Here is a 105,698-nt window from a genome sequence, read left to right on the forward strand (position 1 = left end):
CCAGCTCGATCACGGCCGGAGCCGTCACCCGTTGCGCGGAACCGGCCGCACTATCGGAGGTCCCCAGCTCGTGCACGGCCATCACGTCCGCCGCGTGAGACCCGGGCGCCAGCTCGAGCACGGCGAACGCCCGATCCGCCGCCGCCATCCCGTCCTGCGCGGCATGGAACCGCTCCCCCACCGTCCGCAGCGGCAGATAAACCTCGGGCGCGAGAATCAGCGCCACCAGCCCGGCGTACAGCTCCATCTCCCCGAAGACCAGCCGCAGCCCGATCGAGACCGCGACCAGCGCGACGCTCAGCGTGGCCAGCAACTCCAGCACCGCCGAGGAGAGGAAGGCGATGCGCAGCGCGCGCATGGTGCGCACCCGCAGCGCCTCGCCGAGCTCCGCCACCTGCCCGGCCATGCTGCGCTCGCCGCCCTCGCGGCCGAGCGCGCGCAGCGTCGGCATCCCGGCGAAGAGGTCGAGCACCTGGTCGGAGAGGCGGGTGGTGGCGGCGAGGGTGGCCGCCGCCCTGCCCTGGGTGAGCAGCCCGATGAGGACCATGAAGATCGGGATGAGCGGCAGCGTGACCAGCACGATCCCGCCGGAGACCGGGTCGTGCAGCGCGATCACCGCGAGTACGAGGGGCGGTACCAGCACGGCGAGCAGCAGCGCGGGGAGGTACCCGGTGAGGTACCCGCGCAACCCGCCGAGCCCGGTCCCGGCCACGACGGCGATCTCGGTGCGCCGCTCCGCCAGCTCGCGCGGCGGCAGCGCGGCCCCCGCCGCCAGCACCGCCCGCTCCAGCTCGGCGACCACGCCCGCGCCGGCCCGGTGCGCCAGCCGCGACTGCCCCCAGGTGACCACGGCCCGCCCGGTGAGCGCGGCGGCGAGCGCGAGCAGCTCCGGCGTCCAGGCGCCTGCGGTGCGCGCCGCCGGGTCGGTGATGACCCCGGCCAGCACCCGGGCCAGCGCCACTGCGGTGACCACGATGGCGACCGTGGTCAGCAGCGAGAACACCACGCTCAGGACGAGATACGGCCGAGCCGAGTGCGCATACCGCCACAGCCGCGGATCGATCGGCGCGCGGCGCGCCATCACTCCGCGTCCGTTTCGCACGAGCGGGGCACCGCGCGGTCGCGCCGAGCGCCGGCCTCCCGCTCCGGCCCGCTCATGCGCTCGGTGCGCGGCGCGGCAGCCCGATGTGCGGCGGGATCTGCTCGACGGTGATGCGCTTGCGGAACACCCAGTAGGTCCAGCCCTGGTAGAGCAGCACCACCGGCGTCACCGCGATCGCGGCCCAGCTCATGATCTTCAGCGTGTACGGCGTCGAGGACGCGTTCTGCACGGTGAGCGACCAGGCCGGGTCGAGCGTGGAGGGCAGCACATCCGGGAAGAGCGAGCCGAAGAGCAGCGCGGTGGCCGCGGCGACGGCGAGCGTGGTCCCGGTGAAGGCGATGCCGTCCCGTTGCACCAGGTTCGCGGCGGCGCTGCCGAGCAGCCCGAGCACCGCGAGCCCGAGCGGGATCCAGGTCCAGCTCGCGCCGTAGGCGAGCTGGGTCCAGAGCCCGAAGCCGCCGACGATCACCGCGGCGGGCGCCAGCAGCAGCCGGGCCACCCGCTGCGCGTCGGCCCGCACCTCGCCGCCGGTCTTGAGCACCAGGAAGGTCGCGCCGTGCAGCGCGAAGAGCACGCCGGTGGCGAGCGCGCCGAGCAGCGCGTACGGGCTCAGCAGGTCCGTGAACGACCCCGCGAGCTGCTTGTCGGCATCGAGCGGGACCCCGCGCACCACATTGGCGAAGACCCAGCCCCAGGCCAGCGCGGGCACCCAGGAGCCGAAGGCGATGCCGAGGTCGCAGCGGCGCCGCCACACCGGGTCGTCGATCTTGCCGCGGTACTCGATGGCGCAGATCCGCAGGATCAGCGCGACCAGCACCAGCAGCAGCGCGAAGTAGAACCCGGAGAACAGGCTGGCGTACCACTCCGGGAAGGCCGCGAAGAGCGCGCCGCCCGCGGTGATCAGCCAGACCTCGTTGCCGTCCCAGACCGGGCCGATGGTGTTGAGCACCACCCGGCGCCTGGTGTCGGAGCGCCTGCCGAGCGGGTGCATGAGCATGCCGACGCCGAAGTCGAACCCCTCCAGCACGAAGTAGCCGGTGAAGAGCACGCCGATCAGAACGAACCAGAATTCCTGCAGATTCATCGTCGGCTCCTAGTACGCGAAGGACAGCTGGCGGACGGGTTCCTCCGCGTCCGGCGGCGAGTCGTCCGCCGGCGGCTTCGGCTGCTCCGGCCCCGCGATGGCGTAGCGCCGCATGAGGTAGAACCAGACCACCGCGAGCGCGCCGTAGAGCAGGGTGAACACCGCGAGCGAGACCCAGACCGTGCTCGCCGGGTGGTCGGAGACGCCCTGCTGCACGGTGAGCCGCAGATTCTGATCGCCGGTCGGGTTGGGCACCACCACCCAGGGCTGCCGCCCCATCTCGGTGAAGACCCAGCCCGCGCTGTTGGCCAGGAACGGCGTCGGAATGGCGGCCAGGCTCAGCCAGCCGAACCAGCGCTGCCCCGGCACCCGCCCGCCGCGGGTGAGCCAGAGCCCGACCACGCAGAGCAGCGCCGAGCCGGCCGCCAGCCCGATCATGGCGCGGAACGCCCAGTAGGTGACGAAGAGGTTGGGGCGGTAGTCGCCGGGGCCGAACTGGTCTACGTACGACTGCTGCAGGTCGACGACGCCCTCCAGGGTGACGCCGGTGAAGTGCCCCTCGGCCAGCCAGGGCAGCACGAACGGCACCTCGATCACGTGCGTCACGCTGTCGCAGTTGTTGTGCGTGCCGACGGTGAGCACCGAGAAGTCCGGGTCGGTCTCGGTGTGGCACAGCGATTCCGCGGAGGCCATCTTCATGGGCTGCTGCTGGAACATGAGCTTGCCCTGCACGTCACCGGTGTAGATCAGCGCGACCCCGGCCAGCGCGACCACCACCAGCGCGGCCCGCGCGACCGGGCGCCACAGCGTGCGCGCCTCCGCGAGCTTCGCCGGGTCGCCGCTGCGCGCGTTCCGCACCATCCACCAGCCGCCGATCCCGGCGACGAAGGTGCCCGCGGTGAGGAACGACCCCGCCACCACGTGCGGGAAGGCGGCCAGCGCGGTGTTGTTGGTGAGCAGCTCGACGATGCTGGTGAGTTCGGCGCGGCCGGTCTCCGGGTTGTACCTGGCGCCCACCGGGTGCTGCATGAACGAGTTGGCCGCGATGATGAAGTACGCGGAGGCGTTCACGCCGATCGCCACCAGCCAGATGGTGGCCAGGTGCACCAGCCGCGGCAGCCGGCTCCAGCCGAAGATCCAGAGCCCGAGGAACGTCGACTCCAGGAAGAAGGCGACCAGCCCCTCCAGCGCCAGCGGCGCGCCGAACACGTCGCCGACGAAGCGGGAGTACTCGCTCCAGTTCATCCCGAACTGGAATTCCTGCACGATTCCGGTGGCGACCCCGAGCGCGAAGTTGATCAGGAAGAGCTTCCCGAAGAACTTCGTCAGCCGGTACCAGTGCTCCTTACCGGTGATCACCCACGCCGTCTGCATCCCGGCGACCAGCGGCGCGAGACCGATGGTGAGCGGCACGAAGAGGAAGTGATAGACGGTGGTGATCCCGAACTGCCATCGAGACACGTCCAACGCGCTCACCGTGACCTCCTACCAGCCGATTCGTCTACGACACTCTGTAGTAAGGCTACGTGGGAAAGCGCAGCGCACAATGATCGTGCCGGGAATCGAGGTCAACGTCACGCAGCGCGGCCGGTCGAGTCCGCCGGTGTCCCGTTCCGGACACCGGAACCCGGGGGGTCACCAGTCGCCGATGGCCCCCGCCCTGGCGACCCCGCGATCCACCAATTCGATGATCTCGTCGGCATTGTCGGCCGCCATCAGCCGGATGCCGTCGAGCTGGGCCACCCGCGCCGCCAGCGTGATGCTGGAGAGCAGCCAGATGCTGTCGCAGACGAAGAGGTCGGCGGTCCAGAGCGGCTCGTACTTGCACTCCCACCCGGCCTTGCGGGCCTCGTTGAAGAGCGCCCGCTGGGTGACGCCGGGCAGCACGCCGTTCTTGGCGGGCGGGGTGAGCAGCGTCTTGTCCCGCGCGATCACGATGGTCGAGCGCGGCCCCTCCAGCACCCGGTTCTCGGTGCTGGTGAAGATCACGTCGTCGGCGCCCTGGCGGTGCGCGAAGCGCAGCGCGGCCATATTGGTGGCGTAGGAGAGCGTCTTGGCGCCGAGCAGCTGCCAGGGCGCGGCCTGGGCCAGATCGATGGAGATGCCGCGGACCAGGCTCACCACCTTGATGCCCTCGGTGCGGGCCTTCGCCACCCTGGCGGGCACCGGGCTCACCGTGACGAACGCGGTCGGCACCGGGACGGCGGCGGCGAGCTCGCCCGAGGTCACCGAATCCGGCACCTCGGCGAATTCGCTCTCCCGGCCGCGGGTGAGCACCAGGCGCAGCACGCCCTCTTCCTCGCTGCCCCATTCCTTGGCCGCCACCTCGGCCGCCTCCCGCCACCGGCTCAGCTCCAGCTCGGGTAGCTCCAGCGCCTGGGCGGAGCGGCGCAGCCTGCCCAGGTGGAACTCGATCGCACACGGGCTGCCGTCCCGCACCAGCACCGTTTCGAAGACACCGTCGCCGCGCAGAACACCGATGTCGTCGGCAAACAACAACGGCGCGTCCGCATCCTGGACCGCGCCGTCGAGTGTCACAAGAACTCGATCCGCCATGGGTAGGAGCGTAGGCAATTCGGGCAGGTAATGCCTACGGTGCGCTCGAGTTGATTGTTCCTATCGGCGCGTGTCGCCAACACATTTGATGATTTCGTGATAGCAGCAGGACATTCCTTGTCATGTCCGCTAACGGCACGGGCCTGAATCACCTGATGCCGGGCAGCCACGTACAGTGGTTTTGTGGTTCCTGTGCCTAGTCCTCTTCTCGGTGCTCCCGGAGCCGTCGCGGGGGTGCCCGGTTCGCCGGATGCCGCCGTCGCCTGGCACTACGGCGATCCGTTCGCCGAGCAGCGCGCCGCGGCCCGGCGGGTGGCGATCGTGGATCGCTCGCACCGCGCGGTCGGCACCATTACCGGTAAAGAGCGGCTGACCTGGCTGCACACCATCACCAGCCAGCACGTGGCCGGGCTGGCCGACGGCGAGTCGGCGGAGAATCTGGATCTGGACCTGAACGGCCGGGTGCAGCACCACTTCGTCCTCACCGAACTGGCCGAGACCGTCTGGCTCGACACCGAGGCGGAGCGCGGCCCCGACCTGATCGGCTTCCTGACCAAGATGGTCTTCTGGGCCGACGCGCAGCCGAGGGACGCGAGCGATCACGCCGTGCTCACCCTGCTCGGCCCCGAGGTCGAATCGCTCACCGGCGCGCTCGGCATCGCCGAGCTGCCCGCGGTGTACCGCGCGGTCCCGCTGCCCGGCGGCGGCTTCCTGCGCCGCATGCCGTGGCCCGGCGAGCACTCCTACGACCTGGTGATCCCGCGCGCCCAGCTCACCGAGCGGTGGGCCGAGCTCACCGCGGCGGGCGCCACCCCGGCCGGCATGTGGGCCTTCGAGGCGCTGCGCGTCGAGTCGCTGCGCCCCCGGCTCGGCCTCGACACCGACGACCGCACCATCCCGCACGAGGCGCGCTGGATCGGCGGCACCGCCGACGCGGGCGCGGTGCACCTGGACAAGGGCTGCTACCGCGGCCAGGAGACCGTCGCCCGGGTGCACAACCTCGGCAAACCCCCGCGCAACCTGGTGCTGCTGCACCTGGACGGCTCCGCCGACGAGCGCCCGGAACCCGGCACCGACATCACCGCGGACGGCCGCGCGGTGGGCAGGCTCGGCACCGTCGTCGACCACTTCGAGCTCGGCCCGATCGCGCTCGCCCTGGTGAAGCGGGCCGTCCCGGCCACCACCCCGCTGGTGGCGGGGCCCGCCGCGGCCGCCATCGACCCCGACTCGGTGCCGACGGACGACCGTCCGCAGGCGGGCAGGCTCGCAATCGACCGGCTGCGCGGGCGCTGATGCGGCCCGGTGACACCGGCCGCGTGCTCGCGGTCTGCGTGGTGCACGCGGAGCTGGAGGTGCCGGGCCGGGTCGGCCGCAGCGCCATCGACAAGCGGCCGGTCGCGGGGCGGGTCGAGGTCCGCCCGCTCGGGCTGGCGGGCGACCACGTCTGCGACACCGAGCACCACGGCGGGCTGAACCAGGCCGTCTACGCCTACGCCGAGCACGACGCGCGCCGCTGGGAGCAGGAGCTGAACCGGGTGCTGCCGCACGGCTGGTTCGGCGAGAACCTGCGGGTCGACGGGCTCCCGCTCTCGGACGCGGTGCTCGGCGCCCGGCTCCGGGTGGGGAGCGCGCTGCTGGAGGTGAGCGCGCCGCGGGTGCCGTGCGCGACCTTCCAGCACTGGTCCGGCGAGCGGCAGTGGGTCAAGCGGTTCGCGCTGCGCAGCGATACCGGGTGCTACTTCCGCTTGCTCGAGGCGGGCACGGTCGGCGCGGGCGACGAGGTGCTGGTGGAGTGGGTTCCCGAGCACGGCATCACCGTCCGCGATGTCTTCACCGGCGCCGATCCGGAGAAGTTGATCCGGCTGCTCGAGGTCGAGCCGACCGTCTCGGACGACATTCGCATGCAGGTCGCGCGGCACACCAGGCGGCACTCCAGGGAGGCCATCCCGCAGGAGGACACAGCGTGAGCGTCGAGCTGGTCGAGGTGGTCCGGTCCGGGTTCCGGGAGTGCGTGCACCGGGGGTCGGTGGTGCTGCTCGGCGCCGACGGCGAGGTGACGTTCGAGCTGGGTGAGGTGCACGGCCCCATCTACCCGCGCTCGACCAACAAGCCGCTGCAGGCGCTCGCCCTGCTCCGCTCCGGCTTCACCCCGGCCGACGACGCGGAGCTGGCCATAGCCATCGCCTCCCACTACGGCGAGCCCGACCAGGTGGCGGCGGTCCGGCGCCTGCTGGAGCGGAACGGCTTCACCGAGGACGACCTGGAGTGCCCGCCCGACCTCCCGCTCGGCGAGCTGCCGCGCGCCCGGCTGCTCGCCGCGGGCGAGGAGCCGGCCCGGATCCTGATGAACTGCTCCGGCAAACACGCGGCCATGCTCGCCACCTGCGCCGCCAACGCCTGGCCCACCGCGGGCTACCTCGACCCGCTGCACCCGCTGCAGCAGGCGGTGCTCCGCACCATCGCCGACGTGACCGGCGAGCCGGAGACCGACCTCGGCATCGACGGCTGCGGGCTGCCGATCGTCCCGGTCGCGCTGGTGAACCTGGCCCGCGCCTTCCGCGCCCTGGTCACCGCCGCCCCGCTTACCCCCGAGAAGCGCGTCGCGGAGGCCATTCGCACCCATCCGCGAGTGATTTCCGGCACCCATGCCCCCGACCTGCTGCTGATGTCCGAGACCCCCGGCCTGGTCTGCAAGATCGGCGCGGACGGCGTGCACGCCGGCGCGCTGCCGGACGGATCGGCCTTCGCCTACAAGATCGAGGACGGCGCCGAGCGCGCGCGGATGCCGCTGACGCTGGCGATTCTGCGCCGTCTCGGCGTGCCGTGGACCGACCGGCTCGCGGAGCTGGCGGCCCCGCCGATCCTCGGCGGCGGCGCCAGGGTCGGTGTGGTCCGCGCCATCCCGGGGGTGCTGTAGCAAACCGCGGCCGCGGCGACGGCGGGGCAAACGGCGGGCGGCGCCGGAATCTTCGCCGACTCGTGGGAGCGCGGCGGCCTGACACACGCTAAAGTGTCTGTCAGGAAGAGTATTAATTCGAACGGGGCCGCCAACACACCCCAGGCCGCCCCGCATTGACGCGAGGGGGTCAGCCATGGGCCGTGGCCGGGCTAAGGCAAAGCAGACCAAGGTCGCACGCGAGCTGAAATACAGCTCGCCATCGACCGACTTCGCGAGCCTTCAGCGAGAGCTCTCGAACGGCACAGATCTGCACTACCACCGACCCAACGGTGGTGGCGTGCTGTCCGATGAGCACGACGCTGATGAGTCCCCGTCCCGCTGGACCAGCGAGGACGACGACTACGACGACTGGCGCCGCTGACCGTACGTACGCGAAGGGGGAGGCCGACGGGCCTCCCCCTTGACCGCGTTCGGACCAGGTCACGGCGCCATCTCGGTGGCTCGCACGGATGGCCCGCATCGCACGATGCGGGCCCCGCCGTCTCTCCGGCCGCTCCGGCCCTAGCGGATTCGGCCAGGATCTAGAAGCGCGGGTGCTCGCCGACCAGCACCGCGCGCGGCGCGTCGGCATCCTTGCTGCGGCTCACCGAACCCAGTGTCCAGCAGTCGATGTGGCGCGCGGTGAGCACGGCCAGCGCCCGGTCCACATCCTCCGGCGCGACCACCGCGACCATGCCGACCCCCATATTGAAGGTCTTCTCCATCTCCGGCCGCTCGACCCGCCCGCGCTGCGCGATCATCTTGAAGACCGGCGCCGGGTTCCAGGTGCCGCGATCCAGCTCGGCGACCATGCCCTGCGGCAGCACCCGGCCCAGGTTGGCCGCCAGCCCGCCGCCGGTGACGTGCGCGAAGGTGCGCACATCGGTCTCGGCGACCAGCGCGAGGCAGTCCTTGGCGTAGATCCGGGTCGGCTCCAGCAACTCCTCGCCGAGGGTGCGGCCGAACTCCTCGACGTGCCCGGTCAGGCTCATCCGGTCGATCTCCAGCAGCACCTTGCGGGCCAGGCTGTAGCCATTGGAGTGCAGCCCGGAGGCGCCCATGGCGATCACCACGTCGCCGGAGCGCACCCGCTCCGGGCCGAGCACCGCGTCCGCCTCGACCACGCCGATGCCGGTGGCGGAGAGGTCGTAGTCGTCCGGGTCCATCAGCCCGGGGTGCTCGGCGGTCTCGCCGCCGAGCAGCGCGCAACCCGCCTTCACGCAGCCCTCGGCGATGCCGGAGACCAGCTCGGCCACCCGCTCCGGGACGACCTTGCCGACCGCGATGTAATCCTGCAGGAACAGCGGCTCGGCGCCGCAGACCACCAGGTCGTCGACGACCATGGCGACCAGATCCAGCCCGACGGTGTCGTGCTTGTCCAGCGCCTGCGCGACCGCCAGCTTGGTGCCGACGCCGTCGGTGGAGGCGGCGAGCAGCGGCTCCTTATACCCGCTCTTCAGCGCGAACAACCCGGCGAAGCCGCCGAGGCCGCCCTGCACCTCGGGGCGGCTGGCCTTCTTCGCCAATGGCCCGAACAATTCGACGGCGCGGTCACCGGCTTCGATGTCCACACCGGCCGCGGCGTAGGAAGCACCGTTACCACTGGGGGTCTGTTCAGTCATTTTCGGGAAGAGCTCCAAACCGAATCGGCGGATAGATGCCAGCTCACGCTACCGGAGCGGAATAACGAGCACGCGGCGGTATCGCACCCCGGTTCGTCACCCCGCAGCCGTGCGGCCGGTCGGTCAGGGCCTGCTCAGCGCACTCGCGTTCGCGTTCTCCCGGAGCAGCGCGGCCTCCGGCTGCCCGCTCAGCATGCCCTCGAGCAGGTTCTTGCCGATGGCGGCCTCGTGCGGCAGCGGAATCGGGTAGACGCCGTCGAAGCAGGCGCTGCAGAGCCGGCTGCGCGGCTGCTCGGTGGCGGCGATCATGCCGTCCAGCGAGATGTAGCCGAGGGTGTCGGCGCCGATCGAGCGGCGCACCCCCTCGACCATGTCGCGGAAGACCTCGGAGCCCGGGTCGTTCGAGCCGTCGGCGCCGTCCGGCAGCCCGGCGCCGTTGGCGATGAGCTCGGCGCGCGAGGCGAAGTCGATGCCGTAGAAGCACGGCCACTTGACCGGCGGCGAGGCGATCCGCACGTGGATCTCCAGCGCGCCCGCCTCGCGCAGCATGCGGATGAGCGCACGCTGGGTGTTGCCGCGCACGATGGAGTCGTCCACCACGATCAGCCGCTTGCCCCTGATCACCTCGCGCAGCGGGTTCAGCTTGAGCCGGATGCCGAGCTGGCGGATGGTCTGGCTGGGCTGGATGAAGGTGCGGCCGACGTAGGCGTTCTTCATCAGCCCCTGGCCGTACGGCACCCCCGAGCCCTGCGCGTAGCCGACCGCGGCCGGGGTGCCCGACTCCGGCACCGGGATCACCAGGTCGGCCTCGACCGGGTGCTCCTTGGCCAGTCTGCGGCCGATATCGACCCGGGTGGAGTGCACCGAGCGGCCCGCGATGGTGGAATCCGGCCTGGCCAGGTAGACGTACTCGAAGACGCAGCCCTTCGGCTCCGGCGCGGCGAAGCGCATGGAGCGCACGCCGTCGGCGTCGATGGCGAGCAGCTCGCCCGGCTCGATCTCGCGGACGAAGGCGGCGCCGACGATGTCGAGCGCGGCGGTCTCGCTGGCCACCACCCAGCCGCGCTCCAGCCTGCCGAGGACCAGCGGGCGCACGCCGTGCGGGTCGCGGGCGGCGTAGAGGGTGTGCTCGTCCATGAAGGTCAGGCAGAAGGCGCCGCGCAGCGTCGGCAGCAGCTCCATGGCGGCCTGCTCGATGCTGGAGTCGGCGGCGGCGTGCGCGAGCAGCGCCGTCATCACGTCCGAGTCGGAGGTGGCGGCGATCGGGGCCGGCTTGTTGTCGCCGGACCGGCGGCGGCCGAGCAGCCCCTGCTCCCTGGCGCGCTCGTTCAGCTCGGCGGTATTGACCAGGTTGCCGTTGTGGCCGAGCGCGAGCCCGGAGCCGACGGCGGTGGTGCGGAAGATCGGCTGCGCGTTCTCCCAGGTGGTGGAGCCGGTGGTGGAGTACCGGCAGTGCCCGATGGCGACGTGGCCGGGCATGGCGGCCAGCGTCTGCTCGTCGAACACCTGGCTGACCAGGCCGAGATCCTTGAAGACCAGGATCTGCTGGCCGTCCGAGACGGCGATCCCCGCCGCCTCCTGCCCGCGGTGCTGCAGGGCGTAGAGGCCGTAGTAGCTCAGCTTCGCGACGTCCTCGCTCGGCGCCCAGACCCCGAAAACGCCGCACTCCTCGCGCGGCTCGTTCTCGTCCTGATCATGGGCGGCGGCGGTCGGCGCGACCGGGATAGGGGTGGATAGATCGCTGTCGACCGGAAAGTCGGCGTTGGTCACCGTTCGCTCCCTGTTCGGGCGGGCTGGGGGCGACCGCTATTCTACGGCCAACCCCGGCGGTGACCAGCCCCGCCCGGCGGCGCGGAGCGTTCCCCGTCACGATCACCACGGAACCGCTGGTCCTACCTGTTACCGTGCTGCGGTGACCACGCCCGACCAGCCCGGTAAGCCGGAAGAACCCGCCGGAACAGGCAATTCGGCCGATTCGGTCCAGGCCGCGGCGAGCCGGGGCAGCACGCCGCGGAGCCTGTTCGGCTGGGCCAGGATGACCGGCGCGCCTGTGGTGGTACTCACGTTGCTCACGGCGCTGCTCGGCGTGATGTACCTCGGCTACGTCGCCGACCCGGAGGAGAACCTGCACGACTTCCCGATCGCGTTCGTCAACCAGGATCTGGGCGATGTGCTCGACACCGGCGGCGGGCAGCAGCAGGTGAACTTCGGCAGGCAGGTGACCGACGGCATCATCGCCGAGGTCCCCACCGACAAGGTGGAGCTGCACGTCGTTGGGATCAGCGAGGCCGAGCGGCTGCTGCAGACCGGCCAGGTCTACGGCGCCGTCGTCATCCCGAGCGATTTCAGCAAGTCGCTCGGCATTCTCGGCATCGGCAGCGTCGTGCCGGGCGATATCCAGCGGCCCATCGTGACCGTCGAGACCAATCCGCGCGCGGGCGCCTACAGCACCCAGGTGGTGCTGCGGATCGCCGACGAGATGCTGGTCAAGGTGAACGAACAGGTCGGGCGGCAGCTCACCGACCAGGTGGAGAGCCAGCTGCGGGCGAGCCCGGCCGGGGCGCCCGCGACCGAGCTGAGCGGCGCCAGCCGGGTGGCGCTGCGCGAGCCGATCGACGTGCTGGTGCAGCAGTACCACCCGCTGCCGAACGGGACAGGGCAGGGGCTGACCGCCTTCTTCTACGCGCTGCTGCTGCTGCTCGCCGGGGTGGTCGGGGCGATGATCATCCACACCATGGTCGATGCCCAGCTCGGCTTCGTGCCCACCGAGTACGGCCCCTGGTATGTGCATTATCCGCCGACCCCGATCTCCCGATTCCGCACCGTGCTGCTCAAGTGGGGCGTGATGGCGGTGGCCGCGGCCATCGTCTCCGGGGTCTTCCTGCTCACCGCGCACCTGCTCGAGCTGCCGCTGAGCCACAGCCTCGCGCTCTTCCTCTACAGCTGGCTGGCGATCGCGGCGGTCGGCATCACCGGCATCTCCATGCTGGCGGCGATCGGCTCGGCCGGGCTGCTGGCCAACCTGATCCTCTTCGTGGTGCTCGGGCTGCCCTCCTCGGGCGGGACGGTGCCGATCGAGGCGACGCCGCCGTACTTCGCCTGGCTGGCCACCTTCGAGCCCATGCACCAGGTGTTCCTCGCCATCCGCTCGATCCTGTACTTCGACGCCAGCGGCCCGGCCGGGCTCACCCGCGGCTTCTGGATGACGCTGCTCGGGCTCGGCATCGGGCTGGTCTTCGGCGCCGTGGTCACCCGGTTCTACGACCGCAGGGGGCTGCACCGGAAGAACGTGCTGAAGCCCGCTACAGCCGGGTGACCGGCAGCCAGTGCGCCACCTCGGCGGCGCGGCTGCCGGAGGCGGCGACGGCGCCGCTCGCCGCGGCCGCCGCGAAGCTGAGCAGGCCGGTGGCGAGCAGCAGCCAGGTGCGCGGGTCGGTCTCGACCACGTTCGGCGGGGTGCCCCTGGTGTGCCGCGGGCCGTCGACGCACTGCACCGCGACGTAGGGCGGCACCCTGACCTCGACCGAGTGGCCGGGGGCCGCCTGGGCGAGCGTGCGGGCGGTGGCGCGGACGGCGGCGCCGAGCTGGGCGCGGGCCGGGGCGGGGGTGCTGTCGTCGAGCAGCCACGCGCGCACCGCGGCGGTGGCGGCGCGGAGTTCGTTCGGGTCGACGGTGGAGCGTCCTGGCACGTCGCGAGGTTACCCGGGGCGCGAGCGGGCCAGCCGCGGGGTGACGGCGCCGCCCGCGTTCAGGGCGTAGTGCAGCAGGGCGGGGGCCGTGGCGCTGCCGGTCCGGCGGCGGAGCGCGCCGAAGATCAGTCCGGCCGCGGTGGTGACGGCGATGGTGGGGAGGATCGGGTCGCCCGCGGCGCGGGCCGGGGCGATGTGCCAGAGGCCGAAGGTGAGGGCGGTGAGCGGGGTGCCCGCGATGGGGTCGAGGGTGCCGCGGAAGATCAGCTCCTCGCTGTAGACGGTGCCGAGCGGGATGTGCGCGCCGACCCACTCCGGGAGGGAGACGCCCGGCGACCGGTCCGGGGTCGCTGCCAGTGCCCTCCGGGCGGGTGGCAGCGCGAGCGCGGCGCCGTAGCCCGCGAGCACCGCAGCCGCGGCGCCGAGCCCGAGGCGCCATCCGGCCGCCGCACCCCACCGGGGCTCACCGGCGAAGACCCGCGCGTAGCCGGTCGCGAAGGCGACATTGGCGGCGGTCCGTCCGCGGATGTCGAGCGCCAGCCGGGGCAGCACCGCGTTGTGCCACACCAGCGGCGCGGCCACCGCGAGCAGCGCCCGCCCCACGCTCACCGCGTGCGGGCACTGCGGCGGGGAGCCGCTCACTTGGTGGCCCGCTCGAAATCCTCGGCCGCCTCCAGCTGGATCCGGACGCTCTCGGCGAGCTCCGCGTTCCACTCCGGCGGGGCGGCGACGGCGGCCCAGCCGTCGATCACCAGGTCGCCGTAGCGGTGGCCGTGCCCGTCGCTGACCCCCTGCGCATTGGTGAGATCGGCGGCGACCTGCCAGAAGGTGACGAAGGGGTACCAGCGCATCTGCGAGGAGACGTCGGAGCCGCGCGGCTCGGAGAGCCAGTCCGGCTGCGAGAAGATCAGGTCCGTCGACCACCAGACGATGGGGTCGGAGGCGTGCTGCAGGTACGCGATGCGCGGCGTCCGCCACTCCGCCGCGGGCCGGCCCAGATCCGCCCGCTCGGCCGCGAACCGCACCACCAGCCCGTCCGCGTACACCGGCTGCACCTCCCGCGACCCGGGATCGCGCCGGGTGACGAACTGCTTCCACAGCCGGTTCGAGTTCGGCGGCCCGACCCAGAGCGCCCCGTCCACCTGCGCGCGCAGGTCGGCCAGCCCGTCGAAGGCCTCCTCCGACCCCTGCGACCCCAGGCTCTCGCCGTACACCAGCAGCTTGGGCCGCGCCTGCGGCGGCAGCACCGACCAGCGCTCGTACACCGCGTCGAAGAGCTCGCGCCCCGCGCTCGCCGCCTTGCTCCGGTCGGCCAGGAAGGAGAGCACGCTCGGCAGGTAGGAGTACTGGGTGGCGACGATGGCGCTGTCGCCGCCGTACATGTACTCGATCGCGCCCGCGGCCGTCGAATTCACCCAGCCGGTGCCGGTCGTCGTCATGAGGACGAGCACCCGGCGCTGGAAGGCGCCGGTGCGCTCCAGCTCGGCGACGGCCAGCTCGGCCTGGGTCAGGTCGCCGTCGCGCGACTCCAGCCCGACGTAGGCGCGGATCGGCTCCGCGGCCTGCCGCCCGGTGACGGCGGCGATCCGGCTCCGGCTCGGCCCGTGCGAGACGAACCAGCGGCCCTCGAAGCCGAGGGTGTCCCACTCGGCCAGCGACTCCGGGCTGCCGGAGCGCTCCGGCAGCACCGGCTGCGTGGCGTAGGCGGAGGTGTCGTCGTTGCGCACCTTGAACGCCTCGTTCGCCACCGCGAAGAAGGCCTGGCTGGCGACGCCGTTGAATACCGTGACCGCCACCACCACCAGGACGAGCAGCCCGACCGCAGGGGCCAGCTCGCGCGGTATCCGGACCCGGTGGTTCAGCTCCCTGGCCAGCACGGTGACGACGGCGCGCACGGTCCGGTAGACGGCGACCACCGCCACCCCGACGGCCACGCTGAGCAGCCCGGTGCGCAGATAGGCCGGGGTAGGGGTGCCCTCCATGCCCATCAGCGCGCTGATCTCGCGCTGCCAGCGCGCCGACTGCACCAGCATGAAGCCGGCGCCGAGCGCCGCCGTGAGCAGCACCGCCGACTTCGCCGCGTACCGCACCCAGGTGGGCGGCTCGGAGACCCGGCCGCGCACCCGCGGCCACACCCAGATCCGGAACAGCCACTCCAGCACGCACCCGACCCCGTACCCGAGCGCGGCGTTGATCCCGGACACCAGCCCCTGGAACAGCCAGTCCCTCGGCACCAGCGACGGCGTCACCGAGAGCGCGAAGAAGAGCGTGGCGACGACCAGCCCGGCGTAGTTGAGGTCGATGATGATCTCGGTGTGCCTGACCACGATCAGCACCCGCCTGCGCAGCCGGGTGAGCGTCGGGGAGGTCGCGGGCACGACGGGGCTCAGCGGGCCGGCGCGGCGGGGAGCTGGGCGGACGTCACCGGAACAGTATGGCGGGCCGCTGGGACATCCCCCGGCGGCGGCTCGCGGCGACCGCGTCACACCCGATAAGGCACGGCTGCTCCAGCGCCTGCCCACAGGCAACTACTCGGGACCGCTCGAGTAATCACACGCAGGCGCCTCCCCCGCCCGCGCCGGAGACTCGATGTCCATGAGCACTCCCAACGCACAGTCGACGATGACCTCGGCCTATGTGGCGCAGGCCTCGATCGCGTTCGGCGTCAGCTTGATCGGGGCGGGCGTCGGCATCCTCTACCTACCGCTGGACGTGTGGCAGCGCGGCTTCCTCGGGATGTCCGTGCTGTTCCTGGTGACCAGCTCGTTCACCCTGGCCAAGGTGGTCAGGGACCGGCAGGAGTCGGATTCGCTGCGGGTCCGGGTGGACGAGGCCAGGCTGGAGAAGCTGATCGCCGAGCACGACCCGTTCAAGGCCGCCTGATCAGCGCAGCGCGCCGAAGAGCCGGGGCAGCGTGCCCTCGAAGGCGGCCCGCAGCTCGGTGAGCGGCACCGAGAACTGGCCCTGCACCTCGACCGAGTCGGAGCCCTGGTCCACCACCCCGATGCGCACCGCGGGCAGCCCGCGGGCCTCGCACATCTTGCTGAACCTGGTCTCCTCGGAGCGCGGCACGGCGACCAGCACCCGCCCCGCCGACTCGGAGAAGAGCGCGACGAAGGGGTCGGCGCCCTCCGGCAGCAGCACCCGGCAGCCGGTCTCGCCGGCCAGCGCGGCCTCCACGACGGTCTGGATCAGCCCGCCCTCGGAGAGGTCGTGCGCGGCGCTGATCATGCCGTCCCGCGACCCCGCGGTGAGCACCTCGGCCAGCAGCTGCTCGCGGGCGAAGTCGACCTTCGGCGGCACCCCGCCGAGGTGATCGTGCGCCACCTGCGACCAGATCGAGCCGCCGAACTCGTCGTGCGTCTCGCCGAGCAGGATGAGCGTCTCGCCGGGCTCGGTGCCGATCCCGGTGGGGATGCGCCGGTGCACGTCGTCGATGACGCCGAGCACGCCGACCACCGGGGTCGGCAGGATGGCGTCCTGCCCGGTCTGGTTGTAGAAGCTGACATTGCCGCCGGTCACCGGGATGCCGAGCGCCACGCAGCCGTCCGCGAGCCCGCGCACCGCCTGCTGGAACTGCCACATGACGCCGGGATCCTCGGGCGAGCCGAAGTTCAGGCAGTTGGTGACGGCCTTGGGGGTGGCGCCGGTGACGGCCACATTGCGGAACGCCTCGGCCAGCGCCAGCTGCGCGCCGGTGTAGGGGTCGAGCTTGGTGTAGCGGCCGGAGGCGTCGGTGGCGAGCGCGATGCCGCGGCCGCTGGTCTCGTCGATCCGGATGACGCCGGCGTCCGCGTGCTCCGCGAGCACGGTGTTGCCGCGCACGTAGCGGTCGTACTGCTCGGTGATCCACCGGCGGCTGCACAGCTGCGGGCTGGCCAGCATGGTCAGCAGGGTTTCGCGCAGCTCATCGGGGGTGCCGGGGCGGGCGAGGCGGTCGGTGCCGTCGGCGATCAGGGCATCCTGGTAATCCGGGCGCCGCACCGGGCGCTCGTAGACCGGGCCCTCGTGCGCGACGGTGCGCGGCGGGACGTCGACCACGGTCTCCCCGTGCCACGTGACGATGAGCCGCTCGCCCTCGGTGACCTCGCCGATCACCGTGGCCAGCACATCCCACTTCCGGCAGACCGCCATGAAGGCGTCGACGTTCTCCGGGGTCACCACCGCGCACATGCGCTCCTGGGACTCGCTGGAGAGCACCTCGGCCGGGGTCATGTCGGCCGCGCGCAGCGGCACCCGGTCCAGCTCGACCCGCATGCCGCCGTCGCCCGCCGCCGCGAGTTCCGAGGTGGCGCAGGCCAGCCCGGCGCCGCCGAGATCCTGGATGCCGACCACCAGCTTCGCCGCGTACAGCTCCAGGCAGCACTCGATGAGCACCTTCTCGGTGAACGGATCGCCCACCTGGACGCTGGGCAGCTTCTTGCGGCCGCCGCCGGACTCGTCGCCGGAGAAGGTGTCCGAGGCGAGCACCGAGACGCCGCCGATGCCGTCGAGCCCGGTCCGCGCACCGAAGAGAATGATCTTGTTGCCGGTGCCGGAGGCGAAGGCCAGGTGCAGATCCTCCACCCGCATGACGCCGGCGCAGAGCGCATTCACCAGCGGATTGCCCTGGTACGAGGCGTCGAAGACGGTCTCGCCGCCGACATTCGGCAGCCCGAGCGAGTTGCCGTAGCCGCCCACCCCGCGGACCACGCCGTCCACCACGCGCCTGGTGTCGGCGGCGTCGGCGGCGCCGAAGCGCAGCTGGTCCATCACCGCGATCGGGCGCGCGCCCATGGCCATGATGTCGCGCACGATGCCGCCGACGCCGGTGGCCGCGCCCTGGTAGGGCTCCACGTAGGAGGGGTGGTTGTGGCTCTCCACCTTGAAGGTGACGGCCCAGCCGTCGCCGATGTCGACCACGCCGGCGTTCTCGCCGATCCCGGCCAGCATGGAGGCGCGCATCTCGTCGGTGGTGGTCTGGCCGAAGTAGCGCAGGTGCACCTTGGAGGACTTGTACGAGCAGTGCTCGCTCCACATCACCGAGTACATGGCGAGTTCCGCGTCGGTGGGGCGCCTGCCGAGGATCTCCCTGATGCGGGCGTACTCGTCGTCCTTGAGCCCGAGCTCGGTGTAGGGCTGCGCGGTGTCCGGGGTTGCCGCTGCGGCGCTGACGGTGTCGACCTGCGAAGTCACGGGAGTACCAGGGTCCTTTCGGGCCGAGTTCGCGATGCGAGGAATCGCCCGCGAGTTTAGCCGTGGTCCGAACCGGGAATCGCACCCGCTACCCTGTGCCGCGTGAACGATCGATCGGGGGTTGCCGATTCGGCACGGCGGCAGCGCCGGTTGCTGCTCCTCGCGATCGGCCTGTTCGCGCTCTCGGCGACCGTCTCGCTGCTGCTGCACTGGTGGGACCACTACATCGACCTGCAGGTCTACCGCAACGGCCCGCGGGTCTGGCTGGACGGCGGCGAGCTGTACGGCCCGATGCCGCCGATCGGCGACCTCGCGCTCCCCTTCACCTACCCCCCGCTGGCCGCGCTGCTCTTCGCCCCGCTGGCGCTGGTGCCGCTCGGGGTGGCGGAGATCGTGGTGCTGCTCTCCTCGATCGCCAGCCTGGCGATCACGCTGTGGCTGGTGCTGATCCGGCTCCGCCCCGAGCTGGACCGGATGACGGTCCTGACCGCGGTGATCGCCGCGGTGGCGCTGGCCCAGATGCTGGAGCCGGTCCGCCAGACCTTCGGCTTCGGCCAGATCAACCTGGTGCTGATGGCCGCGGTCGCGCTGGACTGCCTGGCGCCGAAGACCTTCTGGCCGCGCGGCATGCTGATCGGCATCGCGGTCTCGGTGAAGCTCATCCCGGCGGGCTACCTGCTCTTCTTCCTGCTGCGCCGGGACTGGAGGGCGGCGGGCACGCTGGTGGTCTCGGCGGCCGCCGCGGTCGGGGTCGGGTTCCTGTTCTTCCCGAAGGACTCGGTGCAGTACTGGTCGGAGACGCTGGCCAATACCGATCGGATCGGGCCGCCGTACTTCGCGGGCAACCAGTCGCTGAAGGGGCTCGCCTTCCGGCTCGGCGTGTCCGACGGCGCCGCCACCGCGCTCTGGCTCGGGCTCGGCGCGGTCGCGGTGGCGCTGGCCGCGATCTGGATGCACCGGCTGCTCGCCGCCGATCGCCCGGTCTCCGCGCTGCTGGTGAACGCCGCCGCGCTGCTGCTGGTCTCGCCGGTCTCCTGGTCGCACCACTGGGTCTGGGCGGCCCCCGCGCTGCTGCTGCTCGGCGTGGCGATCGCCGAGGGCAACCGCTCGCGGCCGCTGCTCATCGGCACCGGCGCGCTCGCGCTGCTCTTCCTGATCGGCCCGCAGTGGCTGCTGCCGCACGCCAAGGACCGCGAGCTGGAGTGGGCCTGGTGGCAGCAGATCATCGGCAGCAGCTACGTCTGGGTGACCTTCCTGGTGCTGGTCGCCGGGGTGGCCGCGGGTCAGGCCGCCGGGGTGAGGAAGGCCGCGAGCGCGGCCGCGTAGGCGGGGACGTCGGCCGCGCCCATGAACTCGCGCGCCGAGTGCATGGCCAGCTGCGGCGCCCCGACATCGACGGTGCTGATACCCGTGCGGGCGGCGGTGATCGGGCCGATGGTGGAGCCGCAGGGCAGGTCCGCGCGGTGCACGTAGCGCTGCAGCGGCACCCCCGCCTCGGCGCAGGCCAGCGCGAAGGCGCCGGTGCCGACGGCGTCGGTGGCGTAGCGCAGGTTCTGGTTGACCTTGAGCACCGGGCCGCCGTTCACCGCGATCCGGTGCGCGGGCTCGTGCCGGTCCGGGTAGTTGGGGTGCGTGGCGTGCGCCATGTCACCGGAGGCGACCAGCGAACCGGCGAGCGCGGCCAGGTACTCCGCGCGCCCGCCGCCGGCGGCGAGCACGATCCGCTCCAGCACCGCGGGCAGCAGGTCGGACTGCGCGCCGCGCTCGGACTGGCTGCCCACCTCCTCGTGGTCGAAGAGCGCGAGCACCGGCAGCGCCGCGCCCGGCTCGGCCAGCGCGGCCAGGAAGGCGGCGAGCCCGGCGTAGCAGGTGGCCTGGTTGTCCAGCCGGGGCGCGCTCACCAGGTCGCGGTCCCGGCCGACCAGGGTGCTCGGCGCGAGGTCGTGCGTCATGAGCTCCCAGCCGAGCACGTCCGCCGGGACCACACCTGCCTGCTCGGCCACGTGCGCGACGAAGGAGCCGCGCTCGGTGCCGACGCCCCAGACGCCGTTGACGTGCCGCTGCGGGTCGAGCGTGACCCCGCGCCGCTCCTCGGAGAGGTGGATGGCGAGCTGCGGCACGCGCAGGATCGGCTCGTCGATCCGCACCAGCTGCTCGCGCAGGCCGCCGTCCGGGTCGCGCAGCGTGAGCCGGCCGGAGATGCCGAGGTCGCGGTCGAGCCAGGAGTTCAGCCAGGCGCCGCCGTAGGGCTCCAGCCCGACCAGCTGCCAGCCGGCCGAGAGCAGGTCGGGGTGCTGCTTGACGCGCAGGTTGGGGCTGTCGGTGTGCGCGCCCACCACCCGGAACCCGGCGCCGCGCGGGCTGCCCTCGGTGCTCCAGGCCACCAGCGAACCGCCCCGGATCACGTAGTAGCGGCCCGGCTCGCCCGCCGCCCATGGGTCGGCCTCGCGCAGCGCGCGGAAGCCGCTGGCCTCCAGTTCCCGGCTCACGGTGTGGCAGACGTGGAACGGGGAGGGCGAGGCGTCGATGAAGGCGCACAGGCCGGTGGCGGTGGCGGTGGTGCTGACGACGGGCATGCCCGCGATCCTAGGCAGCGCGCCGCCGCCCGGCCCGGCCCAGGTGCGGCGCCGTCAAGTCCTATTGACGATCCGGAATCACTTGCGCATCATTCGAGCACATACGCCACAATTCCGGCGGGAATGCCCACGAATTTCATCGGATGAATCAACCGACGGTCTGCGCCACCAGATCCAGCAATCGGAGCAGTTCCGCATATCGCCGTGCGCCGATCCGGGAACGCAGTTGCTGCTCGGCCCGATACTCCTCCGCGCGCACCGCCGCGACCAGCTCGGCGCCCAGCTTGCTGAGCCCGATCAGGATGCGCCGCCGGTCGTCCTCGGCCGCCACCCGGAAGATCAGCCCGCGTTCGGCCAGCGCATCGGCGTGCCGAGTCGCCGACGAGGGCGGCAACTGCGACTTCGCCGCCAATTCGCTCATCGTGGTCCGGCCGTCGACGGAGAGATTCGACAACATCGACCACTGATCCGGGGAAAGCTGGCGCGCGTACAAAGCGTCGTCGAGGTGACGCACCCAGCTCCGCTCCGCGGAACGCAACGCGCCATGCAGCGTGGAATTACCGCCCACCATGGTTTCCACAATTGTCCTGACTGCCTCGAGAATTGGAACGAGGGGAAGAGTACCGAACCCGGAAAATTCGCGTGAGCGAGTGGTGTCCACCGGTCACCGGACACCGCGCGGGTGTCCGAAAAGTCGGCTGTGCCAGCTCAATTCGACTTCCAATACTCGAAATGCAATTTTCAGCGAGAGGATTCGGCGCGCACCCCCGGGCCCCCGGAAACGCCACCGGCCCGGACCGCGCGGGTGCGCGATCCGGGCCGGGAGCGGAAATCCGTTGCGGGTCAGGCCGCCACGAGCGAATCCAGGACCGAGAGGAAGAGCCCGAGCCCGTCGTCGCTGGGGCCGGTGAGCGCCTCGGTGGCGTGCTCGGGGTGCGGCATGAGCCCGACCACCCTGCCGTTCGCCGAGGAGATCCCGGCGATGCCGCGCTGCGAGCCGTTCGGGTTGTCGCCGGAGTAGCGGAAGACCACCCGGCCCTCGCCCTCCAGCTGGTCGAGCACCTCGGCCGAGGCCTGGAAGCGGCCCTCGCCGGACTTGAGCGGGACCAGGATCTGCGCACCCGGCTCGAACCGGCCGGTCCAGGCGGTGGCGGTGGACTCGACGGTGAGCCACTCGTCGCGGCAGACGAAGTGCAGCCCGTCGTTGCGGGTGAGCGCGCCGGGCAGCAGCCCGGCCTCGCACAGCACCTGGAAGCCGTTGCAGATGCCGAGCACCGGCAGCCCCGCGCCCGCGGCGCGCACCACCTCGCCCATCACCGGGGCGAACCGGGCGATCGCGCCGGCCCGCAGGTAGTCGCCGTAGGAGAAGCCGCCGGGCACGATCACCGCGTCGACCGCCTTGAGATCGGCGTCGGCGTGCCACAGGTTCACCGCCTCGGCACCGGAGAGCCGGACCGCGCGGACCGCGTCGACATCGTCGAGCGTGCCGGGAAAGGTGATCACCCCGATGCGCGCGCTCATGACAGCCGGACGACCTTCCACTCCTCGATGACGGTGTTGGCGAGCAGCGATTCGGCGATCTGCTCCAGCTCGGCGTCGCTCACCGAGTCCTCGACATCGAGCTCGAAGCGCTTGCCCTGCCGCACATCGGCGACTCCGGCGAATCCCAGGCGGGGAAGCGCACCGACGATGGCCTGACCCTGCGGATCCAGGATCTCGGCCTTCGGCATCACCTCGACCACGACTCGTGCCACGCGTTTTCTCCTCGGGAGAGTTCGGGGGTTTACCGGCACAGCGTAGTCGCGGCGGGGGCGGGCGACCCGGCAGGGGGTGCGAGATCACAGCGGGTCACGTCGGTGACCGGCGACTAGCATCGCCGCATGCGCATAGCTCACTTCGGACACTCCTGCATCCTCGTCGAGCTGCACGGCACGAAGGTGCTGTTCGACCCGGGCACCTTCGCGCACGGTTTCGAGGGCATCACCGGGCTCGACGCCATCGCCGTCACCCACCAGCACCCGGACCACATCGACGGCGACCGGATCGGCGCGCTCATCGACGCCAACCCCGGCGCCCGGCTGCTCTCCGACCCGCAGACCGCCGAGCTGCGCCCGGAGCCGTGGGAGGCGGTGCGCGCCGGGCAGGTGCTCACGGTCGGCGGGATCACCGTCACCGGCGGCGGGGGCAGGCACGCGGTGATCCACCCCGACCTCCCGGTGATCGACAACACCGTCTTCCAGCTCGGCACGCCGGCCGAGCCGGCGCAGCTGGTGCACCCCGGGGATTCGCTCTGGGTGCCGCCGAGCCCGGTCGGCGTCCTCGCCATCCCGGCGGCGGCGCCGTGGATGCGGGTCAGCGAGGCGGTGGACTATCTGCGCGCGGTTCGCCCGCGGGCCGCGGTGCCGATCCACTACGGGATCGTCGTGCCGGAGGCGCGGGGGATCTACTTCGGGCGGCTGGCCGAAATGGGGCCGGAAGGTACGGAGTTCTCGCCGATCGAGCAGGAAGGCGACAGGGAGTTCCCCGGCTGAGGTTTCGCTACACGTGCGTTATTCGGCGCCGGTCGGCCGAAAAACGAAATTGCACGTGCATCGGCAATTTCGCGGAGTTTATTCTGCCGCGGACATGAAGCCGCCCCGCGCCGGGGGTAGGTCCGGGGCGGGGCGGTCGGGTCAGCGCTGGCCTGGTCAGCCCGCGCTCGCGCTCAGGGTGTCCAGCAGGGTCGTGATCAGTTCGAGCAGGGTGTCGAGCATTGCGCTTTCCTTCCTGTCAATTTCTAGCTTCCGGATACCACACTCACAGAATTGCACCGATCCACGGGGAAGCAAACGCATCACGGCAAAGAATTTTCCGGATTTCTTTTCGGCGGCGTTGAATTCCACGGAGTGAATTCGGGGCGACAGCGGCGAATCCGACCGAAACAATAGAAATCAGCGCGAACTCGGGTTGCCGGTGTCGTACCGGCGATTTGCCGGACGGTGGCGCGGAGCGATCCGGACATACCGGTCCGGTATCCGGCTCCGAGGGTGCGGCACCGGCCGCAGGTACGGCCGGGGCGGTGTTCAGGGGGCTTGTCATACCCGCCGACGGCGAACGACCGGCGAAACGGGGCACCGGTCCGCGACTCGGCGCCGTCACCCGGCTACGCCATTCGCGGGCAACGGCGCCGATGCGCCCGGCCGGGCTCAGGCCGCGCGGGTCGCGGTGCTGTACGGCTCCCAGCGGTACAGCTGCCCGGCGGCGCCGTGGTAGAGCGCCAGGTCGACGGCGTCGAGCACGGCCTGCCGCGGGCCGGAGCGGGCCAGCTGCGCCCCGGAGACCGCGAGCCGCACCACACCGCCGCGCTTGGCGGTCCGCGCGGCGCCGAGTACAAGCGCCCGGCACCACCAGGGCTCGGTGCGGAAGCCATCGCCGATGCCGTACACCCTGGTCCGCTGCGCGGTATTGCGCTCCAGGTCGACGATCGAGGTCAGCCCGAGCGCCAGCCGGAAGCCGACATCGGGCAGCGCCTGCATGGCGCCGGCCGAGGCGTCCCAGCGCGGGGCCGCGAAGAGCCGGGTGCGCAGCCCCACCCGCTCCATCACCCGGTCGGCCGCCATCAGCCGCAGCCGGGCCTCGTGCCTGGGCAGCGCGCCGAACTCGGCCCGCCTGCGCTTGGTGGCGGCCTGGTCGTAGCCGTGCAGCACGATGGCGTCGCCGCCGCCGCGCCGCCCGCGCAGCCAGGCCAGCGTGGCCGGGTCCTCGGTCAGCCGGTAGCCGCCCTTCAGCCGCGGCGCGACGAGCAGCGAGAGCGGCACACCCCGGTCGTCCATCGCGCCCGCGAACTCGATCGCGGCGTCCCGGGTGGTGTCCCGGATTCCGGATACGGAGACGATCAGCTCGGCAGTCATACCGGCAACGGTGACAGGGCGACATGTCCGCGGCGTGCAGCCGGGATGACGCCGAGACCAACACCGGTCACATTTCGGAGCGGTTCGCTATGACGACGCGACCTTGCCCAGCCCGACGGTGTCCAGCACCCAGGCGTACTCGAAGGCGACTTCCTTCCACTTCTCGTAGCGCCCGCTGACCCCGCCGTGGCCCGCGCTCATCTCGGTCTTGAGCAGCAGCGGGGCATCGCCGGTGGCCACCGCGCGCAGCCGCGCGACCCACTTGGCGGGCTCCACGTAGAGCACCCGGGTGTCGTTCAGGCTGGTGATCGCCAGAATCGCCGGGTAGCTCTTGGCCTCGACGTTCTCGTACGGCGAGTAGGACTTCATGTACGCGTAGACCTCGGGGTCGGCGAGCGGGTTGCCCCACTCGTCCCACTCGATCACCGTGAGCGGCAGCGAGGGGTCCAGGATCGAGGTCAGCGGGTCGACGAAGGGGACGTTCGCGAGGATGCCCGCGAAGAGCTCCGGCGCCAGGTTGGCCACCGCGCCGACCAGCAGCCCGCCCGCGCTGCCGCCGTCCGCGATCAACCGGTCGGCGCTGGTGCGGCCGGTATCGATCAGGTGGCGGGCGGCGGCGACGAAGTCGGTGAAGGTGTTCTTCTTGCGCAGCGTCTTGCCGTTCTCGTACCAGAGCCGGCCCATCTCGCCGCCGCCGCGCACGTGCGCCACCGCGAAGACCATGCCGCGGTCGAGCAGCGAGAGCCGGGAGACCGAGAAGCCGGGGTCGATACTGGCCTCGTAGGAGCCGTAGCCGTAGAGCAGCAGCGGCGCGGCGGTGCCCGCGGGCACCGCGTCCCTGCGCCAGACCAGCGAGATCGGGATGCGGGTTCCGTCCTCGGCGACGGCCCAGTCCCGGCGCTGCTCGTAGAGCTCGGGGTCGTAGCCGCCGAGCACCGGCTGCTCCTTGCGCAGCAGCAGCTCGCCGGTGCCGGGGGCGTAGTCGAAGACCCGGGTCGGGGTGGTGAACGAGGTGAGCCCGATGCGCAGCGTCGGCTGCTCCCACTCCGGGTTGGCGCCGAGCCCGACCGCGAAGAGCGGCAGGTCGAACTCGAGTTCGCGGCGCTCGCCGTAGCCGTCGGCGGTGAGCGGCCAGACCGCGAGCCGGCTCAGCGCCTCCCTGCGATAGCCGAGCACCAGGTGGCCGGCGAAGGCGTCGACATCCTCCAGCCGCACGTCGTCGCGGTGCTCGATGAGCAGGGTGAGCGCGGCGGGGTCGCCGACCGGAGCCTCGGCCAGCACGAAGTTCTCCGCCTTCACGCCGTCGACCACGTCGTTGTGCAGGACGAGGAAGCGGTCCTCGCCCGCGACCACCGCATGCTCGACGCTGTACTCCACGCCCTCGCGGCGCGGCAGGATCACCCGGAACTCACCCTCCGGGTCGGCCGACTCCAGCATCCAGCCCTCGCTGGTGATCTTGGAGGCGACCCAGATGAGCAGGTACTTCTCCGAGCGGGTGGTGCCGATGCTCACCCAGTACCGCTCGTCCGGCTCGTGGAAGACCTTGGCGTCGTCCGCGGCGACGGTGCCGAGCCGGTGCCGCCACACGGTGTCCGGGCGCCAGGATTCGTCCACGGTCTGGTAGAAGACGTGCGTGCCGTCCAGCGACCAGGTGGCGCCCGGCGCCGTGCCGGGGATCTCGTCGCCGAGCTGCTCGCCGGTGCGTAGGTCGAGGAAGCGCAGCAGGTAGCGCTCGTCGCCGACGGTGTCGGTGGAGTAGGCGAGCAGGGTGCCGTCGTTGCTCACCGAGAAGGCGCCGAGCGCGAAGAAGTCGTGGCCGTCGGCGAGCACATTGCTGTCCAGCAGCACCTGCTCGCCGGGGATCTCGGTGCCCGCCTCCAATTGCGGCGGGGTCCAGGCGTCGAGCCCGGTGGCGGCCGGGTCGACCGGGCACCGGCAGTGCACGCCGTACTGCTTGCCCTCGAAGCTGCGCGAGTAGTACCAGTACTGCCCGAGCCGGGTCGGCACCGAGAGGTCGGTCTCCTGGGTGCGGGCCTTGATCTCGTCGAAGATGGCGGTGCGCAGCTCGGCCAGGTGCGCGGTGTTCGCCTCGGTGTAGGCGTTCTCCGCCTCGAGGTGGGCGATCACCTCGGGGTCGTCCTTGTCGCGCAGCCACTCGTACTCGTCGATCACGACGTCGCCGTGCTGCACGCGCTCGGTCGGCACGGTCTTCGCGACGGGGGGCGGCACACTCTCGACAGACATGCGCACCACCCTACTGTCGCGCGGCCTCCATGCCGTGCTCGTGCGGGACACCCGCACCCGGTCGGCCCAGCCAGCGGCGGCTTCGCCAGTATCGCAGGCCGGGCCTCCATTACGCTCGCTCCATGGCTTTCGCGGCGCGCCCCCGTCCGGCCGGTGTGCTGGCAGCCCTGCTCCTCGCGGTCGCCGCGCTCACCGGCGGGGCTGCGGTGCCTGCGGCGGCCTGCGCCTGCGGTGCCGTCGCCGGCACCGGCGAGACCGCCACGGTCAACAACGAAGTGGCGCTGGTGCACTGGGACGGTGCCCGCGAGACCATCCTCATGCAGCTCGCGCTGCGCGCCGACGGCGACCGCGCGGCGCTGGTGGTGCCGACCCCGGCGCCGGCCACGGTGAGCGCGGGCTCGGCGGACACCTTCACCGAACTCGAGCGGCGGACCGCGCCGGAGATCGTCACCGAGCGGGACTTCTTCGGCTCCGGCGACTTCGACGGGCTCGGCTCGGCCGCCGCGCCGGGGGCCGCGCCGACGGTGCTGAATAAGGTCACGCTCGGCCCGCTGGAGGCGACCACGCTCGCCGGCGGCGGCCTCGACGGCGTCCGGAACTGGCTGCGCGACAACGGCTACCGCATGCGCCCCGAGGTCGTCGACACGCTCGCGCCCTACCTCGCGGAGGGGTGGTCGTTCGTGGCCATCCGGCTCACCGGCGCGGACGGCCTGGACGGCGCGCTCGACCCGGTGCGGCTCACCTTCGACGCCACCGCCCCGGTCTACCCCATGCGCATGTCGTCGGCGGCCACGCTGCCGCAGTCGGTGCGGCTCTACGTGCTCGGCGAGCACCGGGTGCGCCGCGCCGACCCGGACGCGCCGCACCAGTTCACCGATGTGGAGTTCGCCGGCCGGCTCACCGAGCCCGACGACCCGCTGCTCCGCGAGCTCACCGCGGGCCGCACCGGCTACCTCACCGAGCTGGCCGTCTCGATCGCCGAGCCCGCCCGCATCACCAGCGACTTCACCTTCGCCGATGCCGACTCCGACGCCGAGCACCGGGAGCGGATCACCCGCACCGAGCAGGTGCAGGTGCTCGGCTTCCCGGCCGGGCCGGTGATCCTCGGCGCCGCGCTCCTGGCCGCCACCCTGGTGGTGATCGCGGTGCTCCGGGTCTTCCGCAGAACCTAGGCTCTGGAGAGCGCGCCGCGAATGGAGCCCGCGAGGTAGTCCAGGTCGGCGCGCGGCGGGGAGGTGGCCCTGGCGCGCAGCCCGAACCCGTCGCCCGGCGTGCGCGGGATGACGTGCAGGTGCACGTGGAACACCTCCTGGCCCGCGGTCACCCCGTCGGCCAGGAAGAAGTTCACCCCGTCGCAGCCGACCTCGCTCGCCCGCAGCGCCGCCGCGAGCCGCTGCCCCACCTGGAACAGCTTGCCGCCGAGCGCGGGGTCGAGCTCGGCGAGGTTGCGCGTCACCACCTTCGGCACCACCAGCAGGTGGCCGGGGGTGACCGGGCGGATGTCGAGGAAGGCGAGCACGTCGGGGTCGTCGTACACCACGCTGGCCGGGGCCCGCCCGGCGATGATGTCGGCGAAGATCGTGTACGGGTTCACGGCACCACTATGGCGCAGCGCGAATCGGCGCAGCGCGCGCACGGCCCGTGACCGCGGCGCCACGGCTCGCGACTGCGCCGCCATCGCGCGCAAACGGGCGGCGAGGCGCCGCGTCCGCGTGCTCAGAGGATCGGCGCGGGGGTGTACCGGGCCGCGTCGGGGTAGCGGGCCACCAGCTCCTCGACCGCCGAGATGACAGCGCCGGTCTGGGCGTCGGCGGCGCCGACGAAGGCCGACTTGTCGGCGAGCGCGGCATCCAGCGCGGCGCGGTCCAGCGGCAGCCGGTCGTCGGCGGCCAGCCGGTCCAGCAGGTCGGGCTCGCGCCCCTGCTCGCGCATGGCCAGCGCCACCGCGACCGCGTGCTCCTTGATGACCTCGTGCGCCGTCTCCCGCCCGACCCCGGCGCGCACCGCCGCCATCAGGATCCGGGTAGTGGCGAGGAACGGCAGGTAGCGGTCGAGTTCGCGGGCGACCACCGCCGGGTAGGCGCCGAACTCGGCGAGCACGGTCAGGAAGGTCTCCATCATGCCGTCGATGGCGAAGAAGGCGTCCGGCAGCGCGACCCGGCGCACCACCGAGCAGAAGACGTCGCCCTCGTTCCACTGCGCCCCCGCCAGCTCGGCGGCCATCGAGGCGTACCCGCGCAGCACCACCTGCAGGCCGTTCACCCGCTCGCAGGAGCGGGTGTTCATCTTGTGCGGCATGGCCGAGCTGCCCACCTGCCCCGGCTGGAACCCCTCGGTGACCAGCTCGTGCCCGGCCATCAGCCGCACGGTGTGCGCGAACGACGACGGCCCCGCGCCCACCTGCACCAGCGCCGAGAGCACATCGTGGTCGAGCGAGCGCGGATACACCTGGCCGACGCTGGTGAGCACGGTGCCGAAGCCGAGGTGCGTGGCGACCTGGCGCTCCAGCCGGGCCAGCTTCTCCGGGTCGCCGCCGAGCAGGTCGAGCATGTCCTGCGCGGTGCCCATCGGGCCCTTGATGCCGCGCAGCGGGTAGCGGTCGATGAGCTCGCGCAGCCGGGTGAGCGCGATGAGCAGCTCGTCGGCGGCCGAGGCGAAGCGCTTGCCGAGCGTGGTGGCCTGCGCGGCGACATTGTGCGAGCGCCCGGCCATCACCAGGGCGCGGTACTCGGCGGCGCGCTCGGCCAGCCGGGCCGCCACCGCGACGCCGTGCGCGTGCACGTGCTCCAGCGAGAGCCGGAGCTGCAGCTGCTCCACGTTCTCGGTGAGATCCCGGCTGGTCATGCCCTTGTGCACGTGCTCGTGGCCGGCCAGGGCATTGAACTCCTCGATCCTGGCCTTGACGTCGTGCCTGGTCACCCGCTCGCGCGCGGCGATCGAGCCGAGGTCGACCCGGTCGATGACGCGCTCGTAGTCGGCGACCACCTCGGCGGGCACGTCGACGCCGAGCTCGGACTGCGCGCGCAGCACCTCCAGCCAGAGCCTGCGCTCCAGCACGATCTTGTTCTCCGGCGACCACAGCCGCACCAGCTCGGGCCCGGCGTAGCGGGTCGCGAGCACGTTGGGCACCCGGCCGGGCGCGGTGTTCTCGGGTGCGGGGGCGGTCTCGGCAGTGGTCACGTCCGGTCAGTCTAGTGACCGGAGCCGATCGGGCTGCTGGGACGTCGCCGGGGCGACGATGTCGATCACCTCGAGCAGCGCGCCGCGCGCCGCCCGGCGCGGCTCCGGGTTCATCTCACCGAGCGCGGCGACCACCGCGCCGTCCACCACCGCCACCAGCCTGCGCAGCTGCTCCTGCCGGACCACCCGGTCGGAGCGGCGCAGCACGTCGGCGAGCAGCTCGTCGAGCTGCTGGCGTAGTCGGAGCTGCACGCCGCGTAGCTCGGGGTGCCTGGCGGAGGCGACAGAGCGCTCGTAGCGGGCGATCAGCCTGCCGCGCGCGCCGTCGTCGGTGCCCTCCGGGCCGACCAGCAGGTCGAGCACCAGGTCGACGGTCGCCTCGGCGCCCCTGCGGCGGTGGCTCACCTCGCCGACCCGCCTGCGCATGCCGTCGACCTCGGCGTTGCCCGCGAATTCGACCGCGCGTGCGATCAGATCCTCGAGCGATTCGAAGTAATACGTCGTCGATGCCAGTGGCAGGTCGGCGCGGGTTGCGACCGATCGGTGCCGCACCGCCTCGAAACCGCCTTCGAGCAGGAGCTCTGCGGCGGCTGCAACCAGAGCCTGGCGACGCCGTTCGCCTTTCGGGGTCGTCGCGGTTATCACCGTGCCATCGTGCCAGTCGTCATCAATACATCCGTGCGAAATCGAAAGAGGAAGAACACAGTTACCCGATTTTTACCCGATCGGGCCCCCCGCGGTGCCGTACTGCGCAAAGTTGTTGCCGGCCAGCTACTTCGGACAACGGTGCTGAGACAGGGTGTTTCAGCGGTTCAGGAAGGGGCCGAGGCGGGCCAGCGCCTCCTCGATATCGGCGGTCGCGCCGGCGAACGAGAAGCGAACCGTGCGGTGCCCGCGCGCGGTGTCGAAATCGAGGCCGGGCGCCAGCGCCACGCCGGTGTGCGCGAGCACCTCCGCGCACCAGGCCAGCGAATCCCTGGTGTGGTGGCCGACGTCGGCGTAGGCGTAGAAGGCGCCGTCGGCCGGGGCCAGATCGGTGATGCCGATCTTCGGCAGCCCCTCCAGCAGCAGCCGCCGGTTGGTGGCGTAGCGCCGCACGTGGCCGTCGAGCTCGCGCTTGGCCTCCGCGCCGAAGGCGTGCACCGCCGCGTACTGCGAGATGGCGGGCGGGCAGACCGTCATGTTCGAGGCAAGCCGCTGCAGCGCGGGGCGCAGCCCGGCCGGGGCGAGCATCCAGCCGAGCCGCCAGCCGGTCATGGAGAAGTACTTCGAGACCGAGCCGATCACCACCGCCGCCCGCGAGCTCTCCCAGGCCGAGGAGGTGCCGCCGATGCTGTCGGAGTAGGTGATGCCGTGGTAGATCTCGTCCGAGATGTGACGATGAGGGGTATCACCCGCCCCGCCCGTCTGGAGCCCGCATGGAGACCATCACCCTGTCGTTCACCGCCCCACCCGCCGCGGTCCCGACCCTGCGGCACGAGGTGGGGTTGGTGGTGGATCAGCTCGGGCCGGTGCGGGAGTGGCTGGAGAAGCAGGGCGGGCAGGTAGCGGTGACCGGGATGCCCAGCGTGCTTGACATTGCCTAGCGCGCTGGGCATGATGGTGCCATGACGCAGATCAAGGACCTCGCCGACCAGATCGCCACCGACCTCGACATCGACCGCGACGCCGCGCTCACCATCGCGACGACTTACGCGGCCCAGTGCGGCTACGACGTGCCCGAGGGTGGACAGGCGCCCGACGTGGAGGTCTCCAACGAGGACGCCGAGTTCATCGCCGAGGCCGCCCGCCGGGGCGCCGAGACCTACACCCCGGCCGTGCTGGACGAGATCGCCGACGCTGCCCGCGCCATCGACCAGGCGGTCACCGACCGGGACGCGCTCATCCGCCGCGCCATCGACGACGGGGTGTCGGTCATCAAGATCGGGGAGGCGGCGGGACTGCACCGCAACCGCATCTACCAGATCCGCGACGGCGTGCGCTGAGCCCGAGTAGTCCACTACCTGTCAAGGATCGGCCCGGATCTTTACACGTCCGGGCGACATGCCAAGAAGCTTGCAACCAACGCAGCGAAGAGGGCCGACCCGTACACCCGGACCGGCCCTCTCCCTGCGCGACGAGTGTGGGAGCCGCGACCCCGCGAGTCTACCCACCCCGCGTCAAACCCTGCCCCCAAACCCCGACCAGTCGTAGCGTGGAGAACATGAGTGTGGAACTCGGCAACCGCCTGCAATCGATCCGTAAGCGAAGCGGACTCAGCCAAAAGGAACTCGCCACCGAATCCGGCGTGTCCATTTCCCTGATCCGCAAAATCGAACAAGGAGAAAGGACCGACGTCAGATTGGAGACCTTGCGCAAGCTCGCAGTCGGATTGCGCGTGCGAACCTCCGACCTCCAAACCCGCGACGACACCGAGAACGCGGACCCCGACACCCGGGAACTGTGGGAGCCCACCCGGCGGGCGCTCGTCGGCCAGATCGAAGGCCCCGAGATTCCCGCGTCCCCCGCCGAGGTGGAGGCCCGCCTGCGCAGCCTGCGCCCCATGCTGGGGGAGAACCGGTACACCGACGTCGCCGCGGTCCTGCCCGGCCTCATCCGCGACGGGGACTCCCTCGAGGACGGGCGGGCGCTACGGTCCCGCATCCTCAACCTTGCCGGGTGGATGCTCACCCAAACCCGCCAGTTCGAGGACGCGGAGGCAGCGCTCGCTCGAGCGGTCGACTCCGCCGACGACCGCAACGACGCCGCCGCCGCCGTGGACACCCTGCTCTGGACGCTGCTGCGGCAGGGCCGCCTCGACGAGGCCCGCAGCCTGGCGATCCGGTGGGCCGACGACGTGGAGCCCCGCATCTCCCGCGCCACCCACCGTGAGCTGTCCATCTGGGCCCGCCTGTACACCAGGGTCGCCAACGCCGCCGTCCGCGACAACCAGCCCGGCGAAGCGCAGGACGCCCTGTCCTTCGCTCGCGCCGCCGCCCAGCTCGTCGGCCGGGAGGTCTACGCCGACCGCTCCACCATGAAGACCTTCGGGCCTATCTCCGTGGCGCACATCTGCGCGGAGAGCCACGCCATCGCCGAGCGCCCGGACAAGGTGCTGGCGATCGCGGAGTCCACCCCGGCGGCCGCGCTGGAGCCCACGGCAGCCAACCGGCTACGGCACCGGCTGGACGTTGCGAGCGCCCACACCCAACTCGGGCAGCTGCCGGAGGCGATCGGGGTGATACAGGAGGTGCGGGTGCTGGCGCCGGAGTGGCTTCCGCAGCAGCGGTACGCCCGCGACATTCTCTCCACGGTGATCTGCAAACGGCGGACGTTGACCGAGGAAATGCGGGAGCTGGCGGATTTCGTGATGCTCGAATACTGACTGGTCCGAATTACATGCGTGGCACTTCCGGTAGCAGGACACCGGAAGTGCCATTCCATTTCCAGACCGTTGGGTGCGAATGTGAATTCAGCATCCGGCGCCACGCCCCCGTGGAGGCCACCATTCGTAGCCATGCGATTCGGTTTCCCAGGGCGCCGGGTGCTACCCCACACCCGACTCGGCAGGGGGACTGCCCATGTCCTGCAACCACATCAAGCCCCACTACCGGCTGACCAGCGTCCTCGCCCACCGGCTCATGCAGCAGTACATCGACTGCGACGCACGCGAATGCCCCGCCAAGGGGGCCGCGTTCCGGTGGCTGTGCAGCAACGGTGAGGTCCAGCCCGACGACCGCAGCCAGGCGTACGCCCGATGACCGTGAGCCTGGAGCTCCGGCGTCGCCGAGCCGAGTGGGCCGACACCCCCGCCCGCCTGGCCGTCGCGTCCAGGGACGGTGACCTCCAGGGGGTGGTGCACTCCGGTGAGGACTGCGGGGTGTACGCCATCGCCGCGGCGAAGCTCGAGGAGCTGGACGCTGGGTGTTGAGGTCTTGAATCCCCTTGTGAGCTGGTAAAATAGGTGTGGCCGAGGCGCTTGGAACACCCCGGCCACCGACCGAATCGCGAGAGGATTCAGCCATGACAGATTCTACCGAGGCATCCGCCTGCCAGCCGACAGCCCTGGCGACCGGGGATCAGGTGACCTCAATCCCCCAGCTCCAAGCCCTTCCCACGCGCACGGTTCTGCGCGACCACATGGGCTGGATATCGGTGCTCACCGACGACATACTCATCGACGCCCGCGGTGCGTACATGGCGGGCAACCTGCCCGGCGTCCGCGTCGTCTGGAGCAACCACCTGCCGCTCACCGTCCATCACCTGCCCGGCGAGCCCGACCGCGCGCTGATCGAACTCGCGGCACAGCACGCCGGGTATGACGCATTCCTGCGCGAGCAGTTCCCGGACGTCGCCTGGCCTCCCGCCAGTGACAGCGAGGCAGCATCGCGCGGCCCGGCCGCCGCTGAGGTTGCCCGCCTGGCCGACCTGCTCGGGGAGTCCCTGTTCGACCGGGGCCGCGAAGTCCAGCACTGGCCCGAGGACGAGCGGGAGTTCTTCCGCAATGGGGACTGGGTGGACTTCGAGGACCGGGCGGAGAAGCTGGCCCGGTTGCGGGTGGAGAAGGCCGCCCGCCACGTGATCGCCGCCGGGTGGACTCTCTCCGAGGAGGTGCGGGCATGATCCACTTCGTGAGCGGCGGCCGCCAGTTCGGCAAGACGACAGCCATGATCCGCGAGGCGGCCGAGCTGGACGCCTACATCGTCGTGCCCGATCGCCAACAGGCTCAGCTCGTCGCGGATACGGCCAGGCGACTGGGGGTGGACATTCCGTTCCCGATCACGTGGCGAGAGTTCGCCTCCGGGGCCTACCACGGCCGCGGTATCAAGAGGTTTGTCATCGACAGCCTCGACCAGTGCATCCAGAGCATGACCTCGGTGCCGATCGTCGCCGCCTCCCTGCCTGCCGTGGATGTGATGTCGTCGCCGTCGGCAGGCAGCTCCTCCTCACGGCCCGTCGCCTGACCCCGGACACACGAAAGCGCCCCCTCCGCCACGAAGGCTGAGGGGGCGCAAGGGTCAAGCAGGGTCGTCGGTGCGTGGCCGCAGGATCCAGTGCTCGCCGTCCCGGTCGAACGGCACCAACTGCTGCCGCATCTCCAACGGTGGCCGTCCGTCGGCGTAGGGGACGGTGTAGTCCACCAGCCCCATCCACTCCCCCGTCACCGCCGGGATGCGCCGGAACAGCACCCCCGGCACGACACCGGAGAACTCGACCCCAGCGCCGTTGGGGTGGCGGGGCATGTCCGGGAAGCGGGGGAACAGGTGGTCGAGGTTCACCCAGACCGGGGTGGGTGGGTCGGAGACCGCTGGGTACTGGATGCCATCGCGGGTCACGACCGCACCGTAGCGCGAGAGCTGGGAGAATGGGGACCATGGACATCGCTGAGTTCATCGAGGCACGGATCGCCGAGGAGGAGCAGCGCGCTCAGGCTCTCGGCGGGGGCGAGTGGCACGCCATCGACCTCTGCGAGGAAGGGATCGCCATCCTCGACGGGCCCGACGATGGCGATCCCAACGCCGGATTCAGCTACCACCCGCCGCGGAACGGGCACACCGCGCAGATCACCGCGAACTCCCCGCCCGCGACCCTGCTCCGGTGCGCGGGGCTGCGGAAGGTGGTCGAGCGCGCGGGCGACATCGGCCACGAGTGCGGCGACCCGTCCGCGTCCGAGGCATACGAGCTGATGATCCTGGTTCCGGTCGCCACGATCTGGTCCAGTCACCCCAGCTTCCGATCGGAGTGGGTCGAATGAGCGAGGAGATCGGCAGCAGCGGCTACACCCGCTCGGGAGAGGGCGGCGGCTGGCCTACTATCTCCATCCCCTTCGAGTGGAGCTACAGCGACGAGACCGGCGACTGGTCCGGGCCAATCTCCGACGGGGTGATCGTCGGTGGCCGCCACGATGGCGAACGGATCGCTCCACCTCGGCCGCCAGCGCCGTTCGTGATCGATCCCGGCTCCGTGCGCGTCGAACTCCACCGTCGATCGATCGACTGACCCGGCAATCCGGCTCGAGCCCCGCCCCTTGCCTGTACCGTCCCCTCCCATGACCAGGGGAAGATGGACAGCTCTCGCCGTCCTCGCAGGGGCGGCCCTACTGCTCACAGGATGCGCCGGCAGCGACAGCGCAAGCCCGGCCACCACGACCGTCGGGCCCGCTGGAACGTCCACTACGTTGGGCACGACCGCATACGTCTCCGAGCCGCCGGACAAGGACGTCCTGATCGAAAAAGCCCAGAACGTGGTCCGCAACCACGTGCTGTCCAAGCGTGGCCAGGTGAACGGCTTCAAGGACATCCGATTCCCCAGCGACCTACAGGTGGTCATGCTGACCGACCTGTACATGCCCGAATCCGGGAACGTGCAACTGTGGTTCCAGGTGGGTTTCGCTCAGGTCAACGAGAAGGTCTACCCCTTCGGTGGAGCGCAGGTCTCGATAAGCCCTGAAGGGCCGTGGCATTGACCGCCGCCACTGGGTAGCGCAGGTCAGGTCACGATGCGGCACCACCCGGTAGCGTCCTGCAGGAACACGTTCGAGCCCGACGCCACCGCGCGCACCGTGATGAGCGCACCGTTGGCGAGGTTGATGACGCCGGTCTCCAGCGTGAATTGCTGCCACGTGTTGTTCGTGGCGAGGCTTGTCGCGGTCCCCGCTGCGGCTTGGACGCCGTCGATGTAGATGAACACCTGCGCCGACCGGGAGCTGATGGTCCTTCGCTGGATCCAGACGTTCAGGCCGACCTTCACGCCCGTCCGTGCCCCACTGACTACCAGCGCATTCCCGGAGAGCGTCGACCCCGCTTCGGCCGTCCAGCCCGCGACCTCCGCCGTGAGGTTCGGGACGGTGGCCTCGCCGTTCTTGACCATGCCGCCCGGTCCGCTGGAGAACACGGTCGGCGTGGGGGTAGTCGCGCTGCCAATCGCAGGCACCGCGGCGACGATGCCGGTAGCCGAGACGGCGGGAGCAGGGGTCACGACGGACGCCGTGGTCATCACGGTCGACACCACCCCGCCAGCCGAGGGGGCCGGAGCGATCGCCTGCGCAGTCGCGGTCACGACCGGCACGACCACCGCGGTCCCCACGGCCGGAGGAGGCGCCGCCGCCGACCCCGCTGCTGCTGCGGACTGCACCGTGGACGCGGCGAAGACGGTCGGCGCGCTCGCGCCGGAGCTGGACGCTGCCGCTGTGGCCGTTACGCCGATGGCGTAGGCGGGGTTCGGCGCCATCGCGGCGCCCGTCGCGGCCACAGTGACGAGGAGCGCGTCCGCGCCCAGCGTCGGTGCGGGAGCGACAGCCGTCGCCACAGCGGGTGGGCTGCTGATACCGATCGTCGGCACCAGCACGACCGCAGACCCCGTAGCGGGCGGGACGTTGATCTCCTCAGTCTGCCGATACGTCGGCGCCGGGGCGGTGACGGTGGCGACCGCCTTCACCGCAGCGGCGACCTTTGGCAGGTCCGGCCGCACGACACTCGCTGTGGCGCGGGCGCGCACCGAGGTCACCGAGACGTGCGCCGACACCACCGGAGTGACGGCAGCAGCCTGGGCGGTCGCCGGGACGGCCGCGAAGCCCGGCGTCACTGCGGGGGCGAGCGCGACCGCCGACGCGGCGGCCGCCACCACTCCCACGACACCGAGCGTCAGGTCTGACCACACCAGCTTCTCGCCCAGGTAGGCGCGTGCGATGCGCTCCTCGCCGAGGTAGAGGCGGGCAACCCGCTCACCGCGGGAGAAGAGGGCCATGGGCTAGGCGGCAGAAAGATTCACAATGCCCGTTGCGTCCCACACTATAGAGAACGTTCCGGCCGTGGTGGACACGTTCGCGCCGAAGTCCACGAACGCGATCAGCGGGCGGGTCGCATCCGAGCCCGGGGTGGCATCATAGATCACCGCGTAACGGGCGGTGATCGTCGAGTTCGCCCACGAGGTGTCCGCCGCGTCGAGGGTGACGGTGTTGGTGCCCGAGGTGTACGCGAACGTCGGCGAGGTGAGCGTGGCGCCGCCCGCGGTGTAGCCGGTGCCCGTGACTTCGTTGGTCACGTCCGACTTGTACCGGTGGGTGTCCTGGTTCGGGGTGTACGAGCTGGTGCACAGCATCACCTTGATGGTGTCGCTGTCCCAGTCGATCTCCTTGTTGAACGCGGACTGCAGGGCGAGCCCGTAGAGGTTGGCGGTGACGGCCATGGGTGGCTCCTATTCGGGGACGACGTAGAGGGTTTCGGGGTCGATGGAGGGCAGCGCCTCGTACTCGGCGAGGGTGTGGCGCTTGGCGATGGCGACCCCGCCGCCGTTACGCACGGCGCCGATCTCCTCCGCCGGTGCTACCGGGAGTGCCGCGGCGATCAGCGGAGAGAGACGGATCGAGGTCGGCCAGTCGGGGATCTCGATGTGGTAGGTCTTCAGCCCCACGGACACGTCGGCCGGTCCGGGCTGCAGATCGGGAGTGGTCAGCACTCCGCCGTGCGCCTTGAGCCGGATCGTGCGAGTCGTCACCATTCCCGTGCCGGAGTCCCGGAGGGCGGGGACGGCGAAGATGAACGACGTGGTGTCGTCGGCGCCGGCGATGTCTTCGACGGCTTCGCTGATGACGGTCACTTCGCCACCTCGTATCCGCCGAGGTGCTGAAGCGACAGCCAGCGCACGCCGTCCTCGTAGGCCTCGTCGCCGGGGACGTAGTCGTCGCGGAGCGTGAACGACCCGACCCTCCGCGACAGCGTCACCTCCGCGCACGTTCCGAACTCCGTCGCCGGGTACGCCCGGATTTCCGCCGAGGCCTTGTACATGCGAGGGGTGATCGCCAGCACCACGTGGTCATGGCTGCGGCCGTCCACCACGACCGGGGGGTCGAGGCGGTAGTGCCGGGTTCGGCCGATGAAGCTGCTCGCTTCGCCGAGGTCATGGGCAATGGGCATGTCTTCTCCTCACACCTCGGGAGCGATGTACTCGATGACGGTCACGACCCCTGCGGCTCCGGCCGCTCCGGCACCGCCACCTCCGCAGGGGAACCCCCCTGCCTGGCCTGCGTTGCCGCCGCCGCCGGACTGGCACCACTGCCAGAAGGGCGGGTTGCTCACCCCGGCGGCCACGCGACCGGAGCGCCCGCCTGTAGAGCCGGACCCTGCCCCTCCGCCTCCGCCCGCGAGTTGCCGGATGACGCCGGAGCTGACCGACTCCCCCGGTTGGCCTGCGGCTCCGCCGTTGCCGCCGCGCATTCCCGCGACCACGGACCCGGCTCCGCCGTTGCTGCCGCCCTTGCCGCCGGGCGCGACGATGTCCCCGAAGGCCGAGGCGGCGCCATCGCCCCCTGACGTCCCGCCCGCGCCGACAACCACCGCGACCGTGGCGTCCAGGTCGGCGGCGTCGATGCGTCGGATGAGCACCGCCGCCCCGCCTCCGCCGCCGACGCTGGCGCTCCCGGCCCCCCCGGCGCTGCGTATGAGCACGTCGATGCGGCGGCAGCGGGCGGGCTTGGTCCACGTCGCCGAGCCGGTGTAGACGCGGAAGTTCGTGGTGGCGTTCGCCACTCAGGTAAACCTCTCCACGATGAAGGCGATGCCGTTGGCGCCGTGGCCGCCGTTGGTCGATGCGCCGCTGCCGCCGTACCCGCCACCGCCGCCACCGGCTGGCTTGGCGCCGTTGCCCGCGCGGGCATTGCCGCTGTTCGCGCCGGCTCCTCCGCCGCCGCCGGTGGTAACGAGGGTCGACGGGACAGTTCCTGCGGCACCCGGGGTTGATCCGCCCGGGGAGATGCCACCGCCGCCGCCGAGCATCGCCGACCAGATCGGCGTCCCGCCACCACCGCCCCCGCCGCCCCCGCCCGCGATCTTTTCCGTCGAGGAGGAATTGCCGCCGTTGGTCGCGGAGATGCCCCCGTTGCCCGCGGCGCCCCGCCCGCCCGCGCCACCGGCGATGACGCCGACGCCGCCGATGCCGCCGGGGGAGCCGGCGTTGGTGGCCAGCACGGCACCGCCGTTGCCGCCGATCGCCGACAGCATCGACTCCCCTGACCCGAAGTCGGTGTTGCCACCACCCTGGCCGGGACTGCCCGACCCCGTGCCGCCCGTGCCGCCCGTCCCGATCTCGATAGGGATCGGCAGGAAGTTGCCGGAGCCGTCCACGGGCAGGAGCGCGGCCGGGATGGAGTCGTGCACCTCGCCCCCGCCGCCACCGCCACCACCGCCGGAGCGCGAGTCCGCCAGCACGTCCCAGCGGCCCGCGGCCCCGCCCGCTCCTGCTGCGATGAGGATGATGTCGACCGACAGCACGCCCGGGGTGGGAATGTAGGTATCGCCGTCGATGAACACGATGGCGTTCCCCTGCAGGACGAGCTGGTAGAACTGCTCCTCCACGTCAGCGAGGCGCTGGCTGTGATCGGTGATCGTCGGCAACTGCGCGACATAGGAGTCGTTGACAGTGCCGTTGATGGCGTCCAGCACCGAAGCGAAGCCGCCGAGGATGGCCGCAATACCAGCGCCGATGAACGAGACGACCATGGCGATCAGTCCGCCGCCGAGCCCCGAGAACTGGTTGCTGCTGAAGTCGTTCTGCAGCGTCGTCTTGACGTTGCCCTCGGTGTGGCTGGACTTGGCGGGTATCGAGCCGTCGCCGGTGACACCCCACTGGCCTGGCTGCAGCCCACCGGGATTCGGGGTGGTCATCGCCGAGTGAACGCCTGCAGGTCGATGAGCAGCTGCGCGCGGTCGAAGCCGGGCGGACTGGCGGGTGCGGTCATGAACTCCTCGCTGAAGTAGACGAGAACCTCGTCGCAGTACCGGCGGTAGAACATGGGCGACATCTCCTGCACCCGCCCCCAGGCGAGGGCGAGGAAGTTCCCGTTCTCGGCGCGGCCGACGACGGGCACGTAGTGGCATCCGACGACCGCCGGGAGCCCTTGCCGGGACTCCCACGCCCGCCCGGCGGCGAGGTCGTCGAGGGCGTGACCGGGGAGGCGCAGGCCGACGCCGACGGAGCCGAAGATGAACGCTGCCGCGGCGAGCTGGTCGGGGTCGCCGATGGTGAGGGTGGCGTACGCCCCGACCCGGTGCCGGCGGCCGGTGTTGTCGAGGACCCCGATGCGGCGCCGGTAGGAGGCGGCGACCTGGAGGTCCGAGCCGACGTCCGTGCGCGGGTCAGCGGGGTCGTAGCCCACAGCAGCGGTGTAGTCCGACAGCACCGATCCCGCCGAGAACCCGACCTCGGCACCGGCCTCCCGGCTGGCGAGAGTGACCTCGTAGGCGAACCCGGCCCACACCCCGCAGGCGGTCTCGTCGGCGCCGAGCATCGGCAGGTCCGGGAGCTCGGGGACGAACGCAGCCGGGATCAGCGGGCTGACCGCGGGCACGTTCAGGTACGTCGACAAGCGCAAGTGGACCGAGTTGATCCGCGCTGGCAGCTTGCCGAGGCGCAGGGTCACGAACCCTCGCACCCCAGGTCGATGCCGGTCTGGCGCAGCCGGGCGTAGGCCTGGACCTGCTCGGCCTTCTGCTCCTCGGTGTACGCCGGGTTCGACAGAGTGCGCGGCTCGAACTGCAGGAAGAGCGCGACCATGGCGCAGGTCGCGATCTTGTTCCGGTCGGTCTGCACCTGTTGCTCGGACTGCAGGGTATTGATCTGGTCCTGGTTGCTGTCGATTCGGAACAGGCCCAGCCCGATCAGCGCGATGCCCACCAGGGCGAGCACGAACGCGACCAGCGCGGTGTTCGCGGCGAACTTCGCCCGTCGGATCGCCGCCTCGTTGATCGAGATCTTCTCGGTGAGTTCCTGCACGGCACGCTCCGTACTCTCGAGAGTCGCAGCGAGTTCGCTTGCACGGTCCGGCATCTACTACACCTCCTCCTGCGGCTGTCGTATCTCCGCCTCGAGCTCGGTCAAGTACTCCTTGAAGATCCCCAGTGAGACGCGAAGCTGGGTCTCCACTTCGCGCACTTCTTTGAAAACGTGTTCCGGGTCAGTGCCCTCCGGCGCACGTCCGCGACGCCACCTCACAGCCACCCTTGCCCTCTCCGCCTCCGCGGCTCGTCCCGCTGCCGAGCCGTCTCCGCTTCCAGCTCGTCGAGCACGTCGGAAAACCTGTTCAGATGAGCCTCGAATACGTCGAGTGCTTTGCGGGTCTGCGCCAGCAGGGCGCCCACATCACGTCTCTCCGTCATCAGCGATCGCCCCGATCCCGATGCCTGAGCATGTCCGTTACCTCTCTCATGGCTTCTGTCGCCCGAACCAGAACGCCGGAGAATTCACTGGAGATGAGCTTGTTCTGCCCGAGCAACTCGGCTTCGAGCCGGTCGCCGCGGGCGCGCTCCGCGTCGTTCATTTGCGACATGCGCTTCCACATGACCGCGACCGCCGTGAGCGCAACCAGCGCGATGATCCCCACCGCCCCGTACTGGACGAGGGTGCCGCTGACCGGCTCCATCGGCTGTGCCTGCGAGAGCAGGAACAGGAGCACTAGTCACGCCCGCTGCCCAGATCGGGGAAGCCGTTGTCGACCATCCCGATCCAGGGCTCGACCTTCTGGAAGAAGACCCAGATCGGGGTGATGACGAGCGCGCCGGTGGTCGCCCACTGCCCGACCGACGCCAGCATCCCGGTGGCGAAGGTGTCAGCCGCGACACCCAGCAGGCCGACGATGCCGCCGAGGAGGGCGACGAGGAACTTGGCGATCTGGGACGGCTTGTAGCGCAGCGGATTCACTTCTTCGCTCCTTCGATTTCGGCGAGCAGCGCGCGGGCGCTCTCGTCCACCGGGTCGGTCTTGGCGGCCTCGCGCCGCACGAGGTCGATCGCCCACTGGGCGCCGTTGCGGGCCTCGCGTTCGACGTGCTCCTCGTGGATGCGAGCGTCGATATTCAGGAGGAACCCGACCGCGGTGTCGACCAAGACCTCCTCGCCGTTCGGGCCGTAGCTGCGGTACTTCGAGCGGGACGGGAACTTCTTGGTCAGCTCGTCATCGGCTGCGGACATGCCATCTCCTTCGGTCGGCAGCAGCGCCTCGCCCAATGCGAGGCAGATGTTCCAGCGGCGGCGCCGGTCATCGAGACCGTTGAGGCCGCCGTTGATGGCGCGGGTCGCGCCTTCCAGGTCGCGGCGGTCGGCGAAGTTGTTCATCGGCCGGGCGGCGGTCCAGTACCAGACGGCGCCGATGAACCCGTAGGTGAGATCCGCGGCGGTGTCGGGGTCGTCGACGAAGAACGTCGGCGTCGGCACCAGGCCGCGCTCGAACGCCCACTGCGAGCACGCCCGGTAGTTGTTCTTCCCGGTCATCTGGATGGGGCCGCGGCCGCGGTACCGGTAGCCCTCGCCCGGGCCGTTGCCCATGCGCCCGTCGTAGGTGCGCTGGTCGGGGGTCGGGTCCCAGAGTTCGACCATGAATTTGAGCCCGACCGACTCGTGCCCGAGTTGGGCGCACCACATCGCTGCACGCTCGACCGTCGTGCACCCGGCCGCGACCATCGCCGCATTGAAGGCCGGGGCCAGCAGGGCGTACTGCGACAGCGGCAGCGTCTGGCCCATCGCGCGGGCCAGCGTCCCGGCGTCCATCAGCCGCGGCCTTCGACGGAGCGGCCGTGCACGAGAGCGTCGATGTTCAGCAGGAGCCCGGCGAAGGTATCGACCGGCTCGTCATTCGCCCGGTACTTCGAGCGGGACGGGAACTTCTTGGTCAGCTCGAGGTCGGCGGGCCGCTGCTTCTTCGCGGTGGGGTTGGCCGAGTACCCCTTCGGCGGGATGAGGGTGGCGAGCTGATCGAACGCCATCCAGTACCCGAACGGCCGGAACCCGGAGTCCGCGATCCACACCGCCCGCGCCTCGGGGTTGTCGTCGTAGCCCATGACCGTGAAGTAGTGGAAGACCCGGCCTCCGCCGTAGGCCGGGCTGGTGCTGCCCTTCACCCCGCGCGGGTAGTTCGACGGCGGGGCGTCGATGTTCGCGACCACCCCGAACCCACTGTCGATGGAGCGCACGATGTCGCCCCACAGTAGGTCCACCTGCTCGCGGGTCGGTGGGTCGTTCGGCATCGAGCGGGTGACGTAGCCGGGCAGGTACCGATTCAGGACCGTGGTAATCTGCCCCACCCAGTCGGTGCCGTCCTGGTCGTCCCAGCCGCGGTTGCCTTCCAGCTCCTCGAGCTCGCCCATCAGCTCGCGCTCGGACTTGATGATGCCGTGGGAGTTGAGCGCCACCTGGCAGCTGGCAGGCCCGCACCACCAGTAGGTCTCCTGCGGGACGATGCTGCGGTCGTAGGGCAGAACCTGCTCGGTCATGCGCCCTCCTCCATCTGCTTCTTGAGCTCGGCGAGCCGGTCGAACGCGGCGGGCATCTGTTGCCGGTACGTCGCCTGTGCAGCCGCCCGCTCGTCGGGCGTCATGTTCTCGATCCGCCCTGCCAACTTCGGGTTCAGCACGCCGAGCAGGGACTCCGCGGTGCCCCGCCACTTCTCGGCTTCGGCCTCCGGGTCGGAGTGGGCCGCCTTCCACTGGGCGTGGCCCGCTCGGTCCACCACGTTCGGAACGTTGAGCCAGCCGCCTTCCGGGTGGTCACCAGGGGTGAACCACTTCGTCTGCAACTCGGGGTTGTGCCGGAACCCCAGGTCCCACAGCAGTTGCGAGAGCAGCGGGCGCACGGCGGGTTGAATCGGCACCTCGCCCATCTGGGGATTCGGCGACGGGAAGAACATCAGCGCCCAGGCGAGATGCTGGCGCGGATCGGCCATGTCGGCATCGTCCTGCTGCAGCTGGGCTGAGGCCCCCATCAGCTCGCGAACGTCCACGCGCTCACCTCCAAATCGGAAAGAATGTGATCTAGGTCACCATGTGACAGCCGATATTGCTGATCACAGACAACGCGAAGGAGATCTGCCGGGCTTGCCGCTCGGCCACCGTCATCGCGGCGGTGGCCTGACCGATCTGCGCCTTGTACTCGTGCGGGTTTCCGCCTTCGTAGTCCCAGGCGAGGGTCACTTCCTCCACCTGGTCCACGCGAATCTTCGAGGTCGCCTGTTCGAAGGTGGAGCCGATCCGGTCCCCGGGCATGAACATCAGCCCAGGCAGGAACCGGCCGCCGGAGCCGAGCGACATCACGTGCGCCGACTGGCTCTTGGTCGCCAGGAACGCCCCGCGCAGGGCCACCACCGCGCCGAGGCTCCAGGCGTTGTTCTCGGCGCCCTGCCCGAACACCTCCCAGAGATGCACCCAGCCGAGCTGGTGCGCGCGGCCGTGGTTCTGCCACTGCAGCCACGCCAGGATGGTGCCGACCAGGAACGGCATGATCACGTCAGCGACGATCGACCCGAGCCCGGAGAACCCTCCGAGCAGGAAGTAGCCGATCAACGCACCGATGGACTCGATCGTCAGCCGGGCGAGCTGGTCCACGAGCGGGTTGTCGCCGCCGACGATCGCCCGCACCGCCGTCGCTGGACCCCACGTCCATTCCGAGGTCTCCACCGCCGAGTACTTCGAGTCCCGGATCACGATCCACGTCCGCGTCGGATCACCCGGCCCGAGATAGTTCGGGTCGTAGTAGCTGGCCGGCCAGGACTGCGGGTCTCCGGTGAAGGTCTGCACGTCCTCGACGAACCCGCTCGCGAAGCCCTGGATGGTCCGCGCGAATCCGCCAGCCAGGCCGCCCCCGGTGGCAGTGCCGTCCGGGGAGTAGTAGCCGGAGGTGTCCACCACCTCCAGCACGAGCGCGCCGTTGGCGACCTCGGGCACGCCCGGCACGTCGGAGGTCTCGCCATCCACGGTGAGGATGCGCCGGTACCGCATGGTCAGCTGCGCGTCGTCGAGGGCGTTCTCGATGATCTGGTCCATCCGGTTCATGCGGGTGGCGATCAGCGTCCACATCGACGAGTCGTCGAGGTCGATCGGCTTAGCCTTGATCAGCACCTGCCAGCTCGACCAGTCGAACAGGCCGCCCCAGCTCCCCGCGGCGAACGGGTCGTCGGGCAGGGTCCAGAGGTTGCCTTCGAGCCGGATCAGGTTCAGCAGGATCATCATCGAGATGGCCCACTTGGCCGGCCCGAACAAGGGCAGGACCCGGGGGAACTGGAAGATGGGGATCGGCAGCAACGGATTCGGGGCGCCGAGCATGAACTGCAGGTACTGTAGGTCATCGACGAACGTGATGTCGAGGTACCAGAGCCCGGCCTTCTTGACGGCCTTGAAGTACTTCAGGATTCCCGACCAGCGGACCTTGCCGCCGTAGTGGTCGACGGTGATGACGACGTTCTTCTTGGCCTCAGGGTCGTCGGGGATCGAGATCAGCCACCGAGACAGGTAGTGGTCCATCCGCAACCGGAGCGTGCCGGTGGTGCCGAACTGGTTCCGGCGCCACGGGAACTCGCCGGAGATTGAGTCCTTCACGGCGCCCATGAGGACGAGCCCGGGGGAGCCGTCCTCCTTGTTCGTCCAGAGCCGGGGCAGCGGGCGGGCGCGGCGCATCGCATCGAGCTGGTCCTGGCGGGCGAGGGCGCCCGCGCAGATCTCGTCGTGGCTGAGCAGCGCCGTCATAGCGAGACCCCGAACGGCCTGGAGAACCAGCGGTCACACTCGATCGTCGCAGTCACGCCGGGTACCGCATTGGTCACCGACACGGTGGTCTCGAACGGTTCGGTGTGCGGCGCCACGGGGTAGATGGCTTCCGCGCCGTTGGACCGCATCCACGGCCCCATCCCGCCGTCGTGGGTGAGCATGAATGCCTTGTCGCCGTTGGTGTTGATCATCAGGTCCTCGCCCGCCAGCAGCTGCACCACCGGGAAGTCCTTGTCGGCGTCGGCGCCGGGCGGCCGCTGGAAGTCGACCTCCTGCCCGAGGGACGGGTCCGGGATAGTCCACTTCGCGGGGGCGTTGAGCGACCACCGCGGGTGGATCACCACATCCCCCGGATTGCCAGGGTGCTCGAATGCCGAGGTGGAACCCGAAGTGCCGGAGGTGAGAGTCCACGAGGCGGTGACCGGGTCGCCGTACCAGTGCGGCATCTCCGCGGCCGCCGACACCCACAGCGTCGAGACACCGAACAGGTGCGGGTCCTTACCCTCCCAGTCGCCGGTCTCGTACGCCTTCGGGTCCTCCAGCAGGCGCATCTTCAGCCGCCGTACCTCGCCGCGGGTGGTCTCGGCCTCCAGCTCGAACTGCTGGTCGTACATGCCCAGGTCCATCCGTACCTGCGAGTGGATCTCCGCCTCGTCCTCGGCGCTGTCGCCGGAGATGACCAGCCCGAACAGCGGATCACGGCGCTTGAAGCTGAACCCCTGGTACTTCTGCAGCTCGCCGCCGGACTTGATCCAGTAGGTCGTGGCCGGGGAGTCGTAGAACTGCTTCGGCTTCGGCATCAGCTCCGGGCCGTCGGCACCCTGGCCGGGCCCGGAGATGACCCACCGCCGCCCAGAGACACCGATGAGGGTGAGGCGGAGGAAATCGCTCACCTCGGTGCCGCCGCCATCAGGCCGACCGTCTTCACGTGCTGCCTCCGCTCGGCGAGGTCGGCCAGGTCATCGACGCTGGCGACGCGGGCGTTGATGGTGGTCGACAGATCCGGGCCGTTCGCCACCGCCGCGGCGGGTGCCGCGGCGAACCGGTCCATCGAGAAGCGGTCCGATGCCCACGCGGAGGCGTTGATCGACTCCAACAGCGGCAGCGCCGAATCGAACGTCTCGGTCTGGTGCGGGCTGAGGGTGCGCTCCGGGCGGATGATGTTCTTGGCGATCAGTCCCACCCCGCTGGCGACGCCGCCCTGGTCGTACCAGTGCGGGTTCTGCGCCTGCCAGAAGCTCCACGCCTCCTCCGGGGTGCCGTAGCGCTGCTGGATGTAGGCCTGCCCGTACACGCCCTGCAGGTAGGGGTCGGAGGTCTTCGACCCGCCCACCGTCGCCCACGTCTGGTCCAGGAACTGGAACAGCCCATACGCCGTCGAGCTCGGGTTCTGCGCGTCCGGGTTCCAACTGGACTCGTGCATCACGAGCTGATCCAGGGCATGCCACTGCGAGCCGGTATCCCAGCCCGCGGGGGCGACCGCCGCCTTCACCGCGTCCTGAGGGACCCCGCTCGACGGCGGGGCCACCAGCTCCCCGGTCAGCGGGTCGATGGCCGGCGCCGCGGGGGTCGTGGTGGTGACCGTCGAGGGCAGGTTCTTCGGCTGGTAGGCATACCCGCCCGGCTGCTCGAGCTGGCCGTTCTTCTTGCCGTAGAAGTCCACCGTGGTCGACAGCGCCCGGTTGTAGATGTTGCTCGAAGACAGGATCGAGTTCTCCAGCCCGAGTCCGGACAGGATTCCCTCGGCCAGGATCCCGCCCGCCTTCGAGAAGATGCCCTGTAGCGACAGGTCCGTCGAGTCGCTCTTCTTCGATGCGGACTCCAGGGAGTTCTGCGCCTGCTGGTACTTCAGGTCCGCAGCGAGGCGGTCCTGGTCGGTGGCGGCCGGGTCGGCGTAGACCTTGTTCCGCTCGGAGTTCGCGGCGTCCACCGCGGCCTCGCCCTGCAGGCGCTGCAGCTCGGTGTCGGTCCGGCGGCCGGGAAGGTCGGCTTGCGGGTTGAGCACCGACTGGGTGGTGACCGACGGAGCGCCGGGAATGGCCGGGGTGGTGGTCGAGCCCGGGACGGGAGCGGCGGACGACGGGATCGAAGGTGCCGTAGCCATCGCCCAGTGGACGTGGTTGCGGTGCTCGGCCATCGTGGACGCGCCGTAGGTGCTCATCCCGTCGCCGACGCTGGCGCCGTTCTTGATGTTGCCGGAGAACGGGGAGTGGATCAGCTCTAGCGACTGCGGGAAGTTCGCGGCGATGTAGGCCGCCAGCCCCCGCATCTCCGGGGTGGAGTCCGAGCCGTTGGAGAAGTCGGCGGCGTTGCCGGTGGAGTGGTAGCCGTCGTCGGTGAACCTGAGCCCGGAGGTGAGCTGCATGCCGGGGAACTTCGCGGCCACGACGGCGCTCATGCCCTCGACCACCGACCCGTAGGTGGGGCCCTGCCCGATCCGGCCGCCGGTCTCGTAGCCGGGCAACTTCGGGAAGATACCGGCGTTGATCGCGGCCAGCTCCGGGGCGTACCGATCCGAGCTGCGGCGGTTGACGATCCACTCCCCGCCATCCAGCCACGAGATCGGAGTGCCCGACTCGCGGGCGAGGCCGAGGAATCCGTCCGTGCGCTCGGTACCCGGTCCGGTCGTCGGCAGCCGCCCGCCGGTCGCGTTGCCGGGGGTCATGTCGATGACCGCGGTGCCGGTGATCTTCTTGCCGGCGAACTTGGCGATCTGGACGTTCAGGGTCAGGGTCTTCGGGTCGGCGAGGAACTTGTCGAGCTCGGCGCGGGCGGGGTTGGTGTTCGCGGCGATCGTGGTCGAGACCGGGTTCCCGGCGACGGCCTGGACGTCCACGCCCCACTTCGCCAGTGCCGCCCGTGCCTGATCATCGAGCAGCTTCGTCTCGACGTTGATCGGCTTGCCGTCGTTGGCCTTGATCAGCAGGGCGATGGCGTGGAGCTTCTGCTCGGTGGTGTCGGCGTTCTGCAGCTCGACCAGCGGGGTGATGAACTCCGGCAGCAGGCCGATCGAGGCAGCGAGCCCTTCGATCTGCTTGACCTCGAGGCCGGTGGCCCCCTCCAGCACCTTGAACTGCTGGGCGTTCTGCGCGAGCCGTGCGTTCAGGTCCCCGCCCGCCACGCCGACCTCGAGGGTCTTCTCCTTGATGGCGATGAGCGTGTTGAGCAGCTTGTCACCGTTGGCGGTGGTGGTGTTGACCGTCCCGTCCTCGGAGATGAGCTGGTTTCCGAAGCCCTGCGACCTGTCGAAGCTCGCAGCGAGGTCGGCGGTGGCGCGGACTTGCTCGTTGTAGGCAGCGAGAGCCTTCTGCGCATCCACCGGCTTCCCGGACAGTGCGTCCAGGGCGTCGCGCATGGCGTTGAGCCGCTCGGCGCCGGTCTTCGACGAGTCGGAGAGCACCTTGATCGACTCGTAGAGCTTGGAGAACCCGGGCGTGGTGCTCTTGGCCGCGTTCTGGCTGTCCAGGAACGCCTGTCGCAGTTGCGTGATCTCGCCCACGGCCTCCCGGCCGCCGTTGCGGGTCTGCTCCAGCCGGGTCACGATCGCCCGGAAGTCGTCATCGGAGCCGTAGACCTGCTTCGACATCTCCTCCGCCGAGAGCCCGATCTCCTTGAACGAGTCGCGCACGGCGGCGCCCTTGGCCGCGATCTCCTCCTGCTGATGCACCGCGTCGGTGCCGGCCTGCGCGACGCCGGAGAACCAGCCCTTGATGTCGGCGAACCCGCCGGTGAACACCGAGAACGCCCCCGGCGCGGTGGCGGCCAGGCGATCGTTGTCCTGGATCACGTTGGTGATCTGGTCCGACAGTTTGGCCATGGTGGGCTCGCTGACCGCACCCGCGGTGCCCTGCAGCGCGTTCGCCACCTCTCGCTGCGAGATCGCCAGCGAGCGCGAGGAGGACGCGAGGATGTCCTGCTGGTCGGCGGCCTTTCGGACCTCGCGGGAGATTGCGATCGCTCCGATGGTCGCCGCGGCCAAGGCGATGCCCCACGGCCCGCCGAGCACCGAAGAGACGCCAGACGCCGCCGTACGCATGCCGTGCGCAGCCGCGGCCGCTGTGCCCGCCATACGCCCGAACCGGTCCGCACCAGCGGCGGCGTTGAGGTAGGCCGTCTGCATTCCGTTGATGGCGGGCGAGTAGGTGCCGGCCTGCTGGATGGCGGACCCGAAGCGGCCGAGGTTGGTGGCGCCCACGCCTGCGACCTGCGCCACCCCGCCGGAGGCTGTGGCTATGTTCCGGAGCGCGGTGACCGAGCTCGAGGCGTGCCCCTGCATCGTGGTCAGGGCGCCCGAGGTGGTGCCGATCCCGTTGCGGATCCCGCCGAGCAGCGGGCCGATCGCCCGGAAGCCGAGGAACGCGGCGACCGCCACGGTGACCGCGGAGGTCAGCTCGGGCTGCGCCGCGGCAAGGGAGGTGACGGCATTGATCAGCGGGGAGGTCACCGCGGAGACCGCCTGGAACCCATCCCAGATCGCGTTGAGAATCTCAGGGAGGTCCTGGAGGATCGGCTTGAACCGCTCGGCGCCGGCGCGGGCCTCGTCGAAGAACTTGCGCAGGATGTCCTGGCCCTCGGTGGAGCGCAGGAACTCTCGCCACCTTTCGGTGAGCTGGTCGATGCTCTGCAGGGTTGGGCCACCCGCGGCGGCGGCCGAGAAGATCGAGCCGATGCTGGCACCGACGTTGCCCGCGATCGAACCCAGCTCCCGGGTGGCGGTGATGCCGTCGAGCATCGTCTGCCGCAGCGTCCCGTCGGCGGCGCCCTGCTGGATTCGCTCGTTGAACCGGCCGAGCGCGCCCGCCATCCCCTGTCCGAACATGGGCACGAACGAGCTGCCGACAGTGATGAGCTTGGTGAGCGAATCGGTGAGCGGGCCAGCACCTTCCGCGGCATTGGCGAAGCCGAGTGAGGTATTGGTGAGCGAAGTCCTGAAATCGATCTTGTTGACGTCGGAGGACAGCGATCGCAGCGAGTCCCGGAGGCCGCCGTTGATGGCGGTGTTGATCCCGACGAAGCCGTCCCGCAGGTTCGTGAGCTGGACGTCGGCCAGGCGAGTGATCGCCGGCCCCATCTCCGTCGACAGCGCCTCTTGAGACGCCTTTCGGGCATCGGTCCACGCCGGGCCGAGCGCACGGACATCCTCGACCGCGCGGCGAGCGGACGGTGACAGCTTCGCGAGGGCGGCTTCGAGCTCGTCCTGCTTCCCGCCGCCGGAGGCCTTGATCTCCGACTCGTTGAGAGCGTCGATGGCCTGCTGCTGGGCGTGGATGGCGTCGGTGACCTGGTTCCGAGCGGCTTCGACCTCCCGGGAGCCCTCGACACCGCGAGCATTGGCCTCGGCGGTGTCCTCGGCGAGATCCTGGGTCTGCACCTGCTGCTGGCGCATCCGCGAGACGGCCTGGTCGTAGGAGAGCTGTGCCCGCTTACGGGTCGTCGAGTCCGCGGTGGGGTCGAACGAGACCTCGGTCAGCCGCTGCGCTGCCTCCTCGACACTGAGCGAGGCGTCGCGGGCGGCGAGCTGCTGATCCTCGAGGTCGAGGTTCATGTCCCGGATCGAGCGCGAGGTCTGCTTGTAGACGTCGGCCAGGTTCTGCTGGCTCGCCCGCACCTCCCGGCTCGACTTCGACACCTGGTACTGCTTGTCCGCGAGATCGGACGCGCGGCTGCCCTGATCTGCCGCCGCGGCACCGGCCTCCTTGGTGGCGGCCGTCATCGCCTTGAAGGCTCCGCCGATCCCGCTCGCGCCGGTAGCGATTGCGCCACCTCCGGCGAGCGCGCCGAACCCCAGGGCCGGGATCAGCGAGACTGCCTTGCCTGCCTGCGCCGCCGCTGCGGTGATGGCGGCGATATCGGCCAGGACCGCGCCGGTGCCGAGCACGCCGGAGATCGCGAAGGTGACCGTGGCCGCCCGCCGGAGCTGGGTGGACAGCCGCCGCACCTGCCCGACCGCCGCACCTCCACCGCCGATGGTGGCAGTGAAGGTCAGCGGGGAGTTCGCCTCGTTCCGCAGGGCCGCCAGCCTCGCTCGTGCTGGGAGGGTGTTGGCGTTGACGGTGAAGCTCTGGTTCTCCCGGGCGGCTCGCTGCAGGTTCTCGATCTCGGCCGCAGCGACAGCGGTGTCGGCGCCGATGCTGACGTCGGCCGAGAGCTGGATCGCCTTCAGCTCGTTCTCGGCCTGCGTCTTGAACCCTGTGAAGTTGGGCTTGATCCTGATACCAGCGGTGCCGGCGTCGTACTGCGGCATCAGCCCTCCTTCCCTACGGCTCGATCTGCGGCGTGAGGTGGACGTGCTCCGGGGTGAAGATGGCGATGACCTTGTTCATCCCGGCCTGCCGCTTGGCGCGGCTCAGGTGGTCGGTCGCGGTGAGCGGGCGGGGGATGCTCGCCTTCGGGTCGTGAGTGGCCTTCTTGAGCGCGATGTCCACCGCATCGGCGAGCAGGTGCATCTCCGCGGTCCAGCCGAACAACTGGGGGTTCTTCGCCTTCGGCATCCCCTTGCGCAGCTCGGCGAGCTTCGGGTCGAGCATCAGGGCCGAGTTGTAGGCCGTCCCCGGGATACGAGAGAGCTTGCGCGCGAAGCGGAAGAATTGAGGCCAGGGCCGCTCGCGGCGAATCCAGTCGAGGGCGTCGCAGTGCAGGCGGTCCTGGAAGTCCCACTCGAGGTCATCCCAGTGGTCCTCTACGAGGTCGAGGACTCCCCCGATTTTCCCTCGACATCGTTGATCCCCCTGCCGAAGAAGTGCTTCCACACCTCGTTCGCGAAGGCCGTGTACTCCTGCTCGGGCCGGTCGCCGAAGAGCTCGGCGATGTCGTCGTACCGATCACCGAAGAGCGCCCGCTCCATGTCGGCCTCATTGGTTGCGGCGCGGAAGGCAACCATCTGCTTCCGCGTCGGCGGGGGAATCTTGATCTTCGAGGTCAGGACGTAAGGCTCCGGGACGTCCACTTCCTGCTGGAGCTCGTAGAACCGGCCGATCGGTCGTGCTGCCATGCTGTTGCCTCCCCGGCATCAGTCCCCGGCGAGGGTTGGGGCCGCCCGCGCCTGCCGGGGAGGGGCGCGGACGGCGATCGAGGGGTTAGGAGACCGTCACCGCGCAGGTGTCCGTGCCCGCGCCCGAGAGCGCGGCGGTGATGGTCGAGGTGCCCGCCGCGACACCGGTCACGAGGCCGCCGGTGGAGACGGTCGCCTTCGAGGTGGCCGACGAGGTGTAGGTGGCGTCCGCGGTACGGTCCACCCCGTTGTTGTCGATCACGACCAGCTGCAGCAGCTCGTTCACGCCCAGCGCCGCGGCGGAGGGGTGGACCACGATCGAGGTCGCCGGGGCGAGGAAGCCCGCGTCGGCGGCCAGCGGCTTCCAGCCCGCGCCCGCCATGGTGATCCGGGTGGCGTAGCCGAGGGTGCGGTGCTTGAGCAGCTGCAGCGTCACCGGGTACATCGCGACGCCGTCGTCGTTGTAGGTGATATCGCCCGACTTCGACAGGGTCGCGCGGCCGGAGTCGACGATGGTGTAGATCTCGCCGTCCAGCTCGCCGTCGTAGCCGATCATCACCAGCGAGTACTCGAGGTTGAACGCGCTCTCGGCGATGACGAGGTGGGTCTCTCCGCTGGCCGCGTTCGCGGTGACGTTGGTGAAGTCCTGCCCCCAGTACAGGCCGAGGGTGGCCGCCGACGTCTCCTGCATCGTGAGGTCGATGGTGGTGTCGCGGTTCTTGCGGATGATGCGGGTCGGGCCCTGCTCGCCGTAGGTCTCCACCGGCGTGCTGTTGATCGCCGTCGCCAGCTTGGTGCCGGCCTTCTTGTCCAGGTTGCCCACCGGGACGTAGGTGTTCGGCAGCGCCAGCAGGGTGCCGGACGAGTCGGTGAAGTCGGTCGGGATGGCGGTGCCCTTCGGCGCCAGGCACACGGCCCAGTCCAGGGCGCCGATCTCCAGGTCGGGGTTGCCCTTCCGGAAGTCGGTAGCGAAGTCGGCCATGATGATTTCTCCTCAATCGGGTTCGCCCGGGTAGGCGGAAGTGCCGCGCGCCCGGGGCGGACTCGCGGTCAAGAATCAGGGGGTTAGGCGAGGAGCTCGCGGATCTTCCGCTCGCGGACCTTCTCGTAGTCCGGCAGCCCCTTCGGAGGGCGGCACACGACGCGGAAGGTGAGCGGGACCAGCCGCTTGTCGGGGTTCAGCTCTGGCAGCTGCTGCGGTCCGACGAGCTCCTCGATGCAGTCGACCAGCGTCTTCGATCCATCGGCGCGGACGACCGTTCCTCCATGGCGGTAGGACAACAGCCACTGGCGGCAGTACTCCATGACCTGCCAGGACTCTTCGCGAGTGTCCGCGATGGCGGCCACCTGGACGGCGGCCGGATCGCGGAGGACGCCGGTGTCAGCGGCGCCGCCACCGCGGTACACGCGCAAGAGCGGGAGCCGATCCTTGTAGTCATCCGGCAACCACGTCACCGCCAGGGGGCGGCGCGGCTCAGGCCCGTCCATGACGATGTCGCCGTCCTGGTCCCGGATCTCCACCTCGTCGAGGATCGGCTGCAGGGCGTCCATGACGACAAGCTCGCGGTCCGGGAATCCGCCCTGGAACCAGTCGCCGAGGACGAGGCTCACAGGGTGGCCATCATCTGCAGGGCGGCGTTGAGGTCGTTCGCCGGCGGGAGTGCGTTGTCCGGGTTGGTTCGCCCAGTGCCGTACTCATGGCTGAGCCCGTACGGGACGCCCGGCCCGCCGACGGACATGACTGCCACCCAGCGGTCACCCTCGATCCCGGTCGACACCCGCGCTGACCGTGCAAGTGCCCGCGTCCGCTTGGCCACGATCTCTCGGTAGACGGCCTGGTAGAGCTCGCCCACCTCGAAGACCAGGGCCCGGCACTCGCGGCTGAGGAGCCACTCGGTGATGAACGGGTTGGGGGATGGGACGTTGACGTTGTCCACTACGACACCCCTCTCAATCGCACTACCAGGCCTGGCTCCCAGGCGGTGAACGGGCTGTGTGGCGTCCACGGGAGACCGTCGACCAGGTAGGTGACGCCGTGGACCCGGACCTTGTCGCCGTGGCGGATGTCGGATCCGGGCGGGCACAGCAGCTCGATGACAGTGACCGCGGACTGGCGGCTGTCGACGGCGGTGGCGAGGTCGCCGTTGTTGTCCGCGCTCGACTTCTGGGCGATCGCGCAGTTGTGGACCTCGAACGACGCCGTTGTCACCCGGTCGCCCACACGGTCGCGTTCGCCGGACCGGATGACCGTGACGGTCTCACCGGCCGAAAACATCCACCCTCCAGGGGGATGTGGGAATGCTGCCGAGCCGACGCCGACGTCCGCTGCCGCGCAGGGCTTCGAGCTCGGCCTCGGGGAAGAACAGCATCCCGGAGGCGGTGTCCTTGGATCGGGACACGCTGTACACCGACGCCGTCTCTTGCGTCACCCCTGACGGGTTGCGGTACACGCGGAGCACGGCGTCGGCGATCATCGCCTTCGCGCGGCCAAGGCGAGCTTCGTCGTCGGCGTCGGCCAGGGAGGGGACGAGCGAGACGAGCAGGCTCTCGGCGTCGTCGATCTTCGCGTCGAGCCAGGCGTTGCGCGAGTCGGGAATGACTCCCTCGTAGCGCGCCCGCACATCGCCCCGGTCGGCGAACATCAGACCGGGACTCCGGCCTTCTCGCACGCGGCGATGATGTCCTCGCGCTTCCAGTCCTCCTGGACCTCCACGCCCTTCGCGGCCAGCAGCGGGGTGGCATAGTCGGCCCAGCGCTGACGGGAAGCGCCGGCGCCGCCCTGCGGGGGCGGGCCGTCACCGGAGTCCGACACCACGGCGGGGGTCGGCTCCGGCGCCTTCTCGCCCTCGCCCCAGGCGAGCGGGTTCTTGATCTGCTTCGCTGCCCACTCCGGGACGTCGTCGCCGGGCAGGAAGGTGTGCCGTTCGCCGTCGCGCTGGAGGTGGACGGCGAATTCTCCGCGGAGCTTCATCGCGACTCCTAGGCGACGGTGGCGATGAGGATCTTGCGGGTGTCCGCCAGGATCGGCAGGGCGACCGCGTCCACGTAGGCGTGCTTGCGGAACGGCGGGTTGTCCTCCCGAACCAGGACGCCGACGACACCGGGCGCCGTCTGGACCTGAACGTTCTTGCTGTTCAGCTCGTAGGCGGTGGTCGGGGTGCCCCAGGCGGTGAATCCGAGCGTCGAGGTATCGGCGGGCAGGAACAGCAGCTTGTTGCTGGCGATCACCCGCGTGGTGGAGCCGTCGACGTCGAAGTTCGAGTTGTAGATCGAGCCACCGGGGGTGCCGGGCGGGTCCGGGACGACGAACCCGGGCAGGCCGAAGCCGCTGAGGAAGTTGTTGATCTCGGTGATCGACAGCCAGGTCACGCCCATCTGCTCGCCCTTGATGGCGTTGATGAGCTGCTCGTTCTGCATCAGGTGCCGCACGACCTCCAGGGAGGTCTTGAACTGCCCCGGCGGCACGCCGTTGGGGCCGCCCCACACGTCCAGCCAGGTCAGCAGGTCGGTCAGTGGCGTCGAATTGGCGTGGTCGGACCACAGGGTGGCGGGAGTGACCTTCTGCCCGGCGGGGATGCCGAAGTCGAGGGTCTGCTGGACGCCGTTCTCGTTGATGGTCAGGATGCCGTCGCTGAGGACGTCGCCCCAGGCGAGCTCGATGCGGTTGAAGGCGTACTTGGTGAGGTTCTCCAGGTCGTTGTACACCGCAGCCTGGATGCGGGCGATGTTCGTGCCCGCGGTAGCGGCGTGCTCGATCTGGCGGCGCTCCCACTCGCCTTCCTCCAGGAAGCCGCCGAGGGGCAGCATCTTGGTGCGCTTGGCGTCGTAGCTGTCGCGCGACACCGGAGCGAAGGCGCCGTCCCAGTTGCGGAACTTGAGGACGCGGTTGGTCGTCTTCAGCGTCGAGAAGTCGACGTAGTCGGTGTCGAAGTCCCGCCGCGGGAACATCTGCGTGAGCAGGTTGTTCGAGGGGATCGGCTGGTCCTGGGTGAACGACAGGACATCCGCCGCACCGATCGGGGCGGTCTGGTCGAGGAACAGGGACATGGATTACGCCTCCCACCGGATCAGCGGCAAGTCGGCCTTGCCGTTGGTGTCGATCGAGCCCGCGCCGGACTGGAGCGGCAGCTTCGCCACCGACACGTCGCCGCGGACGAGCTGGCCCGAGCCGACCTTGGAGGCGGTGGTGCCGTTCTCGCGGATCGCGCGCACGTCGGCGAAGAGGATGCCCGTGGCGGTCTCACGGCCGTCGGAGGCCGCGTTGTCGTAGGGGCCGTAGAGCCCCGTCGCGGTCACCTTGCCCAGCACCGTCCCGTTCGGGATGTAGCCGTTCGGGTAGTGGGTGCCCGCCGTGAACTTCGCGATGTCCAGGGTGACGTTCGGGGTGTAGTTGATGCCCTCACGGGACAGATGCCAACGACGGTCGCTCACCTGGTACGAGACCGTCTGCATCGAGATGTCGGTCGACATTCGTTGCTCCTAGGTAGTGGGGGGTGTCTGGCCTCGCCGCCGCGCTGCCTCCGCGCGTCCGGCAGCTCCCGGCAGGCCCGCCGGGGTCGGGGTACTGTGCTGACCCCAGTTGACGTGCTGCGGCAGCCCGGAGCCGAAGCCCTGCTGACGCTCTGACCGCTGCCCGTACAGCGCCGTGAGGTGACCGATCAGGATCTCCTCGTCGACCAGGCCGTCCTCACCGGCGAACTTCGAGATGTCGGCGATTGCCATGAACGCCTTCAGCTCTTCGCTGTCGTCGAGGAAGCGGCCTGCGACCGCTTCGGTCTTCGCGCTGTTGAACCTGCCCTGCCACTCCTGGGTGACTTCGGCCCTGGCCGCCTGCTCCGCCTGCGCCTTCACCTCGGCGAGCGCGCGCTCCTGATCGGTCATGCGCTCGGTCCGAAGCTGGTCGAGTTCCGATGCCATCTGCGTGACTTGTTCGGGAGTGAACTGACCGTATGCCTTGGCGGCGCTTTCGTGCTGGCGGGCGTAGTGCTTCCAGTAGTTGAGCTGCTCGTCGGTTGACATCTCTGCGATCGGCTTGCCCTGCGGGAATCCGCTGGGCGGATCCACAGGAGCCGGGTCGGTCGGCAGGGTGTCGACGACGGGATCGGCGGGCTGGTCAGACATCGGGGCTCCCCTGACGGGATGAGACGCGTCCCTGGCGGGACTGGGTGGTTGCTCCCCGTGGCGGGGCATCCGCGGGTGCGGAAGTCTTCTTGGCTCGCTTGGCCGGCTTCTTCACGGTCACGAGCTGGGGACCGAGTTCGTCGTGCTCGACGATCTGGTACCTGGTCCGTTTCAAGGCGACGCTGCCCGTGCCTCCCGCCTCTCTGTAGAGGCGGTCGAGGTCATCGGAGTTCAGCTGCCGACCGGGGTCGTAGTCCTCGAAGATCGGCAGGACCGTGCACTTGCAGCGGCCATGGATGGCCTTGAGCTCACCGACCCTGTACCGCTGGTCGGCGGCCACGATGCACAGGCCGCACACCTCACCGGGCAGTTCGGGGTGGATGATGCGCCGGTATCCAATGATCGGCCGGTCCAGGTCGATGGCGTCTGCGGCGAGCATGGCTTGGTGCTCGACCATGGCCTGCACGCGCTGGAGATTGCCGTCGACGATCGTCTCGATGCGGTTCTCTGCGCTCGCCTCGGCCTGCTCCGGAGTGGCGCCGCGCGAGCGCGAAAATCGGTAGGCCTCTGCGGCCCTGGTCATCACCCGGTCTGTGCGGGCGGTCTCCGGGTCGACCTTGCGTCGAGTCGCGGACTCGTCCTCGCCGGCGCGGCGGGCGTACTCCACGACCGAGATGCCGCGCGGCTCGATGGTGCCGTCCGGGCGAGACAGGCGAACGTCGTCAGGCACTCGCGGCGTCACCGTGATCGGCACGCCGGAGAGCCGCAGGAACTGCGTCTGCGCTGCAGCCGTCTGCGTAGCGACCGCCCGCTGGGCCAGAATCAGCCTGGCGCCAGACTCCTCGGCGAACCTGGCGACCGCCCGGTCGTTGTAGGGGTCGAGCCGTTTCCAGAGCGCCACGATCGCCGCGACAGCGGCCACCGAGACCGCGGTCGTGGACGCCGCTGCGGCGCGTGCAGTCTCACCAAGGGCTTCGGTCGGACGCGGGGCCGCCGCTGCGGCGTACAGGGCGCCTGCAGCGACCAAGGCTTCCGAGTACGTCATCGGCGCGGTCACGGCACCGCGCCCTGGTCAGGTTCCGCTTGCGCTGCAGGGGGCGCCTGTGGCGCGTTCGCGGTGGCGAGGATTCGCTCGGCGGTGAGTTCGGTGATGTTCGCCTCGGCCTCGGTCGGGGTCATGCCCCAGATCTCGGTCAGCTGGCGCCGCATCGACAGCACGCCCTTGGTCTGGGCGGTGGCCGAACCGCGCTCGGCGAGGCTGTTGTTCTCCAGCGGCCCCCACTGCAGCTTCATCTTCGCCCCCCGGTCGGGCTGGCCGGCGAAGGCGAAGGCGATGCGGAACAGCAGTTTCAGCTTCGGGTCGAACCGGGAGCGGCGGTCCTTGATCTTGTGGTTCAGGCCCTCCCGCATGAGGCTCGCGCCTTCCGCGGTCTGGTTCGCGGCGTCCGGGGTGATGAGGTGCAGCGGCGTGGAGGTGAGCGCCGCGAACTCCTTCACGTCGTCGCGCTTGGCGTTGATGATCGGGCCCAGGTCCGCCTGCGAGGACTCCCAGAACGAGACGTCCTTCGGCACCCGCCACAGCGAGCCCGGGTCGGCGGAGAAGATCTGCTTGAGCTCGTCCTCGGTCATCGGCTCGGCGTCCGGGTCGTCGTTGTCGCCTTCGAGGTCGCCGATGACGCCGCGCTGACGGAAGCTCTGGTACCAGGTGACGACGATCCGCTGCAGCGTGGTGTCGTTGATCCGATCGAGCAAGTCGAGGTGCGGTTCGTATTCGCCGAGTCCGTTCGCGTTGTCCAGGCGGACGCCGGGGATGCCGCCGAGGTGGTCGATCCCGACGATCTTCTCGGGCTCCCCATCCCACTCCCAGCGCAACGAGTCCACCGGCTGCCCGGTGAGCGACCGCTTCGCCCGCTGCAGGGAGCCGGGCAGGAACAGCACCGCGGTCTCGACCTCGAGCATCGGGTCGCAGGTGCGCACCAGCAGCGCCCGCAGCACGTGCGGGTTGTTCGGGTCGACGTCGCCGATCGCGTTGCGCGGGTCCAGTGCGACGATCATCGGTTTGGCGGCGCTGCCCTTCTTCGGCGGCACCACCATCCCGTACGCCTCCGACATGGTGAAGACGTAGGCGAAGAGGTCCTGGACGGTGGTCGAGAGGTTCGAGACCTCGGCGACCTCGGCCGCCAGGTCGTCCCCTCCGGCGTCGTTGTCGATCGCGGTGGAGACGCCGGTGAGGGCCATCCGGTTCAGCATCGCGTTCACGGTCATCGGCGCGTAGTTCGAGCGCGCCTTCCGCATTACTACCCGGAAGACCTCCGAGTACTCGGAGGCGACCTGCGGCAGCGGCGCTCGCCCGACGTAGTAGGCCCAGAGCCGCTCCAGGCGCTCCTTGCGGGTGTCGAGGGCGGACGGTTCCTGGTCGAGCCCGAGCGGGTGCCACTGCATCGGGCCGCGGGCGTCGAAGCCCTGCATGAGCTTCTCGAACCACCACGCCGGCGAGCCCTTGACGTCGCTACCGTCCACTTGCTCGGCTCACCGCCTCACCTGATCCGAGCAGCCCGACGGCCGCGCTTCTTCTGGGGTTCGCCGATCACGTCCATCCGCGCCTGCCACGACAGCACCGCGGCCATCGCCGCATCGAACTTCCGTGACGGGTGCAGCTTCGCGAGGATCCACAACCGCTCCCCTCGCTCATCGAGCAGATTCAGCAGCCGCCGACCCGCGTTGCCGATGTGCCGGGTCAGGTCCGGGTCGCCGTTGTGCGACACCCGGCCGGTCTGGATCGCCTCCACGTAGGCGCCGATCGCCGAGACCATCGGCCGGTGCCGGGCGGTCCACCACTCCTGCACCTTGTCCGGGTACTTCACCGACCACTCGCCGACCGTGTTGTTCCAGTGCGGGGGGTCGCAGTACATGCGCACCACCCGGAAGCGGCGCATCAGCTCCTCGAGCTTCGCCGACACCTCGTCCTCGGGGACTTCCCAGTCCTCCTCGGCGTCCTCCGGGCGCTCCCACAGGCCAGCGAGCTCCTGCAGGCCGGTGTCGACATCGGTCACGACGAACGCTGTCGCGTCCCGCATTCGGGCGCCGTCGAAGCCGATCGTCACCCGCGACCGCGGCGGGATGCGCTCGCCCATCAGCTCGAGGGCGTTCCACCGCCGGAGGTCGAAGGCCTGCGCGGCCATCTGCGTCCAGCGGTTGCACCACACCCGCTCGAGGTAGGTCTTGTCCGCCTTCGGCCGATCCCAGTGGCCGGCGATGCCTTCCAGGTCCGACCACTCCGCCACGTCAGGGCCAGAGGCCTCCCGGATCGCCTCGACCCGATCCTCGAAGCGGTCCATGTCGTAGCCGTCGGCTGCCTGCCGGTGCAGGAAGAAGAACGACGGCCGCTCCACCTGCTCGCGCTCGATCGCCTCGGCCTCGAAGAACTCGTCCTCGGCCACCGAGTCCTGCCCCGGCTGGCCCGCGGTCGTGAACGACGCCATCCATGGGTCTTCCAGTGGCCGTTTCGGCAGGTTCGCGATCATCGTCTCCACCGCCGCCTTGTGATTCGGCAGGTAGAGACGGTGAGTCTCATCCAGGATCTGACAGGTCGTACGGGCGCCGTCCCGGGCATTCGGCGAACCCGCCAGGGGTACCGCCTTGCCGTCGGCGCCGTCCGGGCCGACCCGCAGGATGCGGTCCAGGCCGATGTCGAAGCACTCCGGATCCCCGTACTCGCAGATCACCATCAGCGCGCCGTAGGCGAGCTCGGCCACCTGCTCTTGCGTGTTCGCCAGCATCGGGATGTACGGATCCGCCACCGGCCTGCCGAGACGGCAGGTGCCGTCGGTCTCGAAGCCGTTGAACCGCACCGGCGCATCCGGATGGAGCTCGGCGAACGCGATCCACGCCGCCAGCTCCGTCTTCGCCGAACCCTTCCGCACCGACAGCCCGCACCGGTTGAACCGGCGCTTACCCGCCCGGTGATGCCCCTGCGGATACACCTCATAGGCGCGGTACAGCCAGAACCGCTGGTCGGAGTTCAGCTTCGCCGGCTGACCCTTGAGACTGCCGGGCCCGAACACCGCCCGCTCCTCGATGAACTCCGCAACCTGATCCCCGAGCGTGGGGAACGGCTCGTCATCCAGAGCCGGGACGATCCGAAGCACCTAGGCTCCGCGCATCGCCTGCCGCGGATCCGGCACCGCCGAAGGCTTCCGACCGGACCGCCGCTGCGTCGTCCGCTCCGCGGCGGTCTCCCCGCGCTCGATCTCCCACTGGAGCGAACGCCTCGCCATCGGCGTGAGACCGCACTCCCGCAGCAGATGCCGCGCCTCCGTCGCGCTCGTCACCCGCGACGCCGGCGACGTGGACTCGTCCCACACCTGCTGCATCAGCCGGGCAGCCAGGAACAGCGTGTGGCGATCAGACTCCGTCCACTCCGGCGCCATCGGCGACGACCAGCAGTCCATCCACCAGTCCAGCACCGCCTCGTGCCATTCGAGATGCTCGGGCAGCTCGGGGATTTGAGGGTGGTCCGCGGCCCGCAGCGTCGCCCGGGTCGAGGTCTTGTTGCGGCGGGCCCTCAGTGAGGCCGGCTTCGAGGCAGCCATGGCGGTCCTCCTCGTCGGTGGAGCGATGACCCCCTAGGTCGTACGGGGGTATATGTGCAGGCCGTTCCGATGCCACGTGGACCCCGGGGAGGGGGGTGGCGCCCCCTGGGGGTCTACCGGCGGGCCTTGTCCTGGTTGGTCTTGGTCCGGTGGCAGTGGGGGGCGACCCGGTCGTGTACCGCGGCCAGGTTGCTCTCCAGGTGTGAGCCGCCCTTGTGGACCGGAGTGCGGTGGTCGACGGTGTCGGCTCCTGGCCGGCCGCAGAGGTGGCAGGTCCAGTTGTCGCGCTCGAGCACCCGCTCGCGTAGGGCGGCCCATCCTCGGGGGGCTTTCCAGCCGGAGGGCGTGGCCCATGCCTCGGTGTGCTCGTCGCAGTAGCGGGTGTGCCGGATGAGGGTGGTGCAGCCCGGGGATGGGCACCGGCGTGGCGCCTTGGGCATCAGCCGGCCTGACGTCGTGCGGCTTCGGCGCGACCGCTGGTTCCGGGTGTGCGGTACCAGCGGTCGGCTGCCTGCTGCGTGTCGGGGCTGCGGTGGCCGGCGATGCGCTCGCGGACCACTGCTTCGCCTGGGTCGATGGTCACTACCTGTGCGCCCTGTGCCCGGTAGGTGTCGAGCTGGGTGGGGTCGGGTGCGGTGTGGATGACCCAGGTCGCGGTGCGCGTGGTGGCCGCGGCCTGGATGGCTGCGGTGCGGGCTGCCTGCGCCACTGCCGCTATGGCTCGGGGGTGGTTGTGGGAGTCCGGAGAGCCGAGGGCTACAGCGAGGGCGTCGAGGTCGATGACGATGTCACCGGGCTGGGCGTTGGCCTTGACATAGGTGGTCTTGCCGGCGGCGGGTGGGCCTGTGACCACGGTGAGCATCAGTGGCCTTGGCCAGGCGGCCGGCCGACGGCTTCCTGGTGGTACAGATTGCACAGGCCTTCGGGGTCGGTGACGTAGCGCCTGAGGTGCTTCACGCAGCGTTCGAAATCACCTGGTGTGCCCCACCTCAGCTTGATTGCGCCCTCTCCATGGACCCAATATTCCCGAAGCTTGCCAGCCGGGTTCACATCCCGCGCCATGTAGCCACCTCCGCGAAGCTCAGAAGGATGTCGCCCTGCGGTTCTGACGCTTGCGCCATTCGACCAGGAGACTGGCACCCTTCGAGTAGTTGCATGTTCCGCACGCGCCTGCCATGTTGCCCTCGGCATGAGCGCCGCCACGGGAGAGCGGAACGATGTGATCGAGGGTCAGTGGGCCCGGCCCTGCGCAGTACGCACAGCGATCGCGCTGACGCCGCTGCAACCTGACCCATCGGCAGTGAGTGATGCCTGGCCCCGCCGCCTCACTGGCTCGCCTGCGACCCCGGTGATTGCTGACGATGGTGCGCCGAGCCGGGTTGGTCCTGTTCCACTCCGTCGCACGTGCGATCTGAGTCTCACGGTTCCGTTCGTACCAGTTCATCGACGTGCACTGCCGGGAGCATCGGACGGCATCGGAGCGCTTCGCTTGGAATGTCCGTCCGCACTCGACACAGGTCTTCTCGTACCGCACCGGCTCGTGCTCGTACCGACGCTTGTTGCGGCATTGAACCGAACAGGTGCGGCTGTCCGACCGTGCAGGGGTGAACTCTGCGCCGCAGATGAGGCAGGGTCGCGGCGTGTGGTCAGCCCGTTTGTTGTGGCGCTCATTCATCGCACCCGCGGCGCACTTGCGCTTGCAGTAGATCTTCCGGGGGTGCGAGGTGATGAACGCTGCGCCGCAGTGGGCGCAAGAGCAGGTACGCTCGGGCATTGTCAGCTCCTCTACAGCTGGCCATGCCCCGGGGTAGTTACCGCTACCGCCGGGGTCTCTTGCGCCTCCAGTTTACCGTCGGCTATCGACAGTTGCTGTTGCGCTACAGGCGATCCCGCCGAATCAGGCGGTCGGTTCCTGCGGGGCCGGCCAGTTCTCGTGGTCGTCCACGGCGGGTTCCGCGGGCTCGGCCGGGGCCGGATCGACGGGGGTCGGCTCGGGCTGCGGCTCGGGCACCGGGGCGTCCGGGAAGATGTCGTCCAGCGCCTGCGCGGCGTCGGAGACCCGCTGAAGCGCGGCCTGGTCCTCGTGGTCGAGCTTGCCCGCGTTGGCGAGCTGGGTGCGGAGTTCCTCCACCGCGCCCACGATCTCGCCCTTCGCCTTGTCGAGCTGGTCGCTAACGCTGGCCAGCTGGTTCGCTACTTCACCCATTTCGGTCTCCAATCGGGGTATTGCTTTGATGGCGTTCATGAGGTCGGTGAGCCACGACATCGGGGGTCACCTCACTTCCAGGGGGGTCACTTGCGGGGCCTGCGGCCGTCGCGGCGGCGGTAGTTGAGCGGGTCCAGCGTCAGGTTGTGGCGGGCGGTGCCGCCGAGGATGATCGCCGCCCGGTGATCCCTGTCGGTCAGGGTCTTCTGGTCGGCCTCCTGGCGGACGTGCGCGCCCTCCGTGCGGGCGAGTTCCTTGATCACCTCGTGGAACTCGGCGAGGCTCACGTGGCTCCCCAGCTCCTCGCGCAGGTCTGCGAGGCTCACCGACCTCATTCCCGGCTCCCGGATCCGGTCGTAGGCGTCCTCGATCCGCTCGGTCAGAGATCCAGGGGAACTGGACTTGGTGGCTGTCCCGCCGGAAGCTCCTCGGCCGCCCATGCTTTGCTCCTTGCCTGGCGGGTCTGCCAAAACGTCGGGTACTCGCGCACCCGGGGAAGGTCGAGGTTCTCGCACTCGGCGGGTAGCCGCCCGTAGACCAGCAGCAGGCTCGGGGCGGCGCGGTCCAGGAGCTCGGCCAGGCCGGCGCGGAACAGCGGCCGGGCTTCGGGGTCTCGCATGCCGACCGTCCCGACCGCGAGTGTCGCGCCGGCGGGGAGGCCGTCGAAGCAGAAGTCGAACGTCTCCCGATCGCCCCACGACACGGTGGGGATGACCTTGAGGCCGCAGTGCTGCCAGAACGCCCCCACCCAGCGGGAGCGGTACACCTGCCACACCTGAGCCGCGAGGGGCATGTTCCGCCAGAGACTGAAGTCGGGGGTGAGCGCGGCACCGACTTCAGCGACCCGGGTGGCCGCGGCTTCCGGGGAGGTCCAGGTGCGCTCGAAGCGGTAGTCGTCGAGGAAGAAGTGCAGCGCCCCGTACCCGGCGGCTTCGACGCGGGCGGCGGGGTCGTGCCAGGCGGCGAGGGTCTCGGGCTCGAACCCGCACGGGGCGAGAGTGGGGATGCCCCAGCGGGAGTCGGTGGGCCAGACGAAGCGCAGGTTCAGGGAGTCCATGCGGCCGGGCTTGGACTGCCAGCGGTGAGAGGACCGGGTACCGAGGAGCTTGAAGACGGCGGGCTCGGTAGCGGTCATGTCAGGCGTGCGTGCCGATCGGGTCGCCGGGGCCGTGGCCACCGAACGAGGCACCGCCACCTCCACCACCGCCTGCGCCGCGTCGGCCGTTGCCGAGGACCACCTCCACGGGCGAGGGGTCGGCGCTGCGCAGGTGCTCGAGCCACGCCGTCTGCGACGCGGGGTCGAGGCTGCCGAAGGTCAGGATCGTGGACGGGTACAGGGCGTCGTCGCCGTCCTGTTCGCCGACGAAGACGCGCACGGGCGGGGCGGGAGCAAGCCGGTTGGCGAGCGAGCGCAGGGCCGCGGCGAGCCCGGAGCGGATCACAGGGCCCCGACGATCTCGATGACCGCGCGGATGACGATGAGGGCGACCCGGCCAGCGGTCAGCACGGTGTCGAGGTCGACGGAACCCATGGGGTCCTCCTAATCGGGCATAAGCGACGGAACATACCGCCGAAATCGATGCGAGCTGGGCTTTTCCCGCACTCAGTCGTCGTCCCCGACAGCCCAGCTCACCGCTCGGTGCCGGAAGATGGCCTCCGCCTGACCCGTCATCCCGATCAGCAGGTCGATCGGCACGTCCTGGTCGCGCGGGATCATGATGTTCGCGGTCAGCGGCTCCCCGTCCTCGGCGAACGTCCGCCGGCGGGCGAGGACCACGTACTCCATGAGCACCCCGAAGTCGCTGTTCGGGGCGTAGGCGAGCCAAGCGTTCTGGATGGCCTCGGTCAGCGCCTCGTCAGCGGCGATCTGCTCCGGGGTGCGGTCGGTCACTGCTCCGCCTTCTCTCGGCCGTCGAGGGAGTGGTGGACGACCACGTAGCCCATCGAGCCGTCCTCGCGCTTCACAGGCTCCGTACGCGGGCCGCAGACGCACTCCCCGTCCTCGACGCGGTGCTCGATCAGGTCGCCAGTGGGGGTGACGTGCGCGTCAGAGGTCAATCGTCACGCCAGCTTTCGCGGCGGCGGCGCGGACGTTGGTGAGCTGGGTGCGGAGGGCGATCAGCTCCTTCGAGTACGCCGCCCGCTCGGCCGCCCGGAACTCGCGGAGGATCCACCAGACGCTCTCGGCGTCGTCGGGGCCGTCGTAGCGGGCGGCGGTGGTGATGCGGCGCTCCCACGGCTCCAGATCATCGACGCCGGGGTGGCTGCCCACGTTCTCGGTGGTGGTCACGAAGCTCCTCAGTGGTAGTGGATGCCGAGCCGGGCGACGGCGAAGCGGACCGCCCACAGCATGAAGCGGTCCCAGCGGGCGATCAGGGCTGCTGCCACTGCGGCTTCACGCCCTCGGGCGGGGTGGCGACCGACAGGCGGCAGGAGGTGTAACCCTCGAAGCTGTTGTCCACGTGGGTCCATGCCGGGCCGAGCGCGAAGTTCACGTACCGGATGCGGCGGTGGCAGTGGCGGCAGAGGATGTCGCTCACAGCCCCTCCAGGTCCCGTGTGGCGCTGGCGGCGGCGTAGGCCGGGCCGAAGCCCTGATCCCGCCAGGTGTCCGCCACCCACGCGGCCATGTCCTCGGAGCCCCAGACCGCGGTGGCGATGGCCGAGAGGTCTTCGCCGAACCAGCGCTCAGCGGTGAAGTCCGCGTTGAGGTCGTCGGCCGCGCTCACAGCCAGCCGCCGCGCTGATACGGGGCCTCGGCCATCCGGTGCGACTCCTGGGCGTACTCGGCCGCGTGGACGCCCAGGTCCGCCCCGGCTGCCCGCCGCAGTGCCGCCCTCGCCGACGGATGCGCGGCAGACACCGGCACCGGAGGAGACAGCAGGGTGGAGAGGCGGAGAGCGGCCCTCGCCAGGGCTCGGAGGGCTACAGCGAGGAGGTGTCTCACGCGGGCTCCTCGGCCAGGTCCACGGTGAGCGTCAGCCAGCCCTCCACCTCGGTCTCGGCGAACGAGGCCACGCAGCCGTGCTTCATGGCGATCAGGTCCGCCTGCGGCCGGTTCACCGTCTCGATCGGCCGCGACAGCGGGAAGGCGTCGATGGCCTTGCGCATCCGCAGCGCCATGTCCAGCTCGCCCATCGCGAACCCGGCGCAGTAGGCGCGGTCCTCATGCGGGCCGCCCTTGCTGGTCACCGTCACGAACGGCATCACCAGGGCGTAGCCGGACTCGTCCTCGGTCACGCCTGTTCCTCCTTGCGCGCCGCCCGCCAGGCATCCCGCTCGGCACGGTAGCTCTCGGCCGTGATCCGGCTGTCCTGCTGCACGCGGAGCGCGTAGCCCGACGAGACCCCGCCCGACACCGTCCGGCGCGGCTCATCGCCCTCGAGGGGCGAGGCGTCGAGCTGATTGGCGAGGTCGAGCAGCGCGTCGGCCACGTCCGCCCAGGAGTCGGCGTGGAGGTTCAGGTCGAAGCGGCAGCGGCGCAGCGGTGCCTCGTCGGTCATCAGAACTCCCGGCTCGGGTCGGCCTCGAACTTCCAGCGGTCCTCGCCGTCGCGGCCGTTCTTCCAGCCCGCGCGGAGCTGGTCCGCCACCCGGATGCAGTAGTCGGCCATCGCGTTCAGCTGCGACTGCCGGGTGGTCTCGTCCACCGGGTCGCCGGGGTCGCCGAAGCGGATGATGAGCCGCTGACGGTCGCTCACCAGGGCCCCCAGGGGATGTCCGCCAGCGTCCCCACCGGAGCGTGGAACACCAGGGACTTGGGGGCGGGGCAGAGCAGGGAACGGATCCAGGACTCGAACATCAGACTCCGATCAGCGGGCCGTCGGCCATCACGGCCGCCGCGCTCATGCGCAGCGCCTCGTTCTCGCGTTTGTCGCACTCTCGGTAGTGCTCGTACGCCCAGTCCTCGACCGTGCTCTCATACCCACTGGTCTCCGCTGAGCAGTCGAAACAGTAAGCCTCATGCCAGCCGTCATCCCGGCCTTCCGCCTCGGTGAAGGCGAAGTGCTCCGCCACCTGCCAGTCGGAGAGCGTGACCACGGATGTCTCCTCGGGCGGTCGGAGTTGGGTCTCGATCTCCCGCCGCCACTCCTGCGCCTCGCGCTGGCGCTGGTGGTGATGGGAGCGCCGGGGGTCGCAGCAGTGGCAGAACAGGCCATCCCACGCCGCCGCGCCGAGCATCCGAGCCACCGGACCTCCTCGGGCGGTTCAACCAAAGTTTGGCTGAGTTTGAAACTAGGCTTGGCTGAACGAGGGGGTCGCAGCGGCAGGGGTCATCGGCCGATGGGAACCGCTGCGACGAATGAGGGCCCGGGAATCCGGGGAATCCGATCAGGGGACACATGATCGGCTACGCGAAGCGTAACAGAATGGGTGTACCCAAGCGTTCCTAGCAGCTCAGGACGCCTTGGCGTGTCTCTCCCGGATCGGCATATCCAGGTGCGCGTCGAGCACATCCCCCAGCCGGAACAGGATCGGCCAGTCCTGCCGCCACGGCCCCGGCACCGGCTTGATCTTCCCGGCCCGCAGCAACACGTACACCCGGCGCTGGGTGAGGTGGCGGTACTTCTCGTCCAGCTCCTTGGCCAGCATGGCGATCCCGGAGGCGTTGAGGAACTGGGCCCGAGCGCGCTCCAGCTTCACCTGGTCGATCTGGTTCGGCCGCGACGGCGGGCAGACGATCCGCTCGGCCCGGTCCACCACGTCGCAGATGAGGGGCCAGGCCATCTCGGCGCCGGGGGTCATCGCCAGGCTCACGATGTAGCGCTCGAGCCAGCGAGCGAGGTCGCGGGTGGAGGCGGAGTAGTCGTGCGGCAGGGGCTTCTGGGCGGGCCAGCCGACCGGCTGGAAGTCCATGTTCCGGTGCTCGCACACCAACCGCACCCACCCCGCGAGCTCGTTGTGCAGTGCGTCGGCGGCGTCGGCGGCGTCGGCGTTGTAGGGCAGGGGTTGCTCGCTGGGTCGGCGGGGCTTGCGGGACTGCCCCACCTTCCCGATGCGGGCCTGCTTGGTGATCGTGACGTGGAGGTCGGCGGCGAGGGTGGGGACCGCCTGGAGCTTCTCCCGGAGGAGGTGGAGTTCGTGCCGGGAGATGAACATGTGGTTCGGGTTGTCCAGGCTCCGCACGTTGCTCATACGTTCGATCGTAGTGAAATCCGCCCCCGATCTCGAGCCGCCCGCTCGGTGTGTCTGACCTGCGCTGATCGAGCGAACTCCCAGGTCGTGATCCGAAGTCGCTCGGCGCTTCCGCGCAGGGGTGCCCATCAGGGCAAACGGCGGCTAGTCCAGCGAGGCCTCCAGGTCTTTCTGCAGCACGTCCAGACGCTCCACGACGTGCCGGATGGCCGCCACCTGAGCCAGGGCACGGGCTGGGTCGTGGCGTTCGACGTGCCGAGTCTGGGCATCCTCCTCGAACCCCAACCGCCCGCTCGGAGCACTCTGGTGCTCACCGAGCACGTACATGCCCTTGTCGCGCACCGTGCGTACCTGCCACACCGGTCCTTCGTCGTCCTGGTCGGCCGCAGCGCGGGCGATCTGCTCGTCCTCGTCCAGGCGTTCGCGGATGAAGGCCACGATGTCGGTCACACGAGCCTCCGATCCCGGTTGATCTCCGCCCGCTTCGCCACGTACACACAGTCGATGCCGGTGACGTGGCGGAGACGGAAGCCGTAGGCGAATCGCACGCCTACGAGCATGCTTTCGGGAACCAGCAGCTCGATGTCGTCGTCGGGCATCGCGGCCCGCATGTCCTCGACCAGCGCCATCGCCGGGCCGAGTTGTTCGAGGTCGCTCGGCTTGCCGTCGGTAGAATCTGTCATGGCTGAATCCTCGCTTTCATCGGGGTGGATTCGGTCTGTGGCCGGGCGGTCTAGCCACCTCCCGGCCACCCCGAATTCTACCATCTGCCAGCGGATTTCCCGCGTCGTCACGCGCTCAGAACCCGCTGGATCGCGGCCAGTTTCTGTCGCGCATCGGCCAGTGCCTCATCCGCCGAATGCCCCGCTTGTGGGGCCAGTGCCGACAGGGGGATGCGGAGCCCATCCGAGAGCTTGATGGCGTTGTCCAGGCTGATGGATTGCAGGCGACCGAGTTCCAGGTTGCAGATCACCTCGCGGCTGACGCCGGACACCTCGGCCAGCCCGTGTTGGGTGAGGTTGCGCAGCTTCCGGTGCTCCTTGACCCGCTGCGCCAAGCCGTCCATGAGCTCGTCGTTCCGTTCGCCGATGCTGGGCACTTGGTCAACCCTCCTCATCCGCCGTGATCGTGATGGTGAACCGGGGCCGCTCCCGGTCCAACCGGATTTCCTGCGACACCGACACCACGTGCGCCGCATCGTCATCAGCCAGCACCCCGGCCGCGACCAACCCGTCCAACGCCGCTTTCGTGAACGGAGCAATGGCATCGGGATCGCGGCGCCGCAAGTCCTTCGCCCACCAGGTGACCGTCACCCGCACCGGGAACGGGAACCGGGGCAGCTTCGCCGCGACCGCGTGCCAGGCCACCGACTCCCCCACCTCCGCCTTCGCCTCCCGGACCCGCGTCCAGTGAGCGCGACGCTGGTCGTTGGCGCTCATCGGGGGGCGGGTGAACGGGACATCGAAGGCGAACACCTGGGCGGCGGTTCGGATGCGGTCGATCGCTCCGCCCTCCACACACCCCGGTGCGGCCATCGGCGCGCGGGACGCCTGTTCGTCGCTCTCCGTGGACACCAGGGGGGCGGAAGGGGTGTCGCCGTTCGGGCGCGGCTGCTGCGTCACGACGCGTCCACCCAGCCGTGCACCCACCGCTTGCAGATCGTGGGCTCCGTCCCCGCCTCCGCCACCCGCAGGTGCAACACCTGACCGTCGCGCTCCACCCGGACACCCCGGACCGTGCGCAACCCCCACTCCTGGCCCACCGGGAGGAGATCACCCAGGGCATCGACCATCTCGGCGGCGGCTTCACCGAACGCGGCGGTCGCGGACTCCTCGTCGGCGGAGTCCCACGCCAAGTGGCGCACGAGGCGGCGGGTGGCCTCGACGCGGATCTGCTCCGGGGTCACCAGGGATCTCCCTCGGGCATCCACAGCACGGTCACCGGGTACTGGAGCGACTTGCTGTCGATGCCGTCGTCCGAGCTCCCGGTCTCCCACCAGCCCGCCGACCAGTGCCGAGCAATCTCCTGGTCCAGGTTGTCCATGTCGCGCTGGAACACGCGCCCGGTGGCGTCGCGGATCACCGCGCCCGAGCCGTAGGCGCCACTCCAACCCCGGTCGATCACCGCCTGCGCAGGCTGCAACCGATCCAGCTCGCGAGCGTTCCTGATCTGCTCGCCCGCCCGGCTCATGCTGCCCCCTCCAGGTACGCCCGCGCCGCGGCGTCGAGCACCACCACATCCGGGCAGCCCGCGTGGATCTCCCCCAACCGGTCCAGCTTCGCCAGCCGGAACCCGCCCCAGTGCATGTCCCCGACGACCACGACGGGAGCCTCCCGGTAGCCGAGAGCGGTCACCTTGGCGAACGCCTCCGGGTCGGTGGTGATGTCCCGGTACTCGAACGGGAGGCCGTGGCGTTCGAGCCGCTTGGTGGTCAGCATGCAGCCCTGGCAGAACGGCTTGCCGAAGACGGTGATGGGGACAGTCATGGCTGGGTCTCGCTTTCGGTCGCGGCGTCGTAGCTCCGGGTCCAGCACGGGATCCGGGAGGGCAGGTTGTTGATCGGGTTCCGGCAGAAGTCGCCGGCCCCGGAGTGGCAGGTGCGGCAGGGGAGGTGGATGCAGTCCGCGCACACCTCCGAGATCGGGCCGGGGGTCACCGGAGCATCGCCGCCTCGTACGTGGCGGTGAGCGACACCATGTAGCCCGGCCCGCCCGTCGCCTCCAGTTCCCCGGTCGCGGCGAGTTCAGCGCACACGGTGACGGGGTTGACCTCCTCGCCGCGGGCGTGGACGGCGCGCACCGCCCGGTAGATGGCCGCGTGCCCACCCATGTGGAAGTCCTGCAACTCCGGAGGCAGGTCGGTGGCGGCGGCCTCGGGCACGGTGAGCATCCAGCCGAGCAACGTCTGCTCGAGCACGAAGTCCACGATCTGAGCGGTGGACGTGAGCGGGTCGATCACGATGCGGCCTCCTCGGTGAAGGCGGCCTTCGCGGCCTGGTCTCGTTCGAACAGCTGGCGCAGCGACGGCCGGGACGGCGGGGGCTCGTGGGCGCACAGGGCGCCGTCGAGGTAGCCGTCCTCGCAGTGCAGGGGGCACGACTCGATCGCCGCCCGCCGCACCTCCGCCTTGCGCCTGCGATCCCGCGCCTGCCCCTCGGCCACCCGGCGGGCGTGCTCCACGTCCCACGCCTCCCGTGCCTTCCGGGCCTCCTTGCACGGACCGCAGGGCGGGGTGTCCATCCGGCCGCGATGCTCCGGGCACTGGGGGGACGGTGCTTCCTCCATGCCGATGCGGGGTTCGCGCCACGCCTGGTTCGCGCGGATCGCCTCGCGGCACGCTCCGCAGTCGCGCTGCGGGTTGTCGTGCTCGGAGCAATGACGGGGAGGGGGGACGTTCGCGTCGGCATCGCGGGGCAAGTGACGTTCCCCTGCTACGTAACCCCCAGTAGTAGTTGGTTCTACATGACGGTTTGGGTGACATAGCTGTGTCACCCCGCGAGGTGTCATAGCCGTGTCACCCCGCGACAATTTGTCACCCCGTTCGGTGCACGAGATGTCACCCCGTGCTGCACCGTTTGTCGCGGGTGACAATTTGTCACCCCGTTCCTGTAACTCGAATTCACCCACAAATCCGGGGGCCAGCAACTCCTCCTCGGGCGGGGTCGGGGCGACTCTCAACTCCAGTGCCAAGTCCCACACCGTCGGGCGCCGGTCCGCTGGGAGGTGCGCCACCATCCGCGCATCCCCCTTGCGGATGACACCCCGCTTCTCCAACGCCTTGAGGTGGCGCTGGACGGTGCGCACGGAGCAGCGGCCACGCAGTGCCAGCCACCTCACGGACGGCCACGCGGCCCGCCCGTACCCGTTGGAGCAGTCGGCCAGGGCGATGAGGATGACGTGCTCCTGCGCGTTCTCCACGGGGGCGGAGCCCAGCGCCCACGCAACAGCCTCGATGCTCACTCGGTCACCTCCCGCACCTCGCCGAGCGCGTACCGCCGACCCGGCTGGGACTGCCGGCGGACCGCCAGCATCAGCTCCGCCGAGTCGCGGTCGCGGATGGTGGACACCGGATCCCAGTGGCCGAAGTCGTTCGACAGCACCACGTAGCCCAGCGCCTCCCGCTCGGCCGCGATCCGCTGCTCCTCGATCACTCCGTAGGCGGCCTCCAGCCGGGCCAGGGTCTCGGCGTGCTCGGCCCGCTTCGCCTCCAGGGCGTTGATGAGGGCGGCCAGGTTCGTGCCCGCCCACAGCGCCACATCGAACGCTCGGTCGGTGGTGGGGTTCTCGGTGAAGGCGGCGAGGACAGCGCGGGCCTGGGAGGTCAGGGAGGGGATGTCGGTCACGGCTCGACTTCCTCGGCGTTGCAGGTCTCGCAGTCGGTGCAGTGTGAGCACGGCGGGCTGCCGAACGGGCACGTGCACGAGTGCGACTCGGGATCGGTGATCGGCAGGACAGCCTGCGGGGTGGAGTTCAGGCGGGCGGTCACGTACTCGGACAGCTCATCGAGGGCGGCTTCGTAGCCGCGCATCCACATCTCCTTGTAGCCCTCGTCCTCGCAGCGGCGGATCATCCGCTGGCGGGCGGTGGACAGGTCGAGGCGCGCGGCGATGTCGCTGCGGCGAACGAGGTCGCGGGCGCTCATGCCTGCACCCCCTCGGTGGGCGGGGTCCACAGCACGAACACCGGCTCGTCCTCGGCCATGTCCAGCATCGCCTCGGAGTACGTCGGGTCGGCCGGGGAGTTGAACCAGCCGTTCCCGAGAGACTGGTAGGCGTAGTTCCCGATCCGCACGATGGAGTGCATGGGCAGGGCGTCCAGCTCGGCCTCGGTGGTGACGCGGCGGGGCAGCAGGCCAGCGGCTTCGAGCGCATCCACCACGGGGGCGGCGTCACGCAGGTAGTCCCACTGGGAGGACTCGGGCAGGCTCTCCCACACCGCGCGGTCGTGGCCGACCATAGCCGGGGCGATGGCGTCGAGGTAGGCGGCGCGGATGTCGTCCGGGGTCATCACGCCTCACCTCGCTCGACCGTGCCGAACACGACCGCCTCGCCGTCGAGCACGAACTCGAAGCGGTCGATCACGTACGCCTTCTTCTTGTTGCGGATGACGATGGCGCTCACCTCGGAGACGCGGCTCAACCACGCCCCCTTCAAGGTCGCCTCGACGCCGAACTCTCGGCGGGCCCAGCCGACGACATCACCGGCCAGCCCGTTGCGCTTGAACCGCAGCGGCACCTGTTCCAGGTTCACGGCGGCGGCCAGCGACAGGTCCTCGGCGCAAGAGTTGCAAGTCATGAACTTGCCCTCGATCGAGTCGATGTCGAACCGAAGCCGCCCGGCGTTCTTGCGCATGACTTCGCCGGGGTTCCGCCTCGGCCCGTCGGTCGCCGTGACATAGCGCAGGTAGGCAGCGGACAGCGCGCCGTGGTCGGGGTTGTGCTGCTTGTTGAACGGTGGCCGATGCTTCTTGATCAGGGCCCGTTCCATCTGCTGAGCGTTCGCCCGAGTCGGGTGGTGGAAGACCTCCTGGCGGACGACGTACGGCCACCAGTCCTTGGTCTGGTTGTGCTCGTAGTTGCGGGAGATACCCCGCTTGGTGATGCCCACGTACAGCAGCAGCCCGCTGCGGTCGTAGTACAGGTACAGGCTGGTGGGGTCACTTGGGTGCGCGGAAGCCAGGGAGCTGGATATGCTCGTCATGGCTTCACCTCCTTCGGTCTTTGCGAGACAGGGGGTGGAGTCCGGCCCTGGGATCAAGGGAGAACAGCGTTGGCGCGCTGCCCTACCGATCCTGGGGCCGTCTTGCATTCTACCTGGGACGACGCTGTTTCTCGAGTCCGCTCCGGGGGTCACCCCGCCACCCCCAGATCGAGGACGAACTGGTCACCGGCCGGCGAAGCCTCGTGCTCGGGCTCACGCTCGTACCGGCCGTCGACCACCGCCACCGTCAGCGCAGCCAGCCGGGGAAGATCGCGGGTGTTCCGCGGGTAGGTTGCCCACCACCGCCGAGCCATCGCCCGCACACCACTGGGCAGGCCGGCAGCCCACCGCTCCAGCCGGGCGAAGCTGACCCGCGCCTCCCCGAGCAAAGCGCCCTCCCGCCACAGCTTCGCGCTGCCATCGGGATTCCAGTCGGTCTCGATCCACTCATGCCAGGTGCCGTGGATCGAGCCGGTGCCCACCTCGTACGCGAACCCGCCACCCCCACCGCTGCGCTCGGCGTGATCCCGAAGATGGCGCACCGCCCACTCAGGGCTGGCGATCACCGGGCCGATGAGGATGTGGCAGCGGCGCAGCAGGGCACGCTCAGCATCGTTGAACTGCACGGCGGTCACCGGACAGTCCAGTTGATGTGGCCGGCCAGCCGCACGCACAGCCCCTCGGCCACGTACGCGGCGCCGTGCCTGCCTCCACCCACCGGGCCGGGCAGGTAGTTCCGCATCTGCTCCGCCGCCCCACCCCACTGGTGGATGTTGCGCAGATCCCACCACCGCTGGAACCTCCGCTCCCGCGCCCGCTCCACCAGCGCCTGCCCCCACGCCCACGCAGCGGCCGGGGACGCCAGGGAGTAGAAGTCCAGGACATCCGGCAGCGCGCGCAGCGGGGAGCCCTTCGGCAGGGAGGTGATCGGGTCGCGGTCGGCCGCGGCCCAGAACGTGCGCAGGCCGTGCACCTCCCGCGCCCCCGCGATCCCGTACCCCGGCGCCGCCAGCTCCTCCCCGAAGCTCCCGCCCGGCGGGCGCTCCGGGTCCGCGATCAACGCCGCTGCCAGCACCCACGGCTTCAGGTCGGGATGGTCGCCGCGGCCGATCTCCGCCGCCAACGCCCCAGCAATCCCCGCCCCCTGCGAGAACCCGCCGATGATGACCCGGCCCTCGGTGCGGTACAGGGCGTCGATCAGCGCCTGCTTCCCGATGTCGCGGGACCGGGCCCACGGCATCCGGCCACCGAACTCCGCCGGGTAGCTCACGATGCGGGTGTCGAAGCGGGCGGGGTCGAGGGCGTGCAGGAACGCCTCGGTCACCCCGTCTCCGCCCTGACTGAAGCCCGTGCCGGGCAGCATGAGTGCGGTCACCTTGGTCATGACGCGATCCCTTCGCGCTCGGAGAGGAGGAGCTGAGAAAACGCGGCCACCGCCTGCGGGGGTACGACGCCGTTGCCGATGACGCGCAGCTGGTCCGTGCGGGACAGCCCGATCGCCGGGTCGGTCGCCCACCCGGCAGGCCAGAACATCAGCCACTCGGCGAATGCCGGGGACAGCCGCGGTCCGCCATTGGCGCCGGACTCGGTCGGCGAGGGGGCCGGTCGCGATGCCAGTTCCTGGCGCCGGATCGCGGCGGCGAATCGCACGCCCTCCGCGGTCGGGAGCAGGTGCCGCGCCGCGTCCGGCAGCCCGACCGCGCGCTTCGCCCCGGAGTCGCGGAAGCCGCCGAGCGCGGCCGACGCCTTCCCACCGTTGCCGTCGCATGCCTGGGGCGTGGGCAGCAGCGCTACAGCTGCCGCGCGATCGCCTCCAGCGACGGGCGCACCGCCGCGCCGGGACTCGGGCTCTGGTTGCTGCCGTACGGCGTCGCTGTCGGAGTCGGCAGGGAAGGCGAGGACGAAGACCCGCTCTCGCCGGTGCGCCGCCCCGATCGCCGCCGCCGGGAGACACGTCCATTCCGCATCGAACCCGAGATCGGCCAGGTCCCCGAGTACGACTCCGAAAGCCCGGAGAACAGGTCGACCTCCCAGGTCTCCCACACCATCCGGTCCGGGTTCCACTCCGCGAATAGCTTGGGCACTGAGCAACCCCCGGACATTCTCGATGAGCACGTACCGCGGGCGCAGCACGGCGATGGCGGCGGCCATGTGGGACCACAGCCCGGAGCGGGACTCGCCCGTGAGACCCGCGCGGCGCCCGGCGAGAGACACGTCCTGGCAGGGGAACCCGCCGGTGAGCACGTCGACCGGCTCGGCAGCGGACCAGTCCACGGCGGTCACGTCGCCCAGGTTGGGCACGTCGGGCCAGTGGTGGGCGAGCACCTTCGACGCCGCGGCGTCGACCTCGCAATGCCACGCCATTGACGAGCCGGGGAACAGCTCGAGCGCGGCCAGGTCCAGCCCGCCGGCACCGGAGAAGAGGGAGCCGATCCTCACGCGATCCCTCCTTCGGGTGCGGGGGTGGGCCACTTGATGCCGTGGTCGGTGAGCAGCACCCACCCCTCGGGCAGCAGGACCGGGACATCAGCGGAGGTGCGGGAGCCGTTGCGGCGCACCAGCCAGCCGTTCGCGTACGCCTGTACCCGGTGGCTCTCGATGTGGGAGTGGTGGGCCTGGCAGATGTGCAGCCCGTTCGACGCCGCGTTCACCCAGGCGAGGCTGGTACCGCCGAGCCCGCGCGGCGCCCGGTGATGGAACTCCGTCGCGGTACGGGTGCAGGCGAGGAGTTCGCAGCGGCCCTTGGATCGGGCGGTGACGATGGCCTTCACCTCCGGGGAGAAGCCCTCGGGGCGGCGGCGGGAGGAGCGGCGGGACTTCCGGAGGAGGCTCACGATCCGAACGCTCCCGTCCCGGCGAGGTTCATCTCCGAGCGGAGCGTGGCGCCGAACGTCCGACCGACGTCGATGCGGGTCTGCAAGGAGCGGATCGTCCGCTGCAACCCCCGCACCCCCGCGTCGGCCACCTCCGCCGCCAGCCGCACCTGGTGCGTCTCGACCACGGCCTTGCTCTTCCGTGCCTCTACGGAACCCTCGGCGGCCAGGAACGCCTTCGCCTCGGCGAGCTTCGCGGTCTCGCGGGCGTTCACCGCGGCGACGTCGGCCTCGTTGATCTGGGTGGTGGCCTCGGCCAGCTGCAGCGACAGCTCCGTGAGCTGCTTCACCACCTCTGCCACGTTCTGCGGGACACCGCTCATGCGGCATCACCCGCCGAGACCTCCCGGCCGCGGGCCTTGATGATGTCGCCCAGGATCGTCGGGCGCCCGTGGTCGTCGAGCATCGGAGCGCCGTCGAGCTGGTGACGGCACACCTCCTCGTACAGGGCCAGGAGGTCGTCGCGGGTGGACAACTCGGACGCGCGCTGCCGGTACTCCGACAGCGTGGGCAACTGCTCGCCCTCGGCAAGGAACTGAGCCACCTCCGCGGCCAGCTCCATCCCCGGCCGCTCGTAGGTCGCTCCGGTCTCCACGCCCTCGATGCGGGACTTCGACACCGTGAGGACGTTCGACAGATCGAGGTCGCCGACGAGGTCGAACTCGTGCTCGATGCCGTCGCGCTGGACCGGCTTCAACCCGACCCGCCGCGGCACCTGCTTGCCCCTGTCGTCGACCTCCAGCACGTACTCGGTCTTCACCCGGAGGGTGGCGATGACGTGACCAGGGAAGGCGAGGATCGCGTCGATCATCCGCTTCTCCTCCGGGCCGACGTCCTTCCAGCCCGAGGAGAACTTGCTCTTGCCGCTACGGCGATCGACCTGCTCGAGCATCCCGTCGGTGCCCATCCAGTAGTGCGACAGCGAGTCGATGACGACGACGTCGAGCCCGGCACCCGCGGCCTTGCCGAGGTGCTCGACCAGCGAAAGGGGCGCGTAGCTGGCGGGCTTCATGGTCTGGAAGTGCCAGCCGTTGCGGCCCACATACTTCGACGCGGAGCCGCGCTCGGTGTCGATGACGCCGACCTTCTCCCCCAGCCCGAACGCCAGCATCAGCGCCGTGTAGGTGTTGTGCGTCGGGATGCAGTGGGACGTGACGTACAGGCGGCTCGGGTGCGCGATGGCGATGCACACCGCCTCGGCCCGGCGCACCCTCTCCACGCTCACCATCGCCCGCCGAGCGGGGTACTTACTCCTGGGGGTGAACCGCTCCGCCTGCACGCGGAAGGGGTTGCAGTCCCGAGGCGGGCAGATCGACAGCCGCCACGCCAGCTGGCCCTGCCGCTTCTCGCCACGGTGCACATAGCTCGGGATACGCGAGCCGCGGTGGACGGTGCAGCCCAGCGACTCCGCCAAGAACTGAACGTCGTCGGCGAGCTGCCCGCTCGACGTGCCGAACTCGCAGGTGCGCCCACCGGCATAGCCGTCGGTGTCGAGCAACCCGGCGAGGACTGCTGCACGAGTCTTCGCCGAAGCGAACAGGTAGCGCCGCGGCACCGACTTCTCGATCGAGAGCTTCCCGTGCAGCCCGAGTTCGCGAAGGGCGTCCAGCACCGGATTGGAGCCATGCTCGGTCCCGACCACTCCGAAGTCGATGTCGCCAGACCAGCCGATTTTGGTGTCGGCAGGCAGCGCCGCAGCCACCTCGGCTCGAATGGCGGGATCGGGGTTGGAGAACACAACACCTCGGCCGCGGAATCCACCGTCGCCGAGCAACGCTCCGAGCAACCACGGGTCGAGCGGCAGCGAATCGGACTCCGGGAAGTCCATCGGCGCCACCATGGGCACCCAGTGGTTCCGCTTGCCGTTACGCGTGAGGCTCGTGGCGATCTCGGAGAGGGGCTTCGCCGTCCCGGGCCGCTTCGCGTCGCGGTCCAGGACGGTCTGCGTGTGCCACAGGTGGTCCGCTGTCGACTCCGCGGTGGAGCCGTCACTGAAGGTGATCTTCCAGATGTCGCTGCACCCCTGCGGGTACACGCCCTCGACCCGGGTGACCTCGCCGTTACTGGCGAACACCTCATCGCCCACGGCCAGCTCGCCGATCGGCCGCCACCCCGCCGGGGTGAGGGCCGGGGCATCGACGGGCTGCGCCTTGCCGCTCCCGGCCGGGCCGGTGAGGGCGATGCGGGCCTTGGCCGCTTCCTTCGTGGCTTCGGTGAAGTCCATGCTCACGCCTCCAGTTCCCGCAGCAGGGGCACGCGAGCACCGGCGAGGAGCTGACGCACCTCACGCTCCGCAGCCAGCTCCGAGGTGGCCGCGACGACGGCCTTCTTCGCCTGCACCTTGAGGCCGGGGACCGGCCGCCCGCTCAGGGCCAGCGCCTGCGCCTGCCCGACCAGGTAGTCCGGGACAGTGGTGACCTGAGTGATGAGGTCGCCGCGGCCCGCGTCCACCAGGACGGCGAGCACCTCGTCGAGGCGGGCGAACTCCACGCGGGTGTCGAGCTTGTCCGGGTACTCGGTGCGCAGCCACTCCTCCAGCTCGTCCCGGTCCGCGATCACGGCCTCGGGCTTGGGGTCGGACTTCGACACCCGGCCGAGCTTGAGGTCGTCGAGGGTGCGGGCGGCCACACTGTCGCCGCGGGCCATCTGCTCGTCCATCAACGCCTTCGCCTCCCGGAACTCCCGGTTCACGAGGTCGGCGGCGGTCTTGAGGAGGACGACCCGGTACGCCAGGTCGGGGGTGGTGTACGCCTGGATGTCGGTCACAGTTCGCCTCTCGCGTAGGCAGCGGCCCGCTTCAAGGCCTCGCCGAGTTGATCCATGGAGTCGGGGGAAAGGGTCACGGCGGTCTGCCGCTCGAAGGCCCCGGTGCGGGTGTCGTACTCGCCCTGGGTGAGGACGCCGCGCTTGGCGAATTCGTCGAACTCGAACAGCGAGGCGCCGAATCCGTCGGGGGTGAAAACCATCCACTCCTCGCGGTCGCTCATGCCGACACCGCCACGTTCTCGGTGATGGCGTACACCCGCTTGGCCAGGGCCGCGTTCACACGCTGGTGCTTGGCCACGCCTTGCAGGGTCGGGATCGGCGCCTCGGCCAACAGGCCGATCTCCTGCCACGACAGCCCGCGCTCAGCCCGCAGCCACCGCAGGTGCGCGGCCAGCGGCGGGGCGGGGGCGAACTTCTCCGGCTTGTCCCGCTTGCACGAAGGGCAGACGAGGGCGTCCTTACGCTGGCTACGGAACTCCTTGCCGCACTTCTCGCACGGGCGCTTCTTGCGCACTGGCAGCTTCGGAGGGACCTCCAGGTAGACGGCGAGGGCGCGGGCCTCGTCGCGGTCGTCGAGGCTGAACCCGGCTGCCACCCCTTCCTGGAGGGTCTTGTCATACGCCTTCTGCCCGCACTGGCGCCGGACCGGGCAGCCGATGCACAGCCGCTTGGCTTCGGCCAGCACCACGTCGTCCGTGGACCACCACCGCTCGGGCTGGTAGCGGCAGCGGGCGCGGTCGGTCCACGCCTGCTCCACCGCGGCGCCGGGGCCGGTGGGTGCCCGGTCGGTCTTCGGCTTGGGGGCGAGGTCGGAGGGCCACACGCTCCGCTGCCGGGTCTTGCGGGGCTTCTGCTGGTCGAGGCCGAGCATCGCCAGCAGCTCCGCGGCCTCGGCGCGGGAGGTGGCCTTGGTGACCACGTACCGGGCGGCGGCACGCTTCTGGTCGGGGGTGATGGTGCCGACGGAGGAGAGGTCGATCGGCTGGACGGTGTCGATACCCATCACGCCACCTCCTCGGCGAAGCGCCACTCGATGTAGTCCGGGACGCGCGACTGGGTGGTGATCGGGCCGGAGAAGCCGACCCGGTACCCCGGCCATTCGATGTCGTAGAGGAACTCCGCCATCGGGTCGATGCCCTCGTTGTCGAACCAGTCCTGCATCCAGCACTCGTCGTGCGGGACGAACGGGTGCTCGTGCTCGGCGTCCCAGGTCTCGCACTTGCAGTCCGGGTACTGGTGGCACTTGGCGTCCCGGCCGCCACGGCAGGTGAACTCGATGCGGGGGTTGTCCTCGGTCCCGGTGATGGCGACCCAGTGCAGGTGCTCGCTCACGATGCGACCCCCATCTGCTCGTCGAGCCAGCGGTCCCGCTCCCGGTCCCACGCGGCGCCCTCGTCCTCGGTGTCCGAGCAAGCGGCGACGCGGCGCTCGTGGGCCACGACGCACACCAGCAGGTACAGCACCAACGCCAGAGCGGCCAGGGCGAACAGCCGCCCGCCGATCGTGATGAGCAGTTCGATCACTGGTTCACTCCCGGAACTCGATGGGGCTCACTGGTCATGGCGCCCTCCTGGTAGGCGCGGGCGGAGATCCCCCCGGTACCGCTGCACGTGCTCGCGATGAACCCGGTGCGGCGCCACGTCTCCTCGACGCGGTCCATCCACAGGGGGCGGGGAGCGGGAGGGTGGGGACGGTTACGGGCGGGCATCAGGCACCGCCTCGGCTGCACTCCGGGCAGGCGCGAGCCGGGCGCCCGATTGCGCCCGCCGCCTCTTCCTCGCTTCCGTCGTGGTACCAGCCGCGCCCCTGACAACCGCTCACGCGACCAGAGGGCCGAGTGGTCATCTCGGGATCGGGGTCGTCGAGCTCGCCGCACCCAGCGCAGCGGCCGTGCTCGTAGATCTCGTGGGTGCAGTCCTCGCCCTCCACCGTCGGGAGGTCGGCGAGGTCCGGGGGCTCGTCGTCCACGGCCACCGCCACGGTGTCGAGCAGCGACGCCGGCGGGGTGTAGGTGGCCGCCAACTCCCGCAGCCGCTTGCGCACCCAGCCGTGCCCGAACCCGGCCCACGTCTCCGGCTTGCCCGGACCGGCCAGCGCCGCGGCCACCACCTCGTCCGGGTAGGCGTGATGCCAGATCACCGCGATGCCGTAGCCGTCGCGGCCGAACAACGTGACCGCTGGGTGGGTGGTGGTTTTGTTGACGGCCCAGCCCAGGGAGAGGGCGTACGCCTCCAGCTCAGCGCGGGTCACGACTCGACCCCGATCACGCCGGGCCGGGAGCGGGCGATCTTGTTCATCAGCCGCACCGCGGCCTCACGCGGGTCGTCCATCTCCGCCTGTCCGTGGTCGGCCGCCTCGTTCCCGGAGGCGAACAGCTCTACCGGGGACTCGTAGGCGAACACCGCCGGGTCCATCGAGCCGGTGAGCACGGCCATGCGCAGGCCGAGGGAGTCGGCGCCGTGGCATCCGACCCATCCCCCGCACAGCCGCGCCTGATCGCTGTCGGCGTCGACCTGGTGGCACTGGAACAGCTGCATCATCCGCGGCCCGTGCTGGTCGTCGTAGTCGCGGAGCTTCTCGTAGTCGGCGAAGGACCACACCGCGGACGGGACGTCGACCCGGTAGGGGCAGGACTCGCACGGGCGGGGAGCGGGCGGGCGCAGGCTCACCGGGCACCGCCGATCACGGTCGGCCACAGCTGCGTCGAATGGATGATCGCGGTCATCGCTGGACCTCCTCGGAGGTGACGAGGGAGACGTGGGACAGGGCGATCGGCTTGCGCACACCCGCGACGTGCACGACGGCGGTGCGGCCGACGACCATCGCGGCGGAGGTGGTGCGGGCGGGCACCCAGTCGGTGCCGTTGTGGATGCGGACCTCGGTGCCGTCCGGGAACCGGGCGTTCCAGTAGTCGCAGCGGTCCTGCGCGTCGGCGAGCGCCGCGGCGGCGGGGAAGGTGTCGGTCACGACTGCTCCTCGGCGGGCACGTACTTCCGCAGCAGCCCGGAGTAGCTGAGCTGGCGGCGGCGGTTCGAGCCCTCCAGCCCGCGCACCATGAACATCCGCTCGCCGCACCAGGGGGACGCCTCGGACTCCACCTCGATGAGGCGGGTGCCGTCCTTCGATCGCCAGCGCTTGCCGACGGGGGTGACGGTCATGAAGTAGACTCCGTTCTCGGTTGTTGGTTCTGGTGGCCGTCGAGTAGGCGCTCGGCGGCCACAGCCCTGTTCAGGGGTTGGAGGCGCACCCCGCCCCGGACCCGCCGTCACGTGACTCGGGGTCGGGGTGCGCGGCCCCACTGCGCGGAGCGGAATCAGCTCGCAGTGGGGAAGACTCGGAAGCGGCCCAGGCGAGAAGCTCCGCCTGCCTCGGCAGGAACTCGCCGGGATGGGCCTTCTGGTACGCGCGCGTCACCCTCGCGTAGCGGTCGCTACAGGCCGCGCGGTTCACGCAGAAGTGGATGGACTCCCCGGTGAACCAGTCGACGCTCGGGCGGAACAGCTGCGACCCGACCCGCCCGCAGTGAGCACAGGTTTTCGACGCGGGCTTCCGCTTCGCCTCGGCGCGGCGCACGATCTCCCGCCCCACCTCCAGCGGCACCGACTCCCGCAACCGCTGCGCCGCCGGGGTACCGAGCGAGGACCGCTCGATCAGCTCCCGCATGCGCGGGTTGTCGCCGCTCATCGCTTCCCCTGCTCCGCGTGCCACGTAGCCGGGTGCCGGCGGCGGGCGTGAGCACGAGACGACCGGGCCTCGGTACGCAGGGCGTGAGCGATCAGAGCGGTCGGTACCAGGGCGGCCACCGCGGCGACGAACAGCACGGCGATCACGACGGCACCACCTGCAACCTGCGCGGCACGACCGGGAAGGTGCGCACCGTCAAGGTCTGCGGCGGGGTGACCGTGACTTCGTACGTCCCGGCCTCCATGCCCGGATCGGCCAGCAGCTTTCCCGTGACAATCCGCTCCGTGTTCTTCGCGGGGTCCGGGTGCCACACATGGATGTGGCCGTGGCCGCGCTCGATCTCGACCTCCGACCACACCCGGCGCCCGTCGGAGTACACGCCCCAGTCATGCGTGAGCGGTGCCGCGACGGCGATCATCTGCTCGCGCAGCGACTGCAACCGCTCGGCCACGTCCGGGTCGCAGCCGCCCTCACCGGGCGCCGCGCCGAACAGCGAATCGGTGACGCTGTCGATGCACCAGCCCATCTCGAACCGCATGTACTTGATGACGTCGAGGTGGGTGTAGCCGATCACGCCGCACCGCCGATCTGGCGCGGCAGCTCCAGCGTCCCGTTCGCGTCGATGAACCGGACCACCCGCTCCCAGGCGTACTCCTGCCCCTTCGGGGTCAGCTTCCCGGTGATGTAGTTGAACCCGCCCTCGGAGGTCCCCGGCTTGTTGTCGGCGTAGCCCTTCTCGATCGCCGCCGCGGTCGCCTGCCCGGAGTCGCTGCGGTTGCCGCGAACGAACAAGCCCAGCTTGCGGGTGGAGAGGAAGTCGTTGACCTCGGCCTGCTTGACCGCGACACCCCGCTCGGCCGCCCATGCCTTGACCTCGCGGAAGAACTGGGTGCGCGTGACCATGCCCTCCCCGGCGGCGTGGCGCTTGGCCCGCTCCACCATCGGTCGGTCAGCCTCGATCTGCTCCTGGAGCGCGAGCCGCTGCGCCCGCTCGGCCTTGGCGACCTGAGCGATCTCGATCAGCTTGTCCAGCGCGGTGTCCGGATTCGACAGGTCCAGCTCGGCCTGCGAGCCGGGGGCGATGTACGCGCCGCCCGTCTTGCGGATGGTCGGCAGCACCTCGGCCGTGATCCAGCGGCGGAAGGTCACCGCCTCCGCCTTGTCCGAGCGGATGACGATCTCGTACATGCCCGCCTCGGAGACGACCGTCATCTGCTGCGGCCCGCCGGGGGTATCAAGGGTGTGCGTCCGGCGCACACCCTCGTCCAGCCGAGAGGCAGCGCGACCGACGGCCGCGATCTCCAGCACCCGGCACAGGTCGGCGAGGACGAACCAGGGCTCGCCGTCGATGAGGACCGTGCGGACGGTGGTTTCGCCGTACTGGAACGGCATCAGGTCGGTGCTCATGCGGCGTTCTCCTGTCGTTGGGCGCGCTCGCGGTCCTGCCGCTCGAAGGCGCGGAGCAGCAGCACGGCCTGATCGAGATCGCTGGGCTTGAAGCGCTTCCGCTGCCTTGCCACTTGCTCGGCGATGGCCGCCTCGGTCGCGTCGTCCAGTCGCTCGCGGTAGCTCATGACGCCGTCCGCTCAGGGCTGTCCATGAGGTCGAAGAAGTCGACCTCCAGTGCGCGGGCGATCAGCTCGACCTCGTCGACAGTGAAGGCGGTGGCACCGCGCAGGCGTCGGCGAAGGGTTTCGCGTGGTATGCCTGTGATGTCTGCCACAGCCGTCTGGGAGACCGAGGAGCCCTCAATGGCCGCTTCGACGCGGGCTCGAACCCGCCGCGACCGGTCGGTTAACCTCTCCATATGGATAGGCTACCACCCATTTGGGTTGCAGCAAGCGAACGGCAGACCCTAGCCAGTGGTGGTCGTTAGTCCCAAATCGGACCGGGCGTTACCGTGGGACAGCCCCATATCCGCACTAGTTTCCGCCCCATATGGGCCGCTAACCTACCCATATGGCTACGAACCCTCGTCGGATCGGCGAGTCCACGCGCTTGATCGCGACCGCGATCAGGATGACGCGGGCCGCCAAGCGGATGACGCAAGAGGATCTGTCCAGCAGATCCGGGATACCGGTCCCCACTCTCAGCAAGATCGAAAAGGCGCTCACCGCCATCGATGTCGACCAGCTGGATCGAATCACCCAAGCCTTTGGGCAGGACATGGGCGATTTCGTTCGGCGGGCATACTCGACCGCCGAGCTGTATCAGGCGGACGGCTCCCTGAATCCCGCGCAGGTCACCGGATATGCGCTTTCGGATGAGGAAATGCGTGAACTGAATTCGGATGACGACACGAGCGACAAGGGCTGACGCGTACGAATTCCAGTCACCCATTCACGCTGCCGGAATTTCCAACCCGGTAGGGCATTTCGACCCTGGACACACACCCGAGTGGCGGCGGCGATGAGGCTCAGCCGCTGCTCGGGTGTGATGCCATGCCGAGGGGTGTAGCTCACCGCGCCGGAGTTCTCGTGGACCGCACCGATGTGAGCCCACCCGTCGCGCACAGCTACCGTCCCGCGCGGGGGCCGGGGAATCGCGCCGATCATCTCGGCCAGCGCTTCGGGGGAGAGCAGGGGCCAGGCCCCGCCCGCGCTCATCTTCCCGGTCCGGTAGTCGTCGCCGCCCCGACAGAACTCACACGTCACCTCACAGCAATCGCGCTTGAACCCTGACGGACCCCGGCTCCGACCCTGCTCCCACGCGCCGTGATAGTCCGACAAGATCAGACTTTCAGGGGATGATCCCCTCTAGCAGATCATACGCAAACCCGTGATCTAAGTGACGGTTTGGACAAATCGGTTGTGAGGAATGCGCATCGGTTCCGACACGCCGAGGTCTCGGCATCCAATCCGTATCCCCGGCTTGACCGCGCGGTTATGCAACGAATGAGGGTCAGCTACTTCCGGGCGGTTATGCCAGGGCTCCGATCGGGAATACCTCTACCCCGGTCAGCTCCTTGGTATTTCGCGTCGGGTAAATGATCACACTCACGCACGAGCGCAGCACCTGGCGCTTCCTCTCCAGGGATTGCACCTTCCACCGATCCCGCACCCCAGCCCCCACGAGATCCCTCAACAGCGGATCGACCTCCCGGAATGTCACCCTCGCACGCACCTCCGCGATCTGCGAATCCACCTCGGCCTCATACGTCTTCACCGCCAGCGCCGACAACCCGCCCCGGGCCGCGTCACGCAGCCATGTCAGCTTCGCGTCCTCCAGCCGCTTCACCTCGGCCAGCACGTCCTCCAGCGATGGCCCGCTCTCATCGAGCGGGGCTGACAGCTTCGCCTCCACGGCCGGGTCCTCCAGCAGGGACAGCAGCACGTCCTGCACGAAGGCATCGACCACCGCCATCGACCGCGAGCAGTGCCCCGCCTTGCAGCGGTAGGTGTGCACGCTGCGCGGCCGGTTGCGCACCGGCAGCTTCGGACTCATCGGCCCCCCGCACACCCCGCACTCGGCGATGTAGGACAGCAGGTAGGCGGTCTTCGGCCCGCGGTCGCTGGTGCGCCGGCCAGGGTCGGTCAGCAGGGAATGCAGCTGCTCGTGCTGCTCCACGGTCAGGATCGGCTCCCACTTTCCCTCCCGCGCCACCTGCCCCGCTGAGGTCCGCAGCCCGGCGTAGGTGGGGTTGATGAGGATCAGGCGCAGCGTGCGCCCCGACCACACCCCCGTGCCCCCAGCTGCCCGCCAGCGCTGCTCGAGCGACGCCGCCAGCGGCATCATCCGCTCCCGGTTCAGCGCCCGCCTGGCCGCCTCCCGGATCACCTCGGCCTGCTCGGGGATCGCCTCCCGCCGCAGCGGCTCACCCGTCGTGGAGTCCCGGACGATGCGATACCCGCGCGGCAGCTTCCCGTGCGCCCGCCCGTCCTCCAGCGCCTCCTGCACGCCACGGCGCGTCGCTTCCGACAGGTCGTCCCCGAACTCCTCGGCGCGGATCGCGTCGGCGTTGGTGGCCCGTCGGTCGGCTGGGACGGTCATGTCGTAGGTGCGCCCGCCGTACCGCCACAGGGTCCGGGTGTCGATGCACAGGCGACGCAAGTCAACGTAGTCGTCGAGGTCGCGGTGCGCCCTGTTGCCAGCGAACGACCACACCAGATCGATGTCCCCGGCTCGGGCGCGTTTGAGCGTGGCGAGGAAGCCGGGACGTTCAGCGACGCGGCGGTACCGTGAAGCGGACTGCTTGTCGGTGTAGACGGCCACGACCTCGGCGCCGATGGAGGCCAGGTCGCGGCGGCCGACCTTCTCCTGGTCGGTCACGGATTTCTCGCCGGGCTTGGAGACGCGGGCGTAGATGATGGCGCGCAGGGTCACCGTTCGACGATACCCCGCATCGACATTTCTCCTCCGAGATGAGCAGGGTGCCGTTCGCCTCGCACCAGCGCGCCAGCGCGGCGAGTTCCGCCGGGTCGATCATGGTGCCGGTGGGGTTGGCCGGGCTGGCGACAATCAGCCCGGCCGGTGGCTCGGGCAGCGTCTCCAGCATGGCGACGGTCGGCTGGAAGCGGGTCTGCTCGCCGCAGTCCAGCTCCAGCACCGCGCAGCCGAGCGCGGTGAGGGTGTTGCGGTAGGCGGGGTAACCGGGGCGGGCCACCACCACGGTGTCACCGGGGTCGAAGGCGGCCAGGAAGAGCAGGGTGAAGGCGCCGGAGGAGCCGGTGGTCACCACGACCTCCTCCGGGTCGACCGGGTAGCCGTAGGTCGCGGTGTGGTGCTCGGCGATGGCGGTGCGCAGCGGCAGGATGCCGAAGGTCTCGGTGTAGCCGAGCAGCTCGGTGCCGAGTGCGGCACGGGTGGCGCGCAGTACCGGCTCCGGAGCTTGGGTCGACGGTTGCCCCGCGGCCAGTACCAGCACGTCACCGTGGCTGCGGGCGCGCGCGGCGGCGGCCTTCCAGACGTCCATGACGTAGAAAGGGGGGATGGTCGACCGGCGCGATTCTCTGGACACCCGTCCGACGGTAGAGCACCCGTCCGCGGGTAACCGGGGTTATGGTCGGCGCAATGGACGATGAGGCGCGCAGCCCCCGCCTCGACCGCGCCGGGGCCACCGGGGGCACCGTGATCGTCCCGCCCGACTGGCGCAAGCGGTGGCGGCGGGGGAAGGGTGGTGCGCCGGAGGCGGTGGGGAACGGCGCCGCCAATGGCGATGCGAGCGATCCGCGCGACGCGGAGCCTCGCGACTCCGGCACGGGCGAGTCGCGCGCGGATTCGACCGCGAGTGCCGCCGACACGGCGGAGCGCGGCGAGACCGGCGCGGTCGACGCCCACGCGGCGCAGCACGGCGACCCCAACGCTGCGCAACACGACGACTCCAGTGGGGCGCGGCACGATGCCGGGATCGGCTCGGCGGAGCGCGCCGACGCCGACGGCGACGGCGACGGCGACGGGCTCGGGGCAGACGTCGATGACGATGCCGCGACGGCACCGCGCCCCCTGGCGCTCCGCGCCCGCGGCCCCCGCGCCTGGGCGGGCTGGTCCACCCTGAAGACCCTGCGCCACGACGCCGCCGCCACCCTCCGCGAGGCCCCCAACCCCCGCGAACTCTGGCAGCGCCGCCCCTCCGGGGACGAACTGCTCACCCACGCCAAGGACCACCGCTACCTCATCGCGGCCGTCCTGGTGGTCGTCGTCCTCGCGACCGGCGACGCCGCGAACAACGGCGCCATCGTCGACCGCCCGCTCGCCCCCGGCGAGGCCCAGCGCGTCGCCTTCCCGTATCCCCCGCAGGTCCAGACCTCGACCCCGTCGATCCGCCGTCTCCTCGACGCCGTCGCCAACGGCGAGCGCCTGCGCGAACAGGCCGTGGTCGCCGCCGCCGCCCGCGCAACCCTGGAGCGCGCCCGCGCCGAGGCCGCCGCGGCCGCCGCGGGCGAGGCGGTCCCCTGGCTCACCACCGGCGTCGCCCCGGTCCCCGGCAGCACCCCCGGCGCCGTCATCCCCGGCCCGGGTGGCATCGTCCTGCCCGCCCGCGGCCTTTTCACCAGCGGTTTCGGCTCCCGCTGGGGCACCATGCACCAGGGCATCGATATCGCGGGCCCGATCGGCTCACCGATCTACGCGGTCGCCAACGGCACCGTCATCGACGCCGGCCCGGCCCAGGGCTTCGGCCTCTGGGTGCGGATCCGGCACGACGACGGCACCATCACCGTCTACGGCCACATGTACGACTTCTTCGTCTCGGTCGGCGAGCGGGTGCCCGCGGGCATGCAGATCGCCCGCATCGGCAACCGCGGCGACTCCACCGGCCCGCACCTGCACTTCGAGGTGATCGAGGGCGGCCAGCATGTGGACCCGCAGCGCTGGTTCGCGCTCCGCGGCCTCAGCTTGAACTGAGCGAGATCCGGTTCTGCACCGCGCCGAGCCCGATATCGGTGCGGTAGTGGCTGCCGGGCAGCTTGATCGAGCCGATCCGCGCGTACGCCCGCTCCCGCGCGGCGGCGAGGTCGGCGCCGGTGCCGACCACGTTCAGCACCCGGCCTCCGGCCGAGACGAGCGCGCCGTCGCGCAGCGCGGTCCCGGCGTGCAGCACGGTGGCCTCGTCCGGCCCTGCCTCCCCCGCCCCGCCGATGACATCGCCGAGCCGGGGCCGCGCCGGGTAGTTCTCGGCGGCGAGCACCACCGTCACCGCGGCTCCGTCGGCCCAGCGCGGCGCGGGGACCTCCGCGAGCCGCCCGGTGGCGGTGGCGTGCAGCAGCTCGCCGAGCGGGCTCTCCAGCAGCGCCAGCACCGCCTGCGTCTCCGGATCGCCGAAGCGGCAGTTGAACTCGACGACGGCGGGCCCGGCCGCGCCCATGGCGAGCCCGGCGTAGAGCAGCCCGGAGAAGGACGAGCCCCGCCGCACCAGCTCGGCGGCGACCGGCTCCACCACGTCGCGCACGATCTCCGCGACGGCGTCGGCGGGCAGCCAGGGCAGCGGGGTGTAGGCGCCCATGCCGCCGGTGTTCGGCCCGCTGTCGCCGTCGCCCACCCGCTTGTGGTCCTGCGCGGGCAGCAGCGGCACCACCGTCTCCCCGTCGACCAGGCAGAACAGCGACACCTCCGGCCCGTCCAGGAACGACTCCAGCAGCACCGGGTGCCCCTGCTCCAGCAGCTCGGCGCCGTGGTCGCGGGCGGTGAGGCGGTCCGGGGTCACCACGACGCCCTTGCCCGCGGCCAGCCCGTCGTCCTTGACCACCCAGGTGGGGCCGAAGCGGTCGAGCGCGGCGTCCAGGTCGGCGGGGGTGTCCACGATCTCGCTGTGCGCGGTGCGCACCCGGGCGGCGGCCATGACGTCCTTGGCGAAGGCCTTCGAGCCCTCGATCCGCGCGGCCGCGGCCGACGGGCCGAAGCAGGCGATCCCGGCCGCCCGCACCGCGTCAGCGACGCCGAGCACCAGCGGCACCTCGGGGCCGATCACCACGAGGTCGGCGCCGATCTCGCGGGCCAGCGCCACCACCGCCTCGCCGGACGACGGGTCGACCGGCCGCAGCTCGGCGTGCTGGGCGATGCCCGCGTTGCCCGGCGCGACGACGACGGCCGTCACCGACGGGTCCTTGCGCAGGGCGAGGACGAGGGCGTGTTCACGGGCTCCGGAACCGATGACGAGTGCGCGCACGCGCAACAGAGTAGAGGACGAAGGTGACCTGCTCGCAGGCATAGTGGAGAGGGGGCGCCGCCGCGCCGCCGCTGGACCGGGACGGGGAGATCCGATGGGCTTGATCGACGGAATCATGGGCAATGCGGGCGGCGTGGATCCCGCACGCGCGCAGCAGGAGTACGGGCGGCTGCTCGGCAACGGCGAGCAGATCTACTCGGCGTACATCCTGGTGCGCGATGCCATGCTCTTCACCAACCGCAGGTTGATCCTGGTCGACAAGCAGGGGCTCTCCGGCCGCAAGGTGAGTTACCACAGCGTGCCGTACCGCTCGATCACGCACTTCGCGGTGGAGACCGCGGGCACCTTCGATCTCGACGCCGAGCTGGTCATCTGGATCTCCGGCGCGCCGGAGCCGCTGCAGAAGAAGTTCAATCGGCAGGTCGACATCTACGAGGTGCAGGGCATCCTGTCGCACTTCGTCGGGGTCTGACTACGCTGCCGGGCATGGCTTCCGTATTCAGCGCGATCATCGCCGGTGACCTGCCCGGGCGCTTCGTCTGGGCGGACGACGAGTTCGTCGGCTTCCTGACCATCGCGCCGGTCACCCAGGGCCACGTCCTCGTGGTGCCGCGCAAGGAGATCGACCAGTGGCAGGACGTCGACGCCGACGTCTTCGCGCGGCTCACCGGCGTGGCGCAGACCGTCGGCAAGGCCGTGCGCGCGGCGTTCGACGCGCCGCGCGCCGGGCTGCTGATCGCCGGGCTGGAGGTGCCGCACCTGCACGTGCACGTCTTCCCGGCGTACGAGATGGGCAACTTCGACATCTCCGGCGCGGACCCGAGCCCGAGCGCCGAGTCGCTGGACGAGGCGCAGGCGAAGATCAAGGCCGCGCTGCGCGACCTCGGCTTCTCCGACAACGTCCCGGACTGATGTCGCCGCGCCGCGCCGTCACGGTGCGGCGGAGCCGGCCCGCTCCCCCGGCAGCGCGCCGCGCACCCGCTCCTCGACGGCGTGCAGCAGCGCGTGCAGCCCGCGGTCGCGGGTGAGCTTGGCGTCCAGCGCGACATTGATCGCCCCGCGGAAGAGCGCGTACGGCTCCCAGCCCGCGGGCGCGATGGTGCGCGGCGCCCGCCGCTCGATGCCGTCCGCGATGACGAGGGCGGCCTCGGCACCGCTGATCCGGACGTTCAGCGGCCAGGGCAGCAGCGCCTCCACCCGGCGGCCGAGGTCGTCGTTGTCCAGCGTCTCGTGGGTCATGGCGGTGTCCACGATGCCGAAGTAGGCGACCCCCGCGGTGGCGCCGTGCGCGGCCAGCTCGACCCGCAGCGCCCGGCCCAGCTGCTCCACCGCGGCCTTGCTGATCATGTACGGCGACCCCGCCATGCCCGGCGCGAAGGCCGCGCAGGACGACACCACCACCACGTGCCCCCGGCTCGCTACGATGGCGTCCAGCGCGGGCTTGACGGTGTTGAACGCGCCGGTCAGGTTCACCCCGAGCACGGCGTCGAAGACCGCCGGGTCCATGGTGCGCAGGGTGGCCGGCTTCGGCACGATGCCCGCGTTCGCCACCACCACGTCCAGCCCGCCGAACCGCTCGACCACCCGGGCCACCACCTCGGCCATGGCCGCCCGGTCGGTGACGTCGGCCCCGAAGGCGGCGGCCCTGCTGCCCAGCGCGGCGGCCGCGGCCTTGGCGCCGACCTCGTCCACATCGGCCAGCGCGACGACGGCGCCGCGCCGGTGCAGCACCGTGGCCAGCTCCCGGCCGATGCCCTGCGCCGCCCCGGTGATCAGGACGACCCGGTCGCGGACCCGGAAGTCGGGCTCGGCCACGCGGAACAGTCCCCGGATCATGCGCTCACCTCGTAGGAGTCGATGTCGAAACGGCTGGTGCGGCGGCGGTATTCGAAGCTCCAGTTCGGGTAGAGCCCGGAGTTGGCGCCGTCCGCGGTGGTGTAGTAGCTGTCGCAGCCGCCGGTCAGCCAGACCGTGTCGGCGCTGCGGCGGCGCATCTCGTCGAGGAACTCGTCCTGCACCTCGGGCCGCAGCTCCACCCTTCTCGCGCCCGCACGCTGTGCGGTGCGCAGGGCGTCGACGATGTAGCCGATCTGCGACTCGATCATGAAGATGGCGGACTGATTGCCCGCCGCCCCGAACGGCCCCAGCGTGCTGAAGAAGTTCGGGAACCCGGCGACCGCGATGCCGAGGTAGCTCTGCGGCCGGGTCTCGTACAGCTCGGCGATGCTGCGCCCGTCCCGGCCGATGTACTTGCCGTAGACGCTCGGCGTCGAGGTGAAGCCGGTGCCGTAGACGATGGTGTCGATCGGCCGCTCGGTGCCGTCCCGCAGCAGGATCGAGCGCGGCCGTACCTCGGCGATACCGGTGGTGACCACCTCGACGTTCGGCGCGGCGAGCGCCGGGAGGTAGGCGTCCGAGAAGATCGCTCGCTTGCAGCCGATCATGTAGTCCGGGGTGACCCGGGCGCGCAGCTCCGGATCGGCGATCTGCCTGCGCAGCTGGAACCGCCCGAGCGCCTCGTAGAGGTGCCGGAACCGCTTGTCCACCAGCGAGACCAGCCCGAACCCCTCGATGGCGGTGTACCAGCCCGCGCGGATCGCCTGCCGCAGCAGCGGCACCTTGCGCAGCAGCAGCCGCTCCGCGCCGAGCGTCGGCCGGTCCATCCGGGGCACGATCCACGGCGCCGAGCGCTGGAACACCGTCAGCTTCGCGACCTTGGGCTGGATCTCCGGCACGAACTGCACCGCGGAGGCGCCGGTGCCGATCACCGCGACCCGCTCACCGGTGAGGTCGTGGTCGTGGTCCCAGTGCAGCGAGTGGAAGGTGGTGCCCTCGAAGGTCTCCAGCCCGGGCAGGCTCGGGTACTTGGCCTCGGCGAAGACGCCTGCCGCAGAGATCAGGAAGTCGGCGGTGCGCGGCCCGCGCGAGGTCTCGACCCGCCAGAGCGCGGCCTCCTCGTCCCAGCGCGCGTCGGTGAGCTCGGTGCGGAACTCGATGTGCCGCAGCACATCGTGCTGCTCCGCGACCCGGCGCAGGTAGGCCAGGATCTCCGGCTGCTTCCCGTAGGTGCGCGACCAGTCCGGGTTCGGCGCGAAGGAGTAGCTGTACAGGTGCGAGGGCACGTCGCAGGCGGCGCCCGGGTAGGTATTGGCCTGCCAGGTGCCGCCCAGCTCGGCGGCGCGCTCCAGCACCGCGAGGTCGTCGAAGCCCGCCGCGCGCAGCTTGATCGCCAGCCCGATGCCGCCGAAGCCGGCGCCGACGATCAGCACGTGGTTGTGTTCCATCGGTTTCCTCTCAGCAGTCCAGTACCAGCGCGTCGCCCGCCGCGCGGGAGACGCACGGGCGGATGCGGTCGGGCCTGGCCAGCGCTTTCGGCACCCGGTCGCGGTGCTCGACCGCCCCGGCCAGCACCCTGGTCTCGCAGCTGCCACAGAAGCCCTGCCTGCACGAGTACGGCACCCGCGGGTCCACCCGCTGAATCGCGGCCAGCGCGGTCTCGGTGGCGCCGACCCGGACCGTGCGGCCGGTGCGCGCCAGCGTGAGGTCGAACTCCCGCCCGCCCTCGACCGGCGCCGGGGCGAACCGCTCCACGTGCAGCGACCCGGTGGGGTTGCTGTCGAAGGCGAGCCGCTGGGCGGCGGCGAGCATGCCGGGCGGGCCGCAGACGTACACCGCCGCACCCGGCTCGGCGCTTTTCAGCAGTTCGGCCAGGTCCGGCGGGCCGAATTCGTCGTCCGGCCGCACCTCGGCCCCGGGCAGCTCGTCCAGGAACGGCATCCGATCCCGGCTGCTGCCCAGGTAGAGCAGCCGCCCGCGGGGACCCGCCGCCCGCACCATGGGCAGGATCGGCGTGATCCCGATGCCCCCGGCGATGAACAGGTACGAGGGCGCCTCCACGAACCCGAAGGCATTGCGCGGCCCGCGGATCCGCAGCACCGACCCGGCCCGCAGCGTCTCGTGCACCTCGCGCGAGCCGCCGTCGCCGCCGGGGATGAGCCGCACCGCGATCCGGTAGCGGAAGCGATCGCGCGGGTTGCCGCAGAGCGAGTAGCGGCGCTGCCTCCCCGACGGCAGGAAGAGCTCCAGGTGCGCGCCGGGCCGCCACACCGGGAGCACGCCGCCGTCCGGGGCGCGCAGCGTCAGCGCGACCACGTCGAGCGCGACCTGCTCCACCGCCTCCACCACCACGTCCCGGTCGAACCCGCTGTTCCGCACCGGCTGCGGGCTGGAGAGCAGCGGGGCCGTCGCCCCCGCGACGAACACCTGCTTGTAGACGTCCATCGCGGTGCCGAGCAGCCGCAGCGCAGCGGGGGCGGTCATGAATGCGCCCTGGCCGCCGGCGAGTGCGCCAGGTAGCGCAGCGCCTTGTCCATCGGCCCCAGCTGCGAGGGGTGGAAGCCGGGGCGCAGGTAGCGCGGCAGCTCGGAGAAGAAGACGGTCCAGCTCGGCACCACCCCGCGCAGCGTCGCGCCGACGAACTGTGACCCCCAGAACCGCCCCTTGTCCTCGGACGGATCCTTCCGGTACAGGTACGCCGTCGAGATGATGAAGAGCGGCAGCAGCGTAGCGCTGGCCAGCACCGCCGTGCGCGCCTTCCGCGCGTAGCCGCCGTCCAGGTACATGTACGCGTCGTAGACCACGCTGCGGTGCTCGACCTCCTCGGCGCCGTGCCAGCGCACCAGGTCGAGCATGGCCGGGTGCATGTTCTTCTCCGCGAGCACGTCAGCGTTCAGCAGCCACTCCCCGATCACCGCGGTGTAGTGCTCCATCCCCGCGAAGAGCCCGAGCCGCTCCTTGAGCCACTCCTCTTTCGCGCGGCCATCGAGCCCGTGGTCACCGAGCAGCCGATCGACCAGCCAGGCGATCTTGCCGATGTACGACTCCACGTCCAGCCCGATGGACTGCAGGTGCTTCCGCGCCGCCTCGTGCGAGTTGGCGTGCGTGGTCTCCTGCCCCACGAACCCCTGCACCTCCTCGCGCAGCCGCGGATCGCGGATATAGGGCAGCGCCTCGCTGAGCGCCTGCGCCATCGCCCGCTCCCCCTCCGGGAGCACCAGGTGCATGACGTTCACGATGTGGGTGGCCAGCACCTCACCCGGGATGTAGTGCAGGGGAACCGAATCGAAGTCGAACCGCACATCGCGGGCCTCGATCGCGTGCGCCTCGGCACCATGCGTCCGCGTCGTCGCGGGAGCAGCGTTGTCAGCCATGGTCCGACCGTACAGTGCAACAAAGTGGATTTCAATGTTGCGGCAACAATTCAACGGAGAATGTTGCAGCACCGTTCGGTTCTGCTAGCGTCGAAGGGTGTCCGCCTCCATCGAGAACGCCGCGACCCGCGCCGATTCCGACACCGTCGAAACGCGGATCCTGGATGCCGCGCTCACCCGCTTCCAGGCCGTGGGTGTGAAGAAGACGACGATCGAGGATGTCGCCAGGGAAGCCGGCGTCGACCGGGTCACCGTCTACCGCCGCATGGGGTCGCGGGACGACCTGGTGCAGGCCGTGGTCAGCCGCGAGGTCGGGGCGGTGCTCGCGGACATCGCCGGGATCGCCGAGCGCCACGACACCGTCGACGATCTGGTCATCGACATCTTCGTCACCGTCATCGGCCGCTGGCGCACCAATCCCCTCGCCCAGCGCATGCTGTCGCTGGAACCCGAGCGGGTTGTCCTGAAGCTGACCTCCGAGGGCGCCACCACCTTCGCCATGTCCATCGCCGCCACCGCCGCCGCGCTCCAGCGCGCCGCCGACCGGGGGTTGATCGCCTCCCCCGACGACCTCGTCACCCGCGCCGAAGTCGTCTGCCGGATCGTGCATTCGCTGATCCTCGCGCCGCACGGAAGCCGGGAACTCTCGACCGAGGCCGAGCTCGAGGAGTTCGCCCGGCGCTACCTGGTCCCGATCATCGCCGGCTGAACACCGGGGGTCAGGTCTGTTCGATCAGTGCGGGATGTCGGCGGTACCGTCGGCCGCTCGCGTCCACTTCGCCATCCACGATGCGCGGCGTTGTTCCGGAGGGAGTGCGGCAACCGCAGCCTGCACCTCTCGGCGCGCTTGATCCTCTCGGCCCAGCGTCCGCAGCACCCGGCCGCGCTGGAGTGCGAAGAACTCGGGTCCGTACCAGTAACCGGCACTGGGCCGCTCCTCGTGCGCCGCCCGAGCCGCGCTGTCGTCGGCAACCAGCAACGCCCGCTCCGCCGCCTTTTCCGCACCGAGGGCCGCCTGTATCCGCGCGCGCTGGTAGTGCTCGAACACGACGATCAGCGGATGCGCACCACGCACCGCGAGCGCGGCCTCCGACAATTCGGCGGCACTCCGATATTCGGAGTTCGCCAATGCGGCGAATGCGCTGAAGCTCAGCCCGTGCACGAGCCGATCCGGATTGCCGGATTCGCGCGCCAGGTAGACGGCCCGGACGAAACTGCGCTGTGCGGCGGCATCGGCACCGGTGGCGAATTCGAGCCAGCCCCGGTACTGCGCCAATTCGCTGGCCAGCGCGACAGCGGTGGCGACTCGCGCCCGCGGAGCATCGCGGGCCAGCGTCTCGGCCATCGCGCCGAGCCCCCGCACCGCCGCCAGCACGGCCACGGGTCCGGCCGAGTCCTCGATCCGCCGAGTCGCCGCCAGGATCGCGGCGGCATCGTCCAGCGTCTCGGCGTCGACGGCGCCGGGTGCCGCCGACACCGCCGCCAGCCGATCCAGATGCACGTCGAGCGCGGTTTCGTATGCCGCGACGATCTCCGCGCTGACCGGCCGCTGCCCCGTCTCGATCTGCGACAGGTAGCCGACGGCGTAGTGCGTCCGCCGTGCCAATTCGCGCAGCGCGACACCGGCACCGGTGCGCGCGGCACGGAGCAGTGACCCCGGTTCCATCGGATCCCCGGTTGGACTCAGTAGCGAACGGCTGCGAACGGGCAGGCGGTTCTGCGACCGATTATCCACGCCCAGCGTGCTTTTCGGCACCGTCGATCACACAGGGGGAGCGATGATTCGCAGTTCGATGACAAAGCCGGAGCGCGGGATACTGGCCGTGTCCGCACCGGGCGGATTGCTGACCGCCCGCCAGATACAGCGTGACGCCCAGCTCGGCGAATGGGCCGCGCGGCGCGCGATCGGTCAGCTCGATTCCCGCGGCCTGATCATGGCCGGTCCGCGCCAGGCACGCTGGAGCATCACACCTCGCGGTGTGGCCGCAACGATCGGCGGTGGCAGGTGAGCTGGGCACACGCCGGTCTCGCAGGTGCGGCACCGGATCGCCTGGGAGGACCGGCTGCGGCGTGACAGTACTCCGAACGAAGACGGAGCCGTCAGCTCAGGGAGAGCCCCCTGTCAGGATTGAACTGACGACCTTTCGCTTACAAGGCGAGTGCTCTACCACTGAGCTAAGGAGGCGGAAAGCGGTGCCATCATATCCGGCACCGCACCGGGTGGCACGAGGGTTTCGTGCCACCCGGTGGGTGTGCGGTTCGATCGTCCCGGCGCAGTATCGGAACGAGGGTCAGGACTGGGCGCCCTGACGGGCCGCGTCGTCGGCGGCCATCGCGTCACGCAGGCTCTTGGGCCGCATGTCGGTCCAGTTCTTCTCCACGTACTCGACGCAGGCGGCGCGGCTGTCCTCGCCGAAAACCACTCGCCATCCGGCCGGGACCTCCGCGAAGGCGGGCCACAGGGAGTGCTGTTCCTCGTCGTTGACCAGAACGAAGAAGCGGCCGTCTTCGTCGTCGAAGGGGTTGGTGCTCATTTCACCTCACTGGATACTGGCGCGTTGGTCGGGGATCGGGCTCGGGCACGACCACGATGAGCCCGAGCGTTGTTTCGACCCTAGCAAGCCGGGTGTTACGACTGGGCCGTTACCTCAGGCGGCGAAGAAATCCAGCAGGATCTTGTTCACCGCTTCGGGCCGCTCCAGGTAACCGTAGTGCCCGGCGTCCGGAACCTCCTGGTAGCGCGCGTTCGGGATGACGTCGGCGACCTCGCGGGAGAGGTAGGGCGGGATCATCCGATCGTCGGCGAAACCGACCGACAGGCACGGCACGGTGATGCCCCGGTACGCCTGCACGCGGTCGAAATCGTGGTCCATCTTGCGCTGGGCCCGGATACCGGGGGTGACCGGGCCTCCGGTGAACTCGAAGAGGTCGAGCCAGTCGCGGGCGGCATTGGTGTCGGCCATGGTGGCGGGCGAGAGGTTCATGACGGCGGTGAGCGCGGCCTCGTACTTGGCCGGCAGCCGGACGCCGCTGGCGTCGAGCTCGTGCTCGCCGGCCGAGAGCGTCTTCTGGAACTGGTCGAGCCGGCCGTGGCCGGCCATGAACACGGCCTTGCGCACCAGCTCGGGGCGGGCCAGCGCGAGTTCCTGGGCCACCCTGGCGCCCATGGAGGTGCCGACGACAAGGGCTGGACCCTCGTCGAGCAGCTCGATCAGCCCGGCGGTGTCGGCGACCAGCTGCTCGATGGCGATGCCGGTGGCGGACTCGGAGGACGGGGCGATGCCGCGGTTGTCGAAGGTGCAGACCCGGTAGCCGGCGGCGACGAGGGCGGGCACCTGGTGCAGCTCCCAGACCCGGCCGGGGCTGCCGGTGCCCATGATCATGACGACCAGCGGGCCCGCGCCCTTGACATCGGTGCCCCTGGTGCGGTCGCCCTTGACCTGGTAGTTGAGCGAGATTCCGTTCACCGTTGCCAGCGGCATCGTCGTCGGTCCTTTCGTGGAGGTGCTTCGTGGTCCACGGTATAGGGAGCGGGGCGGTGGTGTGCACGGCACCGGCGCCGGCTGTGGACAACTCGGGGGGTGTGCATGAACGTCGTTCCACGTGGCATTCGGAGCGCGGGCGCGGGGCACCCGCTCCCCGGCGCCGGATATCATTGACTATTCGCAGAGACCAGCGTATTAGCCGGGAGGACTGACAGATGGCCGCGAAGGGCACCGCGAACGACATCGCGGACGACGATCTCGAGCCATTGGCCGACGAGACCGCACGTCAGGCACAGCGGGTGGTCGCGGCGTACGCCGCGGACGCCGACGAGTGCCGGATGCTGCTGGCCATGCTCGGCATCGGCGCGGGCACCCGCGCCGAGTAGGCGTACCGGGGCAGTCGACGCCGAGGGCGCCGTCGACCGGCCGGGAACCGACACACACAACAGCACACAGCGGCAGACGCTCGTCAGCGGCCTCGACGCGCAAAGGATGCGTGAGTGGATCACATGAACGACCACCAGTCCGACGACTTCGACACCGTCTCGCCCGACGCCGGGCCGGAGCCATCCGGCCGCGGCGGCACCCCCGCCGACTACGCGCCCGTCGAGGGCAGCGGCTCCGGCTTCGTGGTCGTCGCCAATCGGTTGCCGGTCGACCTGGAGCGGCTGCCGGACGGCACCCGCCGCTGGAAGCGCAGCCCCGGTGGCCTGGTCACCGCGCTGGAGCCGGTGCTGCGCAGCAACAAGGGGGCGTGGGTCGGCTGGGCCGGCATCCCGGACGTCGACGTCGACCCGATCATCGAGGACGGCCTGGAGCTGCACCCGGTGCCGCTCTCCGCCGACGAGGTGGCCGACTACTACGAGGGCTTCTCCAACGCCACGCTGTGGCCGCTCTACCACGACGTCATCGTGCGCCCGGTCTACGACCGGGCATGGTGGGCCGCGTACGTCGAGGTCAACCGGCGTTTCGCCGAGGCGACGGCCAAGGTGGCCGCGGAGAACGCGACCGTCTGGGTGCAGGATTACCAGCTCCAGCTCGTACCCAAGATGCTGCGCATGCTGCGGCCGGATCTGACCATCGGCTTCTTCCTGCACATCCCGTTCCCGCCGGTCGAGCTGTTCATGCAGATGCCGTGGCGCACCGAGATCGTGGAGGGGCTGCTCGGCGCCGACCTGATCGGCTTCCACCTCCCCGGCGGCGCGCAGAACTTCCTCTACCTGGCCCGCAGGCTGGCCGGGCAGCCCACCTCGCGCGGCACCATCGGCGTGCGCTCGAAGCTCGGCGTGGTCCAGGTCGGGTTCCGCACGGTGCGGGTCGGCGCCTTCCCGATCTCGATCAACTCCGCGGAGCTGGACGAGCTCTCCCGGCGTCGCTCGGTGCGCGAGCGCGCCGCCAAGATCCGGGCCGAGCTGGGCAGCCCGAAGACCATCCTGCTCGGCGTCGACCGGCTGGATTACACCAAGGGCATCGATATCCGGCTGAACGCGCTGGAGGAGCTGCTGGTCGACGGCCGGATCGATCCGACGCACACGGTCATGGTGCAGCTCGCGACGCCGAGCCGGGAGCGGGTGGACAGCTACATCCAGATGCGCGGCGACATCGAGCGCCAGGTGGGCCGGATCAATGGCGAGTTCGCCAGGGTCGGCTACCCGGTGGTGCACTACCTGCACCGCCCCATCCCGCGGGACGAGCTGGTCGCCTTCTTCGTCGCGGCCGACGTCATGCTGGTGACGCCGCTGCGCGATGGCATGAACCTGGTGGCCAAGGAGTACGTGGCCTGCCACAGCGGGCTGAACGGCGCGCTGGTCCTCAGCGAGTTCACCGGCGCGGCGGCCGAGCTGCGCCAGTCCTACCTGTGCAACCCGCACGACCTGGACAGCGTCAAGGACGCCATCGTCGCCGCGGTGGACGACGACCGCGACACCAGGCGCCGCCGCATGCGGGCGCTGCGCAGGCAGGTGCTCGCGCACGACGTCGACCGCTGGGCCAGGGCCTTCCTGGAGGCGCTCGCGCAGGACCAGGTGGCGGGCAGCGCGCTGGTGAACGTGGGCGACGAGGAGGACGACGAGGTGGACCGCGACACCGACGACTGACTTACCGCACAGCGACTTCACAGGAAAGGTCCAGGGACTTCGGAGGCCGGTGACCCACGATGGTGTCCATGACTGGTGAATCCGCCGAGGCCAGGGTGCTCGTCGTGGACGACGAGCCCATGATCGTGGAGTTGCTGGCGGTGAGCCTGCGGTTCCAGGGCTTCGAGGTGGAGACCGCCGCGGACGGCGCGCAGGCGCTCGATCGGGCGCGCAGCTTCCGGCCGCAGGCGCTGATCGTGGACGTCATGATGCCGGGCATGGACGGTTTCGGACTGCTCCGCAGGCTCCGCGCCGACGGCATCACCGCGCCGGTGCTCTTCCTCACCGCGCGCGACGAGGTGCAGGACAAGGTGGCCGGGCTCACGCTCGGCGCCGACGACTACATCACCAAGCCGTTCTCGCTGGAGGAGGTGGTGGCCCGGCTGCGCGTGGTGCTGCGCCGGGCCGGCCACGGCGAACCGCCGAAGGAGACCTCGCGGCTGCGCTTCGCCGATATCGAGCTGGACGACGACACCCACGAGGTGTGGAAGGCCGGCGAGCCGGTGGCGCTCTCGCCCACCGAGTTCACGCTGCTGCGCTACTTCATGGTGAACGCGGGCACGGTGCTCTCCAAGCCGCGGATCCTGGACCACGTGTGGCGCTACGACTTCGGCGGCGAGGTCGGGGTGGTCGAGACCTACGTGTCGTACCTGCGGAAGAAGGTCGACACCGGGAGCCACCGGCTGATCCACACGCTGCGCGGGGTGGGGTACGTGATGCGCGAGCCGCAGCGCGCCCGGTCGGGGCGGTGAACCGGGTCGCGGTCCCGGTGGCGAAGGCCCGCGGCGCGCTCGGCGCGCGGCTCTCGGCGATCCCGCTGCGGGTGGGGCTGGTGCTGGCGCTGGTGCTCCTCTGCGCCGCCGGGCTCGGCGCCTCCGGCATGCTGGTCACCTCGGCGCTGGAGCGTTCGCTGCTGAACCGCACCGACCAGCAGCTGCGCGAGGCCGCGCTCTCCTGGGCCCGGCCGGACCGGCTGGTCGGGCCGCTGCCCGCGGACGGCAGGCAGCCGCCGAGCCCGTTCTTCGTCGAGGTGGAGCGGCCGGACGACCCCGCCCGGCTGGTGCTGCGGCCGTTCAATATCGATGCCACCCCCGCGCTGCCGGAGCCGCCGATCGGGCGGCCGGTGACCGTCGGCTCCACCGACAACGCCGACGTGGAGTGGCGGGTGCTGAGCCTGCGCACCAGGGACGGCACCACCACGGTGGCGGCGCCGCTCACCCAGAACCGGGACACCGTCGACCAGCTGATCATGCTGCTGGTGGTGGTGGGGGTGCTGGTGCTGGTGGCGCTCGCGGTGGCGGCGTACTTCGTGATCAACCGGAGCCTGCGGCCGCTGCGCGATGTCGAGCGCACCGCCGCCGCCATCGCCGCGGGCGACCTGCACCGCCGGGTGCCGCAGCAGAGCACCAAGACCGAGGTGGGCAGGCTCTCCCGCTCGCTGAACGGCATGCTGGCGCAGATCCAGCGCGCCTTCGAGGCGCGCACGGCCTCCGAGGAGGCGGCGCGGCACTCCGAGGAGCGCATGCGCCGGTTCGTCGCCGACGCCAGCCACGAGCTGCGCACCCCGCTCACCACCATCCGCGGCTTCGCCGAGCTCTTCCGGCAGGGCGCGACCAGCGATCCGGCGCTCTTCATGGATC

At 70.4% G+C, this 105,698-nt stretch carries 140 protein-coding genes, 1 tRNA gene and 3 pseudogenes (1 of these 144 cut by a window edge); 29 read left to right on the forward strand and 115 right to left on the reverse strand.

The genetic code is table 11. The annotated features are described in order from the left end of the window. The 4 genes from AB0H71_RS13395 to AB0H71_RS13410 form a co-directional block, all read right to left on the reverse strand. Positions 1 to 1,081 (reverse strand): ABC transporter transmembrane domain-containing protein (locus AB0H71_RS13395; RefSeq protein WP_357019255.1); only part of this gene is annotated, 1,081 nt, incomplete at its 3' end. 73 nt (positions 1,082 to 1,154) lie between these two features. After that, positions 1,155 to 2,186 (reverse strand): cytochrome d ubiquinol oxidase subunit II, encoded by a 1,032-nt coding sequence (cydB, locus tag AB0H71_RS13400; protein ID WP_357019258.1) that lies wholly within the window; start codon positions 2,184 to 2,186, stop codon positions 1,155 to 1,157. A gap of 9 nt (positions 2,187 to 2,195) precedes the next feature. Further along, the gene (locus AB0H71_RS13405) at positions 2,196 to 3,662 is read right to left on the reverse strand and encodes a cytochrome ubiquinol oxidase subunit I (RefSeq protein WP_357019260.1); all 1,467 of its coding nucleotides are present in this window, start codon (positions 3,660 to 3,662) and stop codon (positions 2,196 to 2,198) included. A gap of 159 nt (positions 3,663 to 3,821) precedes the next feature. Next, on the reverse strand, positions 3,822 to 4,742 hold the full coding sequence (locus tag AB0H71_RS13410; RefSeq protein ID WP_357019263.1) for an aminodeoxychorismate lyase: 921 nt from the start codon (positions 4,740 to 4,742) through the stop codon (positions 3,822 to 3,824). 183 nt (positions 4,743 to 4,925) lie between these two features. Between AB0H71_RS13410 and AB0H71_RS13415 the strand changes: the two genes are divergently transcribed. From AB0H71_RS13415 to AB0H71_RS13430, 4 genes are all read left to right on the forward strand, one after another. Continuing rightward, positions 4,926 to 6,035 carry a folate-binding protein gene (locus tag AB0H71_RS13415; RefSeq protein ID WP_357019266.1) on the forward strand — a complete coding sequence of 370 codons (1,110 nt, stop codon included), beginning with the start codon at positions 4,926 to 4,928 and terminating at the stop codon, positions 6,033 to 6,035. Next, a complete protein-coding gene (locus AB0H71_RS13420) occupies positions 6,035 to 6,709 on the forward strand; it encodes an MOSC domain-containing protein (protein ID WP_357019270.1) in 675 nt (224 codons plus the stop codon). The genes AB0H71_RS13415 and AB0H71_RS13420 overlap by 1 nt, the downstream gene beginning before the upstream one ends. Then, the gene (locus AB0H71_RS13425) at positions 6,706 to 7,659 is read left to right on the forward strand and encodes an asparaginase (RefSeq protein WP_357019272.1); all 954 of its coding nucleotides are present in this window, start codon (positions 6,706 to 6,708) and stop codon (positions 7,657 to 7,659) included. Before AB0H71_RS13420 ends, AB0H71_RS13425 begins: the two co-directional genes overlap by 4 nt. A 175-nt stretch (positions 7,660 to 7,834) precedes the next feature. Next, positions 7,835 to 8,062 carry a DUF3073 domain-containing protein gene (locus tag AB0H71_RS13430; protein ID WP_357019275.1) on the forward strand — a complete coding sequence of 76 codons (228 nt, stop codon included), beginning with the start codon at positions 7,835 to 7,837 and terminating at the stop codon, positions 8,060 to 8,062. A 160-nt stretch (positions 8,063 to 8,222) separates the two neighbouring features. Here the strand turns inward: AB0H71_RS13430 and purM are convergent, their stop codons facing one another. Together purM and purF are read right to left on the reverse strand one after the other, a co-directional pair. Continuing rightward, positions 8,223 to 9,302, reverse strand: coding sequence for a phosphoribosylformylglycinamidine cyclo-ligase (purM, locus tag AB0H71_RS13435; RefSeq protein ID WP_357019278.1), 1,080 nt, complete (start codon positions 9,300 to 9,302; stop codon positions 8,223 to 8,225). A gap of 123 nt (positions 9,303 to 9,425) precedes the next feature. Continuing rightward, a complete protein-coding gene (gene purF, locus AB0H71_RS13440; protein WP_357020365.1) occupies positions 9,426 to 11,027 on the reverse strand; it encodes an amidophosphoribosyltransferase in 1,602 nt (533 codons plus the stop codon). 187 nt (positions 11,028 to 11,214) lie between these two features. On the opposite strand from purF, the gene AB0H71_RS13445 reads away from it, so the two are divergent. Beyond that, positions 11,215 to 12,618: a DUF3533 domain-containing protein gene (locus AB0H71_RS13445; protein ID WP_357019281.1), complete on the forward strand. Its 1,404-nt coding sequence runs from the start codon at positions 11,215 to 11,217 to the stop codon at positions 12,616 to 12,618. On the opposite strand, the gene AB0H71_RS13450 is transcribed toward AB0H71_RS13445, so the two are convergent. The 3 genes from AB0H71_RS13450 to AB0H71_RS13460 are packed head-to-tail and all read right to left on the reverse strand — an operon-like array spanning position 12,605 to position 15,369. Next, entirely contained in the window at positions 12,605 to 12,991 is a 387-nt protein-coding gene (locus AB0H71_RS13450) for a sterol carrier family protein (RefSeq protein WP_357019284.1), read from the reverse strand. The genes AB0H71_RS13445 and AB0H71_RS13450 overlap by 14 nt on opposite strands. 9 nt (positions 12,992 to 13,000) lie before the next feature. Continuing rightward, the gene (locus AB0H71_RS13455) at positions 13,001 to 13,633 is read right to left on the reverse strand and encodes a CPBP family intramembrane glutamic endopeptidase (RefSeq protein WP_357019287.1); all 633 of its coding nucleotides are present in this window, start codon (positions 13,631 to 13,633) and stop codon (positions 13,001 to 13,003) included. Then, on the reverse strand, positions 13,630 to 15,369 hold the full coding sequence (locus AB0H71_RS13460; protein WP_357019290.1) for an alpha/beta hydrolase: 1,740 nt from the start codon (positions 15,367 to 15,369) through the stop codon (positions 13,630 to 13,632). Before AB0H71_RS13460 ends, AB0H71_RS13455 begins: the two co-directional genes overlap by 4 nt. A 217-nt stretch (positions 15,370 to 15,586) precedes the next feature. Between AB0H71_RS13460 and AB0H71_RS13465 the strand changes: the two genes are divergently transcribed. Further along, positions 15,587 to 15,874: a YiaA/YiaB family inner membrane protein gene (locus AB0H71_RS13465; RefSeq protein ID WP_357019293.1), complete on the forward strand. Its 288-nt coding sequence runs from the start codon at positions 15,587 to 15,589 to the stop codon at positions 15,872 to 15,874. On the opposite strand, the gene purL is transcribed toward AB0H71_RS13465, so the two are convergent. Beyond that, positions 15,875 to 18,166, reverse strand: a complete 2,292-nt coding sequence (gene purL, locus AB0H71_RS13470; RefSeq protein ID WP_357019296.1) for a phosphoribosylformylglycinamidine synthase subunit PurL — start codon at positions 18,164 to 18,166, stop codon at positions 15,875 to 15,877. 102 nt (positions 18,167 to 18,268) lie between these two features. Between purL and AB0H71_RS13475 the strand changes: the two genes are divergently transcribed. Then, positions 18,269 to 19,492, forward strand: coding sequence for a glycosyltransferase 87 family protein (locus tag AB0H71_RS13475; protein ID WP_357019298.1), 1,224 nt, complete (start codon positions 18,269 to 18,271; stop codon positions 19,490 to 19,492). On the opposite strand, the gene AB0H71_RS13480 is transcribed toward AB0H71_RS13475, so the two are convergent. The 4 genes from AB0H71_RS13480 to purS form a co-directional block, all read right to left on the reverse strand. Next, a complete protein-coding gene (locus tag AB0H71_RS13480) occupies positions 19,450 to 20,742 on the reverse strand; it encodes a M18 family aminopeptidase (RefSeq protein WP_357019301.1) in 1,293 nt (430 codons plus the stop codon). The genes AB0H71_RS13475 and AB0H71_RS13480 overlap by 43 nt on opposite strands. A 148-nt stretch (positions 20,743 to 20,890) precedes the next feature. Next, a complete protein-coding gene (locus tag AB0H71_RS13485) occupies positions 20,891 to 21,313 on the reverse strand; it encodes a MarR family transcriptional regulator (protein WP_233021127.1) in 423 nt (140 codons plus the stop codon). Positions 21,314 to 21,585: 272 nt separating this feature from the next. Continuing rightward, on the reverse strand, positions 21,586 to 22,263 hold the full coding sequence (purQ, locus tag AB0H71_RS13490) for a phosphoribosylformylglycinamidine synthase subunit PurQ (protein ID WP_357019304.1): 678 nt from the start codon (positions 22,261 to 22,263) through the stop codon (positions 21,586 to 21,588). Further along, positions 22,260 to 22,496 carry a phosphoribosylformylglycinamidine synthase subunit PurS gene (gene purS / locus AB0H71_RS13495; protein WP_357019307.1) on the reverse strand — a complete coding sequence of 79 codons (237 nt, stop codon included), beginning with the start codon at positions 22,494 to 22,496 and terminating at the stop codon, positions 22,260 to 22,262. Before purS ends, purQ begins: the two co-directional genes overlap by 4 nt. Before the next feature lie 126 nt (positions 22,497 to 22,622). Here purS and AB0H71_RS13500 point away from each other — a divergent pair, with 126 nt between their 5' ends. Next, a complete protein-coding gene (locus tag AB0H71_RS13500) occupies positions 22,623 to 23,273 on the forward strand; it encodes an MBL fold metallo-hydrolase (protein WP_357019310.1) in 651 nt (216 codons plus the stop codon). A 156-nt stretch (positions 23,274 to 23,429) separates the two neighbouring features. Here the strand turns inward: AB0H71_RS13500 and AB0H71_RS13505 are convergent, their stop codons facing one another. From AB0H71_RS13505 to AB0H71_RS13515, 3 genes are all read right to left on the reverse strand, one after another. Then, positions 23,430 to 23,624, reverse strand: coding sequence for a hypothetical protein (locus tag AB0H71_RS13505; RefSeq protein WP_357019312.1), 195 nt, complete (start codon positions 23,622 to 23,624; stop codon positions 23,430 to 23,432). Positions 23,625 to 23,927: 303 nt separating this feature from the next. Beyond that, on the reverse strand, positions 23,928 to 24,632 hold the full coding sequence (locus AB0H71_RS13510) for a DUF2334 domain-containing protein (protein WP_357019315.1): 705 nt from the start codon (positions 24,630 to 24,632) through the stop codon (positions 23,928 to 23,930). Between the two features lie 87 nt (positions 24,633 to 24,719). Beyond that, positions 24,720 to 26,876 (reverse strand): S9 family peptidase, encoded by a 2,157-nt coding sequence (locus AB0H71_RS13515; protein WP_357019317.1) that lies wholly within the window; start codon positions 26,874 to 26,876, stop codon positions 24,720 to 24,722. 122 nt (positions 26,877 to 26,998) lie between these two features. Here AB0H71_RS13515 and AB0H71_RS13520 point away from each other — a divergent pair, with 122 nt between their 5' ends. Next, a complete protein-coding gene (locus AB0H71_RS13520) occupies positions 26,999 to 28,048 on the forward strand; it encodes a DUF2330 domain-containing protein (RefSeq protein WP_357019319.1) in 1,050 nt (349 codons plus the stop codon). Here AB0H71_RS13520 and AB0H71_RS13525 read toward each other — a convergent pair. From AB0H71_RS13525 to AB0H71_RS13540, 4 genes and pseudogenes are all read right to left on the reverse strand, one after another. Further along, complete coding sequence (locus tag AB0H71_RS13525; RefSeq protein ID WP_357019322.1) at positions 28,045 to 28,470, reverse strand: HIT family protein; 426 nt, start codon at positions 28,468 to 28,470, stop codon at positions 28,045 to 28,047. The genes AB0H71_RS13520 and AB0H71_RS13525 overlap by 4 nt on opposite strands. A gap of 122 nt (positions 28,471 to 28,592) precedes the next feature. Continuing rightward, entirely contained in the window at positions 28,593 to 30,056 is a 1,464-nt protein-coding gene (gene purB, locus AB0H71_RS13530) for an adenylosuccinate lyase (RefSeq protein ID WP_357019325.1), read from the reverse strand. A gap of 6 nt (positions 30,057 to 30,062) precedes the next feature. Continuing rightward, a complete protein-coding gene (locus AB0H71_RS13535; protein ID WP_357019328.1) occupies positions 30,063 to 30,701 on the reverse strand; it encodes a TetR family transcriptional regulator in 639 nt (212 codons plus the stop codon). 159 nt (positions 30,702 to 30,860) lie between these two features. Further along, a pseudogene (locus AB0H71_RS13540) lies at positions 30,861 to 31,430 on the reverse strand (aminotransferase class I/II-fold pyridoxal phosphate-dependent enzyme); the annotation flags it as partial. Between the two features lie 44 nt (positions 31,431 to 31,474). Here AB0H71_RS13540 and AB0H71_RS13545 point away from each other — a divergent pair. The 7 genes from AB0H71_RS13545 (at position 31,475) to AB0H71_RS13575 (ending at position 34,999) form a co-directional block, all read left to right on the forward strand. Next, positions 31,475 to 31,642, forward strand: a complete 168-nt coding sequence (locus AB0H71_RS13545; RefSeq protein ID WP_357019331.1) for a hypothetical protein — start codon at positions 31,475 to 31,477, stop codon at positions 31,640 to 31,642. A 21-nt stretch (positions 31,643 to 31,663) separates the two neighbouring features. Further along, positions 31,664 to 32,041: a hypothetical protein gene (locus tag AB0H71_RS13550; RefSeq protein WP_357019333.1), complete on the forward strand. Its 378-nt coding sequence runs from the start codon at positions 31,664 to 31,666 to the stop codon at positions 32,039 to 32,041. A gap of 218 nt (positions 32,042 to 32,259) precedes the next feature. Beyond that, positions 32,260 to 33,420, forward strand: a complete 1,161-nt coding sequence (locus tag AB0H71_RS13555; protein ID WP_357019336.1) for a helix-turn-helix transcriptional regulator — start codon at positions 32,260 to 32,262, stop codon at positions 33,418 to 33,420. Positions 33,421 to 33,616: 196 nt separating this feature from the next. Next, positions 33,617 to 33,796: a hypothetical protein gene (locus tag AB0H71_RS13560; protein WP_357019338.1), complete on the forward strand. Its 180-nt coding sequence runs from the start codon at positions 33,617 to 33,619 to the stop codon at positions 33,794 to 33,796. Further along, on the forward strand, positions 33,793 to 33,966 hold the full coding sequence (locus AB0H71_RS13565; RefSeq protein WP_357019341.1) for a hypothetical protein: 174 nt from the start codon (positions 33,793 to 33,795) through the stop codon (positions 33,964 to 33,966). The genes AB0H71_RS13560 and AB0H71_RS13565 overlap by 4 nt, the downstream gene beginning before the upstream one ends. Positions 33,967 to 34,058: 92 nt before the next feature. Continuing rightward, positions 34,059 to 34,658 carry a hypothetical protein gene (locus tag AB0H71_RS13570; protein WP_357019344.1) on the forward strand — a complete coding sequence of 200 codons (600 nt, stop codon included), beginning with the start codon at positions 34,059 to 34,061 and terminating at the stop codon, positions 34,656 to 34,658. Then, the gene (locus tag AB0H71_RS13575) at positions 34,655 to 34,999 is read left to right on the forward strand and encodes a hypothetical protein (RefSeq protein ID WP_357019347.1); all 345 of its coding nucleotides are present in this window, start codon (positions 34,655 to 34,657) and stop codon (positions 34,997 to 34,999) included. The genes AB0H71_RS13570 and AB0H71_RS13575 overlap by 4 nt, the downstream gene beginning before the upstream one ends. 54 nt (positions 35,000 to 35,053) lie before the next feature. Here the strand turns inward: AB0H71_RS13575 and AB0H71_RS13580 are convergent, their stop codons facing one another. Beyond that, positions 35,054 to 35,371 (reverse strand): hypothetical protein, encoded by a 318-nt coding sequence (locus AB0H71_RS13580; RefSeq protein ID WP_357019349.1) that lies wholly within the window; start codon positions 35,369 to 35,371, stop codon positions 35,054 to 35,056. A 38-nt stretch (positions 35,372 to 35,409) separates the two neighbouring features. On the opposite strand from AB0H71_RS13580, the gene AB0H71_RS13585 reads away from it, so the two are divergent. Genes AB0H71_RS13585 through AB0H71_RS13595 form a run of 3 tightly spaced genes read left to right on the forward strand, consistent with a single transcriptional unit; the run spans position 35,410 to position 36,501 of the window. Next, entirely contained in the window at positions 35,410 to 35,790 is a 381-nt protein-coding gene (locus tag AB0H71_RS13585; RefSeq protein ID WP_357019352.1) for a DUF6221 family protein, read from the forward strand. Further along, positions 35,787 to 36,035 carry a hypothetical protein gene (locus tag AB0H71_RS13590; RefSeq protein WP_357019355.1) on the forward strand — a complete coding sequence of 83 codons (249 nt, stop codon included), beginning with the start codon at positions 35,787 to 35,789 and terminating at the stop codon, positions 36,033 to 36,035. Before AB0H71_RS13585 ends, AB0H71_RS13590 begins: the two co-directional genes overlap by 4 nt. Before the next feature lie 49 nt (positions 36,036 to 36,084). Beyond that, positions 36,085 to 36,501, forward strand: coding sequence for a hypothetical protein (locus tag AB0H71_RS13595; RefSeq protein WP_357019359.1), 417 nt, complete (start codon positions 36,085 to 36,087; stop codon positions 36,499 to 36,501). 23 nt (positions 36,502 to 36,524) lie between these two features. On the opposite strand, the gene AB0H71_RS13600 is transcribed toward AB0H71_RS13595, so the two are convergent. The 82 genes and pseudogenes from AB0H71_RS13600 to AB0H71_RS14005 all read right to left on the reverse strand — a co-directional run bounded on the left by AB0H71_RS13600 (position 36,525) and on the right by AB0H71_RS14005 (position 87,432). Continuing rightward, a complete protein-coding gene (locus tag AB0H71_RS13600; RefSeq protein WP_357019362.1) occupies positions 36,525 to 37,781 on the reverse strand; it encodes a hypothetical protein in 1,257 nt (418 codons plus the stop codon). Positions 37,782 to 37,784: 3 nt separating this feature from the next. Continuing rightward, positions 37,785 to 38,222: a hypothetical protein gene (locus AB0H71_RS13605; protein ID WP_357019365.1), complete on the reverse strand. Its 438-nt coding sequence runs from the start codon at positions 38,220 to 38,222 to the stop codon at positions 37,785 to 37,787. A 9-nt stretch (positions 38,223 to 38,231) separates the two neighbouring features. Then, a complete protein-coding gene (locus tag AB0H71_RS13610) occupies positions 38,232 to 38,633 on the reverse strand; it encodes a hypothetical protein (protein WP_357019368.1) in 402 nt (133 codons plus the stop codon). After that, positions 38,630 to 38,950: a hypothetical protein gene (locus AB0H71_RS13615; RefSeq protein WP_357019371.1), complete on the reverse strand. Its 321-nt coding sequence runs from the start codon at positions 38,948 to 38,950 to the stop codon at positions 38,630 to 38,632. The genes AB0H71_RS13610 and AB0H71_RS13615 overlap by 4 nt, the downstream gene beginning before the upstream one ends. A gap of 9 nt (positions 38,951 to 38,959) precedes the next feature. Continuing rightward, positions 38,960 to 39,562, reverse strand: a complete 603-nt coding sequence (locus AB0H71_RS13620) for a hypothetical protein (protein WP_357019373.1) — start codon at positions 39,560 to 39,562, stop codon at positions 38,960 to 38,962. After that, positions 39,563 to 40,696 (reverse strand): hypothetical protein, encoded by a 1,134-nt coding sequence (locus AB0H71_RS13625; protein ID WP_357019376.1) that lies wholly within the window; start codon positions 40,694 to 40,696, stop codon positions 39,563 to 39,565. Next, positions 40,693 to 41,451 carry a hypothetical protein gene (locus AB0H71_RS13630; protein ID WP_357019379.1) on the reverse strand — a complete coding sequence of 253 codons (759 nt, stop codon included), beginning with the start codon at positions 41,449 to 41,451 and terminating at the stop codon, positions 40,693 to 40,695. The genes AB0H71_RS13625 and AB0H71_RS13630 overlap by 4 nt, the downstream gene beginning before the upstream one ends. Further along, the gene (locus tag AB0H71_RS13635; protein WP_357019381.1) at positions 41,448 to 41,804 is read right to left on the reverse strand and encodes a hypothetical protein; all 357 of its coding nucleotides are present in this window, start codon (positions 41,802 to 41,804) and stop codon (positions 41,448 to 41,450) included. Before AB0H71_RS13635 ends, AB0H71_RS13630 begins: the two co-directional genes overlap by 4 nt. A gap of 382 nt (positions 41,805 to 42,186) precedes the next feature. Continuing rightward, positions 42,187 to 42,483: a hypothetical protein gene (locus AB0H71_RS13640; RefSeq protein WP_357019384.1), complete on the reverse strand. Its 297-nt coding sequence runs from the start codon at positions 42,481 to 42,483 to the stop codon at positions 42,187 to 42,189. Next, complete coding sequence (locus tag AB0H71_RS13645) at positions 42,483 to 42,728, reverse strand: hypothetical protein (protein WP_357019387.1); 246 nt, start codon at positions 42,726 to 42,728, stop codon at positions 42,483 to 42,485. Before AB0H71_RS13645 ends, AB0H71_RS13640 begins: the two co-directional genes overlap by 1 nt. After that, positions 42,725 to 43,573, reverse strand: a complete 849-nt coding sequence (locus tag AB0H71_RS13650) for a glycoside hydrolase family 19 protein (protein WP_357019390.1) — start codon at positions 43,571 to 43,573, stop codon at positions 42,725 to 42,727. The genes AB0H71_RS13645 and AB0H71_RS13650 overlap by 4 nt, the downstream gene beginning before the upstream one ends. Continuing rightward, positions 43,573 to 44,295, reverse strand: a complete 723-nt coding sequence (locus tag AB0H71_RS13655) for a C39 family peptidase (protein ID WP_357019393.1) — start codon at positions 44,293 to 44,295, stop codon at positions 43,573 to 43,575. The genes AB0H71_RS13650 and AB0H71_RS13655 overlap by 1 nt, the downstream gene beginning before the upstream one ends. Further along, complete coding sequence (locus AB0H71_RS13660; protein ID WP_357019395.1) at positions 44,292 to 44,801, reverse strand: hypothetical protein; 510 nt, start codon at positions 44,799 to 44,801, stop codon at positions 44,292 to 44,294. Before AB0H71_RS13660 ends, AB0H71_RS13655 begins: the two co-directional genes overlap by 4 nt. 31 nt (positions 44,802 to 44,832) lie before the next feature. Next, positions 44,833 to 46,539: a hypothetical protein gene (locus AB0H71_RS13665; RefSeq protein ID WP_357019398.1), complete on the reverse strand. Its 1,707-nt coding sequence runs from the start codon at positions 46,537 to 46,539 to the stop codon at positions 44,833 to 44,835. Then, complete coding sequence (locus tag AB0H71_RS13670; protein ID WP_357019401.1) at positions 46,536 to 47,453, reverse strand: hypothetical protein; 918 nt, start codon at positions 47,451 to 47,453, stop codon at positions 46,536 to 46,538. The genes AB0H71_RS13665 and AB0H71_RS13670 overlap by 4 nt, the downstream gene beginning before the upstream one ends. Further along, entirely contained in the window at positions 47,450 to 52,804 is a 5,355-nt protein-coding gene (locus AB0H71_RS13675; RefSeq protein WP_357019404.1) for a transglycosylase SLT domain-containing protein, read from the reverse strand. Before AB0H71_RS13675 ends, AB0H71_RS13670 begins: the two co-directional genes overlap by 4 nt. A gap of 13 nt (positions 52,805 to 52,817) precedes the next feature. Continuing rightward, positions 52,818 to 53,087 (reverse strand): hypothetical protein, encoded by a 270-nt coding sequence (locus AB0H71_RS13680; protein WP_357019406.1) that lies wholly within the window; start codon positions 53,085 to 53,087, stop codon positions 52,818 to 52,820. A gap of 152 nt (positions 53,088 to 53,239) precedes the next feature. Then, complete coding sequence (locus AB0H71_RS13685; protein WP_357019409.1) at positions 53,240 to 53,551, reverse strand: hypothetical protein; 312 nt, start codon at positions 53,549 to 53,551, stop codon at positions 53,240 to 53,242. Between the two features lie 85 nt (positions 53,552 to 53,636). Beyond that, entirely contained in the window at positions 53,637 to 54,533 is an 897-nt protein-coding gene (locus tag AB0H71_RS13690) for an Ig-like domain-containing protein (RefSeq protein WP_357019412.1), read from the reverse strand. Positions 54,534 to 54,616: 83 nt separating this feature from the next. Next, a complete protein-coding gene (locus tag AB0H71_RS13695) occupies positions 54,617 to 55,162 on the reverse strand; it encodes a hypothetical protein (protein ID WP_357019415.1) in 546 nt (181 codons plus the stop codon). Continuing rightward, a complete protein-coding gene (locus tag AB0H71_RS13700) occupies positions 55,159 to 55,488 on the reverse strand; it encodes a hypothetical protein (protein ID WP_357019418.1) in 330 nt (109 codons plus the stop codon). Before AB0H71_RS13700 ends, AB0H71_RS13695 begins: the two co-directional genes overlap by 4 nt. Continuing rightward, on the reverse strand, positions 55,488 to 55,826 hold the full coding sequence (locus AB0H71_RS13705) for a hypothetical protein (protein ID WP_357019421.1): 339 nt from the start codon (positions 55,824 to 55,826) through the stop codon (positions 55,488 to 55,490). The genes AB0H71_RS13700 and AB0H71_RS13705 overlap by 1 nt, the downstream gene beginning before the upstream one ends. Next, positions 55,810 to 56,193: a Gp19/Gp15/Gp42 family protein gene (locus AB0H71_RS13710; protein ID WP_357019424.1), complete on the reverse strand. Its 384-nt coding sequence runs from the start codon at positions 56,191 to 56,193 to the stop codon at positions 55,810 to 55,812. Before AB0H71_RS13710 ends, AB0H71_RS13705 begins: the two co-directional genes overlap by 17 nt. After that, positions 56,193 to 56,522, reverse strand: a complete 330-nt coding sequence (locus AB0H71_RS13715; protein WP_357019426.1) for a hypothetical protein — start codon at positions 56,520 to 56,522, stop codon at positions 56,193 to 56,195. Before AB0H71_RS13715 ends, AB0H71_RS13710 begins: the two co-directional genes overlap by 1 nt. A gap of 8 nt (positions 56,523 to 56,530) precedes the next feature. Next, the gene (locus AB0H71_RS13720; RefSeq protein WP_357019429.1) at positions 56,531 to 57,598 is read right to left on the reverse strand and encodes a major capsid protein; all 1,068 of its coding nucleotides are present in this window, start codon (positions 57,596 to 57,598) and stop codon (positions 56,531 to 56,533) included. 3 nt (positions 57,599 to 57,601) lie between these two features. Further along, a complete protein-coding gene (locus AB0H71_RS13725; RefSeq protein WP_357019432.1) occupies positions 57,602 to 58,021 on the reverse strand; it encodes a head decoration protein in 420 nt (139 codons plus the stop codon). A gap of 9 nt (positions 58,022 to 58,030) precedes the next feature. After that, positions 58,031 to 58,672 carry a hypothetical protein gene (locus AB0H71_RS13730; protein ID WP_357019434.1) on the reverse strand — a complete coding sequence of 214 codons (642 nt, stop codon included), beginning with the start codon at positions 58,670 to 58,672 and terminating at the stop codon, positions 58,031 to 58,033. Next, a complete protein-coding gene (locus AB0H71_RS13735) occupies positions 58,665 to 59,729 on the reverse strand; it encodes a hypothetical protein (RefSeq protein ID WP_357019436.1) in 1,065 nt (354 codons plus the stop codon). Before AB0H71_RS13735 ends, AB0H71_RS13730 begins: the two co-directional genes overlap by 8 nt. Further along, on the reverse strand, positions 59,726 to 61,192 hold the full coding sequence (locus AB0H71_RS13740) for a phage portal protein (protein WP_357019439.1): 1,467 nt from the start codon (positions 61,190 to 61,192) through the stop codon (positions 59,726 to 59,728). The genes AB0H71_RS13735 and AB0H71_RS13740 overlap by 4 nt, the downstream gene beginning before the upstream one ends. 17 nt (positions 61,193 to 61,209) lie before the next feature. Next, complete coding sequence (locus tag AB0H71_RS13745; protein WP_357019441.1) at positions 61,210 to 62,820, reverse strand: terminase; 1,611 nt, start codon at positions 62,818 to 62,820, stop codon at positions 61,210 to 61,212. Then, on the reverse strand, positions 62,821 to 63,264 hold the full coding sequence (locus AB0H71_RS13750; protein ID WP_357019444.1) for a hypothetical protein: 444 nt from the start codon (positions 63,262 to 63,264) through the stop codon (positions 62,821 to 62,823). A 113-nt stretch (positions 63,265 to 63,377) separates the two neighbouring features. Next, positions 63,378 to 63,704 (reverse strand): HNH endonuclease, encoded by a 327-nt coding sequence (locus AB0H71_RS13755; protein ID WP_357019446.1) that lies wholly within the window; start codon positions 63,702 to 63,704, stop codon positions 63,378 to 63,380. Beyond that, entirely contained in the window at positions 63,704 to 64,126 is a 423-nt protein-coding gene (locus AB0H71_RS13760) for an AAA family ATPase (RefSeq protein ID WP_357019449.1), read from the reverse strand. Before AB0H71_RS13760 ends, AB0H71_RS13755 begins: the two co-directional genes overlap by 1 nt. Positions 64,127 to 64,345: 219 nt before the next feature. Next, positions 64,346 to 65,038 carry an HNH endonuclease gene (locus tag AB0H71_RS13765; protein WP_357019452.1) on the reverse strand — a complete coding sequence of 231 codons (693 nt, stop codon included), beginning with the start codon at positions 65,036 to 65,038 and terminating at the stop codon, positions 64,346 to 64,348. Positions 65,039 to 65,161: 123 nt separating this feature from the next. Next, entirely contained in the window at positions 65,162 to 65,530 is a 369-nt protein-coding gene (locus tag AB0H71_RS13770; protein ID WP_357019454.1) for a hypothetical protein, read from the reverse strand. Between the two features lie 26 nt (positions 65,531 to 65,556). After that, positions 65,557 to 65,796, reverse strand: a complete 240-nt coding sequence (locus AB0H71_RS13775; RefSeq protein WP_357019457.1) for a hypothetical protein — start codon at positions 65,794 to 65,796, stop codon at positions 65,557 to 65,559. Between the two features lie 53 nt (positions 65,797 to 65,849). Then, positions 65,850 to 66,605 carry a DUF4417 domain-containing protein gene (locus AB0H71_RS13780; protein WP_357019460.1) on the reverse strand — a complete coding sequence of 252 codons (756 nt, stop codon included), beginning with the start codon at positions 66,603 to 66,605 and terminating at the stop codon, positions 65,850 to 65,852. A 1-nt stretch (position 66,606) separates the two neighbouring features. Continuing rightward, positions 66,607 to 66,912 (reverse strand): hypothetical protein, encoded by a 306-nt coding sequence (locus AB0H71_RS13785; protein ID WP_357019463.1) that lies wholly within the window; start codon positions 66,910 to 66,912, stop codon positions 66,607 to 66,609. Positions 66,913 to 67,073: 161 nt separating this feature from the next. Continuing rightward, entirely contained in the window at positions 67,074 to 67,361 is a 288-nt protein-coding gene (locus AB0H71_RS13790; RefSeq protein WP_357019466.1) for a hypothetical protein, read from the reverse strand. A gap of 156 nt (positions 67,362 to 67,517) precedes the next feature. Beyond that, positions 67,518 to 67,760, reverse strand: a complete 243-nt coding sequence (locus AB0H71_RS13795) for a hypothetical protein (protein WP_357019469.1) — start codon at positions 67,758 to 67,760, stop codon at positions 67,518 to 67,520. Between the two features lie 82 nt (positions 67,761 to 67,842). Beyond that, positions 67,843 to 68,010, reverse strand: a complete 168-nt coding sequence (locus AB0H71_RS13800) for a hypothetical protein (RefSeq protein WP_357019471.1) — start codon at positions 68,008 to 68,010, stop codon at positions 67,843 to 67,845. Beyond that, positions 68,007 to 68,198: a hypothetical protein gene (locus tag AB0H71_RS13805; RefSeq protein WP_357019474.1), complete on the reverse strand. Its 192-nt coding sequence runs from the start codon at positions 68,196 to 68,198 to the stop codon at positions 68,007 to 68,009. Before AB0H71_RS13805 ends, AB0H71_RS13800 begins: the two co-directional genes overlap by 4 nt. Next, positions 68,195 to 68,338 (reverse strand): hypothetical protein, encoded by a 144-nt coding sequence (locus AB0H71_RS13810; RefSeq protein WP_357019477.1) that lies wholly within the window; start codon positions 68,336 to 68,338, stop codon positions 68,195 to 68,197. The genes AB0H71_RS13805 and AB0H71_RS13810 overlap by 4 nt, the downstream gene beginning before the upstream one ends. Before the next feature lie 74 nt (positions 68,339 to 68,412). Further along, the gene (locus AB0H71_RS13815) at positions 68,413 to 68,709 is read right to left on the reverse strand and encodes a hypothetical protein (RefSeq protein WP_357019480.1); all 297 of its coding nucleotides are present in this window, start codon (positions 68,707 to 68,709) and stop codon (positions 68,413 to 68,415) included. Further along, the gene (locus AB0H71_RS13820) at positions 68,706 to 68,972 is read right to left on the reverse strand and encodes a hypothetical protein (RefSeq protein ID WP_357019482.1); all 267 of its coding nucleotides are present in this window, start codon (positions 68,970 to 68,972) and stop codon (positions 68,706 to 68,708) included. Before AB0H71_RS13820 ends, AB0H71_RS13815 begins: the two co-directional genes overlap by 4 nt. Next, on the reverse strand, positions 68,972 to 69,169 hold the full coding sequence (locus tag AB0H71_RS13825; protein WP_357019485.1) for a hypothetical protein: 198 nt from the start codon (positions 69,167 to 69,169) through the stop codon (positions 68,972 to 68,974). The genes AB0H71_RS13820 and AB0H71_RS13825 overlap by 1 nt, the downstream gene beginning before the upstream one ends. 100 nt (positions 69,170 to 69,269) lie before the next feature. Then, positions 69,270 to 69,659, reverse strand: coding sequence for a hypothetical protein (locus AB0H71_RS13830; RefSeq protein ID WP_357019488.1), 390 nt, complete (start codon positions 69,657 to 69,659; stop codon positions 69,270 to 69,272). A 207-nt stretch (positions 69,660 to 69,866) separates the two neighbouring features. Then, on the reverse strand, positions 69,867 to 70,604 hold the full coding sequence (locus AB0H71_RS13835) for a hypothetical protein (protein ID WP_357019490.1): 738 nt from the start codon (positions 70,602 to 70,604) through the stop codon (positions 69,867 to 69,869). Positions 70,605 to 70,748: 144 nt separating this feature from the next. Then, entirely contained in the window at positions 70,749 to 71,054 is a 306-nt protein-coding gene (locus tag AB0H71_RS13840; RefSeq protein ID WP_357019492.1) for a DUF6221 family protein, read from the reverse strand. Continuing rightward, positions 71,051 to 71,287: a hypothetical protein gene (locus AB0H71_RS13845; protein ID WP_357019494.1), complete on the reverse strand. Its 237-nt coding sequence runs from the start codon at positions 71,285 to 71,287 to the stop codon at positions 71,051 to 71,053. Before AB0H71_RS13845 ends, AB0H71_RS13840 begins: the two co-directional genes overlap by 4 nt. Positions 71,288 to 71,394: 107 nt before the next feature. Continuing rightward, positions 71,395 to 71,703 carry a helix-turn-helix transcriptional regulator gene (locus AB0H71_RS13850; protein WP_357019497.1) on the reverse strand — a complete coding sequence of 103 codons (309 nt, stop codon included), beginning with the start codon at positions 71,701 to 71,703 and terminating at the stop codon, positions 71,395 to 71,397. Between the two features lie 4 nt (positions 71,704 to 71,707). Continuing rightward, on the reverse strand, positions 71,708 to 72,226 hold the full coding sequence (locus AB0H71_RS13855; RefSeq protein WP_357019500.1) for a hypothetical protein: 519 nt from the start codon (positions 72,224 to 72,226) through the stop codon (positions 71,708 to 71,710). After that, positions 72,223 to 72,510, reverse strand: a complete 288-nt coding sequence (locus tag AB0H71_RS13860; protein WP_357019503.1) for a hypothetical protein — start codon at positions 72,508 to 72,510, stop codon at positions 72,223 to 72,225. The genes AB0H71_RS13855 and AB0H71_RS13860 overlap by 4 nt, the downstream gene beginning before the upstream one ends. Then, positions 72,507 to 72,794 (reverse strand): hypothetical protein, encoded by a 288-nt coding sequence (locus AB0H71_RS13865; protein WP_357019505.1) that lies wholly within the window; start codon positions 72,792 to 72,794, stop codon positions 72,507 to 72,509. Before AB0H71_RS13865 ends, AB0H71_RS13860 begins: the two co-directional genes overlap by 4 nt. Further along, the gene (locus tag AB0H71_RS13870; protein WP_357019507.1) at positions 72,791 to 73,090 is read right to left on the reverse strand and encodes a glutaredoxin family protein; all 300 of its coding nucleotides are present in this window, start codon (positions 73,088 to 73,090) and stop codon (positions 72,791 to 72,793) included. The genes AB0H71_RS13865 and AB0H71_RS13870 overlap by 4 nt, the downstream gene beginning before the upstream one ends. A gap of 166 nt (positions 73,091 to 73,256) precedes the next feature. Next, positions 73,257 to 73,562, reverse strand: a complete 306-nt coding sequence (locus tag AB0H71_RS13875; RefSeq protein WP_357019510.1) for a DnaB-like helicase N-terminal domain-containing protein — start codon at positions 73,560 to 73,562, stop codon at positions 73,257 to 73,259. Further along, on the reverse strand, positions 73,559 to 73,843 hold the full coding sequence (locus tag AB0H71_RS13880; RefSeq protein WP_357020439.1) for a hypothetical protein: 285 nt from the start codon (positions 73,841 to 73,843) through the stop codon (positions 73,559 to 73,561). The genes AB0H71_RS13875 and AB0H71_RS13880 overlap by 4 nt, the downstream gene beginning before the upstream one ends. Positions 73,844 to 74,371: 528 nt before the next feature. Continuing rightward, positions 74,372 to 74,563 (reverse strand): annotated as a pseudogene (locus AB0H71_RS13885) (helix-turn-helix domain-containing protein); the annotation flags it as partial. Continuing rightward, positions 74,560 to 74,946: a hypothetical protein gene (locus AB0H71_RS13890; RefSeq protein ID WP_357019513.1), complete on the reverse strand. Its 387-nt coding sequence runs from the start codon at positions 74,944 to 74,946 to the stop codon at positions 74,560 to 74,562. The gene AB0H71_RS13890 and the pseudogene AB0H71_RS13885, both read right to left, overlap by 4 nt. Further along, the gene (locus AB0H71_RS13895; RefSeq protein ID WP_357019516.1) at positions 74,943 to 75,245 is read right to left on the reverse strand and encodes a hypothetical protein; all 303 of its coding nucleotides are present in this window, start codon (positions 75,243 to 75,245) and stop codon (positions 74,943 to 74,945) included. The genes AB0H71_RS13890 and AB0H71_RS13895 overlap by 4 nt, the downstream gene beginning before the upstream one ends. Further along, complete coding sequence (locus AB0H71_RS13900) at positions 75,242 to 75,610, reverse strand: hypothetical protein (protein ID WP_357019519.1); 369 nt, start codon at positions 75,608 to 75,610, stop codon at positions 75,242 to 75,244. The genes AB0H71_RS13895 and AB0H71_RS13900 overlap by 4 nt, the downstream gene beginning before the upstream one ends. Continuing rightward, a complete protein-coding gene (locus AB0H71_RS13905; RefSeq protein WP_357019522.1) occupies positions 75,610 to 76,302 on the reverse strand; it encodes a hypothetical protein in 693 nt (230 codons plus the stop codon). Before AB0H71_RS13905 ends, AB0H71_RS13900 begins: the two co-directional genes overlap by 1 nt. 149 nt (positions 76,303 to 76,451) lie before the next feature. Further along, positions 76,452 to 76,937 (reverse strand): hypothetical protein, encoded by a 486-nt coding sequence (locus AB0H71_RS13910; protein WP_357019524.1) that lies wholly within the window; start codon positions 76,935 to 76,937, stop codon positions 76,452 to 76,454. After that, entirely contained in the window at positions 76,934 to 77,686 is a 753-nt protein-coding gene (locus AB0H71_RS13915) for a PE-PPE domain-containing protein (protein WP_357019527.1), read from the reverse strand. The genes AB0H71_RS13910 and AB0H71_RS13915 overlap by 4 nt, the downstream gene beginning before the upstream one ends. Continuing rightward, a complete protein-coding gene (locus AB0H71_RS13920; RefSeq protein ID WP_357019530.1) occupies positions 77,683 to 78,741 on the reverse strand; it encodes a DNA cytosine methyltransferase in 1,059 nt (352 codons plus the stop codon). Before AB0H71_RS13920 ends, AB0H71_RS13915 begins: the two co-directional genes overlap by 4 nt. Beyond that, the gene (locus tag AB0H71_RS13925; protein WP_357019533.1) at positions 78,738 to 79,136 is read right to left on the reverse strand and encodes a hypothetical protein; all 399 of its coding nucleotides are present in this window, start codon (positions 79,134 to 79,136) and stop codon (positions 78,738 to 78,740) included. Before AB0H71_RS13925 ends, AB0H71_RS13920 begins: the two co-directional genes overlap by 4 nt. After that, complete coding sequence (locus tag AB0H71_RS13930; protein WP_357019536.1) at positions 79,133 to 79,498, reverse strand: hypothetical protein; 366 nt, start codon at positions 79,496 to 79,498, stop codon at positions 79,133 to 79,135. The genes AB0H71_RS13925 and AB0H71_RS13930 overlap by 4 nt, the downstream gene beginning before the upstream one ends. Then, complete coding sequence (locus tag AB0H71_RS13935; RefSeq protein WP_357019539.1) at positions 79,495 to 81,399, reverse strand: AAA family ATPase; 1,905 nt, start codon at positions 81,397 to 81,399, stop codon at positions 79,495 to 79,497. Before AB0H71_RS13935 ends, AB0H71_RS13930 begins: the two co-directional genes overlap by 4 nt. Positions 81,400 to 81,401: 2 nt before the next feature. Beyond that, positions 81,402 to 81,941, reverse strand: coding sequence for a hypothetical protein (locus AB0H71_RS13940; RefSeq protein ID WP_357019542.1), 540 nt, complete (start codon positions 81,939 to 81,941; stop codon positions 81,402 to 81,404). Further along, positions 81,938 to 82,162: a hypothetical protein gene (locus tag AB0H71_RS13945; RefSeq protein WP_357019545.1), complete on the reverse strand. Its 225-nt coding sequence runs from the start codon at positions 82,160 to 82,162 to the stop codon at positions 81,938 to 81,940. Before AB0H71_RS13945 ends, AB0H71_RS13940 begins: the two co-directional genes overlap by 4 nt. After that, complete coding sequence (locus tag AB0H71_RS13950) at positions 82,159 to 82,944, reverse strand: WhiB family transcriptional regulator (RefSeq protein ID WP_357019548.1); 786 nt, start codon at positions 82,942 to 82,944, stop codon at positions 82,159 to 82,161. The genes AB0H71_RS13945 and AB0H71_RS13950 overlap by 4 nt, the downstream gene beginning before the upstream one ends. Then, the gene (locus AB0H71_RS13955; protein ID WP_357019551.1) at positions 82,944 to 83,273 is read right to left on the reverse strand and encodes a hypothetical protein; all 330 of its coding nucleotides are present in this window, start codon (positions 83,271 to 83,273) and stop codon (positions 82,944 to 82,946) included. Before AB0H71_RS13955 ends, AB0H71_RS13950 begins: the two co-directional genes overlap by 1 nt. Next, on the reverse strand, positions 83,270 to 83,464 hold the full coding sequence (locus AB0H71_RS13960) for a hypothetical protein (RefSeq protein ID WP_357019554.1): 195 nt from the start codon (positions 83,462 to 83,464) through the stop codon (positions 83,270 to 83,272). Before AB0H71_RS13960 ends, AB0H71_RS13955 begins: the two co-directional genes overlap by 4 nt. Before the next feature lie 184 nt (positions 83,465 to 83,648). Continuing rightward, positions 83,649 to 84,191, reverse strand: coding sequence for a hypothetical protein (locus AB0H71_RS13965; protein WP_357019557.1), 543 nt, complete (start codon positions 84,189 to 84,191; stop codon positions 83,649 to 83,651). Beyond that, positions 84,188 to 84,610: a DUF6283 family protein gene (locus tag AB0H71_RS13970; protein WP_357019559.1), complete on the reverse strand. Its 423-nt coding sequence runs from the start codon at positions 84,608 to 84,610 to the stop codon at positions 84,188 to 84,190. The genes AB0H71_RS13965 and AB0H71_RS13970 overlap by 4 nt, the downstream gene beginning before the upstream one ends. Before the next feature lie 52 nt (positions 84,611 to 84,662). Next, entirely contained in the window at positions 84,663 to 84,908 is a 246-nt protein-coding gene (locus tag AB0H71_RS13975) for a hypothetical protein (RefSeq protein WP_357019562.1), read from the reverse strand. After that, the gene (locus tag AB0H71_RS13980) at positions 84,905 to 85,099 is read right to left on the reverse strand and encodes a hypothetical protein (RefSeq protein ID WP_357019565.1); all 195 of its coding nucleotides are present in this window, start codon (positions 85,097 to 85,099) and stop codon (positions 84,905 to 84,907) included. The genes AB0H71_RS13975 and AB0H71_RS13980 overlap by 4 nt, the downstream gene beginning before the upstream one ends. 70 nt (positions 85,100 to 85,169) lie before the next feature. Continuing rightward, positions 85,170 to 85,625 carry a hypothetical protein gene (locus AB0H71_RS13985; RefSeq protein WP_357019568.1) on the reverse strand — a complete coding sequence of 152 codons (456 nt, stop codon included), beginning with the start codon at positions 85,623 to 85,625 and terminating at the stop codon, positions 85,170 to 85,172. Between the two features lie 142 nt (positions 85,626 to 85,767). After that, positions 85,768 to 86,199: a hypothetical protein gene (locus AB0H71_RS13990; RefSeq protein WP_357019571.1), complete on the reverse strand. Its 432-nt coding sequence runs from the start codon at positions 86,197 to 86,199 to the stop codon at positions 85,768 to 85,770. After that, positions 86,196 to 87,032: a BRO family protein gene (locus AB0H71_RS13995; protein WP_357019573.1), complete on the reverse strand. Its 837-nt coding sequence runs from the start codon at positions 87,030 to 87,032 to the stop codon at positions 86,196 to 86,198. The genes AB0H71_RS13990 and AB0H71_RS13995 overlap by 4 nt, the downstream gene beginning before the upstream one ends. Further along, a complete protein-coding gene (locus AB0H71_RS14000; protein ID WP_357019576.1) occupies positions 87,029 to 87,199 on the reverse strand; it encodes a hypothetical protein in 171 nt (56 codons plus the stop codon). Before AB0H71_RS14000 ends, AB0H71_RS13995 begins: the two co-directional genes overlap by 4 nt. After that, positions 87,196 to 87,432 carry a helix-turn-helix transcriptional regulator gene (locus AB0H71_RS14005; RefSeq protein ID WP_357019579.1) on the reverse strand — a complete coding sequence of 79 codons (237 nt, stop codon included), beginning with the start codon at positions 87,430 to 87,432 and terminating at the stop codon, positions 87,196 to 87,198. The genes AB0H71_RS14000 and AB0H71_RS14005 overlap by 4 nt, the downstream gene beginning before the upstream one ends. Before the next feature lie 152 nt (positions 87,433 to 87,584). Between AB0H71_RS14005 and AB0H71_RS14010 the strand changes: the two genes are divergently transcribed. Continuing rightward, complete coding sequence (locus tag AB0H71_RS14010) at positions 87,585 to 87,941, forward strand: helix-turn-helix transcriptional regulator (protein WP_357019583.1); 357 nt, start codon at positions 87,585 to 87,587, stop codon at positions 87,939 to 87,941. A gap of 603 nt (positions 87,942 to 88,544) precedes the next feature. Here the strand turns inward: AB0H71_RS14010 and AB0H71_RS14015 are convergent. Together AB0H71_RS14015 and AB0H71_RS14020 are read right to left on the reverse strand one after the other, a co-directional pair. After that, positions 88,545 to 89,948 (reverse strand): recombinase family protein, encoded by a 1,404-nt coding sequence (locus AB0H71_RS14015; RefSeq protein ID WP_357019586.1) that lies wholly within the window; start codon positions 89,946 to 89,948, stop codon positions 88,545 to 88,547. A gap of 28 nt (positions 89,949 to 89,976) precedes the next feature. After that, positions 89,977 to 90,582, reverse strand: a pseudogene (locus tag AB0H71_RS14020) (aminotransferase class I/II-fold pyridoxal phosphate-dependent enzyme); the annotation flags it as partial. 623 nt (positions 90,583 to 91,205) lie between these two features. Here AB0H71_RS14020 and AB0H71_RS14025 point away from each other — a divergent pair. Further along, positions 91,206 to 91,967, forward strand: a complete 762-nt coding sequence (locus AB0H71_RS14025) for a M23 family metallopeptidase (RefSeq protein WP_357020368.1) — start codon at positions 91,206 to 91,208, stop codon at positions 91,965 to 91,967. Here AB0H71_RS14025 and purD read toward each other — a convergent pair. After that, entirely contained in the window at positions 91,954 to 93,228 is a 1,275-nt protein-coding gene (gene purD / locus AB0H71_RS14030) for a phosphoribosylamine--glycine ligase (RefSeq protein WP_357019589.1), read from the reverse strand. The genes AB0H71_RS14025 and purD overlap by 14 nt on opposite strands. 94 nt (positions 93,229 to 93,322) lie before the next feature. Here purD and AB0H71_RS14035 point away from each other — a divergent pair, with 94 nt between their 5' ends. Beyond that, positions 93,323 to 93,700 carry a PH domain-containing protein gene (locus tag AB0H71_RS14035; protein WP_357019592.1) on the forward strand — a complete coding sequence of 126 codons (378 nt, stop codon included), beginning with the start codon at positions 93,323 to 93,325 and terminating at the stop codon, positions 93,698 to 93,700. Between the two features lie 14 nt (positions 93,701 to 93,714). Continuing rightward, the gene (locus tag AB0H71_RS14040) at positions 93,715 to 94,140 is read left to right on the forward strand and encodes an HIT family protein (RefSeq protein ID WP_357019594.1); all 426 of its coding nucleotides are present in this window, start codon (positions 93,715 to 93,717) and stop codon (positions 94,138 to 94,140) included. Positions 94,141 to 94,158: 18 nt separating this feature from the next. Here AB0H71_RS14040 and AB0H71_RS14045 read toward each other — a convergent pair whose 3' ends face one another. Genes AB0H71_RS14045 through AB0H71_RS14060 form a run of 4 tightly spaced genes read right to left on the reverse strand, consistent with a single transcriptional unit; the run spans position 94,159 to position 98,438 of the window. Further along, on the reverse strand, positions 94,159 to 95,064 hold the full coding sequence (locus tag AB0H71_RS14045; RefSeq protein WP_357019597.1) for a short-chain dehydrogenase/reductase: 906 nt from the start codon (positions 95,062 to 95,064) through the stop codon (positions 94,159 to 94,161). Further along, positions 95,061 to 96,512 (reverse strand): NAD(P)/FAD-dependent oxidoreductase, encoded by a 1,452-nt coding sequence (locus tag AB0H71_RS14050; RefSeq protein WP_357019600.1) that lies wholly within the window; start codon positions 96,510 to 96,512, stop codon positions 95,061 to 95,063. Before AB0H71_RS14050 ends, AB0H71_RS14045 begins: the two co-directional genes overlap by 4 nt. Positions 96,513 to 96,522: 10 nt before the next feature. Beyond that, positions 96,523 to 97,548, reverse strand: coding sequence for a PDR/VanB family oxidoreductase (locus tag AB0H71_RS14055; protein ID WP_357019602.1), 1,026 nt, complete (start codon positions 97,546 to 97,548; stop codon positions 96,523 to 96,525). Beyond that, positions 97,545 to 98,438: a metal-dependent hydrolase gene (locus AB0H71_RS14060; protein WP_357019605.1), complete on the reverse strand. Its 894-nt coding sequence runs from the start codon at positions 98,436 to 98,438 to the stop codon at positions 97,545 to 97,547. The genes AB0H71_RS14055 and AB0H71_RS14060 overlap by 4 nt, the downstream gene beginning before the upstream one ends. A gap of 97 nt (positions 98,439 to 98,535) precedes the next feature. On the opposite strand from AB0H71_RS14060, the gene AB0H71_RS14065 reads away from it, so the two are divergent. Then, the gene (locus tag AB0H71_RS14065) at positions 98,536 to 99,147 is read left to right on the forward strand and encodes a helix-turn-helix domain-containing protein (RefSeq protein ID WP_357019608.1); all 612 of its coding nucleotides are present in this window, start codon (positions 98,536 to 98,538) and stop codon (positions 99,145 to 99,147) included. A gap of 24 nt (positions 99,148 to 99,171) precedes the next feature. On the opposite strand, the gene AB0H71_RS14070 is transcribed toward AB0H71_RS14065, so the two are convergent. Next, complete coding sequence (locus AB0H71_RS14070; protein WP_357019611.1) at positions 99,172 to 100,194, reverse strand: helix-turn-helix transcriptional regulator; 1,023 nt, start codon at positions 100,192 to 100,194, stop codon at positions 99,172 to 99,174. On the opposite strand from AB0H71_RS14070, the gene AB0H71_RS14075 reads away from it, so the two are divergent. Further along, complete coding sequence (locus tag AB0H71_RS14075; RefSeq protein WP_357019614.1) at positions 100,181 to 100,447, forward strand: hypothetical protein; 267 nt, start codon at positions 100,181 to 100,183, stop codon at positions 100,445 to 100,447. The genes AB0H71_RS14070 and AB0H71_RS14075 overlap by 14 nt on opposite strands. 104 nt (positions 100,448 to 100,551) lie before the next feature. On the opposite strand, the gene AB0H71_RS14080 is transcribed toward AB0H71_RS14075, so the two are convergent. From AB0H71_RS14080 to AB0H71_RS14090, 3 genes are all read right to left on the reverse strand, one after another. Then, positions 100,552 to 100,623: transfer RNA gene (locus AB0H71_RS14080), tRNA-Thr, on the reverse strand. Positions 100,624 to 100,729: 106 nt separating this feature from the next. Beyond that, positions 100,730 to 100,972, reverse strand: coding sequence for an MbtH family protein (locus AB0H71_RS14085; RefSeq protein WP_011207082.1), 243 nt, complete (start codon positions 100,970 to 100,972; stop codon positions 100,730 to 100,732). A gap of 114 nt (positions 100,973 to 101,086) precedes the next feature. After that, positions 101,087 to 101,920, reverse strand: coding sequence for an alpha/beta hydrolase (locus AB0H71_RS14090; RefSeq protein ID WP_357019616.1), 834 nt, complete (start codon positions 101,918 to 101,920; stop codon positions 101,087 to 101,089). 218 nt (positions 101,921 to 102,138) lie between these two features. On the opposite strand from AB0H71_RS14090, the gene AB0H71_RS14095 reads away from it, so the two are divergent. From AB0H71_RS14095 to AB0H71_RS14110, 4 genes are all read left to right on the forward strand, one after another. Continuing rightward, a complete protein-coding gene (locus AB0H71_RS14095; RefSeq protein ID WP_357019618.1) occupies positions 102,139 to 102,309 on the forward strand; it encodes a hypothetical protein in 171 nt (56 codons plus the stop codon). Between the two features lie 123 nt (positions 102,310 to 102,432). Continuing rightward, the gene (locus AB0H71_RS14100; protein ID WP_357020370.1) at positions 102,433 to 104,019 is read left to right on the forward strand and encodes a trehalose-6-phosphate synthase; all 1,587 of its coding nucleotides are present in this window, start codon (positions 102,433 to 102,435) and stop codon (positions 104,017 to 104,019) included. Positions 104,020 to 104,087: 68 nt separating this feature from the next. Continuing rightward, entirely contained in the window at positions 104,088 to 104,810 is a 723-nt protein-coding gene (locus AB0H71_RS14105) for a response regulator transcription factor (protein ID WP_357019620.1), read from the forward strand. Continuing rightward, a protein-coding gene (locus AB0H71_RS14110) for an ATP-binding protein (RefSeq protein WP_357019622.1) crosses the window boundary here: on the forward strand, positions 104,807 to 105,698 show its 5' portion. Its footprint extends 569 nt past the window's final position; only the first 892 of its 1,461 coding nucleotides appear in the window; the start codon lies at positions 104,807 to 104,809; its stop codon lies beyond the right edge, outside the window. The genes AB0H71_RS14105 and AB0H71_RS14110 overlap by 4 nt, the downstream gene beginning before the upstream one ends.

This window comes from Nocardia sp. NPDC050697, assembly GCF_040654395.1.
Lineage (GTDB): Bacteria > Actinomycetota > Actinomycetes > Mycobacteriales > Mycobacteriaceae > Nocardia.

Excerpts from the sequence above, each read along its gene's own strand:
- cydB (WP_357019258.1), bottom strand. The coding sequence starts at position 2,186 with ATGAATCTGCAGGAATTCTGGTTCGTTCTGATCGGCGTGCTCTTCACC.
- AB0H71_RS13410 (WP_357019263.1), bottom strand. The coding sequence starts at position 4,742 with ATGGCGGATCGAGTTCTTGTGACACTCGACGGCGCGGTCCAGGATGCG.
- AB0H71_RS13420 (WP_357019270.1), top strand. The coding sequence starts at position 6,035 with ATGCGGCCCGGTGACACCGGCCGCGTGCTCGCGGTCTGCGTGGTGCAC.
- AB0H71_RS13430 (WP_357019275.1), top strand. The coding sequence starts at position 7,835 with ATGGGCCGTGGCCGGGCTAAGGCAAAGCAGACCAAGGTCGCACGCGAG.
- purM (WP_357019278.1), bottom strand. The coding sequence starts at position 9,302 with ATGACTGAACAGACCCCCAGTGGTAACGGTGCTTCCTACGCCGCGGCC.
- AB0H71_RS13465 (WP_357019293.1), top strand. The coding sequence starts at position 15,587 with ATGAGCACTCCCAACGCACAGTCGACGATGACCTCGGCCTATGTGGCG.
- AB0H71_RS13480 (WP_357019301.1), bottom strand. The coding sequence starts at position 20,742 with ATGCCCGTCGTCAGCACCACCGCCACCGCCACCGGCCTGTGCGCCTTC.
- AB0H71_RS13485 (WP_233021127.1), bottom strand. The coding sequence starts at position 21,313 with ATGGTGGGCGGTAATTCCACGCTGCATGGCGCGTTGCGTTCCGCGGAG.
- purQ (WP_357019304.1), bottom strand. The coding sequence starts at position 22,263 with ATGAGCGCGCGCATCGGGGTGATCACCTTTCCCGGCACGCTCGACGAT.
- AB0H71_RS13500 (WP_357019310.1), top strand. The coding sequence starts at position 22,623 with ATGCGCATAGCTCACTTCGGACACTCCTGCATCCTCGTCGAGCTGCAC.
- AB0H71_RS13510 (WP_357019315.1), bottom strand. The coding sequence starts at position 24,632 with ATGACTGCCGAGCTGATCGTCTCCGTATCCGGAATCCGGGACACCACC.
- AB0H71_RS13515 (WP_357019317.1), bottom strand. The coding sequence starts at position 26,876 with ATGTCTGTCGAGAGTGTGCCGCCCCCCGTCGCGAAGACCGTGCCGACC.
- AB0H71_RS13520 (WP_357019319.1), top strand. The coding sequence starts at position 26,999 with ATGGCTTTCGCGGCGCGCCCCCGTCCGGCCGGTGTGCTGGCAGCCCTG.
- AB0H71_RS13545 (WP_357019331.1), top strand. The coding sequence starts at position 31,475 with ATGGAGACCATCACCCTGTCGTTCACCGCCCCACCCGCCGCGGTCCCG.
- AB0H71_RS13550 (WP_357019333.1), top strand. The coding sequence starts at position 31,664 with ATGACGCAGATCAAGGACCTCGCCGACCAGATCGCCACCGACCTCGAC.
- AB0H71_RS13555 (WP_357019336.1), top strand. The coding sequence starts at position 32,260 with ATGAGTGTGGAACTCGGCAACCGCCTGCAATCGATCCGTAAGCGAAGC.
- AB0H71_RS13560 (WP_357019338.1), top strand. The coding sequence starts at position 33,617 with ATGTCCTGCAACCACATCAAGCCCCACTACCGGCTGACCAGCGTCCTC.
- AB0H71_RS13565 (WP_357019341.1), top strand. The coding sequence starts at position 33,793 with ATGACCGTGAGCCTGGAGCTCCGGCGTCGCCGAGCCGAGTGGGCCGAC.
- AB0H71_RS13570 (WP_357019344.1), top strand. The coding sequence starts at position 34,059 with ATGACAGATTCTACCGAGGCATCCGCCTGCCAGCCGACAGCCCTGGCG.
- AB0H71_RS13575 (WP_357019347.1), top strand. The coding sequence starts at position 34,655 with ATGATCCACTTCGTGAGCGGCGGCCGCCAGTTCGGCAAGACGACAGCC.
- AB0H71_RS13585 (WP_357019352.1), top strand. The coding sequence starts at position 35,410 with ATGGACATCGCTGAGTTCATCGAGGCACGGATCGCCGAGGAGGAGCAG.
- AB0H71_RS13590 (WP_357019355.1), top strand. The coding sequence starts at position 35,787 with ATGAGCGAGGAGATCGGCAGCAGCGGCTACACCCGCTCGGGAGAGGGC.
- AB0H71_RS13595 (WP_357019359.1), top strand. The coding sequence starts at position 36,085 with ATGACCAGGGGAAGATGGACAGCTCTCGCCGTCCTCGCAGGGGCGGCC.
- AB0H71_RS13600 (WP_357019362.1), bottom strand. The coding sequence starts at position 37,781 with ATGGCCCTCTTCTCCCGCGGTGAGCGGGTTGCCCGCCTCTACCTCGGC.
- AB0H71_RS13605 (WP_357019365.1), bottom strand. The coding sequence starts at position 38,222 with ATGGCCGTCACCGCCAACCTCTACGGGCTCGCCCTGCAGTCCGCGTTC.
- AB0H71_RS13615 (WP_357019371.1), bottom strand. The coding sequence starts at position 38,950 with ATGCCCATTGCCCATGACCTCGGCGAAGCGAGCAGCTTCATCGGCCGA.
- AB0H71_RS13625 (WP_357019376.1), bottom strand. The coding sequence starts at position 40,696 with ATGACCACCCCGAATCCCGGTGGGCTGCAGCCAGGCCAGTGGGGTGTC.
- AB0H71_RS13650 (WP_357019390.1), bottom strand. The coding sequence starts at position 43,573 with ATGGACGCCGGGACGCTGGCCCGCGCGATGGGCCAGACGCTGCCGCTG.
- AB0H71_RS13655 (WP_357019393.1), bottom strand. The coding sequence starts at position 44,295 with ATGACCGAGCAGGTTCTGCCCTACGACCGCAGCATCGTCCCGCAGGAG.
- AB0H71_RS13665 (WP_357019398.1), bottom strand. The coding sequence starts at position 46,539 with ATGACGGCGCTGCTCAGCCACGACGAGATCTGCGCGGGCGCCCTCGCC.
- AB0H71_RS13675 (WP_357019404.1), bottom strand. The coding sequence starts at position 52,804 with ATGCCGCAGTACGACGCCGGCACCGCTGGTATCAGGATCAAGCCCAAC.
- AB0H71_RS13680 (WP_357019406.1), bottom strand. The coding sequence starts at position 53,087 with ATGCTCGACCCGAAGCTCGCCGAGCTGCGCAAGGGGATGCCGAAGGCG.
- AB0H71_RS13685 (WP_357019409.1), bottom strand. The coding sequence starts at position 53,551 with ATGGCAGCACGACCGATCGGCCGGTTCTACGAGCTCCAGCAGGAAGTG.
- AB0H71_RS13690 (WP_357019412.1), bottom strand. The coding sequence starts at position 54,533 with ATGGCCGACTTCGCTACCGACTTCCGGAAGGGCAACCCCGACCTGGAG.
- AB0H71_RS13705 (WP_357019421.1), bottom strand. The coding sequence starts at position 55,826 with ATGTTTTCGGCCGGTGAGACCGTCACGGTCATCCGGTCCGGCGAACGC.
- AB0H71_RS13710 (WP_357019424.1), bottom strand. The coding sequence starts at position 56,193 with ATGTTCGCCGACCGGGGCGATGTGCGGGCGCGCTACGAGGGAGTCATT.
- AB0H71_RS13715 (WP_357019426.1), bottom strand. The coding sequence starts at position 56,522 with ATGAAGCTCCGCGGAGAATTCGCCGTCCACCTCCAGCGCGACGGCGAA.
- AB0H71_RS13720 (WP_357019429.1), bottom strand. The coding sequence starts at position 57,598 with ATGTCCCTGTTCCTCGACCAGACCGCCCCGATCGGTGCGGCGGATGTC.
- AB0H71_RS13725 (WP_357019432.1), bottom strand. The coding sequence starts at position 58,021 with ATGTCGACCGACATCTCGATGCAGACGGTCTCGTACCAGGTGAGCGAC.
- AB0H71_RS13730 (WP_357019434.1), bottom strand. The coding sequence starts at position 58,672 with ATGTCTGACCAGCCCGCCGATCCCGTCGTCGACACCCTGCCGACCGAC.
- AB0H71_RS13750 (WP_357019444.1), bottom strand. The coding sequence starts at position 63,264 with ATGGCTGCCTCGAAGCCGGCCTCACTGAGGGCCCGCCGCAACAAGACC.
- AB0H71_RS13755 (WP_357019446.1), bottom strand. The coding sequence starts at position 63,704 with ATGCCCAAGGCGCCACGCCGGTGCCCATCCCCGGGCTGCACCACCCTC.
- AB0H71_RS13760 (WP_357019449.1), bottom strand. The coding sequence starts at position 64,126 with ATGCTCACCGTGGTCACAGGCCCACCCGCCGCCGGCAAGACCACCTAT.
- AB0H71_RS13765 (WP_357019452.1), bottom strand. The coding sequence starts at position 65,038 with ATGCCCGAGCGTACCTGCTCTTGCGCCCACTGCGGCGCAGCGTTCATC.
- AB0H71_RS13770 (WP_357019454.1), bottom strand. The coding sequence starts at position 65,530 with ATGTCGTGGCTCACCGACCTCATGAACGCCATCAAAGCAATACCCCGA.
- AB0H71_RS13780 (WP_357019460.1), bottom strand. The coding sequence starts at position 66,605 with ATGACCGCTACCGAGCCCGCCGTCTTCAAGCTCCTCGGTACCCGGTCC.
- AB0H71_RS13820 (WP_357019482.1), bottom strand. The coding sequence starts at position 68,972 with ATGACCGACGAGGCACCGCTGCGCCGCTGCCGCTTCGACCTGAACCTC.
- AB0H71_RS13835 (WP_357019490.1), bottom strand. The coding sequence starts at position 70,604 with ATGAGCAACGTGCGGAGCCTGGACAACCCGAACCACATGTTCATCTCC.
- AB0H71_RS13845 (WP_357019494.1), bottom strand. The coding sequence starts at position 71,287 with ATGACAGATTCTACCGACGGCAAGCCGAGCGACCTCGAACAACTCGGC.
- AB0H71_RS13865 (WP_357019505.1), bottom strand. The coding sequence starts at position 72,794 with ATGAGCCGGGCGGGCGAGCAGATCAGGAACGCTCGCGAGCTGGATCGG.
- AB0H71_RS13870 (WP_357019507.1), bottom strand. The coding sequence starts at position 73,090 with ATGACTGTCCCCATCACCGTCTTCGGCAAGCCGTTCTGCCAGGGCTGC.
- AB0H71_RS13880 (WP_357020439.1), bottom strand. The coding sequence starts at position 73,843 with ATGGACACCCCGCCCTGCGGTCCGTGCAAGGAGGCCCGGAAGGCACGG.
- AB0H71_RS13895 (WP_357019516.1), bottom strand. The coding sequence starts at position 75,245 with ATGAGCGCCCGCGACCTCGTTCGCCGCAGCGACATCGCCGCGCGCCTC.
- AB0H71_RS13900 (WP_357019519.1), bottom strand. The coding sequence starts at position 75,610 with ATGACCCCGGACGACATCCGCGCCGCCTACCTCGACGCCATCGCCCCG.
- AB0H71_RS13905 (WP_357019522.1), bottom strand. The coding sequence starts at position 76,302 with ATGACGAGCATATCCAGCTCCCTGGCTTCCGCGCACCCAAGTGACCCC.
- AB0H71_RS13915 (WP_357019527.1), bottom strand. The coding sequence starts at position 77,686 with ATGACCAAGGTGACCGCACTCATGCTGCCCGGCACGGGCTTCAGTCAG.
- AB0H71_RS13930 (WP_357019536.1), bottom strand. The coding sequence starts at position 79,498 with ATGAGCGGTGTCCCGCAGAACGTGGCAGAGGTGGTGAAGCAGCTCACG.
- AB0H71_RS13935 (WP_357019539.1), bottom strand. The coding sequence starts at position 81,399 with ATGGACTTCACCGAAGCCACGAAGGAAGCGGCCAAGGCCCGCATCGCC.
- AB0H71_RS13945 (WP_357019545.1), bottom strand. The coding sequence starts at position 82,162 with ATGAGCGACCGCGAGGAGTGGATGGTTTTCACCCCCGACGGATTCGGC.
- AB0H71_RS13950 (WP_357019548.1), bottom strand. The coding sequence starts at position 82,944 with ATGGGTATCGACACCGTCCAGCCGATCGACCTCTCCTCCGTCGGCACC.
- AB0H71_RS13980 (WP_357019565.1), bottom strand. The coding sequence starts at position 85,099 with ATGACCGTCACCCCCGTCGGCAAGCGCTGGCGATCGAAGGACGGCACC.
- AB0H71_RS13985 (WP_357019568.1), bottom strand. The coding sequence starts at position 85,625 with ATGAGCGGCGACAACCCGCGCATGCGGGAGCTGATCGAGCGGTCCTCG.
- AB0H71_RS13995 (WP_357019573.1), bottom strand. The coding sequence starts at position 87,032 with ATGAGCACCGACCTGATGCCGTTCCAGTACGGCGAAACCACCGTCCGC.
- AB0H71_RS14000 (WP_357019576.1), bottom strand. The coding sequence starts at position 87,199 with ATGAGCTACCGCGAGCGACTGGACGACGCGACCGAGGCGGCCATCGCC.
- AB0H71_RS14005 (WP_357019579.1), bottom strand. The coding sequence starts at position 87,432 with ATGGAGAGGTTAACCGACCGGTCGCGGCGGGTTCGAGCCCGCGTCGAA.
- AB0H71_RS14010 (WP_357019583.1), top strand. The coding sequence starts at position 87,585 with ATGGCTACGAACCCTCGTCGGATCGGCGAGTCCACGCGCTTGATCGCG.
- AB0H71_RS14035 (WP_357019592.1), top strand. The coding sequence starts at position 93,323 with ATGGGCTTGATCGACGGAATCATGGGCAATGCGGGCGGCGTGGATCCC.
- AB0H71_RS14040 (WP_357019594.1), top strand. The coding sequence starts at position 93,715 with ATGGCTTCCGTATTCAGCGCGATCATCGCCGGTGACCTGCCCGGGCGC.
- AB0H71_RS14045 (WP_357019597.1), bottom strand. The coding sequence starts at position 95,064 with ATGATCCGGGGACTGTTCCGCGTGGCCGAGCCCGACTTCCGGGTCCGC.
- AB0H71_RS14050 (WP_357019600.1), bottom strand. The coding sequence starts at position 96,512 with ATGGAACACAACCACGTGCTGATCGTCGGCGCCGGCTTCGGCGGCATC.
- AB0H71_RS14055 (WP_357019602.1), bottom strand. The coding sequence starts at position 97,548 with ATGACCGCCCCCGCTGCGCTGCGGCTGCTCGGCACCGCGATGGACGTC.
- AB0H71_RS14060 (WP_357019605.1), bottom strand. The coding sequence starts at position 98,438 with ATGGCTGACAACGCTGCTCCCGCGACGACGCGGACGCATGGTGCCGAG.
- AB0H71_RS14085 (WP_011207082.1), bottom strand. The coding sequence starts at position 100,972 with ATGAGCACCAACCCCTTCGACGACGAAGACGGCCGCTTCTTCGTTCTG.
- AB0H71_RS14090 (WP_357019616.1), bottom strand. The coding sequence starts at position 101,920 with ATGCCGCTGGCAACGGTGAACGGAATCTCGCTCAACTACCAGGTCAAG.
- AB0H71_RS14095 (WP_357019618.1), top strand. The coding sequence starts at position 102,139 with ATGGCCGCGAAGGGCACCGCGAACGACATCGCGGACGACGATCTCGAG.
- AB0H71_RS14100 (WP_357020370.1), top strand. The coding sequence starts at position 102,433 with ATGAACGACCACCAGTCCGACGACTTCGACACCGTCTCGCCCGACGCC.
- AB0H71_RS14105 (WP_357019620.1), top strand. The coding sequence starts at position 104,088 with ATGACTGGTGAATCCGCCGAGGCCAGGGTGCTCGTCGTGGACGACGAG.